Here is a 112,927-nt window from a genome sequence, read left to right on the forward strand (position 1 = left end):
TCCTGGCCTGACAGGCTATCCAGCCTATTCTGAGTTTCACACCGCTCTGGCCGAGACCAAGCCCGATCTGGTGGTCGTGGCGACCTACTCCGACAGCCACGCCGATTTCGCCTGCGCGGCGATGGAGGCCGGGGCGCATGTATTTGTCGAAAAGCCGCTAGCGACCACTGTGGCAGATGCCAAACGAGTCGTCGCGAAAGCCATTGAAACCAAACGCAAACTGGTCATCGGCTACATCCTGCGCCATCACCCTTCATGGATGCGCCTTATTTCCGAGGCGCGCGACCTGGGCGGGCCCTACGTGTTCCGGCTGAATCTCAACCAACAAAGCAGCGGGGCCGAGTGGGAAACACACAAAGCTCTGATGCAGACCACCTCGCCCATCGTCGATTGCGGTGTGCATTATGTCGACGTGATGTGTCAGATCACTGACTCCGACCCCGTGCGAGTCCACGGCATGGGCCTTCGCCTAAGCGATGAGATCGCCGAAGACATGTACAACTACGGCCAGTTTCAGGTGGTCTTCGAGGATGGCTCGGTCGGCTGGTATGAGGCCGGTTGGGGCCCGATGATGTCCGAAACCGCGTTCTTCGTGAAAGACATCGTGTCGCCCAACGGCTCGGTCTCGATCACCGATGGCAACAAGGGCGCATCCGCCGATATCGACGGACACACCAAGGTTGGCGGCCTTCTAGTCCATCGCCCCGACGGCGACCAGGCAATCGACATGCCCGATGAACCCGGCCATCAGGAGCTCTGCAATGCCGAACAAGCCTATATGCTGCGCGCCATCGCCGAGGACATCGACCTGACCCGCCATATGAACGACGCCGTGCAATCGCTGGCCATCTGTCTAGCTGCCGATGAAAGCATCCGCACTGGCCAACCTATTTCGCTGAAAGAGGCACGAAAATGACCGCCCTGACGCTTACAAACGTGAACAAGGCCTTCGGAACAGTCGAAGTCCTTAAGGATATCAACATCGAAGTGGAAGATGGCGAGTTCGTCGTTTTCGTCGGCCCCTCGGGTTGCGGTAAATCCACCCTCTTGCGCGTGATCGCAGGGCTTGAGGATGTGACTTCGGGCGAGGTGCGTATCGGTGGAGAGCTGATGAACCTTACTCCGCCCTCGAAACGCGGCATCGCGATGGTGTTCCAAAGCTATGCACTCTATCCCCACCTGAATGTGCGTAAGAACATGTCGCTGGCACTGAAACAGGAAGGCCAGAGCAAGCAGGTCATTGAGGAACGCGTCGCCAAGGCCAGCAAGATGCTGAACCTTGAGCCCTATATCGACCGTTACCCCTCAGAACTGTCAGGCGGCCAGCGCCAACGAGTCGCCATCGGTCGCGCCATCGTGCGAGAACCCAAACTGTTTCTGTTTGACGAACCCTTATCCAATCTGGACGCCGCCCTGCGTATGAATACGCGACTGGAAATCGCCAATCTGCATCAGCAGCTCGATGCATCGATGATCTACGTCACCCACGACCAGACCGAGGCGATGACGCTCGCTGACAAGATCGTCGTCCTGCGCGACGGGCGCGTTGAACAGGTTGGCAGCCCGATGGAGCTATATAATAACCCCGCCAACCAGTTCGTCGCGGGTTTCCTTGGCGCTCCGTCGATGAATTTCTTCCCCGCCAGCGTGATCGGCGACAGCGCAGACACAACGTTGGGTATCCGCCCAGAGGATCTGTATTTATCCGACGAAGGCCCCCTGACCGCGAACGTGACACATGTTGAGCATCTGGGCGGAGACACAAACGTGATCGCGATGATGCAAGACCACCAGATCACCGCGCGCCTGTTCGGCCAGCATCAGGTCAACGCTGGTGAATCCGTCCATTTCGGCTACGCCCAGGATCGAACCTATCGCTTCAACCAACAGGGCGCCCGTCTCACCTGACAATTTCGGGTAACGATTTCAGGATGTTGGTGCGGTCGAGAAGACACACTGTGTGCAGCAGAGCGTTGCAGGCTGAGGCACGAACAATTTATATTCAACAACTTACCAGAGGCACCGTTGCCAGTCGCCGCATGCTGATGCAGAGAAACGCAAGTCAAATGTGGGGCTAATTGTGGGGCCAAAGGTAAGGAAATGAGTAGAGCAAGAAACAAACTAAGTGCGTCAAAGGTAAAGAACTTTGAAGCTGGAACCCTATACGATGGTGGCGGTCTGCAACTTGAAAAGACATCCCGAAGCTCCGGGAAATGGATCTACCGCTACAGCCGTTTTAGCAAAAGAAGAGATATGGGATTGGGGCCCTATCCCAGCGTTAGTTTGGCTGGTGCCCGCGTGGCGCGTGACCATTGGGAAAGCGTCAAGAACAATGGTTTTGATCCAATTGACGTTAGAGAAGAAGAATTAGCACAAAAGAAAATCGAACAGAGTGCTTTTGATCCGATTTTCGTAGACGCTGTGTCAAACTGCCTCCAACACAATGCGGCCAAATTGAAGAACGGTGGGGTTGCCGGTAGGTGGCGCTCTCCATTGGACACGCATGTAATTCCAAAATTGGGAAAGCGGCGTGTTTCCTCGTTAAACATCCATGACATCATCCAAGTGTTGAAACCAATTTGGAAAAACCACAAACCGACCGCCGACAAAGTAGTTCAAAGAACCAGAATGGTATTGAACTTCTGCTTGGATCAAGGCGCCAAAGTAGACCCTCTCATCGTGAATAAAGCGGTAGGCCGTCTCCCAATTGTCAATCATAAGACTGAAAACATCGAAGCCACAACTTGGCAGGACGTGCCCGCCTTGTACCTCCGTTTGAATAAGCCGACGTCGAGCCATCTTGCCCAGAGGTTATTGATCCTGACTGCACAACGGGCTGACAGTGTTTGTGGAGCAAAGTTTGACGAGATTGAAGGTAACGTTTGGACCGTGCCGGCGGAGCGCATGAAAAATCCGGAGACCCAAGCGCAGGACTTTCGCGTTCCTTTGTCACCTGAGGCGCTGCGTATTGTAGAGGAATGCAAGAAACGACGAAAAAACGGTTTCCTATTTCCAGGGCACCGGAATAAACCGGTTCATGGGAATGCTCTCCTAAAGGCACTTGATGGCCTAGGAGAACCAGGCCGACCTCACGGTTTTCGAAGCAGTTTCAAAGACTGGCAGCGTGAAAATCGTCCGGGGCTTGAAGCGATTTCGGAATCCTGCCTTGCTCACAAAGTTGGAAACAAGACAGAGCGGTCTTACCAGAGATCAGATTTACTAGAGCCTCGGCGAAGACTGACAACCGAATGGTCAAGTTTTGTGATCGGTAGTGCAGGCTGAATCGCCCGTCAATTCCTGATTCAAGATCTGCTAACTGAACACAACGTTATGGGCAATTCGAAAGCGCGGCCAACTCCACACATACGTGGAGGCTAGAGGGCAACGGTCTTTCGAAAACGCCATTGAAATGCTTGTTCAGTTCTTCTGGCAGAGCGGAAATGTGCTGATGGCTGGCTTGTCGAAGTGTAGCTTTCGGCACACGGCCCAACTTTTCCGATTTGTATAGCCGCTTCGATGCAACCGGGCATCGCTATCATTCGCAGCGGACACACAAACTGATGGATTCTGTTCGTAGAATGTTGCTAAGGTGCACACAATCAGAAGTGTGCAAGGTAAATCAGGCAACAATATGTGGAACTGGGATCAAGGGCGGCTCGACTATTTCCAATTCGACAATTTGAAAAAAATTGCCCGTTTTGCACTCAAAAACGATCTGCGGCAAGCCGGGCGTGACACACTTGTACCCGCGACTGGATTACCGTTTCTACCCGAGCATTACCATCCTTGGCGAAATTACAGCCGCGTCTTCCGTCTTTCCATGATTTGTGCTCAGAAAGGATCCGGTTCAGAAGCGACCCCAATTGCAAAACTTCTTGCTTCTGATGGCTCAATCACAACTGATGAGTACTTTCATTTCCTGGCGGAAGCGACAACGGATCCCTCCCCCGCTCTACAGGGGTGGGACAGTACCGCTGCGCTTCGTTATCCTTTGCTATTTTCCTTAAAGTTTTTGCTGGCGCGTTGCGCTTTAGGGTTTGATACAACCGATATCTCTCAGATTGCAGGCTCATACGAAAAGTCTGGCTTTGTTGGAGATGAAGACCAATCTGCATACATCAAATTGGTCAAAGCAGACCACGACATGACTTCCGTTCCTCGCCAAGCAGCCGAGAGTATCCAAGTCATCGCCCAGATATCCTACTTGTCCTTGGATAAGCGCACCATAACGGTATCGTTAAATCCGCAGGATGCGCTCAACATATTTGAACAGCTTTCCTTGATAGGCGGAACCCCATTACCCGACGGCGCCGACGAGGTCTTCAGGCTAACATCTTTGTTCCAATCTGCGATTGATGAGCTGGAACTCAACTACGACTCTACCGTGCTAAGCGATGTCGCAGATGCAGGCTTCACCGACGATATAGAATTCTCCGAAGGTAAAAAGATTCGCAAGACACACCTAGTCATCGAACGAAACGGCAAGCTTCGCAAAGAGTTCTTCAAGGCAAACCCTACAGCTACCTGCGACATGTGTGCACTGAACACAAATCAAGCTTACCCATGGGTTGAAAGAGTGCTTGACATTCATCATTTGTTGCCGCTTTGTTCTGGTGCGAGAACTTCGAAATCCGGAACACTTCTGGATGACCTTGTGGCTCTGTGCCCAACATGCCACAGAGCGGTTCATCGGTTCTATGACGGCTGGCTGAAAGAAGCGGGCAAGAAAGATTTCGCGGATTCAGACGAAGCAAGAATGGTCTATGAAAAGGCCAAATCACTACATGAGGCGGAGAAGTAATGCTCAAAGAAAACCCAGAATTTCTGTCTCAAGAAGCGCTTTATTCAGAACAATCTGCTCTCATGGCATCTTCCCACGAGCGTGAGAATATCGCCGACCTTATGGCTAAGCGTGGTTGGACAATCGACGATCTCGTCTATGAGAAAAGCCGTGCTCTGTCGTGGACTGGTTCCAAACCGCCGAGCTTGAAGTCCTTCAAGAAAATTGGTCGGGGCATCCCCTTAGTTTCGTTCTTCACCGGCTGCGGTGGCATGGATCTTGGATTTGAAGCTGTTGGATTCGACAACCAAGCAGCATTCGAGTTCAACGAAATCTTCTGCAAAACACTCAGAGTGAACCGACCGAAGTGGAACGTCTTTGGCCCCCCCCACTACAACGGAGATGTGTCAAAAACAGCGGAAATCGTCGAACAACTCGCGCCTTTGATCTCGTCACCATTCGAAGGTGTTTTTGTCGGGGGACCACCATGTCAGCCATTCTCGATTGCTGCAAACCAAAGATTCTCTAAGTCTGGTGAAAATTTCAAGCGCGTCGGCTTTGAACATCAGCAAAACGGGAACTTATTGTTTGATTTTGTTGATCTCGTTATTCACTTCAAACCAGCGGCCTTTGTCATTGAAAATGTTCCTGGCCTTCGAGATCTGGATGATGGAAAGCAGTTGGGAGAGGCTATCCGCGCACTTCAGAAGGAAGGTTACAATGTTGAGGAACCCGAGGTGTGGGACGCTGCTGACTATGGAATTCCGCAATACCGCCATCGAATGTTCGTCGTAGGTTCACGAAAGCTTGGACTTTTTGAGATGCCCCAAAAGCGGGAGCATATCGGATGCGGTAGTGTGTTGTCACACCTACCTGCTGAAGGCACAGAAAACCATGAAACCCGGAAGCACTTCGTTGGTTCTGTTGCAAGGTATCGGGTTCTCGACTACGGGAAACGAGACCAATTGGGGCGAGTGGACAGGCTGACCCCTACACGTCCTTCTAAAACTGTAATTGCGGGCGGCACGAACGGGGGCGGTAGATCTCATCTGCATCCTGAAATCCCTCGAACCTTAAGCGTTCGTGAATGCGCTAGATTGCAAACATTCCCAGACAACTACAAGTTTATCGGTCCGACGGCCCGCCAGTTTACCCAGGTCGGGAATGCAGTCCCGCCTGTGCTTGCGGCAACTTTGGCAACTCAAATTGCTAAGGCATTCTTCTGATAATTGCGCGCAGTCTAAAGCCATCTTCACCCCAAAAATGGGCTATTGCTTCGACCTGAAAACAAGAACAGTAGACGGCTAGAAAGCGATGCTAGTATGGAGACATTCTAAATTCTTAGGGCGAGGTTTCCTCAAACATGCTTCGATTTGCCCACCACCGACGATCAAACTTCTAGCCAGCTTCGTCAGCTCGTGATTTATGTTAGGCCGAGGATGGGAAAGTCAGAGCGACGCAACTGCTAGAATCAACCTAGTGATCCTCAGCCTCACAGTGTCTTTACGTAGGATTCCAAACTACGTTTGATCTGGTTTTAGCCAACCTAAAGTCGTTGCACCCTCGACGGAGACAACATGCCTGGCTGCGCTTGAAACCCAAGCTCCTTCGCAATCGAATAGATGGTAGATCGTGAAACCTGCATTTCTCGTGCAATCTGAGAAACAGGCAACATTAGCTCTAGACGTCTGCGAACGTCTTCTCTGTTAACCGACGGCTTTCTTCCTTTGTATTTACCTGCGGCTTTTGCTTTTGCAATGCCTTCCTTTTGACGCTTTCGAATAATCGACCTCTCAAATTCGGCAAACGCGCCCAGCATGTGCAGTTGCAAAGTTGCCGTGGCATCGTCTACGTCTGGATTCCCAGAGAAATTCAATCTTTCGCTGGTAAAGTGAACGCTTGCCCCGGCCTTTCTGATCGCCTGAACAATATCTAAAAGATCAGACATTGACCTAGCTAACCTATCGATTGACCAAACATGGACTTCGTCGCCCACCCACAGGAAATCCAACATCTTGGCTAGTTCGGTACGTTTCGTGGAACTACCCGACTGCTTCTCCTCGAAAACGCGATCACAGTAGCTCAAGTCTTGACGCGCGAGATTTTGTTCGCTCGAACTGACGCGGCGATAGCCGATCTTTCTGCTCATAATAATTCCTTTGTTCATTTTTCATCTAGAACTTAGCTGGAAATTGTTAAATTGGATTGAATGTAACCCTAGCTGGACACTTTGCTCCGTTTTTTTTGATTGCTCGGCCTGTTGCCTAAGGGTCCACTTAACTTTGACAACCAGGACCATCAGCGGTTGCAGTCAGGCCACATACTAGCCGAGGCTGCTCTCAGGTCTGAGACGACAATCGCACCCTTGAAGTAAATCAGCCTAGGTGGAATTTGAGCTACCGTGCGTGCCCATATACTTTTGGCTCTGCGTCGATTTCCCGTTCGCGGCATCTTTGGCGGAAAAAAACATGAAAAGGGCACTTCTTCGCAATCATCGTGGCGAGGTAGTCATACATACAACCCTGATTGAATCTTTGGAAAAGCAATTGAGGCAGGCTTTTTGTTGAGATCAAAGAGGCTACTAAAACTATTTCTTTCCGCTTTGCTTGTGGGCTCCCTTACTCTTACGGCGCTGAACATTTGGCAAATCGTGAATAATCCAGCGTCTACCCTTTTAGTAGAGCGCGGGTTGGATGAGTTGCGATTAAAATACGAAGAAGCGTTGTCCAAAGCGGCTTCACCGGAACTAATCGAGCAAAGGCTAAGCGCCAGATTGAGCGAAACACCAAGAGACTGGATCGCAATTAAAGCTCTGCAAGGAGTGGCAGAAGAAAAAAACATCGAGCTGAAGGAAGCCACAAAAGAGCAAATCCGAGCAGCGGCATCCGAAGACTCTGGGTTTTTCAAGACATCTGGAAAATGCTTGAAATGCGCTTTGGATTCTGCGCAGTGCGAACTGTCCGCGGTTTTGTTTTGCCAAGTGCCCGTGGCTCTCACACCAATCGGGGATGTCAGCGGTATTGTGAAGGGAGGGTACGCCTACTCTAAGGGCCAAGACGTGGATGAGGTCGACGTCATTCTGTCGGTGGTTGGGCTTACAGCGGTCGCAGCCGCTTACCCTTCCGCGGGCACATCGCTTTCAATCAAGGCAGGCGCTGGGATGGCAAAACTTATGAACTCAGTAGGTGCTTTGCCCACAAGTATCAGAAAGCAGTTCGTCCGCTCCTTTGAAGACGGGGTTGAGTGGAGCCAGGTGACAAGTGTCAGAAGCATTGAAGACCTTCGTGCACTGATAAAACCGGCGGTGTTAAATGAAACGGTCGAGATGGTTTCGTATATCGGCAAGATCAGCGGCAGCATGAGCACCGTCGACGCGATTTACGCAGTTAAACGGGTGGATGGAATAGAAGATCTCGTACCAATATCCCGAGCTTCAGAAGCGTTAAAAGGAAAGACGGTTGGCGCACTGGAAGTATTGGGAAAAAACAAGTTCATTCGCTCTACAATGAAATGGTCCGACGAAGCCATATCGGTGATTTTGGGTCTCGTTGGACTTTTGTCGGCCCTTGTTGGCTTGTTCTGGTCGGTACTAACGTCTGCGATGCTGCGTATAGCTCGCAGGACAGCAAGTAAAAGTTGATCGCTGAATCTGACAGGTTTCCACTCTGATTGAACACTACTCAGAAGCAGCTCATTTCATTATTTGGCTTTTGGATTGGGGTGACTTCCCAAGCTAGCTCTGCCATCAGTGCTCTCACCCACTTCGTAAAACACTGAGCACATAAATGTTTATTCCTGCTCCTGACGCATTTGCAGAAATACTGAAGATGGACACCACTAAGTGGTTTTCACCGGGCAAGCGGATTGAAGGGAAAGGGGGTAACGCGGCCGACAAACGGTACATTTCCCGGACCCAGAAAGTTCTCAGGGACAAGTTTCAGGCAGGCCAACTCACAGCGGCTTTGTCAGAGAAGCACATAGGAAAGTTCGTAAAGAGATTTGGCGATAGATCCGCACCATTGGTAGAATTTCGAGATCGCATTAAGTCATCGTCCGATTGGCGGGATATCGCGATCATTTCAGGACAGCTTGCCGCTGGTGAAATCGCGGGAGGACTCCCAAAGACAAGGTCAAATCTCAAGGCGTTGATTGAATTCAGGAAACTGGAATACATCTCTTGGGTTCTGCGAAAAAAGCTCTACTATGACCAAGAAACTAAATGGGATCTGAAAATTGCGGCACCTTCTAGAATACTGAACTCGCGCACATATCAGGCTTTCAGATCTCCTGCTGCCTTTGAAGTATGGAAATCTATCCCGTTTCCTGTACTTCACCCTTGCGAGTTCCTTACGCTTGGCTACGTCCTGCAAAAGGTAACCCAACAAAGGCGAATGCTCAGTGACGTGTCCATTCAGGAAAATCCGTCACAGGTCAAAACCATATTTGTAGAAAACTATCTCCTCAAAAACAGTCAATGGCCTGACAAGTCGACGATGTGGGAAGCCACCCCCATAGATCGAATAAAAACATTTACTGAAAGGAACGGGAGCCCGTTCATTGATACCTTTGTTCAATACATAGAACTGGTCGATCACAGCGAAAACCCAAAGCTCGCTTCAGTTAGCCCCGAGCATAGGAACGCGACCAACAGTTATATTCGATCATGTTTGTTTTTGATTTCAGCCTTCTGCTGCTTTGCAATCAGAATGAGGCAAGATTGGAAATATTGGGAACAGACTGCTCTCACAGCTGGTTTCGAATACGAAGATTTGATCCACGACTTTCAGGATTTTGAAAGAGGGGTGCAACCCAACAGCTGCACCCCTTCCGAAAAAACTCAACTCGTTATGCTGTAATCACGGTTGGATTACTTACTCTTGCCGCCACCTGGGGGGTTGTTTGAACGTCCTCCGCCAGACGGATTTCCGGTGGTCGCCGGCCAGCCACCTGCGTTACCTTGACCTTTTCCTTTTGCCATTTTGCATTCCTTTGTTGTGTTCAATGAAGAGAAGTCTTCCAGCTCCTCTTAAGAACGTTTTAGCTCTGCCGCTGGTTACTAAGCAAAAGGCACGCGGGGACAAAATCGACAGGTCTTGCGTATCTCTGTGCTGACCAAACGCAAGCGACGCGGTTGACGAACCACCGTCAAGGCGGGCGATAGATAGGTGTGCGTTCGCTCCTCAAGAAATTCCAACCTGTCTTTGCTTCGTTTGCAAAAACCCTACCTGAATTTAAAGGCTACGGGATTCCCGAACCTTCCGAGAGTTAAAGACCCCCTCAAGGCCACGGGTAAAGAAGGTGAATTCAGCGATGGGCAGGGGCACCCGCCTAAAACAGGACCGGCGCTTACGAAGCTAAAAGTTTTGCCAGGAAACGATCCACCAAACGACTGCGTACGGCCCGTGCCTGCTGCTCCAATCAGGTGAGACATTGGAGAGGCCCAGATTGCCTCCGGCGGGTCGGCTGGGTTTCTCTTGCCCGATGGGAATATTAATGCACCCAGCATGTTCCCTAAGCTGGAAATCGCTTTCCATGCACCTCGAAGAGCATGATCTCGAAACGAAAGAGGTTTATAATCTGAAGAAATAGCATTGAGCACTTCGCAAGGTAAGCGGCATAGCCCAACTCCTGCTCCGGGCCTGTGCCACCTTTTCCTGACCGATAGACTATTCTATTGTTTGGGGTGACGAGCCTGATCGATGCATGATGCGAAGCATTTCTCAATTGATTGTCTCGCTCCAGGCAGACGTTAGCAAGAGCTGGATTGTCAGCAAACGGGTTAAACCTGCTGGATTTGTCTAGTTCGAGGTATTTTTTCCTGGTCAAAGTTTGAAACTGGTCGAAGGGTCGTCCAGAAGCAACGTTGTTCAAGTATGCCAGAATATCTACAAGAGACGAGAAAGTCTCAAACGCATTGCCGTAAAACATTTTCGTCTTATCAAACTGCGCGGAGGTTACGCCAGCGCCCACATCAATTTCTATACCTTTCTTTACGCGAAAAATCACTTGGGAGAAGTCGTCGTAGGCCAGAAAAAACTCTCGGATTATCGCAAGATACAAATCCACACGGTTGGAGGCCAAATTTTCCTCGTAGTCCTTGAAGAACGCTTCAAACTCGGGTTTTTCGCGATTGTCCTGCACGACATTGAACGCATCACGAAATGGCTCCTCGAATGCTGGTTGGCTAAAAAACAAACAAAAACGCCAAAGCCAGTCCTGAATACTTTTAAGCGGATCGTTCGCATAGAACTCCGCCGACCCCTCTTCGATCTTTCTGTTACTGAGCTTTGCGTGCCCGTTTCGGTGGAGGTTCCAAGCTTTCTTCAGAAGCTTCCACTCCTCGGCGTAGTCATGTGGTCGGTAAGGTCTAGAGTTCTGCCAGTTTTTGGGGAAATCCTTGAAGGATACGAGCGAGTCGTTTTCCTTAGCAACCTTCATCATTTCCTGCATTTGCCAAAGCCTCGGAAAAGACATGTCTTTATGCCTTTCTTCCAAGGGGATTAGAAAATTCGCATCGACATTCACAATCGGCGAGTCTGCATCCTCTTCTGACAGTTCTACATTTTCTATTGGCTCACCAACAAACTGAGGAATCGGGCTTCCTTCAGGTTTGACCACGCGCAATCCAACGGTCAGTTCCTCTGAACACCCGCAACAATGAAAAGTGTGTTTTTGGTGCGTCTCATGGCCGACCCCTATCCGAACGGTGTGGTTTTGGCCGCAAGTAGTGCAACGAAATGATGTACGTACAATCATGTTTAACCCTGCTCGAATTTGTCTGCTTACGTTTCACCTATAGCCTTTGCGCATATCAGGCGACGTTATCCAAGTGAACCGCCGTTTAACGGTAGGGTTGAAACCATCCGCGTCATTCTCGCGATGCGGTACTCTATGAATTTGCGAAGGGCGTGGTACGCTAATCCAAACTCATACTATGCACAATAATCGGTAGGCCCCCTGAACGAGCAGTGTCAAAGCATCAGATGCGACGTCTAGAGAACGATGCATTGCTGCCATGACGTAGCGTTGAGTAGCTAATGTTTCAGAGGCAAGGTCACAAACCTTTGAACCTCCTCAAGAAGCTTCACAACGAAACGAACGCTTACAGCTTTGGACCCGACGGGCTTCTGAACAGCACGAAGAATCTGATCTACACAGTCTTCGGGTAGAGACCGCTTGGTGACTTCTTTTTCAATGAATGTCGCCAATTGGGCTTCACTCGGCGGATCGACATAAATTTTTCGTACACGAGATCGAAGCAAACCAGGTAGAACACTGGCATCATTCGCGGTCATCAACCAGTTGACCCGGCTCATATCAACTCCAATCTGGAAATATGGGCAATGCCAGTTTGAAGATGACACAGGTTCCAGCAAACCAAGCAGAGCAGAATGCATTGACGTACTGTGACCGCTAGTACCGAAAGCGGTCCCGGCTTTATCGATTTCATCGATAACGATAATCGGATTAGCTACTTTTGAGGAAAGCATCGTTTTCAGCGGGCGCCCACATTCAGCACCACCCCAGCCACGACTTAAGCCGGCAACGGCAAAACCCTCCGATCCTGCTCCCCCATCAATATGAACCACCGGCAAAGAAGAGAGTTGCGCAATTCGACGAACGAGATGCGTTTTTCCTAATCCTGCGCCACCAATTAGAAGCGTCGGCCTCAACCTTAAACCTGAACCATGCTCAATGACGTTGTGACGCATGTCCAGCCAGATTTCATTGATAACCTGCTGCATCCAAGGCATCTCGTGATACAGCATTGCCGCGATTTCATCGACTTGATGTTCAGTTGACGGACCACCCACAGCAACGCCGTTCATGACAGGCCGCAACATCTTTCTATCAGCTCGGGAGAGATGCTGACCTTGAGAATACATGCCGCGGGCTTCGATAATCTTCTTTGCACGACGGCGGATCTTGTCAGTGTCTTGCCAAGTCACCCGCTTGGGTTCTTCGGTGTTTACATCTTTGCAGCTTGAGTACCGTAGTTCCTCCAAGTGTTTCCTAAAACGTTTTTCGATATCTTCATCTTCAGTTTCGAACAGCTTTAGATCGGCAAGCAACGGAACAATTCTTGGCATATGAACACCTTCGTGCGAGCGTCGCAGGTGAGGAAATCCAAGGAAGTTTGCTTGGAAACTCAGCGCCTGCATTCAATAGATTTCGACCAGCAAAGCTGCTGGTCATATCAGACGAATGCGGATCCGGTTTCTGTTCATTCGCGTAACATATTGTAAGATCGGTGGAAGTACAATGGACAACCTAATTTTGATTGTCAGCAGTACTTGAGGAAGGCCTGATGGTTTTGCCAGAAATTCTGTTCATGAATCCTGTGATCCAATCGAATGCAAGGGCCACGCTTGCGGGCCAACGCCATCGCATTTTCATAATACCTTTCTTACCAGTTGTTCTTTGGCGAACTACCTTTTGCCTCTTGGATCGATGACTTCTTTCATTGTGTATCGCCCGGATCGTTTTCAGTACGTTTGGCGATACGATTACCGTGTAACTCTGAACTTCAGCATCGCGGAGCAATCGCATTACGTCGTCCGCAATTGGAGCAAGGAATTCTTTAATATCGAACGATCTTCCCGTGTTCGTCTCCCAAGCATGTCGAGCAATCCGATTGACTTCAAACAAACTGCCTTGGACACCCCTACCTAAACTTGGCTCGAAAGTCCGTTCACAGAAATTCTGCACGTAACCAAAGGCGACAATGCGACCACCTGGTGTCGCGACAGGCCGACCGCAACCACAGTAAACATTTTTTGCCTTGCTCCCGGTCTTTGACCTCAACGTGTCCTGTTCCATGCCCTCCTTACGGACCGCCCGTGCAGTTGCTTTTGCTTCGTGGGGTCTAATTTTTTTCACTAGGCAGACAGAAAGACGACCTGTATTTTCGCATTGGAAAAACTTCGTGCGTCGCCCTTGCGCCTTTAGTTCCTGCACTGTCGACTTAAGCAAACCCTCCGTCCTGGTAAGACGTTGGCCTTTGGAGATCGCCAGATATTCTTTGAAGACCTTTTTGTTTCTGGACGAGGCAATCTCAAATGCCGTCGTACTCGGCTTTGTTCCGTATCGAATGGAACGGGCGGCATCCTGATGGGCAATGCGTTTTAGATGAATTCCAGCCTTATTTTGCAGCCGCGGCGTGTTCTCCTTGATGAATGCCAATGCTCTTTGTCGATGGACATCTCCAAGGCCAAACGTCAAGAAAACATGAAAATGCAGGTAGAAGGAATCCGTTTCAGGCTGGAATGGTGCTTCCAGCTGAACATACACAAAGTCGCCCAGGCTAGATTTTTTGAGTACATTTTTGAGTTTGTTCATGCGCCTGAATGCCAGTTCCACACCGGCTTCATAGTCATGAATTAGAATTCTTTTTTCGAGCGCTGGAAAAGTTAGCGCCGCCAACTGAGCCCGACCTTTCACTTTAGTTTCATAGTGGTACTGAATATTGGCCGCCGTTTGAGTTGTATCCACCAAAGCAACGGACGGCAGACGTTTGTCGTGTTTGAATGCAGGGTAACAGATCCCTAGGTATTCACCGTCGGGCAGCCCTAGCAAGAACTGTGCAGCTTTCCTCTTGCCCGGCCTGTACAAATCCTGGCCAACCTCAGCCGCCATTTCGGCAACTACGGAAGACATTTTTCGGTATCTTTCGGAGCCTGAACCGAGACGGAACCCACCCTGGTAAGCGACTTTCTTTCCTACTTGGCGCAACGTTTTTGGCGGGGGCACCTCATGACAATAAAAAAGCGCTGCCTGCCCGCTATCCAGCTTGGGTTCCTGATAATCACGTCTTCGTGGCGCACATCTTCTCTGGTCGCGGGCTTTACCCGCGTTGTTCTTGTTCACAACCTTTGTCCCTCGGTTCAATTGCCAAAGGACAAGTGTTGCTATGAGCTAAATTGAACCTGTGCCTCTGACCGCAATTTCTCGCGAACGGGGCGGTGTCACTCCAACTTCAGGGATGTGGCCACGACCTCTGATCGCCAGAAAGCAAATGGCACAAATTCGGTTTAAAACTTTTAAAAAGACTGAGCGCTTTTAGAATCCCGAAAGGAACTCATGCTGCTTCCGGGTCTCTGATCGGTCGAATTTGAATGGTTGCCAAAAACAAAAAGTTGGGGGCTGTCTGCATTACTCCATACAAAAGAAAACAATTTCCCTGAGTATGTAAGAAATATCCACAAGGATTGTTGGGTCGGCTTAGCCTTCCTTTTTGAACCTACCGGCAGCCTTCTCCGCTTCTAGTCCGATACGCACAAGTTCACGGATTGCCGCCGAACGTCCGTAGATCTCATTTTGATGGGTGTATGTCTTGATGTCCGAGAGTTCCTCATCAGTCATCAGTATTTGCAGTCTTCGCGGGGGGCTTTCACCGAGTTTTTTCATAGGCCAAGAATAATACTATACACATAGTGCGTCAAATGCTTGACACTTCAATTTTCTTATTATACACATTATACACATAATTAGACACCTTTTCCACCTCGGGGAGATTGGATCATGATCCACTTTTTTCAGCATCAGTTCCATCGCGCACATGAGATCTGCGTCGTTTTTCATGTCTGCTATGTTGTGTACGAGTTTGCGCACAAAGCGCACGTGATCTAGCACAAAAATTGTCAGGGAAACCGCCAACTCCTATGCGAACAATACGAAGGGACCTAAAGAAGTTAGGCGGGCTACCCGCTTTTTGGGAGGAAAAAAACGGCTCCACAAACTGCCTACTTATCGGAGCGCTATGTCTCTAGCGAACTGACACTGAACAACTACCGCAAATGAATGGCTCTCAGCGCTGTTTTAATGCGATCATTTAAGTGAATTAACATATTGTTTTAAATATACTATTTGACAATCAGGGGACACCTGGCATCATGTTTTGGCTTTGTCTGGACGAATAGAATTTTCGTGATACTACCGCCTCAAGGTTCGCAACCGACAATGAAGTCCCAAAGCGAACACAAACAATATACCACTGAGGCAGTTCAACATGGCTTATCAAAGCAAATTCGAAGTAGCTCGCGGTGTCGATGAGATCGACATCGCATACATTCGCGAGGCCGCCCAGGCGATGCCTGAATTCGCTCCGCTTTATGTACCGCTGATCGAGGCGCCTAAATGGTTCGGTGTATCGAAAGACACGCTATATAGGGCCAGCAAAAACGGAGACATTAGGATCTACAAAGTAGGTAGCAGATCCGTAGTCAAAGTATCTGAAATCAAGTATTGGATCGAAAGGCCAGAAAACGGGGCTTAACGGATGTGGGGCCAATTGTGGGGCTGAATTCAGGAGCCACACAAAAATATATTTGTTTCTGCCACTTAGGGGTTGAATTTGGTGCGGTCGAGAAGACTCGAACTTCCACGGGTGTTACCCCACAGCGACCTCAACGCTGCGCGTCTACCAATTCCGCCACGACCGCACTGCCAATGACTTGGTAGAGGGGCGTATAGACGCTGAGCCGCGCGATGTGAAGAGGCAAAAACACAGCCGATTGAAATCACGTGCTTTAGCCATATCTAACCGCGATACAATGCAATCTGGAGCAGCCATGCCCTCGCCCGATCCCCGCCCTACAGTGCAGATTGATGTCGTCTCGGATGTGGTCTGTCCGTGGTGTATTGTCGGCTTTCGTCAACTCGATGCCGCGCTGAAGCAAGAGAATGTGCTGGCCCGATTGCGCTGGCATCCGTTCGAACTGAACCCCAGCATGGGCCCCGAGGGGCAGAACCTGCGGGAGCATATTGCCGAGAAATATGGCTCGACGCCCGAACAAAGCCAGCAGGCGCGCGAGCGTTTGACTGCGTTGGGTACTGAACTTGGGTTCACTTTCAATTTCACTGATGACAGCAGAATCGTGAACACCTTTGCCGCGCATCAACTGCTTGACTGGGCGGAAACACAGGGGCGTCAGCATCCGCTGAAACTGACCCTGTTCGAAACCTATTTCACCAAGCAACAGGATGTCTCTGACATCGAAGTGTTGATGGGCGCGGTCGAGACGGCCGGGCTCGACCCGGAGGCGGCGCGAACCGCACTTGAATCAGGTGCGCATGCCCAACCGGTGCGTGAAAAACAACAGTTCTGGACCAGCCAGGGTATCTCGGGCGTGCCTTCGATGGTGTTTGGAGGGAAATATCTGCTGACCGGCGCACAGGGCACGGACACTTATGCGCAGGTCCTGCAACGCTGCCTGGCCGAGGCCGCCTGACCCCTTCCCCCTGCCCCGCAGACGGTCTAAGGAACGAGCATGGAATGGAAGACTACCGACGGGCTGATCGACTACGACGAGGCCACTGCCTTCATGGAGGCGCGCGTTGCCGCGATTGCAGCGGGTGAAGCGGACGAATGCATTTGGCTGTTGGAACACCCTCCGCTTTATACCGCTGGGACTTCTGCCAAGCGAGAAGATCTGACCGATCCGGATCGCTTTCCGGTCTATGAAAGCAAGCGCGGTGGACAGTACACCTATCACGGCCCCGGTCAGCGCGTTGTTTACGTCATGCTTGATGTGGGCAAACGCGGTCATGATGTGCGCCGCTTTGTGCAGCAGCTTGAGGCATGGGTGATTGCGGCTCTGGCCGAGTTCAATGTCACCGGTGAGATCCGCGACGGCCGCGTGGGCGTCTGGGTGCAACGGCAAGACAAGCCGCTGACGATCACCGGCCAGCCAGCCGAGGACAAGATCGCGGCCATCGGCATTCGCCTGCGGAAATGGATCAGCTTTCACGGTATCTCAATCAATGTCGAGCCGAACCTGTCCCATTTCACCGGTATCGTGCCCTGCGGAATTCAGGAACACGGGGTGACTTCACTGGTCGATCTTGGGTTGCCGGTGACCATGGATGACGTCGATGTTGCGCTAAAAAAGACCTTTGATGAGGTCTTCGCCACCGAAGGCGCCTAGTTTATAGGTGATTCCACGTATTCGGACAGATCTGGCCAGAATACGCAAAAGACAATGCTAGTATTTGGGGCACTCTGTTTCGAATATCATTCAGAAAATTCCTTTGAATGGTCTCAATTCGCCTCAAATTCAGGGATTCTTCACATCCTCTCCTTACAAACGCCATCTGACCACATAGTATGTAATGACCGTTCATGAGTGAGTGGTGTGTTAACCGGTGATCTCAGGGCTGCCCTGCGAAATCCGTGAAAGTGTTTGGTTACGAGTCTGCCGTTCCGACCCCATATCGGAACGGCAATTCTCGTTTTAGGCCCCTAAATCTGTTGATGCCCAAATCGGGTTGATCCGACGCAAGCGTGCTCGCTGGCTTCGATTTCAAGCGTAACATGGCCAAGCCCAAACTTGTTCTGCAGAACCTGCTTGACCATCACCCGGATATCCTCGGCACTATCTTGTGCGTCGGGTTTGATGACCAGATGCGCCGACAGCGCGGGCTCACGCTCCTGCATGCTCCACAGATGGACGTGGTGAACTCCTGCCACGCCCGATACGCCTTCAATGGCTGTGGCGACCTCTTCCGGATCCAATTCTGTTGGCGCGCCCAACATCAGAACGCGTATGGTTTCACCGATCTCGGATTTGACGTGCCAAAGGATGTAAAGTGAGATCATGATGGTGACCGCTGGGTCGACCCAAGTCCAGTTGAAGACAATTACAGCGGTACCTGCGACAATCACGGCGACAGACCCCAATGCATCGGCCACATTGTGCAGGAATGCCGCACGAATATTCATGCTGTCCTTGGACATGGAATAGGTCAGCATAGCGGTGACAAGGTCGACGACCAATGCGATCCCAGCGATCCAGACAACGATCCAGCCATTAACCGGCTCGGGCTCGACAAACCGCATTACGCCTTCGTACAGCAGATAGAACGACAGAACGATCAGTGTTGTGTAGTTAACCAGCGCCGCTACAACCTCGGCCCGGCCATACCCGAAACTCATACGCGCGTTTGCGGGTCGACGAGCGATCTTGCGGGCAAAGAATGCGATGACCAGCGCAATCGCATCTGACAGGTTGTGCAAGGCGTCCGCAATCAAGGCAAGCGACCCTGAAATAACCCCGCCCACAATCTGTGCCAGCGTCAAGAACATATTGACCGCGATGGCCCAGGCAACGCGCGCATCTCCGGCCTGCGGATCAACATGCGCGTGGCTGTGCCCTTTGTGGGAATGCTGATGAGCCATTTTAGTGTGTCCTATTTACTGAATCACCATGCTACATAATTCCTCTAGTGACTAGAGGTTCAAGGGGGTGTTTTCGAAAATGAATGCAATCGGGGCTCCCTCATTTCGCACTGGATTCAAAGCACCTACGATCCGGTTCTGGACTTCTACCGCCGTTCGAACCTACTGCGGGTAATCGGCGCCGCTATGACGAAACCGCGCTGCGGCGGTTGCAATGCGTACGCCATGGCCAAGATCTGGCCACCCGCTGGCCCAATTAGAGGCTTTGCTCACACTCGAAAGTGCAAATGGAAAAACTTGAACCGGGCTAATGAAATCGCCGGACAGCAGCCTGATGTTTTACGAGTCCGGATCGCACGCATGAAATGAATGGAACAAGACTGATCCGTATTCCTCAGGTCTGCGACGGGCAGCGATGTTACGCAAGTGTCGTGCTCCATGCTTTTGGTGATCACGACGCCTGCGACAGCTCGCTTCGAAGGTGGATCAGGTCAGTGCCGCGCGGATCTTGTCGGCGTGTTGAGCAATCAGGTCAAAATCGCCCATTTTTCCGGGCGGGCGTATCGAGACGCCCTCGTGGCGCGGCAATACATGCACATGAAGGTGAAATACCTCTTGCCCGCCTGCGGCCTCATTGAATTGCTGAACGGTGACGCCATCAGCGTCAAACGCTTCTTTCACAGCGTGAGCCATCTTCTGTACCGTCGCCATCACCGCTGCCAGTTGCTCGGGCGTTGCATCCAGCATGTTGCGACAGGAGGTTTTGGGGATCACCAACAAGTGCCCGTCCGCCCGGGGCATGATATCCATCAGCGCGACGGTGTCGTCGTCTTCATACACACGGTTTGACGGGATTTCTCCGCGCAGGATCTTGGCAAAGACATTTTCGGGATCATAAGCGGTCATTACAGGCCTCCGGTGTTGGACTTACCCGTTGTTCTGATGCGCCGCTTGATGCGGGTCAAGCGGGTTTCCCCGTCACCACTTGTAATCGCGGACTGAATCCCCAAATCCCTCGCATCCGAGGTCAGATTATCGCGCAGCACAGTCTGCCCGCGACAATTAATCTTGATCCAGATCAAACTCGACCATTGAAGGTCGCCCCTTCGCAATCTAAAACCAGCAGGAATCCCGCGCGTTGGAGAGGTCCGACTGCGCGGTACAGTTGCAACAGGAGGCACCTAATGGCAGACGCAGCCATTCATGGTCACGAGCATGAAGATCAGCGCGGCTTTTTCACCCGCTGGTTCATGTCGACCAACCACAAGGACATCGGGATTCTCTACCTGGTCTTTTCGGCCCTTGCCGGTCTGATCTCGGTTCTGATGACTGTCTATATGCGGCTCGAACTGATGCACCCCGGTGTTCAGTATATGTGCCTCGAAGGTTTCATGGCCGATCCATGTACCCCCAACGGTCACCTCTGGAACGTAATGATCACCTATCACGGTGTTCTGATGATGTTCTTCGTGGTCATCCCTGCCCTGTTCGGCGGTTTTGGCAACTATTTCATGCCGTTGCAGATCGGCGCGCCGGACATGGCGTTCCCGCGGATGAACAACCTGTCCTTCTGGCTGTATGTCGCTGGCACCTCGCTGGGCGTCGCCTCGCTGCTCAGCCCCGGTGGTAATGACCAGCTTGGTTCAGGTGTTGGCTGGGTTCTGTATCCACCGCTGTCGACGACCGAAGGCGGCATGTCCATGGACCTTGCGATCTTCGCCGTGCACGTATCGGGCGCCTCCTCGATCCTCGGCGCGATCAACATGATCACCACCTTCCTGAATATGCGTGCCCCGGGCATGACACTGTTCAAGGTGCCTCTGTTCAGCTGGTCGATCTTCGTCACTTCGTGGCTGATTCTGCTGTCGCTGCCGGTTCTGGCAGGCGCGATCACCATGCTGCTGATGGACCGCAACTTCGGCTTCACCTTCTTTGATCCGGCCGGTGGCGGCGATCCGATCCTGTATCAGCACATCCTTTGGTTCTTTGGCCACCCGGAAGTGTACATTGTGATCCTGCCCGGCTTTGGCATCATCAGCCACGTGATCGCGACCTTCGCGCGCAAACCAATCTTCGGCTACCTGCCGATGGTCTGGGCGATCATCGCGATCGGTGTGCTGGGCTTCGTCGTATGGGCGCACCACATGTACACCGTTGGCATGTCGCTGCGCCAGCAGGCCTACTTCATGCTGGCCACGATGGTCATCGCGGTTCCGACCGGCGTTAAGGTCTTCTCGTGGATCGCGACCATGTGGGGCGGCTCGATCGAGTTCAAAACCCCGATGCTGTTCGCCTTCGGCTTCCTGTTCCTGTTCACCGTTGGTGGTGTGACCGGCGTTGTGCTGTCGCAGGCCGGCGTGGACCGTGCCTATCACGACACCTACTACGTCGTTGCGCACTTCCACTACGTGATGAGCTTGGGTGCCGTCTTTGCGATCTTCGCTGGCGTGTACTTCTACTTCTCGAAGATGACGGGCCGTCAGTATTCCGAGTTCTGGGGCAAGGTTCACTTCTGGCTGTTCTTCATCGGCGCCAACCTGACCTTCTTCCCGCAGCACTTCCTGGGCCGTCAGGGCATGCCACGCCGCTATATCGACTACCCTGAAGCGTTTGCTCAGTGGAACTTCGTTTCGTCGATTGGTGCGTTCATCTCGTTCGCCTCGTTCCTGCTGTTCTTCGGCATCGTGATCTACGCCCTGCTGCGTGGTGCGAAAGAGACACGCCCGAACCCGTGGAACGAATACGCGGATACGTTGGAATGGACCCTGCCCACGCCGCCGCCTGAACACACGTTCGAGCAGCTGCCCAAGCAGGAAGACTGGGACAAGGGCCACGCGCACTAATCCCGCCATCCAAACCAAACTCAGCAAAGCCCCGCCCCGCGCGGGGCTTTGTGTTTTTTATGCCCCCAGTCCGCAACTTGCTGCACCCAACACGTAGACGCACCAAAGATCAGGCCGCTAGTGTTTGCGAAAACAGCATAATCTAAGACGGGTGCGCGCCACATGATTCTCCCATCACGGCATCACACTTCGGCAACTGGTCAAAGGCTCTGCCGGGTTCATTTGCATCGTCATGGCCTGGATACTCCTGCTAAACTAGTAGATGAAGTTACTCCGCTTGAGTTGATCTCGAACTCCAGCCCACCGGTCACGATGCTGGGTTTGGCAGTGGCATTTTTTCTGGGTTTCAAGAACACCTCGGCCTATGGCCGCTGGGTCGAGGCCCGCAAGATCTGGGGGGACATCGTCAACGCCAGCCGCGATTGGGGCAATACGATCAGCAATCTGGTTCAGGCTGACGGCACGCCGCTTGCGCCCGAGATACGGCGTGAATTGCTGGAACGTCATATCGCTTGGCTCAACATGCTGGCATTTCAGCTGCGCCAGCCCGCAACGCATGGACGTGCCCGCCGCCCGTGGATGTTCGGACACAAACCGGTTGTGGACAAAATCGCGCTGCATCAGGAACCCGAATGCTGGCGCGATACCCAACTGGCGGCTGATTTGCCTCTGCTCGAAGGGAAATCCAACCGTGCCGCGTACCTGTTGTTTCTTCAGGGTGAGCGGCTTTCTTCACTGGCGCAATCCGGCAAGATCGACCCCGATTGGCATGTGGCGCTGATGAACCGGCTAGCACGGTTTGCAGACGCGCAAGGCCAAAGCGAACGTATCAAGAATACCCCCTTCCCACGGCAGGTCGCCGAGGTCGGACGCATCTTCAGCTATATTTTTATCTTCATGTTACCGCTGGCGTTGAATGACCAACGCTCGATCACCGCTGGCATGGGCTACTCGGTAACAAAATCCGTTCTGCTTGACTGGGCAGTCTTTGCTCCGATCGGGGCGTTGGGTTGCTGGATTTTCTTCTTGACTGAGCGGGTCAGCGCCTCGATGGAGGACACGTTCGAAGGCGACGTAACCGATGTTCCGATCTCGTCCATCTGCCGCATGATCGAAATCGACCTGCGCCAGATGACATCCTGCGGCACTGTCCCTCAGCCGACAGAACCCATCGATAAAGCGCTACTTTGACCACTTAAATTGGGCAAAGATCGAAAAAACCTCCGTTTTGCGGTATTCTGGTTGGCAAAGCCCCTTTTGACAGGAGCCTTGCTATGCCCGAGATCGACTTTTGGTATTCAATCGGCAGCACTTACAGTTTTCTGACCATCACGCGCCTGGATGGCTGGTGCGAAGAAAACGATGCGACGGTAACCTGGCGCCCCTTCAACGTGCGCACGGTGATGTCGGAACAGCAAAATGTACCCTTCGCGGGCAAACCGGTGAAGTCGGCCTATATGTGGCGCGATATTGAGCGGCGCGCCGCGAAATATCACATCCACGCCAAACTTCCCGCCCCCTATCCAATTTCTGACCTGGCGCTGGCAAATCAGGTGGCTTTGCTGGGCATGCAGGACGGCTGGGGCGCGGGGTTCACGCAAAATCTTTATCGGATCTGGTTCGAGGACGGGATTGAAGCCGGTAGCGAAAGCGCCATTTCCGAAGCCCTGCTTCGGTGCCAACAAGATCCACGCCTGATGCTTGCCCGTGCCCGCAGCCCGGACGCTGTTGCAGCCTTGGAGGATGAGACAAACAAGGCCATCAAACTGGGGGTTTTCGGCGCACCCAGCTTTGTTGTCCGCGACGAAGTGTTCTGGGGCGATGACCGGCTGGACGATGCCCTGTCATGGGTCCGCGTCGGCCACGTTGTCTGACTGATTTTTGCTTCGACATTGCGCCGGTCTGAGCTAGGTTCTCGCCATGCCTTATCAATGGACAGAAAACTCGGACGCTGAACAGGAACTGCGGCTTTGGCCGCACAACTCCTTGCCACCACGTGGTGCAATGACCGTCATCTTGTCGGTGTTTCTGTTCGGACTGATCCCGCTGCTGGCGATGTTGGGTTCGATCGTCCTGTGGGGTCTGCTGCCGTTCCTGCTGCTGACGGTTCTGGGCCTCTGGTTGGCAATCCAGACAAACTATCGCGCGCGCAGCGTGTTCGAGGTTCTGACCTTAGGCCAGACGCAAGCCCACCTTGTGCACCACCACCCAGACAAGGGCGATCAGGAATGGACCTGCAACCGCCATTGGGCCCGTCCCGAAATGCACACCAGCGGTGGTCCGGTACCCCACTACGTAACGCTGATCGGCGATGGGCGCGAAGTTGAGATCGGCGCGTTCCTGTCCGAAGACGAGAGGATCGCGCTGTTTGATGATCTGAGTCAGAAACTGCGCAAATCGACGTGATTAAGCGCCGTTCGAGTTAGCGCAAAGATGATCTTTGACCATCGGTCCTACTTTGCCGAAATCCATCTGACCGGTATAGCGCGACTTCAACTCGCCCATCACCTTGCCCATATCGCGGATTGAGCCCGCCCCAGTAGACGTGATGGCGGTCTGAATGGCCTTGCTAACTTCGTCGTCGTCCAGCTGTTTGGGCAGGAATTCCTCAATCACCTCAACCTCGCGCAGTTCCCGCTCGGCCAAATCAAGGCGTCCACCCTCTTCGTAGGCGCGTGCGCTTTCCTTGCGCTGCTTGGTCATTTTACCCAGAATTTCAAGCACTTCGGCATCGCCGCAGCCTTTGGTCTCTTCATTGTCAGAGGCGCGCGAAGCAATATCACGATCCTTGATCGCCGCATTGATCAGGCGCAGTGTCGAAAGACGCTCGGCGGCTTTGTCTTTCATAGCTTGCTTCAGGGCAGAGTTCACCCGTGATCGCATATCCATATGGTCTGTCCATCCCCATGGCAAAGGAACCCTGACCATATCGAAACAAAAAGGTTGGTACAACAGTGGACATTAATTGTAACTCATTGATTTTTAACAATAGCCCAAAATTTGAACAGACTTGACCCTAGCGTATAACCCACTTAGTTATGCGCCCGTTTACCTTGCAGGAGAGTCGCGCCATGGCCCAGAACGCCCCGTCCAAGCCCACCGCATGTCTGGCGTTGGCCGATGGAACCCTGTTTTACGGTGTGGGCTTCGGCGCAACCGGTCAAACCGAGGCCGAGTTGTGTTTCAACACCGCCATGACGGGCTATCAAGAGATCATGACCGATCCTTCTTATGCGGGTCAGATCGTGACCTTCACTTTCCCGCATATCGGCAATGTCGGAGTGAATCCCGAAGATGACGAAACCGGCGACCCGGTGGCAGCCGGGATGGTCGTTAAATGGGACCCGACCGAGCCGTCGAATTGGCGCGCGACAGAAGAGCTAAAAAGCTGGCTGGCCCGCCGTGGTCGCATCGCAATCGGCGGCGTCGATACCCGCCGCCTGACCCGCGCGATCCGTCAGCAAGGCGCACCGCACGTGGCGCTGGCTCATGATCCCGAGGGAAACTTCGATATCGAAGCCCTGATTGCTGCAGCGCGTAGTTTTGCGGGTCTCGAAGGGATGGATCTGGCCAAAGAAGTCACCTGCGCCCAAAGCTATCGCTGGGATGAGATGCGTTGGGCTTGGCCCGATGGCTACCAGCGTCAGGAAGCTCCGATGCACAAGGTGGTCGCGATCGACTATGGTGCCAAGCGCAACATCTTGCGCTGCCTCGCCTCGGCGGGTTGCGACGTAACCGTATTGCCCGCCACCGCAACGGCTGCGGAGGTGCTGGCACACAAGCCGGACGGAGTGTTCCTGTCAAACGGACCCGGCGATCCGGCGGCTACCGGCGAATATGCTGTTCCGATGATAAAGGAAGTGCTGGATACAACAGATCTGCCCGTCTTTGGCATCTGCCTAGGCCATCAGATGCTGGCACTGGCGCTTGGCGGGCAGACGATCAAGATGAACCACGGCCACCATGGTGCCAATCATCCGGTCAAGGATATGGAAACCGGCAAGGTCGAGATCACCTCGATGAACCACGGCTTCGCCGTGGACGCGGAAACACTGCCCGATGGCGTAGTCGAAACGCATCGCTCTCTGTTTGACGGCTCGAACTGCGGTATCCGCATGACAGGTCGCCCGGTTTATTCGGTGCAGCATCATCCAGAAGCGTCACCCGGCCCGCAGGACAGTTTCTACCTGTTCGAACGCTTTGCCGCGGCGATGGCGGATCAAAAAGCACAAGCTTAAAGGCGAATTCAACAGCGTTAACCGTGTGTTAACCCTGACTAAGCAACCCTGCCGGATGTTACATGCGGCAGGGTTTCGTTATGGTCGAATTGAATCTCCAGCGTCAGCCACTGGCGCAGCCTGTGCCCGGGCCGCATTCGCGCAAACCGCTCGGCACATGTCTCGTCGAACAAGGCATCATCACATCCGACCAGTTGGCGCGCGCCCTGCGGATGCAAGTATTCCAAAACGCGCCATTGGGGGAAATACTGGTCAGTGAAGGATGGGCCGGCCGTGCGCAGGTTCTCTCGGCGCTGTCTGACCAAACCGGCCTTCAGATCGCCGATCTTGCGCAGGTACCACCTGCCGCAGACCTCTGCTTGCTCGAACCGGTCGAGTTTTGGTTGGAGCACAATGTACTGCCCTGGATGCGTGTGGGGCCAATCCTGCTGATCGCTACAGCCAGGCCAGATACATTCGACGCAGTGGCAGACGCATTGAAACGCCACCGTTACACAATCATCCCGGTTCTGGCAGGACCCGAGCAGATCGATGCTGCCATCGCTCGTCAATATGCTCAACCGCTGGCACAAGCTGCAGAAACTCGCGTTGAGGCGCGGCAAAGCTGCAGGAATTGGTCGGCCCAGACGCGCCGAGGGCCGATCATTGGATTTATCCTGTTCGCGGCACTCTGTGTTTGTTTCCCAATAGTTGGCCTCGGCCTTCTTTTGGGCTTTGCACTGCTGACTCTGGGGCTGTTCTTGTCTCTCAGGCTCTCGGGGCTCATTGCTTATCTATGGCGAGAAAAATCTGAGCCAACAACAAAGACCTCTGAGTCACTTCGCCTACCCCGCGTCTCGATCCTTGTGCCGCTATATAAGGAACGCGAGATTGCCGATGACCTGATCGCCCGGCTGCGCCGCCTGACCTATCCCAAAGCGTTGCTGGATGTCATTTTGGTGCTGGAAGAGCGGGATGACGTAACCAATGAGGCGCTCAGGCAAATAGAACTGCCAACCTGGATGCGCGCCATTGTTGTGCCGGATCGGGGTGACCTGACCACCAAGCCCCGTGCGATGAACTATGCGCTGGATTTCTGCCGTGGAGAGATTTTGGGCGTTTGGGATGCCGAAGACGCGCCGCAATCCGATCAGATTGAAACCGTTGTCCGCCATTTCGCGAACGCCCCAAAGGAAGTGGTGTGCCTGCAAGGTATTCTAGACTACTACAATCCGCGCACCAATTGGCGGTCGCGCTGTTTTAGCATCGAATACAGCGGCTGGTTTCGCGTCGTCCTGAAAGGCATCGCGCGAATTGGTCTGGTCGTTCCGCTGGGCGGCACAACCTTCTTTTTTCGCCGCGACAAGCTGGTCGAACTGGGCGGTTGGGATGCCCATAATGTCACCGAAGATGCCGATCTGGGTGTCCGCCTAAGCCGTGCCGGATATCGGACCGAGATCGTCAGCTCCACGACCTATGAAGAGGCGAACTTTCGCGCCTGGCCATGGGTCAAGCAGCGTTCGCGTTGGCTGAAGGGGTTCATGGTCACCTATCTGGTGCATATGCGCGCACCACGCCAATTGCTGCGCGATCTGGGTTTGCTGCGCTTTTTGGGCTTACAGGCCTTTTTTCTGGGAACACTGGGTCAATTCCTTCTGGCCCCGCTTTTGTGGGCGTTCTGGCCCATCTTTTTCGGGCTGCCCCACCTGTATCAACCAATCCTGACACCCGGTTTATTGACTGCCTGCGTGGTTCTGTTTCTCGTCGCCGAAGCCGCCAACCTATTGGTGGGTATCTGCGGTGTCATCGCAGGCAAACGCAGGTTCCTGCTACCCTGGGTGCCGACCATGGTGCTTTATTATCCGCTGGGCGTGTTGGCGGCCTACAAAGGCCTGTGGGAACTGGCGGTCAATCCGTTCTTCTGGGACAAGACCCAGCACGGCCATGCGGTCGAGGAACGTGAGGCCGTTATTTCTCGCGCCGGATCGCATCCTGTTTCAGCCGCGTCATGAAGGCGACCGAAATGTGATCCTGCAACGCCTTGGCCGCCGCGTCCTCGTCTCGCGCCGCAATCGCGTCCACGATGCCTTTGTGCTCGCTCTGCGCAATCTCGCCACGCCCTTCTGCGGCCAGCGATGTGGTCGCCATCAAGGCCATGGTCCGATGCACCAGATCAAGCTGCTGCACCAGATAGCGGTTATGCGAAGCCAGGTGAATCTGTTCGTGAAATCTCCGGTTGGCCCGCGACAGCGCAACAGGATCTCCGATCAACTCATTATCGGCCACCACCATGTCCCGAAGGACCCGAATTTCCTCTTCGGTTGCGTGTTTTGCGGCCAGTCGTGCGGCCAGCCCTTCCAATTCACGCCGGACAACATAAAGCTCGGCCATCTGGTTGTGGTCCAATGAGGCCACGATCAACGACCGCCCGTCCCGTTCCAGCAACGACTGCGTTTCAAGCCGCTGCAGCGCCTCGCGGATCGGAGTACGCGAAACGCCAAACCGCTCGGCCAGTTCGCTTTCCACCAGCCGATCACCAGGCTTGTAGACACCGACGTCTATCGCTTCGAGAATAAGGCTATAGGCGTCCGTATTGGACTGTTTGGATTGGGGCATCGGCTGAATTGTCTCCTCGTTCGGACCTGTCTAGCCGCCACACGCCCCCCCGATCAAGTGCGGCATTGAAAACCGCAGCCCATCGCCCTAAACCCAAACCATGGTCAAACCTGCCTTTTCCCATGTCACCCAATGGGTGTTCGATCTAGACAATACGCTTTACCCGCCGCATATGCGCCTGTTCGATCAGATCGAAGTGCTGATGACGGATTACGTCGTGCAAGCTATCGGCGTCGACCGCCCCGAGGCCGACCGGTTGCGTTCACATTACTGGCGCGAATACGGCACGACACTCGCGGGCCTGATGGCAGAGCACGATCTGGACCCCGATCCCTATCTGCACGCCGTGCATCAGGTGGACATGAGCCATATGGAACCCGATGTTGCGCTGGCGGAACATATCCGCGCTTTGCCCGGGCGACGCATTGTCTATACCAATGGATCTGCACCTTATGCTGAGCGCGTTCTGGCGGCACGCGGTCTGAATGGGCTGTTCGACGCGATCTATGGCGTAGAACACGCAGGCTATCGCCCCAAGCCGCAAAAAGCCGCGTTCGAGGCGATCTTTGCGCAGGATGGAATCGATACAGCAAAAGCCGCCATGTTCGAAGATGATCCACGCAATCTGGCCGCCCCGCACGAGATGGGAATGCGTACCGTGCACGTCGCGCCTGACCCGCACCAGGCTGACCATATTCACCATCACACCGATGATCTGACCGGGTTTCTGGGTCGCCTGCGATAGGCTGTCACACTGCGACGATCTGTTCGTTTCGCAGGTGCAGAATTGACCCCATATGCAGCTCAGCGACGAACAGAATCGGAGACCCCAATGACCGCGCTTGAGATGCCACAGCGCCTGCCTCTTTGGCAGCGCCTTTTGTTTGCAATTCCCGTGTTTGGCTGGATGGCCCGGGACGCGGCCAATGCCGAAGCTGAAGACCTTTATTATACAGCCGCGGCGCTGGTCAGCATGTGGGGCTGTTCCATCCTTCTGTTCGGCCTGCCGGGTCTTTACATTCCCGCCCTGATGCTGGTGCCGACGATGTTCCTTGTCCTGATTTTGATCTCTCGGGGATAAAGCACGAGACAGGATGTCACTTGGCACCCACCGCGCAACAGCACTAGTGTCTGCGGCAACGGAGACATACTCATGACTGACAGCTGTGACATCCTGATTTCCGGCGGCGGAATCGCCGGATTGACCGCCGCCGCCGCCTTTGGCGCTGCCGGGTTCGACGTAGTCTGCGTCGATCCCACCCCTCCGATCACCGAGCGGGACGTGGACGGATCGGATCTGCGTACCACCGCTTTTTTGCAGCCTGCCCACGGTCTGTTGGAACAATGCGGGCTTTGGGCCAAGCTGGATGCCCACGCCGCGCCCCTGCAGATCATGCGCATCGTGGATGCGGGTGGCGATGTGCCCGATCCGCGCGTCGTGCGTGATTTCAACGCCGCCGATATCTCGGACCAGCCATTCGGATGGAACCTGCCCAACTGGCTGCTGCGCCGCGAGATGGTGGCGCGACTGGCCGAACTGCCGAATGTCGATTTTCGCCCCGGCACCGGTACGGTCAGCCTGTTCACCCGCACCAATGAGGCGCGGGTCGGCCTGAGCGACGGCACCCGCATCCGCTGCAAACTGGTAATCGCCGCCGACGGGCGCAGTTCACCAATGCGCGAAGCTGCCGGGATCAATGTTCATACCACGCGCTACGGCCAAAAGGCCCTCGCCTTCGCCGTCACCCATCCCATCCCGCACGAAAATGTCTCGACCGAGATTCACCGCTCGGGCGGGCCGTTCACTTTGGTGCCCCTGCCCGACTGGCAGGGCCAGCCGTCCTCGGCCATTGTCTGGATGGAACGTGGGCCACGTGCCGTTGAACTGCTAAACCTTGAATCCGACGCGTTCGAAGCCGCGATGACCGAACGCTCTTGCGGGCTGTTCGGACCGCTGAAATTGGCCTCACGCCGGACGATCTGGCCGATCATCAGCCAGTCGGCGGAACGGTTGTCGGGCGAACGCATCGCGCTGATGGCCGAGTCCGCGCATGTGGTGCCACCTATTGGTGCGCAGGGGCTGAACATGTCGTTGGGCGATCTGCGCTGCTTGCTGGAATTGACGCGAGCCCGGCCCGAGGGCTTAGGCGATGCGCAGATGTTGGATTCCTATCACAAGGCCCGCCATACCGAGATCGAACTGCGCGTCAAGGGCATCGACCTGCTGAACCGCGCCTCGATGATCGAAGCGCGTCCGCTGCGCGACGCACGAGCGATGGGGCTGAATGCGCTCTATTCCCTACCACCCGTGCGCAAGACGTTAATGCAAATGGGCCTCGGCGTCCGCTGAACCGCAGGGCGGGCTTCTGCCCGCCACGCTATTACAGCACCTGATCCAGAACCCGTTTCAGGCGCGCAATCGTGTCGTCAACATCATACAGCTTGTCCAAGCCAAACAGGCCGAGACGGAAGGTGCTGAACCCTTCGGGTTCGTCACATTGCAGCGGTACGCCGGCTGCGATCTGCATGCCCAGGGCCGCGAACTTCTTGCCGTTCTGCACTTCGGGGTCTGCTGTATAGCTGACCACCACACCCGGCGCGCCGAACCCTTCGGCGGCAACCGACATGACGCCCTTGTCCCTAAGATAGGCCCGGACGCCATCACCCAGCGCCCATTGCGCCGCGCGCAGCTTTTCGAAGCCGTACGCGCGCGTCTCGGCCATTGTGTCGCGGAAGGAAAGCAGAGAATCCGTCGGCATGGTGGCGTGATAGGCATGGCCGCCATTCTCGTAGGCCTGCATGATCTGGCGCCATTTCTTCAAATCTATCGCAAAGCTATCGGATGAGGTTTCTGCCAGCCGCGCCTCGGCGCGTTCGGATAGCATGACAAGACCGGCGCATGGCGTTGCGCTCCACCCCTTCTGCGGAGCCGAGATCAGCACATCCACTCCGGTGGCCTTCATATCGACCCAGGCACAGCCCGAGGCGATGCAGTCCAGCACCATCAACGCCCCTACCTCATGCGCAGCAGCGGCCATCGCTGTCACATAATCATCAGGCAGAATCACTCCGGCCGAGGTCTCAACATGCGGCGCGAAGACAATACCCGGTCGTTTCTCATGGATTGTTGCCACAACTTCATCAATCGGGGCCGGAGCAAAAGGTGACGGGCTGGAATTGCCGGTTTCGCGCGCTTTGAGAACGGTGGTCGACGATGTCAGATCACCTGACTCGATGATCTGACTCCACCGATATGAAAACCACCCATTGCGTACGACAAGCACATCAGCATCCCGCGCAAACTGTCGCGCGACGGCTTCCATCCCATAGGTGCCTCCGCCGGGAATGACCGCAACGCCTTCAGCATTGTAAACTTCACGCAGCATTGCCGAAATATCGCGCATGACTTGCTGAAAACTTGCAGACATATGGTTCAGAGAACGGTCGGTAAAAACCACCGAGAACTCCTCCAGCCCGCCCGGGTCAACAGTATTCAGTAGTGCCGGCATGACGCATCCTTTCTATTGGGTCCTTTTTGTTCTGCCTTGTCTTGCGCGCTCGGTAAAGCGTCAAACGCGGCCTGAAGTTGACCCAAAGTAACCCACAGCCAAAAATTTCATTTTGAGTTTTTACATGCCACAATTAGCAGAAATGACGCCAACCAGAGTCAGGTCCCCTTTACACCCTAGCGTGTTTCTGAACAGATACACACACTTTGAACAAGAACGGATAGTTTTACTCGTGACTGCGCAAAAGCGGATTAGTTTTCAAGTCGTTCGAGACGAGGTAAAGCGGCGGATTGAATCCCGCATATGGCCTCAGGGCTCGCTTTTACCCACCGAAACCCAATTAGCGGAAGAGTTCAATTGTGCCCGCGCCACGGTGAACCGGGCGCTGAGGGAGCTCTCTGAACAGGGCTTTGTCGAGCGCAAGCGCAAAAGCGGAACGCGGGTCAAGAAAGAACCACGCAAACAAGCCAAGCTTGAAATTTCACTTGCGAGACAAGCGGTTGAGAACCAAAACTCAGCCTATCGCTATGCTCTGGTGGAACGGAACGTGGTCTACAGCCCCGGCTGGCTGACCTCGCAACTGAATGTCGAACCGGACGCGCGCGTTCTGCACGTGATCTGCATGCACTATGCAGACAACCGCCCCTTCCAGCTTGAAGAACGCTGGATCAATATCGAAGCCGTGCCCGAGGTCGAGCAAGCCGACCTCAACAAAAGTGGCCCACACGAATGGTTGTTGAATGCTGCCCCGTTCACCGAAGCTGAAATCGCCTTTTGCGCGATCTCGGCGGACAATCGTCTAGCTGATTTCATGGGCACGACCACTGGCACTTCGATGATTCAGCTGGAACGGACCACGTGGAAGGACGGGCAACCGATGACTTTCGCCCGCATGACCCATCATCCGGGGTTCCGCATCCGCACTAAATACTAACCGATCGGCCCGGGCAGGCGTTCTTCGCTCAGCAGTACATTGGCTTCGACCTCTCCGGCCCCTGGTAAGGTCATCACCCTTCGGCGCAGAACCCGTTCGAAATCTGCCAGATCCCGCGCCACGACGCGCAAGCGATAATCATAAAGACCCAGCACATGCTCAACCGTCTGTACCTCGGGAATGGCGCTGACGGCGCGCTCGAAATCTTCAAGGCTGACCTGCCCTTTTCGCGCAAGTTTCACGCCGAGAAAGACGGTCACTCCAAAACCCAGGGCCTCGGCATTCAGACGCAGCCGCCGCCCCTTGATCACGCCTGCTTCTTCCAGTCGACGAATACGCCGCCAGGTCGCAGGCTGCGATAAGCCAAAGCGGCGCCCCAGAGCCCCCGCGCTTTGGGTCGCGTCCTGCACCAGCGCGCGCAGAATTCTGCGGTCGATCTCATCCAGTTCGATCATACCGGCAGCACCTCGTCCCGCTTGACCCGTGCGATATGCATAAGGGCTTCGATATCGGCGATATGCGGTAGGGTCAGAATGCGATCGCGATAGACCTGTTGATAATGCGCCATATCTCGCGCCAACACCGATAGGCGCACATCCACCCGGCCAAGGAAGGTCTGGATCTCGATCACCTCGGCCACGTTCCGCGCCGCCGCCGTGAATTCGTCGAACGCCCGTGCCTGCGTCTTGTCCAGCGTTATTCGCAAAGAGACCTCGACCGCATAGCCCAAGGCGGCCCAGTCGATAACGGCTTCCTGCCCCTCGATCACTCCTGCCGCCTGCATTTTTTCGATCCGGCGCCAGCAGACGCCCGAAGTGATGCGGCATCGCTCAGCCAATTCTGCCGTTGTCAGGCTTGGCTCGGCCTGGAAGTGGCGCAGTATACGTCGATCAACATCATCAAGCATGATTTTTTCACATTTTGTTCAATAGAAGAATTATTCTTCATCTATTTGTCAAATACTCAATCCAAACCCTATCGCCAATAGCAATCACGCAAGATAGAAGCACATCAATCGAAACTGAAAGGACCGGCGAAATGCGCGTCTATTACGATCGCGATTGCGACATCAACCTGATCAAAGACAAAAAAGTGGCGATTCTGGGCTACGGCTCGCAAGGCCACGCCCACGCGCTGAACCTGCGCGACTCGGGCGCCAAGAACCTGGTCATCGCCCTGCGCGAAGGCTCCCCCTCGGCCAAGAAAGCCGAAGCGGAAGGCCTGCAGGTGATGGGCATCGCCGAAGCCGCAGCCTGGTGCGACGTTATTATGTTCACCATGCCTGACGAACTGCAGGCTGAGACGTACAAGAAATACGTGCACGACAACATCAAGCCAGGTGCGGCCATCGCTTTCGCCCACGGCCTGAACGTCCATTTTGGCCTGATCGAGCCGAAAGAAGGCGTTGACGTGATCATGATGGCCCCCAAAGGCCCCGGCCACACCGTGCGCGGCGAATACACCAAAGGCGGCGGCGTTCCTTGCCTCGTCGCGGTCGACAACGACGCGACCGGCAAAGCGCTGGAAATCGGCCTGTCCTACTGCTCGGCCATCGGTGGCGGCCGTTCGGGCATCATCGAAACCAACTTCCGCGAGGAATGCGAAACCGACCTGTTCGGTGAGCAGGCCGTACTGTGCGGCGGTCTGGTTGAACTGATCCGCTGCGGCTTTGAAACGCTGGTTGAGGCCGGCTACGCGCCCGAGATGGCATATTTCGAGTGTCTGCACGAAGTGAAGCTGATCGTCGACCTGATCTATGAAGGTGGCATCGCCAACATGGATTACTCGATCTCGAACACGGCTGAATATGGCCAGTACGTCACCGGCCCGCGTATTTTGAAATACGACGAGACCAAAGCGCGTATGAAAGAGGTTCTGAACGACATCCAGCAGGGTAAATTCGTCCGTGACTTCATGCTGGAGAACGCTGTAGGCCAACCGACCATCAAAGCGTCGCGCCGTGCGAACGATGAGCACATGATCGAGGAAACCGGTGCAAAACTGCGCGCCATGATGCCCTGGATCTCGGCTGGCAAAATGGTCGACAAAGAAAAGAACTAAGTCTGACAATTGTCAGCGAAAGGGCGGCCCTGGTGGCCGCCCTTTTCATTTGGTGACAGCATTTGCGTAGCATTCGCCCAGAACATAATCCCAGCCACTGTCGTAACCGGTGCGTTTGTCCGACGCCTCAGATGTCCAGACTTCCCAGCCCGAATGGGTCAGAGTGACCATGGTCTGCCCGGCTCCGTGGGCTGCGAACCGGACCTCAACCCGCGTGGGGCGGTCGGTGTTGGTGCCGGGGTGCCAACTGAAGGCCAGGCGAGCCCCCTGTTCGAAGATCAACACCTTGCCCCAATCAGCGCGGGTGCCATCGAACATGGTTTCATAAACCGCACCGCCGACATGAGGTTCGATCACAACTGCCAGCGCAGGCTTGCCTTGCGCCGCTGAGACAGCGTGCCCATCCAATGGCCACCATTTGGCAATGCGATTTACAAAAACATCAAAGGCGTGCTCGGGCGCTGCGTTTACAACGATGGTCTTGATGATTGGTTCGATCATGCATCTCGTCCTTCGTTTACCTCGGCGGCGAAACTCTCCAACACGTCCGACCAGTATTGCTCGAGCCAGGCGCGCAGGTCTGCCAGCCCCTCGGGTCGGGCGGCATAGATGCGGCGCGCTCCCTCGGCCCTGCAAACGACAAGTCCAGCATCGGACAAGACCTTTAAATGTTGCGAGACCGCCGGGCGGCTTACGGGCAAATCCGCAGCCAGATCACCAACCGCCCTGGGGCGCTTGGCCACCGCCTCAAATACCTTGCGACGGGTCGAATCCCCTAAAGCCGAAAGCACATCTTTGTAAGCCATAGCTTACGGTAAGTAGTTACTTACCTAATGTCAATATCAGCGCGTGACACCGTCAGATTCGCGGGATAAGTGGATGGAATGGTTCAACAACCGACAAAACAGGATTGGAGCGGTGTTTTCACGCTGGGCCTCATCTGGGGCGGGACGTTCATGGTGGTTGCCATGGCGCTGGAAGGCTATGGACCGGTCACCGTGGCGACGTCGCGCACCACATTGGGTGCCGTTATGCTGCTGGTGCTGATGCGCCTCACCGGACGGCGTATTCCGAGTTTGACACCAGCCCTTTTGAGTTCGATTTTCTTCATCGGCATTCTGTCGACGGCGGTTCCCTTCATGCTGTTAAGCTGGGGGCAACAATTTGTCCCTTCGGCCTTTGCGGGTCTGTCCATGGCGGCGATTCCGCTGATGGTTCTGCCGCTGGCACATTTCTTTTCGGATGAGCCTATGAACCTACGGCGTCTGGTCGGCGTTTGCCTTGGCTTCTCTGGCGCGCTTGTGTTGATCGGGCCCGGTCTGGCGCAATTGGGTCAGGGTACGCAGCCACTGGCGCAAATGGCCTGCGTCACGGCAGCCTTGTGCTACGCCAGTTCGTCGATCCTGACCCGCCGCTGCCCTCCGATTGAACCGATGGCTCTGGCAGCCCTGACGCTGCTGGTTGGCGCAGTACTATTGATACCTATCATGCTGCTAACCGAGGGGCTTCCCTCGTGGCAGGGAACGCGCCCCAGTCTGGCCCTGATCGTTCTGGGCCTTGTCCCCACGGCCTTCGCCACCCTGCTGCGAGTATCCATCACCCGCAGCGCCGGGTCCGTCTTTCTGACGCTGGTGAACTATCAGGTGCCCGTTTGGTCGATGGTGTTCGGGGCCTGGATTCTATCCGAAGCCCTGCCGCTGCGGTTCTATATCGCGCTTGCCATGATCCTAACCGGGCTGGCAATCAGCCAGTGGTTCACTCTGCAGAAAATGCTACTGGGGCGTTAACCTGTCGCCGCCTCAACCTCGGATACGATCCCATCGACCACTTGGGTCAGCAGTGCGGCATCCTCGCATTCCGCCATCACCCGGATCAGAGGTTCCGTGCCCGATTTGCGGATCAGCAAACGCCCCTGCCCATTCAGACGCGCCTCAGCCTCGGAAATCGCGCTTTTGACGCTGGCCGCTTCCAGCGGGGCCTGCCCCGCGCTAAAGCGCACATTCTTCAGCAATTGCGGCACCGTCTCAAACTGGCGCGATAGGTCCGAGGCTTTCTTGCCGGATTGCACCATCTCTGCCAGAAAATGCAGCCCCGCCATCAGACCGTCGCCGGTTGTGGCATAATCGCTCATCACGATGTGACCTGACTGTTCGCCACCAAGATTGAAACCACCCTCGCGCATCCGTTCAACCACATAGCGGTCGCCAACGGCAGTCCTCTCCAGACGCAGCCCCTGCCCGGCCAGGTGCCGCTCCAACCCGAGGTTCGACATCACAGTGGCCACCAAGGCGCCGCCTTTCAGCTGATCCGCGCGGGACCACGCGGTCGCCAACAGAGCCATCAACTGATCCCCATCGGCGACAGCGCCAGTTTCGTCGATCACAACGACGCGGTCGGCATCCCCATCCAGACATATACCTACATCGGCGCCATGTGAAACCACGGTTTCGGCCGCAACACGAGGCTGGGTTGAGCCACATCCGAGGTTGATGTTCTTGCCGTTCGGCGCGATGCCGACCGGGATCACATCTGCTCCCAACTCCCAAAGAACTTCCGGCGCAGTACGGTGCGCGGCACCGTTGGCGCAGTCGATCACGACCTTCAGCCCATCCAAGCGCAGGTTGCGCGGCAGCGATGATTTCACGCGCTCGCCATAACGGAACCGCGCATCGTCGACCCGACGCGCACGACCAATATTCTGCGCCTGTGCGGGGCTTACGCCTTCTTCGATCAGCCGCTCGATCTCAATCTCGGCTTGATCGGACAGCTTGAACCCGTCCGGCCCAAAGAATTTAATTCCATTGTCGATCGCCGGATTGTGACTGGCCGAGATCATCACGCCCAGATCAGCGCGCATCGAGCGCGTCATCAACCCCACCGCAGGCGTCGGCACCGGCCCCAGCAGCAGCACGTTCATACCGGTCGAGGTCAAACCTGCCGTCAACGCATTTTCCAGCATATAGCCCGACAGCCGCGTATCCTTGCCAATAACAACGCGGTGTACGCCCGAGGCATCGCGGCGGAAATACCGCCCCACAGCGGCGCCAATTCGCAAAGCCATTTCCGCCGTCATAGGGTGCGTGTTGGCGGTGCCCCGCACCCCGTCGGTTCCAAACAGCTTGCGCATAAGTCGGTCTCCTGAAAATTCCTTTTGCCCGGATTACCGGACGGCGGCCCATAGACGCAAGGCCTGAGCCGTCTCGGCCACGTCATGTACCCGTACAATCTGCACGCCCTGTGATATTCCCGCCAGAGCAACCGCGATTGACCCCGGCGCGCGGGCATCCTTGCGCGGCTCTTTGCCGATCTGACCAATAAATCCCTTGCGCGAAACGCCCAGAAGGATTGGACAGCCCAGCCCGTGAAACAGGCTGAGATTGCGCAGAAGGGTCAGGTTGTGGTCCAGATTCTTGCCAAACCCGATGCCCGGATCGATGACAATCAGATCGCGGCTGAGCCCCAGTCCTTCAAGATGCGCGATTTGCCCCTCAAGGAAATCGTAAACATCCAGCAGAACATTGTCATAGTGCGGGTCATCCTGCATCGTGGTCGGATCACCCTGCATATGCATCACACAAACCGGAGCCTCAATCTGCGCGCAAAATGGTGCAAGTTTGGGATCGAAGGTAAATCCCGACACATCGTTGATCAGTCCCGCACCCGCCTGGTGCGCTGCCTTGGCAACACCGGCCTTGCGAGTATCGATCGAGATCAACACATCCGTCTCGCCCCGAATTGCCTCAATCAAAGGGCGTGTGCGGGCAATCTCTTCGTCTTCAGGCACAAAATCAGCGCCCGGGCGCGTGGATTCGCCGCCAATGTCCAGAATACTTGCACCATACGCTACCATGCCGGCGGCAGCGGTCCGAGCGGCCTCGACCGAGTTATACAGCCCCCCATCCGAGAAGCTATCCGGCGTAGCATTCAGAATGCCCATGACCTGCGTTCGTGCCATATCAAGCCCGGCAATCGCTGGACGCGTGCAGGTCAGACGATCCAGCTGTTCCTTTGGGATTTCAACGGCATCGACGATCTGGGTGCTTTGCCCGCGCTCAATCCGCTCGGCCTGTGAGAACCACAGCACCTGCCCTGCAAGTGGCATCGCCCCGTCGACGCGCGTGCTCCCATGCTGGACCAATGGGCGGTAATAGACGGTCACAGTTGCGCCTGCTCCACCGGAACTGCGCGCAATGGCGTTTTGGGGGCTTCGGGCAGGTCTCCGCCAATAACCAGCATCTCGCTGGCTTCAAAGGTTGCTGCGAACCAAGCAGCCAGCGCCACCGCGTCAGACGGCGCGGCTGAGGGGCCATCGACCGCATCCAGAACAATTTTGGAGGGTGCCCAAACACAAATCTGGCCGTTTTTCATCGCCCAATCCAACTCGGTCCGCGTTGAAACGACCACGCAACGGTGATCGCGCGCAGCCAGAACCCAGGCGTTCTGTTCAATTGCCAACAGATCTATCCGGCGTTGGGTCATTGCGTGACCCGTCTGCGGCACATCCAGATCAGACGCCCCAACACACAGGATCAGCGGGCGCTGGCGATTCTCAAGTTGGTCGATCCAGCCGGTGAGATTACCTGATGAAATCGCTGCATTCGACAGAAAGACCAACCGTGGATGTGGCCGCTCTTCTTCGGTCACATCATGATGTACCGCATCCTTGCCGCGCACGATCTCGACGCCAAGCGCGCCAGGTCCACGATCCAGTTTTTCAATGCGAACAAAGGCTCTTACAGCCTGAGGCTCAAGCAGAATGCGCTCCGCCACGCGATCTGCCAGTGTCTCGAGCAAATTTAGTCGCTCAGCAGCCAGCTCGAACGCAATCGCTTCGGTTACACGGTCGTAAGACAGAATACGATCCACGTCATCATCGATGGGGTCTGTCAGCGGACGCACCTCGACCACGATGTTAAAGCAGATCCGTTGCGTGGTACCGCGTTCGGCCTGAAACGCACCGATCTCGACCTCAACGATGTGATCGCGCAGCGAAATGCGGTCCAGCGCACCGCGCGCGGCGGTAGCCTCGGACCGTTCGGACGGGTGCGCAAAGGCAAGACGGATTTCAGAGCTCATGCGGCGGACCTTTTCGGGCTCGGTGGACTGATGATCAGCCCACTTTAGGCGTTTCGCGGGCGTATAGCATCGCAGCAAACGCCTTTCCAGCTACGGAATGCGGCGTTACGTGACCCGGAACCAGCTCATCATACCCGATGCCGCATGGCCTAGCATGTGACAATGCAACAGCCAGTTGCCCGGATTGTCAGCTACCAACGCTACCTGCCGCACCTGCCCTCGCTCGACTAGAACAGTGTCGCGCCACGGCCCTAGTGTACCTTCCTGCAGGATAATGCGAAAATGGTGTCCATGCAGATGCATCGCATGTGGAAACGCCGTGTCATTTGCGAATTCAATCCGATGAACTGATCCCAATCGCGCATCCAGAAACGGATCATCTGGCCGCTCTGCATATCCGTTCAAAGCCCAGAATCGTCCAAGCTGAGCCAACTCGCGCCCCGACAGCTCGGAATCGCCCAATTTGGCGCTCTCCAGCCAGCGCATTGCACCCCCCTGCATCGTCATACGATGCAGAGGTGTATTCTGCAGTTCAATTTCGGGCATTCGGTTTGCTGGCAACGGTCTAACTTTTGCATCAGCAATACGCGATGCTACTCCGAACACATCAAATTTGACGAGTCCGTAAGCGCCATCCCGTTCTACACTCACAATACTTGCCGTCTGGCCGGATTCCGCTGAGACATCAACGATCAAGTCAACCCGCTGCGCAGGCGCCAAAGGAAAACTGCTCTCAACTCGCAATGGAACCTCAAGCGGCATACCGTCAAGCGCAACAATCCAGCCAGCAAGCCCGTCGAGCGCTACGTCGAATACCCGGGCATTCGCGGCATTGATCACCCGCAATCGCAATCGTTCAGACGCCTGCACCGGATAAGAAGGGTCAAACTCTCCGTTCACCGTTACAATGTTGCCCAGCCGACCCGCATGGCTCAAATCATGAGCATTGTCGAAATCGCTGGATATCTTTGCGCTCTCGGTGTCAAGGCGCCAATCGTCCAGCATTAAGGTCAGGTCCTGATCAACATCGGGTCCGCTGGCTTCTTCGACGATCAAAGGGCCATAAAGCCCACGCGCGACCTGCTCCATCGATTGGTTGTGCGCATGATACCAATAGGTTCCCGCATCCGGCACCACGAAATCATATTCAAAGTTGGAATCTGGCTGCACAACTTCCTGCGTCAGGCCGGGCACTCCATCCATCGCATTGTCGATCCGGATGCCATGCCAGTGAACGGTCGTTGGTTGCGGCAGCATGTTTACAAGCTTGCGGCGTACCCGAGCCCCCTGCGGAACACGGATTTCCGCGCCCGGAACACCGCCGCCATAACTCCAGACCGGAGTTTCCGGGTATCCCTGGGGCGCGATCTGCTGGAGGGAAGTCTGTGCCACCAGTTCGGTGGCAGATGCCATCGCCACGCGTGGTATCATCGACAAGGCCAGGGTCGATTGCAGAAACTGTCGGCGTGATATGGTCATTGCGAGCCTCCTGGCTCGCAACATAGTTGGTAAAAGGCCTGTTGCCAGCACCCTTCCAGCGCTGGTGCGTCAATCAGTTGCTGGCCGTGCGATAATTGTGCTTGTAGAAGATATGCACGCCAATACGCGCCGTTTCTTTATAGACGCGGGACCAGGACGGGCGCACTGCCTTGGTGTGGTAGTGCGTGGCACCTGCGGTCATCTCTTCAGCTACACCATCGATTGCGGCACGGGCGACTTTCGAAACGCGATCATAAGCGCGTTTTTCGTTGATAATCTCTTTCTGCCCGTCACAGGTGTAGGTGAACTGGCACTGATATTTCTTGCCCGTTCCTTGCTTTATCACACCGCACAGTGAATCCGGAAAGCGACCGCTTTCAACACGGTTCAGGATAACTTCGGCCACAGCAAACTGGCCACGCACGCTTTCACCGCGGGCCTCGAAATACAGCGCTTCGGCAAGACAACGGAAATTTTCATCTCCGGTCGCCTTTGGCTGCTGGTCCAGCCAGGCTTTGGTGTAGGAGATTTCGACTTTTTCCGGCGCCTTACGCGGCTTAAACAGTTTCAGGTAATCGCGGAAGCTTTGTGCTGGCAACTCGTTACGTGTGACCAACTCAACAGATTTTGTATCGCCTTGCCTATCGGCAAAGGACAAACTCGGTAGCAAGGCTGCGGCCCCCACGGCAACAGCCACTATGTAGCGTCTCATCAGATAACCTCGCACAGGCACAAACGCGCCATACCCTCCCCCGGCGGGCGCGACGAGGCTAATACCCCAGACGAAGCGAGACGTCCAGTTCTGAAAAAAATGCAAGAGAAAAACCGCTCACGCCGCCAATTATTATCGACAGCGGAACGTTTCTTACGCCACTATTTCTAGGTAGGAGACAGTTAGTCAACCCCCAAGTTTGGACGAAATCGCCAGTTGAGCGGCAGACAGCCGAGCGACAGGAACCCGGAAAGGGGAACAGGACACATAGTCGAATCCAAGTGACCGGCAGATAGCGATTGATTCGGGGTTACCACCATGTTCGCCACAGACAGAAAGCGTAACGTCTGGTTGGGCTTGGCGCCCGCGCTCGGCCCCCAGCTTCAGCAATTCACCTACCCCATCTGCATCCAGAACGTGAAATGGATCTTCGCCAAACACGCCTTGGCGGACATATGCCGACATGAACCGCCCCGCGTCATCGCGCGACAATCCATAGGTCATCTGGGTCAGGTCGTTTGTTCCAAAGCTTAGGAAAGCGGAATGTGGCGCAATCTCATTCGCGCGCAGACAGGCCCGAGGCGTTTCCACCATCACTCCCAATCGATAGTCGAACTCCTGCCCCTGCTCCGAGGCAACCTCGGCCGCTACAGTATCAATGCGTGTTTTGACCAGTTCAACCTCGCGCTTGGCCGAGACCAGCGGGATCATGACTTCAGGCACGACAGGGGCACCTTCTTTGCTGGCCTCAACCGTCGCCTCGAAGATCGCGCGTGCCTGCATGTCGTAGATTTCCGGCACGGTGACACCCAGACGAACCCCGCGCAATCCCAGCATCGGGTTGTACTCGCTCATCGCCTCGACCCGACGTTCGACATCCGAGATTGGCAAATCCAGCGCCTCAGCCAGCTCGCGCTGACCAGTGCGCGTAGTGGGCAGAAACTCGTGCAAGGGCGGATCGAACAGGCGGATGCAGACCGGCTGCCCCTCCATAATCCGGAACAACTGCACAAAATCCTGCCGTTGCATCGGCAGCAACCGTTCCAGCACAGCGGCACGTCCAGACGGGGTCTGCGCAAAGATCATTTCGCGCATAACGGTCAGGCGGCCAGGATCGAAGAACATGTGTTCCGTTCGGCACAACCCGATCCCTTCTGCTTTGAAGTTTCGCGCAGTTTGCGCGTCAGCGGGTGTATCGGCGTTGGCGCGGATGGCGATGTCCCGCTCGGCATCGGCCCAGCTCATCAGTGTCTGAAAGCAATCATCCAGCGCCGCTTCAAGCATCTCGGGTTGTCCGGCCAGAACCTGACCAGAAGTCCCATCGATGGTCAGAATATCGCCTGTCTTGAACACTCGCCCATCTGGTGCGCTTAGCAGCTTTTTCTTGGTCTGGAATCGCATCTCGGACGCGCCGACGATACACGGCAGACCCAGACCTCGGCCAATCACCGCCGCATGGCTGGTGATCCCGCCCTTTTCGGTCAAAACAGCTACTGCGGCATGCATTCCGCGCACATCTTCGGGCGAGGTTTCACGGCGCACAAGAATACAGGGCTCCCCCCGCGCGGCGCTGGCCTGCGCTTCGGCAGCCGTAAAGACAATTCGACCGGTCGCTGCACCGGGGCTGGCCGCGATGGCTGTGGTCAGCACATCACGCTCGGCCTCAGGATGGACCTGCCGGTGCAGAAGTTCATTCAGCGAATGCGGGTCGATCCGCATCACGGCCTCTTGCGGCGGAATGATCCCGTCTTCGGCCAAGCGCACCGCGATCCGCATCCCGGCCCGCGACCCGCGCGGAACCCGCACGCCGTCCAGAATATGCACCTTGCCGTTCTGCACCACGAATTCGACCTGCATCTCTTCGCGCAGCTTCTCGCGCATTAACGCTGCGTGGGCCTTGAGATCGGCAAAAGCCTCGGGCGCCACATCCTCCAGCGATTGGCCACGCTCGTCCTTTTCCAGATATAACGCAGCGACACCTTCGCCCAGAGCATCGCGCCCCTGGCTTTGGCTCAGATAGCGGCCCGTGATTTGGGGCATACCTGTCGCGGGGTCAATCAGTTGCAACACGCCTGAACCGCATTCCCCCTGTCCGACGCCCGGGATCATCTCTTGAATCACCAGCCCCAAACCGGCATCCGCAGGTGCGCCCTTGGCCTGCCGCAGCAGCCGGGCCGACGTGCCATCCCAGGCACGCGCCATCGAGCGCAGAACACCAATCAGTTGCTCTCCTCGATCTTGCGGAAAGGCCTCGTCGGTTTCATCTTCATACGCCCGCAGGGACAAGCTCAGCCCTTCGCGCCCATCTGCATCGATGGTATCGAATACGTCAGGGTCCAGACGCGCAATATGGAGCGCATAGCTCTGCACAAACCGCAGATATAGCGCCGCCGCCGCATCCGCCCCCATTTCCGCAGACCGATCCAGATATCGGGCATCGTTCATGCCGATATTCAGCACCGCCCCCGGTCCACCCCAGTCAGGATCTTCCGAACTGGGCCGTACACACAGCAATGACTCGGCGTCGAACTGTTCCAGAATGGCTGCGATGTCGGGAATGTCGCCCTTGGCAATTCGCTGCACCGCGTCAAAAGAAAGGGCCACTGTCCGAGGCACCGGCATGTCCAGCCTGACCAGTCGTTGCAGGCACTTCGCCCGGCCGCCATGCGTATTGGCGGCAACGGGCGCTTTTGGAGTGATAAGCGTGGTATGCGGATTATTCTGCACTGCGGCACCTTTTGGTTTCACCGCAGCATAAGCCCCTGCGCCCTTGGCGCAAGGGCGTTATCCCTCGATACGGGTCAGATCAGCAACGCTAGAGCAGACCTTACGGATCTGGCTCAGCAGGTTCAGACGGTTGCGGCGCAGAATGTCATTATCGGTATTGACCTGCACGTCCTCAAAGAACGCATCCACCGGCCCGCGCAGTGCGGCCATTGCCGCCATCGCTGTCGGGAAATCCTCGGCCTTCAGCGCAGGATCGATCTTGGCCTCTGCCGCGTCAAGCGCTGCAAACAGTGCCTTTTCGCTGTCAGTTTCTGCAAACTTCACATCCGCGCCGTAAGAGTATTCGACTCCATCCTTCTCTTCCGCCTGAGACAGGATGTTGTTCGCACGCTTGAACCCCTGCACGAGGTTCTCTCCATCCTCGGTCGCGATCACCGCATTCAGAGCGCGGGCGCGTTTGACCAGCAGGTTGAGGTCGTCATTCCCCTCCATCGCGATACAAGCGTCGATGACATCATGGCGGATGCCCTCGTCTCGGAGGAAGACTTTGAGGCGGTCGTGGAAGAAAGAAAGAAGATCGTCAGACGCGTCAGGAACCTTTTTCTCAAGCTCAAGAAATGCTGCTGCGGCCGATCCTTCAAGCTTTTCTTTGACAGTCTGGAATGAAGCACCAAAGACACCATGTTTTGCGATTTCTTCCAGGAGATCGCGGACATTCGCTTCGGGCAAAGCCTCATTGATAGCGCGTTCTGATCGAACCAGTTGACTATCGAAAAAACGGTCCAACCGAAGACGCAGATCATTATTCACGATTAGTCGAATTACCCCTAACGCCGCACGACGCAAAGCAAACGGATCTTTCGAACCCGTGGGTTTCTCATCGATCGCCCAGAACCCGGTCAGCGTGTCCAGCTTGTCGGCTAGCGCCACTGTCACAGACAACGGTGCGGTCGGAACATCATCCGACGGCCCCAACGGCGAGTAATGTTCCTGCGCAACGGCGGCCACTGCGGCATCCTCGCCTGCCGCTTCGATGTAATACCGCCCCATAAGCCCTTGAAGTTCAGGGAATTCATAGACCATTTCGGAGTTCAGATCAGCCTTGGCCAAACGCGCGGCTTTCTCGGCCTGATCCGCATCCGCCCCGACCACCGGGGCAAGTTCTCGGGCCAGCGCGGCAATGCGGTCGATGCGTTCCGCCTGAGTGCCCAGCTTGTTGTGGAAAGTCACATTCTCCAACGCGCGGGTCCATTGGGCGATGTCCGACTTGGCAACGCGCAGGTCGTTCTCCCAGAAGAATTTCGCATCGGCCAGACGGGCAGACAAAACCTTCTGGTTCCCCGCCAGAATGGTTGCGCCGTTATCGGCGGTCTCGCGATTGGCGACGGTAATGAAGCGCTCGATCCGCCCCGTCTTGGGGTTCTTCACAGAAAAGAACTTCTGATGCTCTTTCATCGAGGTCTGCAGTACCTCGGGCGGCAGCTCAAGAAACTCCTCGTCGATCTGCCCCATCAGCACAACGGGCCATTCAACCAGACCGGCAACCTCGGCCAGCAGCCCCTTGTCGTCGACGACTTCCAGACCTGCGGCGAAGGCCATGTTCTGGGCATCGTTCCAGATATGTTCGGCGCGCTCTTCGGGCGACAGCACCACGAAGGCGCGTTTCAGCTTGGCGGCATAATCCTCGAACGAGGTCACCGTAAACCGGTTCGGGGCCATGAAACGATGGCCCTCAGTCGTATCACCGGACGTAATCCCTTCGATCGCAAGCGGCACGACCTGCGCGCCTGCTTCATCGGTCAGGATGCAAAGGATCGAGTGCAAGGGCCGTACCCACCGCATCGATCCAACCCCCCAGCGCATGGATTTGGGCCAGGGGAAGTTTCGAATGGTAGCTTCTAAGACCTCGGCGATGATTTCAGCTGCTGGACGACCCGCCTTTTCAATGGTGGCGAAATACACTGCGCCTTTGGGCGTGTCGCGCTCTTCCAACTGGTCTCGGGTCAGTCCCGCGCCGCGTAGAAAGCCTTCGATGGCTTTGTCAGGCGCGCCGACCTTTGGGCCTTTGCGTTCTTCGCGGATTGTCGGGCTTTCCGCCAGCAGGCCTTCAACCGCCAGCGTCAGGCGACGCGGCGTCGTCAGTGCAGCGGCAGAGGCATAGGTCAGACCGCCTTCGACCAGACCATCGGTGATCCGCTTTTTCAGGTCTTCACCGGCGCGGGTCTGCATGCGCGCGGGGATTTCCTCGGAAAACAGTTCGATCAGCAGGTCGGGCATTTTCGGTCCTTAGAAATTTACAATCGTCTGGATGACGATGGCATTGGCGATGTCTACAAAGAATGCGGATACAAGGGGCAGTACGATAAAGGCAATAGGTGATGGGCCATACCGCTTGGTTACGGCGGTCATATTTGCGATAGCTGTGGGGGTAGCACCCAGAGCGAACCCCCCGAACCCGGCGGCCAGAACGGCGGCGCGGTAATTCGATCCCATCAACGGAAACAGAACCCAGATCACGAACACCACGGCAAACAGGGTCTGGGCGGTCATGATCACCGCAATCGCAAGGCCCAGTTCGGCGATGGTCCACAGTTGCAGGCTCATCAGCGACATCGCCAGAAATGCACCAAGCGCGAATTCCGAGATCAGCGCCAGCGAGGGTGTGCGTGAGACCGGCTTGGCATTCGGCGCGAACATGGCGCGGAGATTGGCAATCACGATCCCCATGATAAGGCAGGGCACAAACAATGGCAGTTTCAGCCCTGCGGCGCTGATTGCTTCGCTCAGGATCGCGCCTGAAATGATTGCGAGGTTGAGGTACAGCAGCACCCGCATGATTGTCAGATGATCAATCTCGGATTTCTGGTCGACCTCATTGGGCAAACCCACCGTATGCTCTTCCCCGGGTCGTTCGGGGCTGAGCTTGCGCCCCTCGATCAGCAGCCGCGCAATCGGCCCCCCGACCAAAGCCGCCAACACGAGACCCAATGTGGCCACGGCCACCCCCAACTCGGTTGCGCCACTCAAACCGGTGGCGCCCGCAACTTCGGGGGCCCAGGCGATCGCGGTTCCGTGCCCCCCGATCAGCGCAGCAGACCCGAACAGCACCCCGGCTTGCGCCGGATAACCGAACATCGCGGCCCCCGCAGCGCCGATCACGTTTTGCGCAACGATGGTCAGAAGCGTCAAAATCAGAAGCAAAAGCAAAGGCTTGCCGCCCGCAATCAAATCGGACAGACGGGCATTTAGACCAATCCCGGCAAAGAACAGAACCAATAGAAAGTCTCGTGCGGTCAAGCCAAAGGATAGCTCAATGCCGAAACCAAGATACAGCGCCAATACCACGAGCGAGGCCAGAAGGCCCCCGGTTACCGGCTCGGGGATGTTGAAGCTGCGCAATTGTGCGACACGGGCGTTGATCTCTGCCCCGAGCAGATAGACCGCAAAGCCCAGCGTTGCTGTCAGGAACTCCGGTATCTCAACGACCATCCCCATCTGCATCAGCCCTCGGGCCTGGGTGGGCACTCCTCGCCCACAACCGTGCCGTCATAGGCTTTTTCACCGCAATTGTTCAGCGCATGCCAGACGTAGCCTTTGCCATCCTGTGTAATGGTAACGATCCGGTCGACACCATAATGGATGTTCTTGGTGCCCAAGAAAGCCTGTGCTTGACCCGATTTCAATACGTCGGCCAGCGCAACTGCGTCGTAGCAATCAAACCACCCTGGCGCGGTCAATGGCTCGGGGTTCTCGACAGGGATAAAATCCACCATTTGATCCGGCCTCAACTCGGTTTCGAAACAGGCCCGATACCGGATCGGAGAGCTGTCGGCGTCAATGGCTTTAAACCCAGTATAGGCGATGGCTTCGGGCGCTTCCGCCCCTTGTGCCAGCAGGACCACATCCTGGCCCGGGCGCGGTTCTACCTCATAATAGAACCCATAAACCTGCAGGTAATACATGCCAGCACCGGCCAGAACGCCAGAAATCAGAAGGATTAGCGCAACCAATTTTCCAGTCATCGTTTACGCCACCTCTTTCAAGTTCATAGAAAATAAGACAGGTTCCCAAGCAGTACGGTCAGAAACGAGGCTACTCGCATGGAAACCACTCTTGCCGTCGGATTCTTTGGCGCGCTTTTTGCAATCATGAATCCGATTACCAACTTGCCTGTGTTCCTGAGTGTTACGCAAGACCTGCCCGTTTCGGATCAACGCAAAGTGGCTGTGAAGACTGCGCTTTATTGCACGATCCTCGGTGGCGCCTTCGCTGCGATCGGCAGTCAAGCGCTTGGGCTCTTTGGCATCAGCGTCGATGACCTGCGCGTCGCCGGTGGCCTTGTTGTACTGATGATCGGCCTGAACATGCTGAACGGGAACGAGAGCAGCTCGCATCACGGAACCGACGGAGAAAAGAAATCCTATCCCGCGCCCGAGACCGTTGCGTTCTATCCCTTGGCTTTTCCCATTCTGGTCGGCCCCGGAACAATCACAACACTGATCCTTTATGCGCACCACATCAAAACCCCGGTCGAAGCCGTTGTCTATGCAGGTGTATTTCTGTTCGTGGTGGCCTTGCTTTTGATCACGTTCTGGAACGCATCGGCGTTGGCTAAGCGGCTGTCGGACAATGCTCGCGTGATAATGAGCCGCTTCATGGGCATGATCCTTGCGGCTATCGCAATCAGCATGATCGCAGACGGCCTGAAGGCGTTGTTGCCCGGACTGGCCTAGGCGCTGCATCAAGCTTCGAACCCGGCAGCCTCGGTCTGCACGAACGCATCGGCGCATTGCTTGGCCAATGCGCGAACGCGGCCGATATAGGCCTGTCTTTCGGTAACCGAAATCACCCCGCGGGCGTCCAGCAAGTTGAAGATGTGGCTGGCCTTGATGCACTGATCATATGCGGGATGCGCCATGATGATGCGCTTGCCCGTCTTCGGGTCGTCATGTTCCTGCGCCAGAATGGTCGCGCATTCGGTTTCAGCCTCTTCGAAATGACGCAGCAGGACCTCGGTATTGGCAATATCGAAGTTCCAGCGGGCGTATTCCTCTTCGGTCTGCTTGAAGATGTCGCCATAGGTCAGCGGGCTGGGCGACTGAGGATCGTTGAAGGGCATGTCCATCACATGGTCGATGCCCAGCACATACATGGCCAGACGTTCCAAACCATAGGTCAGCTCACCCGAAACCGGCGCACAGTCATGGCCGCCGACCTGTTGGAAATAGGTGAACTGGCTGACTTCCATGCCGTCACACCAGACCTCCCATCCCAGACCCCACGCACCCAGAGTGGGGCTTTCCCAGTCATCCTCGACAAAACGGATGTCGTGCAGGTCCATGTCGATGCCGATGGCCTCGAGGCTGCCCAGATACAGTTCCTGCAAATCAGGCGGACTGGGTTTGATCAGCACCTGGTATTGATAGTAATGCTGCAACCGGTTCGGGTTTTCGCCATAACGTCCGTCTGTCGGGCGACGCGAGGGCTGAACGTAGGCCGCTGACCAAGCCTTGGACCCCAAAGCGCGCAACGTGGTTGCCGGATGGAACGTACCTGCGCCGACCTCCATGTCATAGGGCTGTAGGATCGCACAACCTTTCGACGCCCAATAGGACTGAAGCCTTAGGATAATCTCTTGAAATGAACGTGGTGCGCTATTGGGTTCAGTCATGACAATTCCCTTGGACGCCCAAGCGCCCGGTTCCGGTGGGTTCGGCCCTTCCTATGCAAGGCATCCAAGGGCGTCAACGGGCCAATCGGCCACTCTGTCGCTGAGCGGCCACACACAGAATTCCCCGTATTCCGGGCATGGCAATCGGACCGCGATTCCGCGTAATCTGCGCCAAAGTGAAAACACTGCAGAACACGGGCAGACAATGACACGCGTATTTACGGTTATTACATTCTTTATCCTCTTCGGCCTGCGCGCCGCTTTTGCCCAGCAAGATGCGGGCGTCTTTGTTCAGATCGAGGCGCAGCCGTCGCTGCGCGAGGCGCAGGAACGGGCGCAGGTCTATGCGAACGCGCTGCCCGATGTGAACGGGTTTCGGCTGAATTCTGGCTGGTATGCCATTGTTATCGGGCCCTATTTACGCGACGACGCCGAACAGGTGCTGCGCGTTTACAGGGCCGAGCGTCAGATCCCATCGGACAGTTTCATCGCCTTCTCCAGCGCGCTGGGGCAACAGTTCTGGCCCATCGGTGCCAACATCCTGAACCGCGGCGTCGTCACCGCCCCGATCCAGCCCGAGCCGCAACCAGAGCAGCCCTTGGCCGGTCTTACCCTGCAGGACGCAGATGAAACCCGTTCGCAGGCTCTGCAGGGCGAACGCCTTTTGACCGCGCAAGAGCGCAGAGACCTGCAAACCGCGTTGCAGGCAGCCGGGTTCTACAATTCAACAATTGACGGAGCCTTTGGTCAGGGCACCCGCCGCTCGATGGGCGATTGGCAACGTTCCAACGGGTTCGACGCGACTGGCGTTCTGACCACGCTGCAGCGCAAAACCCTGATGGATGACTACAACGCTCCACTGATCAGCGTCGGGATGGCAAGCTATTCCGACCCGCAAGCCGGGATCGAACTGGACATGCCAATGGACGTTTTGGGCTTTGACCGTTACGAGGCACCCTTTGCCCATTTCAACCCCACTTCTGATCTGGACACCAAGGCGCTGCTGATCTCGCAGGAAGGCTCTGCCGCAACCCTGCGGGCGCTCTATCAAGTGATGCAGTCGCTTGAAATCGTTCCTCTGGACGGTGAGCGCAGCCTGCGTGGCAACAGCTTCACGATTGAAGGGCGCGGAAATGGCATGACCTCGTTCACGCAAGCAGCTCTGAAAGACGGCAAGATCAAAGGTTTCACGCTGGTCTGGCCTGCCGGGGATGAGGCTCGCCGCGCCCGAGTTCTAGCCGCGATGCGCGCAAGCTTTGCCACGACCGATGCCGTACTGGATGCCGGTGCTGGAGCGGATGCTGACCAGCGCATCGATTTGATGTCAGGACTGCAAATCCGCAAACCGCGGCTATCGCGATCGGGCTTCTTCGCCGACGCTGATGGTACGGTTCTGACGGTCACCGAGGCCGCTGAAAGCTGCACCCGCATCACGCTGGACGGTGACCAAGAGGTTCAGCTGGCTTGGCAGGATGCCGACCTTGGTGTCGCTGTGCTGCGTCCTAGCCAGACCCTTGCCCCGATCAGTGTTGCCGAGTTCCGCGCGGGCGTTCCGCGTATTCAGTCTCAGGTCGCTGTTTCGGGCTTTTCCTACGAAGGCGCGTTGGGTGCCCCTACTCTGACCTTTGGCGAAATCGCTGATATCCGCGGCCTGAATGGAGAAGATGGCGTCAAACGCCTTGCACTGTCCGCCCAGCCCGGCGACGCGGGAGGACCTGTTTTTGACGATAGCGGCAGCGTTGTTGGCATGTTGCTACCTGCCCCTTCCGATGGGCGTACCCTGCCCGACTCGGTCAGCCTTGCGGCGAATGTGGCACGTCTGACCGAGGTTCTGACCAAGGCGGGCATCTCAGGTCAGCCCGCGCAAGGCTCAGCCCAGATTTCACCCAACGAACTGAGCCGCAGAGCCAACGGAATGACCGTTCTGGTGCACTGCTGGGACTGAACAATCAGGTTCAGGGAAAAGGCGCTGCACGAAGGTGCACGCCTTTTTTCATAGGTTTACAGGATATCCGGTGTGACCCGTATCAATGTGGGAACCTCGGCCTGAAAGGCGGCGCGCACTGCGGCCTGCATCTCATCCAGCGTCTTCGGTGCAGCTGACAGCGCCCCGAACGCCTCGGCCAGTTTGCAGAAATCCGGGTTTCGCGCGATCACCGCATTAGGCGCGATCTGTCCGCGCACCATGCTCTCTTCAATCTCTTTGAGTTTACCATTGTCCCACAGAATGATGGGTAGCGGCAGGCCGAGTTCAACAGCAACCCCAAGCTCTTGCATTGTGTAGTGAAAACCATAGTCACCCGCGATGACCGCTGTGGGTTTGCCCCGCCGTGCTACTGCACCACCGATCCCGGCTGGCAGGGCGTAACCCAGCGTGCCAAATCCAGTCGGGTGGTGCCAATGATAAGGAAAGCCCATGTCCCAGACTTCTTTCGCGACATACGCGAATTGGGTCATGTCCGAATAAATCATCGTATCCAAGGGCATGGCCGCCCTGAGTGCATCGACCACGGGGACAATGCCCGTGCGCTCGGCATCTACCTCGGCCCGCCAGCGCGCGCGCGCCTTGCGCACCTCGTCCGCAGACCAACCAGCGGCTGGTTTTACCTGATCGGACACTGCCCACAGCGCATGCGCAAAACTCTCACCATCTGCCTGCAGTTTGACAGCCGCACGATGGTGGTCTGACAGCACTTGCGGGTCCAGATCAACACGCACCATAGTTGCGTTGTGGCCCAGATCATGGCGCCACAGATCAACCTCGCCCAGTTCAGCACCGACAACAACGACAAGATCAGCCGAGGCAATTACTTTGGCGCTGCCCGGTCGTGGCAGCATCGATCCGAAATCCAGCGGATAATCGGACCCGGCCAGCCCGCGACCGGCATATGTCGTGAAGCACGCCGCCCCCAACTGGGTCAGGATCTGTCGCCAAAGGTTAGACCGGCACCCGCCGCCTAATATGAACAATGGCCGCTGCGCGATATTCAGCAGCGACAGAACCGGTGCCACATCCGGTGGAACAGTCTGGTTGCGCAAGGCAGGCTGGTTTGGAAAAGGTGCAGGCGCTGCCTCGGCCTCCAATTGCGCGATGGGTACCTGAATGTGTTTCGGTCGCGGGCGCGACAGCTCAAACTCTTCGAAGGCGCGCTCGATCAGACCATAGGCAGCCTTGGCATCGTTCGCCTGACAGGACCAGTCTGTAACTGTCTCGGCCGCAGCGCGTTGATCCTTCATCTGATGCAATTGGCCACGCAGTGCTTGTGTCTCTTCGAGGCAAGAAGACAACACCAGCATCGGCACCGAATCCGAATAAGCCTGCCCCATCGGCGTCATGATGTTGCACAGGCCCGGTCCGGTGATCACATAGGCCACCCCCGGCTTGCCAGACGCGCGGGCATATCCATCCGCCATGAAACCGGCCCCCTGCTCGTGCCGGGCCAGAACATGCGTGATCCCGGCCTCTTCGATACCGCGATACATTTCCTGATTATGCACGCCCGGTATGCCAAAGATCACGTCAACGCCACGATCCTTAAGCATGTGCGAGATCTGCGCCCCAAGGGGTCGTTTCATTAGCCTCTCCAGAATTGAACGGTAAAGATTGCATAGACAGCCAGCAGTTCAAGGCGTCCGACCAGCATCCCAATCGTGAGCAGCCACTTGGCACCGTCATTCAGCCCAGCAAAGTTGCCTGCTGGCCCGATCTGTTCCCCCAGTCCCGGCCCCACATTAGCCAGTGCCGTCGCAGCCCCCGATACCGAGGTGATAAAGTCCAACCCAGTCAGGGCCAGCGCCCACGACAGAACCCCCATCGATAGTGCAAAGAACATGAAAAAACTCATGACCGAGGTCAGCACGTCGCGACTGATCGGTCGTCCATCATAGCGCGGCACGAACACACCATGCGGCGAACGAATTCGGCTGAGCTGGGTTTTAATCGACGCAAACAGCAATTGATAGCGGAACACCTTGATCGAACACGCGGTGGACCCCGCGCAACCGCCAATCAATCCGATCAGGAAGAACAACATGACCGGGAAACTGCCCCAGCCCATATAGTCGACACTCGCGTACCCGGTGCCCGAAATGATCGATGTGATGTTGAACAGCGACTCGCGGAATGCCTGCTCCCAATGGTGCGGAAAGACCGAAGTCAGGAAGATCGACATAATCACAACCAGAACCACGATGGTTGCCAGAAACGCCCGAATCTGGCTGTCTTTCCACAACGAGCTTGTGTGACCATTGGCCAATTGCACATACCGCACAAATGGCAGCGCCGCGAGGATCATGAAGATGGCAGCGGCATATTCCAGAGGTCCCGAAAACCGGGCGAAAGAGCTGTCATAGTTTGAAAACCCGCCCGTAGCGATTGTGGTCATGGCATGCACGACGGCGTCAAAAAAGCTCATGCCGAAACCGGCATAGACCAATGCGCAGACCACCGTCAGAAATACGTAGATCAAGGAAATCTGCCCGGCGATCTCTTGCGCGCGAGGCAGAATTTTCCCCATGGTTTCAAACCCTTCCGAGCGGAAGATCTGCATCCCACCAACGCGCAGCTCGGGTAGGAACACCATCGCCACGACGATGATTCCGATGCCCCCCAACCATTGCAAAACGCCCCGCCAGAGCAACAAGCCCTGTGGCAGTTCGTCTAGCCCCGAGATCACGGTTGAACCTGTGGTGGTCAGCCCCGACATCGCCTCAAAATAGGCATCGACGAAACGCAGTTCAGTTTCGCCGAACAGAAACGGAATTGCGCCAAAAACCGGCAACGCCACCCAGACACCCGAGGTCAGCAAGAATGTCTGACGGATGGTCAGACCTTCGCCCACCCCGTTGGAACAGCTCATCGCAAGAACACTGCCGGTCAGCAGTGTGATGACCGCGCTTTCAAAGAAAACATGCCACTCGCCCCGCCCCTCGATCATGTCGACAAGCATAGGCAGCAGCATGGTCGCCCCTAGAATGGCGACCAGCAGGCCAATCACATATCCGACCGGGCGAAGATCCATCATGACGGGCAGCGTTGGCGCGCCAGCCCGACGGTGTCAAGCAGATGATCCGTGTTAACTGTCGGATTTTATCTCAACGCCCGGCATCGCGGGTGGCTTCGACGGGGCGCGTGCACGACGCGGTGCCGGTTTGGCCTGCTCAGCCGACGCAGCTGCGGGTTTCTTCGTCGCAGGTTTTCCAGCGGCAGGTTTCGGAACCGCTGTGGCCCGAGGCGCAGCTTTTGCCGGAGCGGGCTTGGCTGGGGCGGGCTTAGCTGCCGCAGGTGCCTTGGGCGCCGCTTTTGCAGTGTTTGCTGATGCTTTCGGCGCTGCGGCTGCCGGTTGTGCCTTGGCTTGTGCTGAAGATTTGAACTCCGCAACCGGCTTGGCCGCCGTTGATACGGGCTTGGCCGCTTTCGAGGCGGGTTTTGCAGATATTTTGGCCTTCGCCGGTGCTGCTTTCACAGCCGGTTTGGCTACCGGGGCCGCCTTGGGTGCAGCGGCCGCAACCTTAGGAGCTGCCGTTTTCGGCGCTGGTGCCGCCGCAGGCTTAGCCGCCGCCTTCGGCTTTGGTGCTGCTTTGGGTTTCGGCGCGGCTTTAGGCTTTGCTGCAACCTTGGCTTTTGCAACCGGTCTTGCTGGCTTTCGCGTTGCTGGGGTCGCCGCTTTGCGGGCAACCGGTGCGGGTGCCTCGGCTGTCTTCAATCCGTGCAGAGGTGTCATCGGCAGATCAAACGCCGCGCGGGTCATGATCTGCATGATCTCAATCTGGCTGGCCATTGCGTAACCGGCCATCCGGATGGCCGCTGCCTGAAACTCAAGCGGTTGAGTAATCGGATTCATTGCATGTCTCTCCTGATAAAACCGAGGCAGCGGGTAGATGAGTAAAGGACCCCGCCCGCCCCAATCGTCCGGGCGGATTTGCAGGTTGGCGGTCCAAGGCGTTGCACGTCCCGGTTTCCTTTCGGGCTGCGCGACCCGGTTTTTACGGTTGCGCAGCAGCTGCACTCGGGGACAATCTAGCGCAATTCAGGGTGCAAATGCAGCATTTCATGCTGCATTGCGGCAAAAAAGCGCCCATGCAGGATTTTTGACTGTTTTTCCAGCAGCTTCCGCGGGGTCAATCAGCCCACATGAAACAGCGTCGTGAACAAACGCGGGTCCAGGCTCGCGGATTCGAAGGTTGGACCTTCGGTTAGAATCGAGACCGCATCATGGCTGTGCAGGCTTTCCTGATGGCTGGCGATCACACGGAAATCGCCGACATGATGATCGGCCTGCAGCTCGGCGCAGAACAGACGCGCGGCATCTTCCACGAATATGGGATTGGCCGCGTTCAGTTCGGCAAAGGCCTGTTCATCTTCGCGCTTGACCATCACCTGAGTTTCGGTCGGCACCGCGCGGCGGCACAGCGCGATTAGATCTTCGAACCACAGACAATCGGCGTTGCAATCGATAACCACCGAAATCCGCGCCACCGAGCGCTGGGAATGCGGCGTCGCCAACTGCCCGCGGGTTGCGCGCGCGTGTTCGCTAAGTTCCAATGAACAAGGGCATGTGGACGAATAGACATAGTCCAGATGCATAATCTTCAGACGTTCTCCGCCTTGATCAACCAGTTCCAGCGCGATGTCGTAATATTGGTATCCGGACAAGCCCGAACGCAGGCTCTCAATCCGATCGGGATAGGAAAACCGCATCTGTATGCGCGCATCCAAACTATCCAGATCAGTCAGATAGTCGTTCAGCGCTGCCTCCATCACCTCAAAACTAAAGGTGCGCTCGGCGTGCTTGTAGAAGGACCGCATGATCCGAGACATGTTGATGCCCTTCTTCTCGGCCTCAAGGCTGACAGACCCGGTGACCGAGGTCTCAAGTGTCAGCTCGGCACCGCTTTTGCGATGGAACCGGATCGGCAGACGGAAATTCGAGATGCCGACATGCTGGATCTGCTGCTTCGAACCCCGGATCAGGCTGGACGGACCGTTTTGCAGATCCGGCAATGTGGCCTTGTAGGCTGCATCCGCCTCGAACTCGTGGGGATATTCGCGCGACAGGGCTGGATAGTTTGACGGCAACAGCCCTGGGACAAGCTGCGCAATGGCCGGGTCCAGTTGACTGATCTCGGCCGCCGAGGCTGATTTCGCCCATTCGCGCAGCACCTTGAGCGCTGCTGCGGCCTGATCGTGATCGGGTGTCTCGTTGATGTCGCGCGGATGAATGTTCATTGGCACGGATCCCTTGCTAGGCCGACGGTTATATACCACCGAGGTTTAATTACCAGTCCGGAACGATACGCGCCAAATATCATCCCGGATCGAAATTAGATGGAAAAAACCGTCACTTTTCAACCAAAAGCGCCCGATCAGGCGGATCACACCCGCCTGATCATGGGTCATAGGCGCTGTCCTAGCTCTGCGAGGCGGCCAAAGCGCGTTCGATATCCGCGAGCAGATCATCGGCATCTTCCAGCCCCACCGAAAGGCGGATCAGGCCCGGCGTGATACCCAACTCATCGCGTTGTTCGTCGCTCAGACGCTGGTGCGTTGTGGTGGCCGGGTGGGTTGCGATCGACTTGGCATCGCCTAAATTATTCGAGATCACAGGGATCGTCAGCGCATTCAGGAAAGCAAACGCCGCCGCTTTGCCGCCCTTGATGTCCAGCGATAGAACCGTACCGCCCTTGCCGCCCAGCTGCTCTTGCACCAACGCGTTTTGCGCATGGGTTCTCAGCCCGGGATACAGTGTCCGCTCCAGTGCAGAATGCCCTTCTAAAGCTTCTGCAATCTTCTGCGCGCTGTCGGCTTGGGCGTTTACGCGCAGAGCCATGGTTTCAAGACCTTTGACCATGATCCAAGCGCTGAACGGGCTAAGCGCACCGCCGGTGTGCTTCATGTAAGGCTCGACCGTGCCACGGATAAATTCCTTGGTGCCGATGATCACGCCGCCCAGCGCCCGGCCCTGCCCGTCGATATGCTTGGTCGCCGAATAGACCACCACGTCGGCTCCCTGTTCGATCGCGCGCGAGAACACGGGTGTCGAGAACACGTTGTCCACGATTACAACCGCACCCACCGCATGGGCCAGCCTCGACACGGACGTGATGTCGATCACTTCAAGCGTCGGGTTCGACATGGATTCAAAAAACACTGCCTTGGTGTCAGGCCGGATCGCGGCCTCCCACGCGTCCAGATCGGTGCCGTCTACAAAGGTCACCTCAACGCCATAACGCGTCAGGATGTTTTCGAGGATATACAGACAGGACCCAAAAAGCGCCTTGGCTGAAACCACATGGTCGCCCGCCTGCAGCATCGAAGTCAGCGCACCGTTCACAGCGGCCATACCTGAAGCGGTGGCAAACGCATCCTCGCCGCCTTCCAAAGCTGCGATACGCTGCTCGAACATCGACACGGTGGGGTTGCCGTAGCGGGCATAGATGAACTCATCCGGGCCGCTTTCGATAAACCGGGCCTCGGCCTGCTCGGCGTTATCGTAGACAAACCCCTGCGTCAGAAAGATCGACTCAGAAACCTCATTGTACTGACTGCGACGGATGCCGCCATGGACGGCTTGGGTGCGTTTGTTCCAGCTCTCGCTCATCTCATTCCTTTCAGCCCCGCATTGGAGGCAAACAAAAAACCCCAGACGCGGCCAAGCGAAAGGGGTCTTTCATCCTGACCTTTTAGCGGTGTTGTTTAACGTGGCCCGCAATCCGGTAACAAATCGCCACATGAATGAAGATGCGTTTACGCCCCGCCCCGGAACACGTCAAGCCCGACTGATCACCGGTCACGCTTTCGTAACACAGCCACGCGCGCTCTTGCCGTTTGTGCAGAAAGCTTCATGATCGCCCAAACTCAAGGAGGCCCCATGATTGAACTCTATTTCTGGCCCACGCCCAACGGCTGGAAAGTGTCCATCGCTCTGGAAGAGATGGAGCTGCCCTACAAAACCCACCTGATCAACATCGGCAAGGGCGACCAGTTCGATCCCGAGTTTCTAAAGATCTCGCCTAACAACCGTATGCCCGCCATCGTCGACCCGGACGGCCCTGACGGCGCGCCTGTTTCGGTCTTCGAAAGCGGCGCGATCCTGATGTACCTCGCCCGCAAGACCGGGCGGTTCTACGGCAATACCGAACGTGACAGGATCGCAGTCGAGGAATGGCTGATGTGGCAAATGGGCGGCGTAGGCCCGATGGCCGGCCAAGCGCATCACTTCCTTAAATACGCCCCACATCTGGACCCGCCACAAGACCATCCCTATCCGAAAGACCGCTATCGCAGTGAGGTCGGGCGTCTCTACGGCGTGCTCGACCGCAGGTTGGCCGAAAACGAATACGTCGCGGGCGATTTTTACTCCATTGCCGATATGTCGATCTGGGGCTGGGCGAGCCTGTGGGAAGGCCAACAACAAGTGCTGGAGGATAAACCGCATTTTACCCGCTGGCTGGACATGATGAGCGCTCGTCCTGCGGTAATAGCAGGCCGCGCGTTGCACGCAGACCTGCGCGGAGATCATCGGGACCAGAAATCACAGGGCGTTTTGTTTAAACGGTAAGCAGTGGGTATGTTTGGATCGTAAGTCATGTTTTCTGGATGCTAGAATCAGGAGTGACTTTTGACTGCGATAGTACAATCGGCTTCTAAATCTGTTCCGCCCGAGACACTCGCCGATCTTCTTTGGAGCACAGATCCAAAACTAAACGGCTACATGTTTGGTAAAATGGATGTCTTGCACAAGATCATCGGAACGGAATGGCCTGCGCAACAGGGTTTGTATTCATACAAACATGCCTTTACGGCCATGCAACACGACAAGGTTGCGGGTCTCCTTATTGGGCATACAGACGAAGAGTATTCTGCGAATTTCGATTTTTCCGTGGATAATCAGGCTAATGCTCTTGGCGAAGATGAAGCGCTTCATCTAAAATCTGCCTTGCATTGGATGGATCGGTTGTTTCCTGCCCCGCGTCAAAACTCCTACTACATTCTCGAATTCGCCGTGAGTCCAGATATGCATGGCACTGGTATTGCCGGCCAACTCTTTGAAGTAGCAACAAAACGAGCTTTGGCGGGCGAGTGCAATCAGATATGCCTTGACGTAGCCGCCAACAATGAAGCCGTTAGTTTTTATGAGCATATTGGATTTAACGTCGAAATTGAAACGCGCGTGCCCGTATTGGACAACGAATATGGAATAGGTGTGCACCTGCACATGGTCCACGAGATCGATCAAAGCCTCTGACATCGGCTCAGGCTCAATTACAATATTGTTGATAAGAACATTCATGCGCGACCGTTCAAGTCGCAATTCCCTCTAGAAACACTTAACTCGCTTCACTAAGGAAGAATTCGACAACCGAAAAAGGAAGACGCACGCAATGGCAAAGATCACCTATGTCGAGCATGGCGGTACCGAACATACAGTCGAGGTCGCCAACGGACTGACAGTCATGGAAGGGGCCCGTGACAACAACATTCCCGGCATCGAGGCCGATTGCGGCGGTGCCTGCGCCTGCTCGACCTGCCACGTCTATATTCATCCTGACTGGGTCGAGAGAATCCCCGCCAAGGACGACATGGAAGAAGACATGCTTGACTTCGCCTATGAACCCGACCCGGCCCGCTCGCGCCTGACCTGCCAGATCAAGGTCACCGACGCGCTGGATGGTCTGGTTGTGCAGATGCCCGAAAAGCAGATCTGATGCACTCTGATGCGCCGCGTCAGCCCAACCGCCTTTGGCACCGTCGGGCGCGCGGCGCTGTTCTGATGGTTTGCATTTGGCTAACGGGGAATATGCCCGCAGCCAGCGGCGAAACCAAAGTATCTGCGCGCTTCACGGAACCAACAACACGCTACGCCCATGGGGTGCTTGGCGACGCCATCGAATACGGTGCTTTGGAAATCGGCGTCGGAACAAGTATTTCCTCGGCGGCGCGGCGAAAAGTCGATAGCTCCAAACGCTCGACCGTTACAATACGTCTGCCTGAAGACCGCGTATTCGAAGATCTTGCCCCACGCCTGGCCGATATCGATCAGGACGGGTTGCCCGAAATCATCGTTGTAGAGGCCCAGCAGCATACGGGTGCTCAACTGGCGATCTATGACATAAATGGTCAAAAAATCGCCGCCACCCCCCATATCGGCACGCGCAACCGCTGGCTCGCCCCCATCGGTGCCGCCGATCTGGACGGCGATGGACATGTCGAGATCGCCTATGTCGACCGCCCACACCTTGCGAAAACTCTGCGCATCTGGCGTTACAAAGACGGTGAACTCATTGAAATCGCGACAATCCCTGGCCTTACCAATCACAGGATCGGAGAAGATTTTATTTCAGGCGGTCTGCGCCAATGTGAAACGCGCCCTGAGCTGATCCTCGCCAGCGCCGACTGGTCGCGGATCATAGGCGTCTCGTACAGCAAAGGCTGGCGACAAAAAGACCTCGGACCACTCAACAGTCTCAAAGATCTGACCAATGCACTAAAGTGCTGATCCGATCTTCATCTGGCCATAAATACCTCGGGGAGCGCGAGGGGCTGACCCCTCGCCCCGAAATCATCGAGCCGGGCGCAGCCCGACCGCTAACCTACAGCGCGCGCCAGCCGATGTCGCGACGGAAGAACCCTTCAGGCCAATCAACACCTTCAACCATGTCATACGCCCGGTCGCGTGCGTCTTGCAGCGTTTCCCCACGCGCAGTCACATTCAGAACGCGCCCGCCCGAAGCCTGAACCTTTCCATCAGCCGCCTTTGTCCCCGCGTGGAATACCATGTTGCTACTATCCTCGGCCAGATCGCCCAGGCCGTTGATCACAGTGCCTTTTTCATAAGAACCAGGATACCCCTTTGCCGCCATCACGACCGTGATGGCGTGATCGTCGGCCCAGTTCACCCGCGTCTCAGCCAAGCGACCCTCGGCCGCCGCGTGCATCAGGTCCATGGCCTGAGCGCCAAGGCGCATCATCAGCACCTGACATTCGGGATCTCCGAACCGCACATTGTACTCCACTAATCTGGGCTGACCATCCTTGATCATCAAACCGGCGTAGAGCACACCCTGAAACGGCGTCCCGCGCCGCTTCATTTCGGCCACCGTCGGGCGCACGATCTGATCCATCGCAAGGGCCTCGATCTCGGCGCTCAGCACCGGGGCCGGAGAATAGGCGCCCATCCCCCCTGTGTTCAGCCCGGTATCGCCTTCGCCGACGCGCTTGTGATCCTGCGCTGTGCCGATCGACAGGATATCCTCTCCGTCACAGAGCACGAACAGAGACGCCTCCTCGCCCTCCATGAACTCCTCGATCACCACTTCGGCCCCCGCGCCACCAAAGGCTCCGCCGAACATGTCGTCAATCGCGTCCAGGGCGGTTTGCTCGTCCATCGCAACGATCACGCCCTTCCCGGCAGCCAGCCCATCGGCCTTGACCACGATCGGGGTCCCCTGCGCACGGATGTATTCCTTGGCGGGCTCAGCCTCGGTGAACCGGGCATAAGCCGCCGTCGGCGCGCCGGATGCGTCACAGATTTCCTTGGTGAAACTTTTTGAGGCCTCCAGCCGCGCCGCTTCTGCCGAGGGCCCGAAAACCAGCACACCCGCTTCGCGCAGCCGGTCAGCAACCCCTGCGGCCAAAGGCGCTTCGGGGCCAACGATCACGAAATCAATCGCGTTTTCCTCGGCAAAGTTGACCACAGCACCGCCATCCTCGATATCCAACGCCGCACACTCTGCGATCTGGGCGATCCCTGCATTCCCCGGCGCCACAATCAGGCGATCACATTTGGGGTTTTGCATCACCGCCCAAGCCAGACTGTGCTCGCGTCCACCGCTGCCGAGAATGAGGATATTCATGAAACGCTCCGATCTGCTTGGCCTTGCCTGCGCGGCGTTCTAAGCTGCACAGAGATTTGACACAAGGCGCTGAAATGTCCGACCTGCTAGATGACCCGATTCCGGGTCAGAACACCCCCGAATACACTGTCTCGGACATCTCGGGCGAGGTGAAGCGCACACTCGAGGGCACCTTTGGCCGAATCCGTGTGCGTGGAGAAGTGGGCCGCGTGTTCAAGGCCCGCTCGGGTCATCTGTATTACGACATAAAGGACGACCGGAACGTGCTGGCCTGCACAACTTGGAAAGGGCAGATTTCTGGTCTTTCAGTTGTTCCCGAAGAAGGCCTCGAGGTTGTCGTCACCGGGCGCCTGACAGCTTTTGGAGCCCAGTCGAAATACAACCTGAACGTCGATGAAGTCGCCGTCGCCGGGCAAGGCGCGCTAATGGCATTGCTGGAAAAGCGCAAAAAGCAGCTCGAATCCGAAGGCTTGTTTGCGGCTGAACGCAAGAAACCCCTGCCCTACTTGCCGCAGATCATCGGCGTTGTCACTTCGCCCTCCGGTGCGGTGATCCGAGACATCTTGCATCGGCTGCGCGATCGGTTCCCGCGCAAAGTACTGATCTGGCCCGTCGCGGTTCAGGGGGCAAACTGTGCCCCCGAAGTGACCCGCGCCATCGAAGGCTTCAATCAACTCACACCGGGCGGGGCCCTCCCGCGACCCGACCTGATCATCGTCGCGCGCGGCGGTGGGTCCATAGAAGACCTCTGGGGCTTCAACGAAGAAAGCGTCGCGCGCGCGACTGCAGCCTCAGAAATCCCGCTGATCTCGGCCGTCGGGCACGAAACGGACACCACCCTGGTCGACTATGTCTCGGACCGCCGCGCGCCTACGCCAACCGCCGCTGCCGAACTTGCCGTACCGGTCCGCATGGAGCTGCTGGCTTGGACCAACGAACAAGGGGCCCGCCTGTCGCGCGGCTCCACGGATGCCGTACAACGCCGCAGCCAGCGTCTGCGCGACCTGTCCCGCGCCCTGCCGCGCCCAGACACACTGCTGGAAAGCCCGCGCCAAAGGTTAGACCAGATATCCGAGCGCTTGCCTAACGCGCTAATCCGGGGTGTTCAGAACCGCCGCGTCAAACTGCTGGACAGTGCGGCGCGTCTGCGCCCCTCGACCCTGCGCAGCTTTGTCGAAACCCGCCGCGATCGCTGGCGCAACCTGTCCTCACGCCTGTCACTGCGCCCGATCCAGCGCGAGCTGGAAACACGGCGCGATACCCTCAACCGACTGACCGATCGCCTGAACGCCGCGCAATCCACACGGCTGGACCGCCTCCGCCAGCAGATGGACGCCACCGACCGCCTACGTGAAACGCTGAGCTACAAAGCGACGCTCGGGCGTGGCTACGCCGTCGTGCGCGCCGAAGGTGAAGTCATCACAACTAAATCTCAGGCCTCGGGTCACACTGTGCTTGAGATCGAGTTCGCCGATGGTCGCCTAAAGACCGGAGCATCGGACAAAGCCCCCTCCAAGAAACCCAAACAAGCGCCGCCCGATCAGGGTTCGCTGTTCTGATCGATGCTGACGATCTGGGGCCGTAATACATCCTCGAACGTTCAGGCCCTAATGTGGTGCGTGGGTGAGCTTGGCCTAGAATACCAGCGTCACGATCTTGGCCATCGCTTCGGCGGGCTGGACACTGCAGCGTTTCGGGCACTGAACCCAAACAAAACCATCCCCGTCCTGCAAGATGGCGACAACCCACCGCTTTGGGAAACCGGCGCCATCCTGCGATATCTGGCCACCCAATATGGCGATCAGGCATTCTGGCCTTCAGATCCTACCCGGCGCGCCACGATCGACAAATGGGCCGAATGGGCGAAACTCAACGTGGCGATGGCGTTTACCGTTCCGGTGTTCTGGCAAATTGTGCGAACACCCGTTGAACAGCAGGATCAAACAGCGATCCGTCGGGCTGTCAGCGATTTGGAAATCAAACTGGCAATCGCAGACAAGGAGCTGGACCAAAACACGTTCCTTGCGGGTGAGCATTTTACAATGGCGGATATACAGTTCGGCCACGTTCTTTACCGCTACTACGATATCGACATCGTCCGCGCACCGTTACCGCATTTACGTCGATACTATGAACGGCTAACCGAAAGGCCCGCGTTTCAACATCACGTCATGCTGGACTATGAAGACCTGCGACCATTTCAGACCCCGACATCCGGTCCGTAGCACAACATCTCTTCGCCAATATCCTCGGCCTCGTACAACTCGGTCGCTGTCGGATCGCCCTCGAATTGCGCGATCAATCCGCCCCCGGATTGCCAGAACACCCAGCATTGCGGCGCCAGTTGATCCTCATAGATGAAACAGATCTGATCTTCCTGCTCGTACCAAACTCCGTTCATGCAATTGCCATCCAGAAATGACCAGATGACTCGGCGGTCTGGCAGATACCGTTCGACTCCGTAGGCCTGCCCATCGAACCCGTAATACAAGGTTTTTCCACGCGTATACGCATCAAACTCAGGCCCTGTCAGAGGCGACTGCGCCGCAACGGGCTGTGAGGCAAGGGTCAGTAGAATCAAGCAAGTTCGGATCATGGCCACACTGTGTCAGAAGCTGCCCACAAGTGCCATTCAACCTTTCCACATCGCGACGATCGGCAAGATAACTCCACGTCACGCCTTGATGCACGGCCGAGATCATGGCGATGATTGCCTCAAAAACATCGGGGACGCACCATGACGACACTTCTTTTCTGGATTGCGGCGGCCTGCGCGCTGGCCTACCTGCCACTTACCGCGCGCCCGGCCGGCACCCTGCGTAGCATGCTGAAAACAGCATCGGTCGTGCTGCTGGCAGGCGTCGCCATACTGGCAAGCGCGCCATGGCTCCTGATCCTCGCCCTCACCTTCTGCGCGATAGGTGATGCCCTTCTGTCACGCGAAACCGACAGCACATTCATGGCAGGCATCGGTGCATTTGCTGCGGGGCATTTGGCCTATATCGCCTTGTTTATGACGAGCCCCAGCAGCAGCCCTGAACAGATCTTCGACCACCCCGCGATCTTCTGGTCCCTGATCATCCTGGGCATCGTTATGGCCACGCTGCTCACCCCCAGCGCCGGAGACCTCAAAATCCCCGTCCTCGCCTATATTCCAATCATCCTGGGCATGGGCATCACCGTTCTTGCCCTTCCCGAAACTGGAGCACTACGCTGGGCCCTTCCCGCCGCGATGGCCTTCATCGCCTCGGATCTGGCGCTTGCGACTGAAAAGTTCCTGCTACCTGCCAATCACCCGACCCTGAAGCTTACGCCCTATCTGGTCTGGCCGCTTTACTGGGCTGCCCAAGCCGGGTTTCTGATCGCCTTCACCTGACCCTTTGCAACTGCCTTCAATCCACATTAGGTGAGGGGAACACCTGCGGAGATCAAAAATGGCGTTTTTCTCAAAGCTCAAGGACAAGCTGTTCAAATCCTCATCGCGCCTCGAAGAGGGGCTGGATGCAATTGTCGAGGATGGCGGCGAGGAAACCCCAAATCCTGATCCGGTGATCCCCGAACCTGAGCCCGAACCGCAACCGGTTCCCGAAGTGCCGGAACCCGCGCCCGCGCCCCAACCGGTCGAGCCTCCCGCTCCGATCCCGGCTGATCCCACACCGGCGCCTCCACCCCCAGAGGTTCCGGAATCCAAGGGCTTGATGGGTCGCCTGTTCGGCCGAAATGAATCCAAGACCGTTGTCCGCCGCACGCTGGACGACGACATGCTGGAGCAACTCGAAGAGCTTCTGATCGCCTCGGACATGGGCGTCGACACCGCCCTGCGCGTTACGTCCAACATGGCCGAGGGGCGCTTTGGTCGCAAACTCTCGACCCAGGAAATCAAGCAGCTTCTGGCGCAGGAAGTCGCCCGCGTGATGGAACCCGTGGCCAAACCAATGCCGATCTACCCCAAGCGCCCGCAAGTGGTGCTGGTTGTTGGCGTCAACGGTTCGGGCAAAACTACGACAATCGGTAAGCTAGCCAGCCAGTTCAAAGCCGCCGGCAAGAAAGTCGTCATCGCCGCCGGAGACACATTCCGCGCAGCCGCCGTCGAGCAGCTGCAGGTCTGGGGTGACCGCGCAGGCGTGCCCGTATTGACGGCACCCGAAGGGTCCGACCCTGCCTCGCTCGCCTTCGATGCACTGACCAAGGCCCAGAGCGAAGGTGCTGACCTTCTGATGATCGACACCGCAGGCCGCCTGCAAAACCGCGCCGACCTGATGGAAGAGCTTGCCAAAATCGTCCGCGTCATCCGCAAGGTTGACGACACCGCACCGCACAACACTCTGCTGGTGCTGGACGCCACCACCGGGCAAAACGCCCTCAGTCAGGTCGAAACCTTCCGCAAACTGGCCGATGTCTCGGGCCTCGTGATGACCAAACTGGACGGAACCGCCAAAGGCGGCGTGCTGGTCGCCCTCGCCGACAAGTTCGGCCTTCCGATCCACGCCATTGGTGTCGGTGAGCAAATCGACGACCTCGCCCCGTTTGATCCCGAAGAATTCGCCGCCGCCCTGACGGGCCTACAATCCTGATCCGCCCCTTCATCTGGCCGAAAATACCTTCGGGGGGCGTGGGGGGCAGACAGCCCCCCACTCTCTCCGCCCAAGCGAAAGCCCCGATTTGAGCGACTGGCTGATCTCCCTCGAAGGCACCGAAGCAGGCCACCAACTCGCCCTCGCGCTAGCGCTGATGGCGGCCTTCCTGCATGCGGTTTTCGGTGCACTGCAAAAAGGCCGCCACGACCCGTGGATGTCGCGCGGGGCGATCGATGCCTGCTACTGCCTTATGGCGATGCCATTCGCCTTCTTTATCGTGCCATGGCCCGAACCTTACATGTGGCCGATCTTTGGCGTCGTCTGGCTGATCCATATCGGCTATAAGGTGCTGCAGGCGATGGCCTACACCAAAGGCTCCTATACCGTTGTCTATCCGGTCGTGCGCGGTACTGGCCCGCTCTTCACCGTGATCGGAGCTTATCTTTTGTTCGGTGAAACCTTTTCGGCCATCCAATGGCTAGGAGTAGCGACGCTTCTCGCGGGCATCTTTGGCCTTGCCGCCTATAACCTGCGCTACCTTGAGGCCAATCGTGATACGCTGCAAATCGCGCTGGTGCTGGCGGTCGTCACGGGCCTCTTCGTGGCGCTCTATACGACCTATGATGCCTACGGTATCCGCGCTACGGCCGATCCGTTCACCTTCCTTGCGTGGTTCTTCATGATCGACGGGGCCGCGATGCCGATCTATGCTGCGCTCAGATACCGCGCAATGATCCACCGCCCCGCGCTTGGACCTCTGATGCTTCGCGGGTTCGCGGGCGGCATCATCGCGCCGATGTCCTTCGGTGCCATCATGCTGGCCACGCGACTGGACAAGGTCGGAGAGGCGGCGGTCCTGCGCGAAACCTCCACCGTTTTCGCAGCGCTCATCGGCTGGCTGGTGCTGAAAGAAACTGTCGGCCCCAGACGCATTGCGTTGATGGCATTGATTGCACTCGGCGCAGTAATAGTTGAAATGGGCGGGTAAGCAGCAGGTTGGAATCATGGCAGAGAAAAAAGACATCAACCCATTCCTCAAACAGGTACTGGAACTTGGCCCCCCACTGGCCTTCTTCTTCATCTACCTACGCCTACGTGATGACAATTTCGTGATCGGCGGCACCGAGTATTCTGGGTTCATCGTCGCCACCATCCTGTTCGTGCCGCTGATGCTGGCTGCCATGGGCATCCTCTGGTACCTGACGGGCAAACTCAGCCGTATGCAGATTTTCACCGCATTCATGGTGATTTTCTTCGGCGGCCTCACCGCGTGGTTCAATGACGAGCGGTTTTTCAAGATGAAAACAACACTGGTCTATGGCTTCTTTTCCGCCATCCTCGGGATCGGGCTTTTGCAGGGGAAATCCTACCTGGCATATGTTCTGGACGAGATGCTACCCATGCAGCACGAGGGCTGGATGATCCTCACCCGGCGTCTGTGTGCCTGTTTCGCAGTACTGGCCGCAGCCAATGAATTGGTCTGGCGCACGATGTCAACGGACCTATGGGTCAAGATCGAAACCTTCGGCTTTCCCATTGCCTTGATGGCGTTTCTGATGATGCAGTTTAACCTGCTGCAAAGCTATATGGATGATCCCGACAAGCAATAACTGTTCTTGCCCAAGCGTAACAAGCTAACAAAATTTCTTGGCTTAAGCTTGAAGCTGTGAAAAGTTGGGTCACCACCCGCACCACTCAACCCCGGAGATCAGCGCCCGAATGATGGCATTTCCCAACAGTGGATTCCTGTCCGAAGCCTCTGAAGAGCTGCGCACCATGTTGGCAGCCCAGGCCACCGAAGTCACATTGGATCGGGGCGATGTCCTGTTCGAGCAGGACGATGAAGGCGATGCGCTCTATGCCATTCTTTCCGGTGCGCTCGAAGTGTCATTTCTTGCGTCGAGCGGGCGCAAGCTGTCTCTCAGCATGATGCGCCCAGGTGAGGTGTTCGGGGAAATCGCGTTGTTCGACAGCGGTCCCCGCACCGCAACCGTAACAGCAGCTGAGCCCTCCAAAGTCCTGCGCGTTCGCCAGAAAGACATGATGGCGCAGATCCGGGAACATCCTGACCTTGCGGTGGATCTGATCCGCTTGGCCGGTCTTCGCATGCGTTATATGGGCGCTCAATTGAACGAGCAGGTATTCCTGCCGATGCCGATCCGACTGGCGCGCAAGCTTTTGCACCTGGCAGGACAACAGGACAGCCCAACGGCACGTATCACGCTTTCGCAGAGCGAATTGGCCGAATTTGTCGGTGCGACGCGTGAGGCAGTGTCAAAGACCATTTCGACATGGAAACGCGACAATGTCGTCGAAGCTTCGCGCGGCGGGCTGCAGATCCACGACTTTGACGCGCTGCGGCAACTGGCCGAATCCGATTTAATCTAAATTTTCGGCACAGATGTGATCCGCTTCACATACGCAGCTTTAAGATTGCCCTAAGGTCAATCCCGTTACCGTAGGAGGTCGGTTTTATCATCCCCGATATCTGTCCACCGACCTCTCCCTGTACAGAGCCATATGCCTTCCCCGGCATATGGCTTTTTTCTTAACGAAGTATGAAAAAGGCCGGGAAAATATCCGGACCTTCTAATTTCGGATCTGTTCGCTGAGTTTATTATTCTAGGCTCAGCGCTACGAACCGGGGTTCCCCGCCCCGCCGCACCAGCAGCAACAGAGATTTGCGTCCTGCTTCACGCGCCTCATCCATCCGCGTCTCCAGATCAGTGATCGAAGTCACCTTCTGCTGCCCCGCCTCAGTGATAAGATCACCGGCGCGCAGACCCTTTTCAAAGGCTTCCGAGGATTCATCAACATTGGTCACCAACAATCCTTCGGCATCGGCATCCAGACCCAATTCCTCGCGCTGGCTATCCCCCAGCGGAGCGATGGTCAGGCCAAGAATATCCTTGTCTTCCTCCGTCGGCGTTTCGGCTTCCGGCTCTTCGCCATTCTCGGCACGTTCGGCGTCTTCGCGGCGGCCCAGCGTCACCAGCACGGTCTGGGTGCCTCCATCACGGTGCACGACCACACGCACAGATTTGCCAACGGTGGTCTCTCCCACCTGCCGCACAAGGCCGCGTGTATCCTCGACCTCGACGCCATCAAAGCTGATGATCACGTCTCCGGCCAGCAGGCCCGCTTCTTTTGCCGGGCCGTCCGGTACATCGCTGATCAACGCACCTCCGGGTTTGTCCAGCCCCATCGCCTCGGCCATATCCTCGGTCACGTCCTGAATGCGCACGCCCAGCCAACCGCGGCGGGTCTCCCCGAACTCACGCAGTTGATCAACGACCTTGATCACCACATTCGAAGCCATCGAGAAACCAATCCCGATCGAGCCGCCATTGGGAGACAGGATCGCCGTATTCACACCGATCACCTCGCCATTCATGTTGAACAGCGGCCCACCCGAGTTGCCCCGGTTGATCGCAGCATCGGTCTGGATGTAGTCATCATATGACCCGCTCAGCGCCCGATTCCGGGCCGAGATAATCCCTGCTGACACCGAAAAGCCCTGCCCCAGCGGGTTGCCCATCGCGATCACCCAATCGCCCACGCGGGCAATGTCGCTGTCACCGAACTGCACGTATTTCAGCGGCCCTTCCGCCTCGACTTTCAGCAGCGCGATGTCGGTCTTTTCGTCCCGGCCGATTACCTTGGCAACCAAATCTTTCGCGGGCTGGCCATCACCGGGAAAAAACTCGACCAATATCTCATCGGCTTCGGCAATCACGTGATTGTTGGTGACGATATAGCCGTCTTCCGAGATCACGAAGCCCGAGCCCAGCGCATTGCTGCGACGTGGGCGATTTTCATTGTCCCCGCCATTGCGATCCTGAAACTCTCGGAAAAAGTCTTCGAATGGTGAGCCCTCAGGCACGATCCCTTGCGGGCCAGTCTGGCCTTCGATCAGCGTCGACGTGGTGATATTGACCACCGCAGGGCTAATCTGTTCGGCCAGCGGCGCCAGGCTATCACCCCGCGCCTGCGCGGACACGGATTGAGCCAAAACCAGCAGCACCCCCACTAACGTCAGCCACATCAGCCGCATCTTCATAACAAAATCGTCCCGTCGGACGGACACACTGCGCGCCTTAGCCTGCACTTGGGGTCTCCTTGTTGACTAATTCTCTGTTGGCATCACCCGGATGCCCTTCTTTGCAACCAATGTAGTCAGTTTGTCCCGGCCCGCAACTCGGGATCGCGGGGAAATCACCGGTGCGTGAAACCATCGCATCAAAAACCGACCTGATATGCGCCCCACAGCAGCACCAGCCCACTGACCACACAAAGCAGCCCGACCAGCCGCCGCGCCTGTTCCGGAAACGCGCGCAGCGCCTCAAGCATGCGTTCTATAAGCGAAGGGGCCAGCGCATAGGCCAGCCCCTCGACAATCAGTACCAGCCCGAAGGCCAGAAGGATCATGCCCATCACTCAGCGGCCGCAGCTGCCGGTGCCCGACGCCCGGTCGGAGAAGCAAGGTAGTTGAAGAACTCCGAGTCCGGGCTCAGGATCAACGAGCTGTTGCTGCCTTGCAGGGCATTCTCATAGGCGGTCAGCGAACGGTAGAATTCAAAGAACTCCGGATCGGCACCATAGGCTTCGGCGAAGATCGCGTTGCGTTCGGCATCTGCCTCACCGCGAATGATCTCGGCCTCACGGTTGGCGTCCGATACCAGTTCAACCACGGTCCGATCGGCCTGCGCGCGCACACGCTGCGCGGCTTCGTTACCGCGGGCGCGTTCGTCGGTCGCTTCACGTTCACGTTCCGCCTTCATCCGGTCAAACGTCGCCTCAAGGTTGGCCTGCGGCAGATCGGTCGCCTTCAGACGCACGTCGATTACGTTCACGCCCAGCGCACGTGCCTGTGCAATCGCGCTGTTGCGGATACGCAGCATCAGTGCGGCACGATCCGAGCTGAGGATGTCACGGGACGAAACCGAACCCAGCACTTCGCGGGTTTCGGCGCGCAGAATGCGGTCCAGACGATCCTCGGCAACCGGGATACCTCCGACACCAACGGCCTGACGGAACTGTTCCAGATCAGAAATCCGGTAGCGTGCGAAGGCATCGACCACCAGACGACGATCGTCCAGAGGCGTCACTTCCAGCGGCTGAACGTCAATCGACAGGATACGGTCGTCATACCGCACCACTTCCTGAATCAGCGGGATTTTGAATGCCAGCCCCGGATCTTCCTTAACCGCAACAACGCGACCAAATTGCAGAACCAGAGCGCGTTCACGCTCGTCCACGATGAAGATCGAGGACAGAACACCGACAATCGCAAGAAAGATGATCGGCAGAATAAACGTTGTCTTACGCATCAGTTGCTCTCCCCTGCAGGGTTACGGCGCAACTCGTTGAGCGGCAGATAAGGCACAACGCCCTGCCCCGATCCTGTCGAGTTTTCATCCAGAATGATCTTGTCCACGTCACCCAGCACCTGCTCCATGCGTTCCAGATACAGACGTTTGCGGGTCACATCAGGTGCTTTGGAATACTCCTCCAAAACCGCGCTAAAGCGGCTGGCTTCACCCTGTGCACCGTTGATCTGCTGGGCACGATAAGCTTCAGCCTCTTCCAGTACCTGCGCGGCTTCACCACGCGCCTCAGCGAGAACGCGGTTGGCATAGGCGTCAGCGACGTTCTGCAACCTGTCACGCTCCTGCGCGGCGGCCTGAACGTCGCGGAACGCGGCAATCACGTCCTGCGGTGGATCAGCCTTGTCAAAGTTCACACGAACGATGTTCACACCCGAATCGTAGCTGTCCATTGTCTCTTGGATCAGTTCCTGCAGGCGATCAGCAATGATACCGCGATCCCGGTTCAGGATCGGCGCAAGTTCGCTCTGCGCAATAATCTCACGCATCGCCGATTCAGACACGGCGCGGATCGTCTGGCGCGGATCACGCAGGTTGAACAGGAATTTCGCCGGGTCGTTGATGTTCCAGACAACCTGATAGTCGATATCAACCACATTCTCGTCACCGGTCAGCATCAGACCATCGTCGCTGCCACGGGCACCGCCCATGTCTTCGTTCTGTTCTCGGGTGACCGGAATGACCTCGGCGGTCACAAACGGCCAAGGCGCAAAGTTCAGACCCGGATTTCCGACAGCCGAGAACTCACCCAGAAACAGTTCGACAGATTGTTCTTCGGGTTTGACTGTATAAAAGCTTGCTAGCCCCCACAGACCTGCCGCAACCAACAGACCGATCGCAACGGTCCCTTTGGTAAACGCGGGGCCACCGCCGCCGCCCGAACCATTTGTACCACGGCCACCGCCGCCACGACCGCCCATCAGGACGCGCAGCTGTTCCTGGCCCTTTTTCATCAGCTCATCGATCTCGGGGATCTGCGGGCCGTCACCTTCGGGGGGCTTGCGCCCATCCCCGTTATTACCCCGATTTCCTCCGCCTCCGGATGAGCCTCCGCCCCCCCAGGGGCCGCCGCTGTTGCCCGCCATATGTATCTTTTCCCTTGTGTTGGACCGTGTGATCACGGGATCCCTTGTAACGTGTGTGCGCGCGCTTGCAAATCAAGCCGTGCGCACAGGTTGCCGCATTGTCACCAGTTCTTCGGCCATCACCGGATGAACTGCAACCGTACGGTCGAAATCTTCTTTGGTGGCACCCATCTTTACGGCAATTCCGGCAAGTTGGATCATCTCACCCGCGCCTGGCGCAACGATGTGACAGCCGAGGATTTTCCGCGTCTCTTGCGACACGATCAGCTTCATCAGCACGCGCTGTGTGCCTCCGGCAAACGCCTTCTGCATGGGCTTGAATGAGGTCGCATAAACCTCGATCGGTTCCTGTTCCGCAGCCGCTTCCTCGCTGAGGCCCACAGTACCCATTTCCGGCTGGGTAAAGATCGCGGTCGGGATCAGTTCGTGATCAACGGGCGTTGGATTGCCTTTAAAGACGGTCTCGACAAAGGCCATGCCTTCGCGGATCGCCACAGGGGTCAGGTTCACCCGATCCGTTACATCGCCAATGGCAAAGATCGAGGGCACGCCGGTCTGGCTGTACTCATCCACGATGATCTCACCCTTGCGACCGCGCGCGACGCCCAAAGCCTCAAGCCCCAGATCATCCGCATTCGGCGCGCGACCCGTGGCATACATCACAACGTCGAATAGCTGCTCGGAGCCATTTGTGGCCTTCACCCAGATTTTGTCGCCTTGCTTTTTCATCTCAAGCACGTTGGTACCCAGATGCAGGTCGATCCCGTTCTGGCACATCTCTTCACTGATCAGCCCGCGCGCCTCATCATCAAAGCCCCGCAGAATCTGCGCCCCGCGATAGAACTGAGTCGTTTTGACCCCCATCCCATTCATGATCCCGGCAAATTCACAGGCGATATATCCACCGCCAACGATCAGCATGGATTCGGGCAGTTCCTCCAGGTGGAAAATCTCATTCGAGGTGATCGCAAGATCAGATCCGGGGAACTCGGGTACAACCGGACGACCGCCCGTTGCGACAAGAATATGCTTGGCTGTCTTGCGGGTACCATCAGCCAGTTCCACCGTATGCGGATCAACGACATGGGCGCGCTGGTCGAAACTCTCGACACCATTGTTCTTCAGGATATTGCGGTAGATACCTTCCAACCGATCGAGCTCTGCGTGCAGCTTAACTTTGAAAGTGTTCCAGTTGAACGCACCCGGCTGCATGTCCCAGCCATAAGCCTGCGCGTCCCCGACCGTATCCGCGAACTCGCTAGCGAAAACCATCAGCTTCTTGGGTACACAGCCACGGATCACGCAGGTTCCGCCGTAACGATCCTCTTCCGCCAGAGCCACCTTGGCGCCGTTTTCACCCGCCGCCACCCGTGCCGCGCGAACTCCGCCCGAGCCGCCTCCGATGACGAACAGATCATAGTCAAAGCTCATGTACGAGTTCCTTTTATTCCGCGTGGCCAAAATTCACTGGATATCTGGGCGCAAATCCTGAACTGCCAACCCCTGGCGCGGGAAATAGTGATTTTTCTTCTGCAGTTTATCGCGCTACTTGCCTGATCTTTAGTCCGCCAGATCGGAAAACAGGTTGTCCCCACCGTCACCCAGCATATCGGTCAGGACTGTACCCTCATTGATATCACGCAATTCGACCCGGCCATCGCCATAACCAATGACAACCTTGTCGCAGATATCAATGAACAGCCCATTTTCGACCACACCCGGAATCTGATTCATCACCAGTGCCAGTTGGCGGGCATTGCCGATCCGCTTGAGATGCAGGTCCAGAATGTGATTGCCCTCATCCGTAACCTTGGGTGCCTCACCGTTCATCCGCAGCGTGACCGAAGTGCCCAGCACATCCATCGTGTCCAGCGCTTCTTCAATCAGGGTGCGGGTGGTCTGCCAGCCGAACGGGATCACCTCGACCGGCAAAGGGAATGCGCCCAGCGTCTCAACCTCTTTGCCTGCATCCGCGATCACCACCATCTGATCGCTGGCTGTGGCCACAATCTTTTCCTGCAACAGCGCAGCACCACCGCCCTTGATCAGGTTGAACTCGCCATCAAACTCATCCGCGCCGTCGATTGTCAGGTCCAACCAGCCGGCCTGATCCAGCGAGACGACCTCGATCCCTTCTTCCCGCGCCAATTGCGCCGTCGCGGTCGACGTCGGAACGCCCTTGATTTTCAACCCCTCGTCGCGCACCCGTTCACCCAGGCGGCGCACCAACCATGCGGCGGTCGAGCCTGTCCCCAATCCCACACGCATCCCGTCCTGAACAAGATCGGCGGCGCGACAGGCAGCAACGTATTTCGCTTTGTCGATGGGCGACAAGTCTCTGGTCATGGCAGCTTCCCCCAAGAATACTGCCAGACTTATACGGAATGCCCCGCGCAACTGCGAGAGGCAAAACACTCCGCACCTGTGCTAACATGTCGCTGAAGTACGCGTTTCCGATAGGAAACGTCGCAATCAGCCTCTATTGTGATCGCCAGACCCCCTAGATAGTCGCCATGGAATCGCCATACCGCCTGCACTACGCCCCCGACAACGCCTCGCTGGTGATCCGACTGGCGCTGGAAGAGATGGGCCTACCCTATGAGACCATACTGGTCGATCGCGCCCGCGATGCACAGAATAGTGCGGCGTATCGGGCGTTGAATCCGAACGGGCTGATCCCAGTGCTGGAGACGCCCCAGGGTCCAATCTTCGAGACCGCCGCAATTCTGCTGTGGCTGGCTGATACGCATGGGCAATTGGCCCCGACACAGGTCAGCCCTGATCGGGCGGCATTCCTGAAGTGGCTGTTCTTCGCCTCAAATACCCTGCATGCCGATCTGCGAATCCTGTTCTATGCCGAGAAATACATCGCGGCAGATCAAGCCGATACACTACGCTCCGGCATTCACCCGCGGCTGCGGCAGCACCTGAAACTGCTGGATGCTCAGGCCCAAAAAGCGCCCGACTGGTTCAGTGCTGATCACCCTTCAGTCCTGACGATATATGTCTCCTGCATGATGCGCTGGATGGCGCTTTATCCCGCTAAGGCGGACCGCAGCTGGTATCAACTCGCCGACACGCCTTATCTGCAAAAAATCCTGGTGCAGCTAGAATCAAACCCGTCGACCCGCGCAGCTATTGCCGCCGAGGGGCTGGGGGTCACTCCCTTCACCTCGCCGACCTACGCCAACCCTCCAGAAGGCTCAGCTACCTGATATGTTTCTCTCTGTCTTCGATATGTTCAAAGTGGGCATCGGCCCATCTTCTTCCCACACCATGGGTCCGATGGTGGCCGCCGCACGGTTCCTTGACCTGATGCGCGCCTCGCCGTTCGAGTTTTCGGGCCTGCGCGGCTCGTTGCACGGCTCGCTGGCCTTTACCGGCGTCGGCCACGCCACCGACCGCGCTACCATTCTCGGCCTCGCCGGGTTTGTGCCTGACACCTATGACAACGACAAGGCCGAAGCCACACTGGCAGCTATCGCAGAATCCCATACGGTGACACCCGAAGGCCTGCCGACGCTGAGCTTTGATCCCAAAGCCGATCTGATCTTCGACTACGACAACAATCTGCCCGGTCATGCCAATGGTATGATCCTGATGGCCACTGACGCACAGGGCGATGTCATCCTGCGTCAGGTCTACTACTCCATCGGTGGAGGATTTGTTCTCACGGAAGAGGAATTGGCCGAAGGCAAGGCAACTGACGAAGGTGCGCCTGTGCCCTTCCCGTTCAAATCCGCCGCCGAAATGCTGCAAATGGCCAAAGACAACGGTAAAAGCATCGCTCAGATGAAGCGCGAAAATGAGATCGCGCGCGGTTGCGCGGATAGCTTTGCCAAAGGCACCGCGCGTCTTTGGCAGGTCATGAATGACTGCATCGAGCGTGGGCTAAAAACGGATGGCATCCTGCCCGGTGGTCTCAGCGTGCGCCGCCGCGCCAAAGGCATTCACGATGCCCTTCTGGCAGAACGCGGCATGAACCTGAATGCCCCGCATACGATCAACGACTGGATGAGCGTCTACGCCATGGCCGTGAACGAGGAAAACGCAGCCGGTGGGCAAGTTGTCACCGCCCCCACAAATGGCGCGGCAGGCGTGCTGCCATCAGTTCTGCGCTATTACCTCGATCACGTGCCCGGCGCGTCCGAAAGCCATATCGAGGATTTCCTGCTGACCGCCGCCGCCATCGGTGGTCTGGTCAAATTCAACGCTTCGATCTCGGGCGCTGAAGCGGGCTGTCAGGCCGAGGTTGGCAGCGCGTCAGCCATGGCTGCGGCAGGCATGTGCGCCGTGATGGGCGGTACGCCTGAGCAGGTTGAAAATGCCGCCGAGATCGCGTTGGAACATCACCTTGGCATGACCTGCGATCCAGTCGCGGGCCTTGTGCAGGTGCCGTGTATCGAGCGTAACGGATTGGGCGCGATTAAGGCCGTCTCGGCGGCCTCGCTGGCCCTGCGTGGCGACGGCAAGCACTTTATGCCTTTGGACGCGGCCATTGAAACGATGCGCCAGACCGGCGAGGATATGCACGAGAAATACAAAGAAACATCTTTGGGCGGGTTGGCCGTCAACGTGCCGAACTGCTGATCTGACAGCAAGAACAAGTGGGGTGACATGCGCGGACACTGCCTGTGCGGCAAGATTGGATACGAGGTTGATCCTCCGGTTCTGTCCTGTGTCACCTGCCATTGTGACAGCTGCCGTCGCCAATGCGCCGCTCCGATGACCACCTATTTCGGCGTGCGCGACGGCAATTGGCGCTGGATCGGGGAAGAACCGAAACGCTTCAACTCCTCCCCCGGGGTCGAGCGCAGCTTTTGTCCCCATTGCGGCACACCGATATCCTTCCGGTCGACGGTGATGTCGGATGTGATGCATCTCTACGTCGCGACACTGGAAAATCCCGAAGTACTCAGCCCGACCTTGCATGTCGCGCACGAGGAAAAGCTTAGCTGGCTGCAGCTTGGTGACGGCCTGCCCACCTGCATCGGCCCGGATTACACCAAAGTCCAACCCCTGCCCGACACCTGAGATCAGAGCTTCCCCCTCTGCCGCGAAACCGCTAGCGTCGCGCACATGACACAGGATCGCCCCGTTCTCGGCATCATATTGATGCTCGGTTTTTGCGTACTCGCACCGCTGGGTGACGGGATGGCAAAGCTGTTGGGTGAAACCACAGCTTTGGGACTGCTGGTACTGGTTCGGTTTGCTGTTCAGGCGATGATCCTAATCCCACTGATCGCGATGACCGGCAAGCCATGGAAGATGACGCCGCGCGTTTTGCGCCTGACGATGATCCGCACCCTTCTGCACATCATTGGGATCGCAGCGATGTTCACAGCGCTGCAATATATGCCGCTGGCCGATACCGTGGCCATCGCCTTTGTAATGCCTTTCATCATGCTTCTGTTGGGCAAATACGTTCTGGGCGAACAGGTCGGCCCCCGTCGTTTGATCGCCTGTGTCGTGGGATTCATTGGCACCTTGCTGGTGATCCAGCCTAGCTTTGCTGAGGTCGGCGCGCCCGCCTTGCTGCCCCTGATCGTTGCGGTGGTCTTCGCCCTGTTCATGTTGGTTACGCGGCAGATCGCCAAGGAAACAGACCCGGTTGCGCTGCAGGCTGTATCGGGGGCCATGGCAACCGCCTTTTTGCTGCCGATTGTCCTGCTGGGTTCCCAAATCGGCCTGCCCGCAATGTCCCTGACGATGCCCACGGCCGAGACGCTCTGGCTGCTGCTGGGAATCGGTGTGCTCGGCACCGTGGCGCATCTACTTATGACATGGTCTCTGCGCTATGCGCCGTCTGCGACTCTGGCCCCGATGCAATATCTAGAGATTCCGGTCGCCACCCTGATCGGCTGGCTGATCTTCCACGATCTGCCAAACGGGCTGGCCGCGCTAGGCATCGGCATCACCATCGCCGCCGGGCTCTACGTTATCCTGCACGAGCGGGCCAACGCTCGGTCCGGCCCGACTGAAACGCCTGCATAACCAGATCCAACGCCGCGCGCGGCAGGATCGTCAGCAACCCGGGTCCATCGACCTCAAGCGTTAGCGCGCCTAGCGCTCGGTTTGAGGTCCCGACCTGCCCGTCCGGTTCTAGCACCAGATCATCAATCGGCCATTCCAGCCCCTCGCTGCACCCGGTCACCCGCTGCAGCGGAAACAAAGAGACCGTGTCTCCTGCTGTGATATCCAGACTGATCCGGGGTGGTGCATGAAAGACAATTTCTCGTGCGCCCAACAGGACACAAGGCCGATCCTGCAACCGAACCAGAGTATTGAACGCCACCAACTGATGATCCACCCGCGCGCCCAGAAATCCTGCTGCCAGCACCACAGGCGCATCCATATTGCGCAGCGCCTTGTCAAAATCGGTGCTGTTCTGCTCGGATATCCGGAACAACCGATCCTTGGGAATCCGGGCCCGATATTCTGCCGTAATCGAGTCCAAATCGCCGATCACTGCGTCCGGCATCCGTCCCGAATCAATCAACGCAGCCGCACCGCCATCCGCCGCAACGGCAGAATTGACGCGACTTAGCACCAGATTCACATCCTCTGAACAGATTTCGCCCCCACCAAACAGCCCGATTGGCCCGCCAGAGCGAACAATTGCCCCATTTTCCACAAGATTGACCATATTTTCCAGTTTTGGACATAATGAAACCACAAAATGATAGCTTCATGGCTAGAGTTTCGAGTCGGTTGCCCCTGCTGTGTCTGGTAGTCGACCTGGTAGTTTGTAAAGGACATGCGTCTGATGGTACAGAACAACAAGGTACTCACCGTTTCATACGGCACCTTCTCGTGCACCCTCGAAGGCTTTGACGATTCATTTGAAACAATGAAGGCGATCGCCGAGTATTTCCGGGACCTTGCAGCGGATGACCGATACTTCGGATCGGAACCCCCTCAGCCTGACGCCGAGATGCTGACCCGGATCGCACAGCGGGACGCCGCACAGAAGGTTGAAGCCAGCCAGAACGAGACCGGCCTGTTGCTGCGCGCAACGGAAACCGCCCCGGTTGCAGCACCGACCCCCGCTGCAATTGCGCCAGCCACAACACCTGAACCTGTTCAGCCTGTCGCGGATGTTGTTCCCCCTGCTCCGTCTGCTCCGCAATCCGAAGATGCCCCCGCCGCTGACAGTATCGCAGCCAAGCTGCAGCGAATCCGGGCTGTTGTTTCGCATTCCGATGCTGCCCCTGCCGGATACTCTGAAGACGAAGACGTCAGCTATCTGCAGCCCGTGAAGCCAAAGGTCGATGCAATTTCTGCCGCTTTTGAGTCCGGCGCGCTGAGCCCGACCGATCTGGAAGACACTGCTACGGACGACGCTCCGGCAACGGCCCCGCAGGTCGAAGAGCCTGCCGAACCCGAGCAAATGGCAACGATCGCTGAGCTGCCCGTTCAGGACGAAGAACCACTCGCGCCTGCCGCCATCAAGCAGGACGAAGTCGAAGCAGCCCCGATCATCTCACCGGCGATCACTGCCGAACTTGAAGACGAGGACGAAGCGCCCGAACAGCCGGCAGCCGATGTCACGGACAAGGACGTGTTGTTCTCGGACCTCGACGACGACCCTGAAACTGAAGACGAAGGCCCGTCAAACATTCTGAATGGCCAGGACGACACCGACGAAGACGACACCGACGAAGATGAAACATCACCGGATCTTACCGGCCTCACCCATGGCGTCATCTCGGCCGAGGATGAGGCGCTGCTGCTTGACGAAATGGCGCTGGTAGAAACCGAGCTGGCGGCAAACACGACGGCTGAGCTGCCCGATATGACGGGTCTGGATCAGGACGTCTCGCGCCTGATGGACGAAGCGGGCGCCCATATGGATGATCCTGCCACCAGCGGCCAGCGCGAAACATATTCTCACCTGCGCACTGCCGTTGCTGCAACCGAAGCAGACCGCGAAGATGGCGCAGACAAATCTCAGACCCCCGAGGATGATTATCGCGGTGATCTGGCCTCGGTCGTCAATCCACGCCGACCCGAGATCGAGGTCACCAGTGAACGCCCCACCCCGGATGCTGCCGCACCATTGAAACTGGTGGCTGAACAGCGGGTGGATACCGAAACGGCTGACACCGGCCCGGTGACACCGCGCCGCGTCACCTCGGCGGACGAGGAATCTGCAGATGAAGAAGGTGGTTTTGCCGCCTTTGCGCAAGAACAGGGTGCCCAATCGCTACTCGACCTGCTGGAAGCTGCCGCGGCTTATCTGTCCTTCATCGAAGGTCAGGAGCAGTTCTCACGTCCACAGCTGATGAACAAAGTTCGCTCGCTCAAGCAGGACTCGTTCAACCGCGAAGAAAGCTTGCGCTCATTCGGTCAGTTGCTGCGGGACGGCAAGATCGAAAAGGCCGGAGGTGGCCGTTTCGCCGCCTCAACCCAAATCGGGTTCCGCCCGAACGACGACGAGCGTGCCGCTGGCTGACTCCAAAATCCCCAAATACCCCCTCAAGACAAAATTGGGCCAGAGGAAACTCTGGCCCTTTTTCGTTCCGTGGCTGGCAGCCAAAAAGCCAATCAAGTTCAGAAGTTGAACGCCAGCGCCACGTAAGGGCCGGTCAGGATCAGATCAATCACATCGCGCCCGTCTTCAAACTCAACATCCAGATGGCGATACCCGCCCGCAACGTTGATATTCTCACGCCACTTCCAACTAGCCTGCACCAGCGCCTCCCACTGGAATTCCGAGCCATAACCGAAGCCGCCGATATTGCCCATCGCTGTGAGGCTCCAGCGGTCATTCAGCGCGTAGTTATAGCGTGCGCCGATCAACGGGTCGGTCCAGCTTTGATCTGTGCTGAAGGTGCGATCCAACACGGTGGTCGAAACATCCAGGTCCCAATGGCGCAGCCCGGCCAACGCTTCCAACCGTGACTGATCATCCTGATAGACCGCATAGCTGGCCGCCAGTGAGACCATCGTGCCCTCAAGATCCCAACTGGCTGCATCGTCGAACCGACCGACCGAGACATCGTCACCCAAATTGAGATAATTGAACTCACCACCAATGGTCCAACGCCCATTTCGGGCCTGACCAGCGATCAGGAACGCGCCCTTCAGAATGTCGAAGATCGAGGTATCCCCGTTCACCGGCGGGTTTGGTCCCACGTCCAGTGAGGTCCTGAATTCCGGCCCCCAGAAATAAGGCGCAATGGTATAGCGCCAATCATCGGCCTGAGCGCTGCTCGCGATACATGTTGTGGTAACCGCCGCTAATACCCGGTTTTTCATGCCCTATCTGCCTCTGGTTGCCGCGAAAGAAAGTCGCAAACATCGTGCCACGCAGGAGACACCAAGACAATCGGGCGGCTTAGCTTTGATCTTGATCCGGGTCCTCTTTGCCCACCCCGCGGAAGACAAATTTGAACGGCAACGCCCAGACAATGCCAAGCGCGACATATACCAGAAGTTCCAGCCAGATCGGCGGGCGATCCAGCCAGTTCACGATTGTCACAACCGCAACGATATATACGGGGAGCCCGATCAGCAGCAGCACCAATGACCACCGCCGACGTGCCTTATAGCTGAGGCCGGGTTTGTCGTTGCTGCTCATCAATCTGCAAACGGGTCGGTCACCAGAATGGTGTCCTCCCGCTCCGGGCTGGTGGACAACAGGGCGACCGGACATTCGATCAATTCCTCGACGCGGCGCACGTATTTGATCGCGTTCGCAGGCAAGTCTGCCCAACTGCGCGCGCCTTCGGTGGATTCGCTCCAGCCCGGCATCTCTTCGTAAATCGGCGTGCAACGTGCTTGCTGGTCGGCGGCGGTCGGCAGATAGTCCAGACGATCGCCATCCAGCTCATATCCAACGCAGATTTTCAGCGTCTCGAACCCGTCCAGCACATCCAGCTTGGTCAGGGAGATGCCGTTCACGCCGCTGGTAGCGCAGGTTTGGCGTACCAGACAGGCATCGAACCAACCACAACGGCGTTTGCGCCCCGTCGTGGTGCCGAACTCATGCCCCCGTTCGCCCAGGCGCTGGCCATCTTCGTCGTCTAATTCGGTTGGGAAAGGCCCCTCACCCACGCGGGTCGTGTACGCCTTGACGATGCCCAAAACGAAGTCGATCGAACCCGGCCCAATCCCAACGCCTGTCGAGGCCTGGCCCGCAATCACATTCGACGATGTCACAAACGGATAGGTCCCGAAATCGATATCCAGCAGCGCACCCTGTGCGCCTTCGAACAGGATTCGCTTGCCTGCCTTGCGCTTCTCGTTCAGCACCTTCCACACCGGTGCTGCGAAAGGCAAAATCTGCGGCGCGATCTCTTTCAACTGCGCAATCAACGCGTCACGATCAATAGGTTCCAACCCTAGCCCATTGCGCAGCGCATTGTGATGGACCAGAGCCCGATCGACCCGCAGCGCCAGCGTCGCATCATCAGCCAGATCAGCCACCCGGATTACACGCCGACCAACCTTGTCTTCATAGCATGGACCGATCCCGCGACCGGTCGTGCCGATCTTGGCCACCGAGTTCTGGCTTTCGCGCGCACGATCCAGCTCGCCATGGAACGGTAGGATCAGCGGGGTGTTCTCGGCAATCATCAGCGTCTCGGGCGTGATATCGACACCCTGCGCGCGGATGGTACCGATCTCTTTGATCAGGTGCCAAGGGTCCAGAACGACCCCATTACCGATCACGCTCAGCTTTCCACCGCGTACGACGCCCGAAGGTAGCGCATGCAGTTTGTAAACCTCACCCTCAATGACCAGCGTGTGCCCGGCATTATGTCCACCCTGAAAACGCGCGATCACATCCGCTCGCTCACTGAGCCAGTCGACGATCTTGCCTTTTCCTTCGTCGCCCCACTGGGCGCCGACAACAACCACGTTGGCCATATCCGGTCCTTTTGCGCTGAATATTCAAACCCGGCTCATATAGCCGGGCACAGACGGCAGGGAAACCGATATTTCGCCGCAGATACAAATCGTGCTGCGCGCGATGCCTCCGGCGGAGGTGTTTTTGGCCAGATGAAGAGCGGATCCCCTGCTTCATCTGGCCAAAAGCACCTCGGGGGAGTCGCCCGGACGGGCGGCGGGGGCAGCGCCCCCTCTGCTTTTAGCGCAATTGTACGGGATGACCGTGGGGTGTTGTCAGGTAAGCCTCTTCCCATGCATTGCGAAGATCCTGGACATCATCAGTGGGCGCTTCCCCCTGCTCAGCCAGCAGCGCCTCCAAGGTCTCTAACCAAGCGTGAAAGTAATCGTCCCCACCATCCAGATCTTTTTTGAGGCCGTTCCGTTTCAAAGTATTGGAAAACCGTTCCGCCCAGTCCGGCCAATCAAACCGGCCCGCTTCGTTCAAGGCCACTGTGACCGCAAAAACCTGCGCGTGCCAGGGCTCGGCAAAAACCGGCTCGGGGGCCGAGTGAGTGATACAATCGCTCATGCGGGCTCCAAATAAGACTGCCAGAGGTCCAGCACGACTTCATCCGCCGGATGCTCGGGGTTTGCCCAAAGTTCTGAGGCGGGAAACACGACCGCATATAGCGGCTCGGGGGCTTCACCCAACCCATGGGCGTTGGAATCCGGCAGGACATGAGTGCCATGCAGCCTGAGGATGCGACCCGTTGCACCCGCGGCATAGATCGGCAACCGGGTGTGGCCGCCATCAACCAGTCGATTGGCGCTCTGGCTCAAGGTTCGGACTGCTTGTTCGGCTTGAAACCGAACTTCGACGTTCGACGGGCGATCTGCGGGTCCACCTTTGGCCAAAGCGCCTGCGACGGCGTCAGCCATCAGGGTACGCTCAGTCAGAGGATGAACACCATCCCCGTCAACACCGCGCAAATCATCAAGCGTCAGGACACCCTTTTCGACCAGAAGATCAGCCAGACCAGACATCCATTTCTCATAGTAAGAAAACCGCGCGTAGTCCGTAGGAGACAACCTTTCCCGCGCGTGACGTGAGACATCGATATTCCATTGCCCCAGAAACCCCGCAGCGAGCGTTACCGCCAGCGCCCGACCGTGCCAGTCTTCGGCAAACACCGGCGCGTCTTCGGGTTCCGGGTTCACCGGACCATCACCAAAGCGCCCTCCCATATCATGGACCCGCGTCATGACGACACCTTGGGTAGCCCAGTGCCGATCATGCTGTCGCGGGTGACCAGCGTGGCCAGTTCATCCGCGTCCAACCCTTCTGTGCCCTCTGGGCGCATCGGCAGGACGAGGTAACGAATTTCGGCTGTCGAATCCCAGACGCGGACCGAAGCGCCTTCCGGCAGTGTCACTCCAAATTCGGCAAGAACCTTGCGCGGTTCGCGCACTGCGCGGGCGCGGTAGGCATCGGATTTGTACCAACCTGGCGGGATACCCAGCAGTGGCCACGGGTAACAACTGCACAAGGTGCAGACGACCATATTATGCTGTTCAGGCGTGTTCTCGACGACCACCATATGCTCGCCCTGACGACCGTAATAGCCCAGATCCGCCACGACTGATGTGGCGTCTGCCAGCAGTGAGGCTTTGAAATCGGGATCACTCCAAGCCTTTGCAACAACATGCGCGCCGTTCTGTGGCCCTATCTTGTTCTGATAGGTATCGATGATTTCATCCAGCGCTGCAGGATCAATCAGACCCTTGCGGGTCAGAATCGTCTCAAGCGCTTTGACGCGCAGCGCGGGTTCGGGAGGCAACAGGGCGTGCGGGTGGTCGTGATCATCATGTGGCATGAGGCGCAGCCTGCGCGACAGAACAGCGCTCTGTCCAGTCTCTTTGGTGTGATATGAAACATCACCGCACGTGATGCCAACTCGTGACTTGCCCCCGCTGGCAAACTTGCATAAGTACCACGCGATACACGCCACGCTGTACAGGACCACCATGGAAAACGTCGTTCTCATCATCCACCTTCTTCTGGCCTTGGGCCTGATTGTCGTTGTGCTGATGCAACGTTCCGAAGGCGGCGGCCTTGGTATGGGTGGCGGTGGCGGCGGGGCCATGACGGGCCGTGCGGCAGCGACTGCTTTGGGCAAGCTGACATGGATCCTAGCCGCGTGCTTTATCGTCACCTCGATCACGCTGACGATTCTGGCGGCCCAGAAATCTTCTGGCAGCTCGGTGATTGACCGTTTGGGCGTGCCTGCCCCGGCCCCGGCTGAGGAAAGCGCTCCGGCAGTCCCATCGGCAGATGAATTGTTGCCGCCGGCGCAAGGCGACAATGCTCCGCTGATCCCGCAGGCGGCCGACTAAGCCACAAAACCTAGAAAATCATAAGGGAACTGCAACAGCATCTTGCGGTTCTCTTGCGCTATGTGCGCGAATCCTTTATACGTGAAGTCCCGTGATGCAGCGGTTTTTTCGAACCGCCGGGCAGCTAATAATGACGTCTCACGGGAGCAGCCGAAAAACATGGCGCGTTTTATTTTCATCACTGGTGGTGTGGTTTCGTCCTTGGGCAAAGGACTGGCTTCGGCGGCGTTGGGATCGCTGTTGCAGGCCCGGGGATATTCGGTGCGTCTGCGCAAGCTGGACCCCTATCTAAACGTCGATCCGGGCACCATGTCGCCCTTCGAACATGGCGAAGTATTCGTCACCGATGACGGCGCTGAAACCGATCTGGACCTTGGTCATTACGAACGCTTCACCGGTGTGGCGGCACGCAAGACCGACTCGGTCAGCTCGGGGCGGATTTATTCCAATGTGCTGGAGAAAGAGCGCCGTGGAGATTACCTCGGCAAAACCATTCAGGTGATCCCGCACGTCACCAATGAGATCAAGGATTTCATCGCGATTGGCGAGGATGAAGTTGATTTCATGCTCTGTGAAATCGGCGGCACCGTAGGTGATATTGAGGGCCTGCCCTTCTTTGAAGCGATCCGCCAGTTCAGTCAGGACAAGCCGCGCGGTCAGTGTATCTTCATGCACCTGACGTTGCTGCCCTATATCAAAGCCTCGGGCGAGTTGAAAACCAAGCCGACCCAGCATTCGGTGAAAGAGTTGCGCTCGATCGGTCTAGCCCCCGACATTCTGGTCTGCCGGTCCGAGGGACCGATTCCAACCAAAGAACGCGAAAAGCTGGCCCTTTTCTGCAATGTCCGCCCTGACAGCGTGATTGCCGCACAAGACCTCAGCACCATCTACGACGCCCCGCTGGCCTATCACCGTGAAGGTCTGGATCAGGCGGTTCTGGACGCATTCCAGATCAGCCCGGCCCCCAAGCCCGATCTGGCCAAATGGGAAGACGTCAGCGACCGCATCCACAACGCCGAAGGCGAAGTGAAAGTAGCCATCGTCGGCAAATACACCCAGCTTGAAGATGCCTACAAGTCAATTGCCGAGGCCCTGACCCATGGCGGCATGGCCAACCGCGTCCGCGTCAAGATCGAGTGGGTCGATGCCGAGGTGTTTGACAACGAAGACGCCGCACCTCATCTGGAAGGCTTCCACGCCATCCTGGTCCCCGGCGGCTTTGGCGAGCGTGGGACAGAAGGCAAGATCAAGGCCGCTCAATATGCGCGTGAACACAAAGTGCCCTATCTGGGCATCTGTCTGGGCATGCAGATGGCCGTGATCGAAGCCGCACGCAACGCGGCGGGAATCACCGAAGCCGGGTCCGAGGAATTCGACCACGAGGCTGGCAAAAAGCGTTTTGAACCCGTTGTTTACCACCTGAAAGAATGGGTGCAGGGCAACCACAAGGTCGAACGCAAAGTCGGAGACGACAAGGGCGGCACCATGCGTTTGGGCGCCTATAATGCGGTTCTGGCCGAAGGCTCGAAGGTCGCGGAAGTCTATGGCGGCACCCAGATTGAGGAACGCCACCGTCACCGCTACGAGGTCGACATCAAGTACCGCGACAAACTGGAAAAGGCAGGCCTGAATTTCTCGGGCATGTCCCCGGATGGTCGCCTGCCGGAAATCGTCGAATGGTCGGATCACCCATGGTTTATTGGTGTTCAGTATCACCCGGAACTGAAATCCAAACCCTTCGACCCGCACCCCCTGTTCCGCGAATTCGTGCGCGCCGCGAAAGACACCTCGCGTCTGGTCTGATCACGGGCCGATAACAGATTTGTACCAGTCGGCGCGAAATATCTTTACGCGCCGGCGGTTTGCACGGTTAACTGCCGCCATAGCAGCGACAGGAGACCGGCCATGACCGATCAGATTACCCAAGCAGAAACATTTGCCGCCCTGCACAAGAAGGGTGATCCGGTCATCCTCTATAACATTTGGGACCCCGGCAGCGCCGTCGCTGTACGCGATGCAGGGGCCAAGGCGCTGGCGACTGGCAGTGCTCCGGTCGCGATGGCGCAGGGGTTTTCGGACGGCCAGAACATCCCGTTTGAGTTGGCGTTAGACAACGCTCGCCGCATTGTCGAGGCGGTTGATATACCGGTCACCATGGACCTCGAAGGCGCTTATGCCGAGGATACTTTTGGCATATCGGCCAATGTCAAACGCGCGCTGGAAACCGGTGTAATCGGCTTTAACTTCGAAGATCAGGTCGTTGGAACTAAAAATCTTTATGACATCGAAACACAGGCAGCGCGTGTCGCTGCGATGCGCGAAAGCTGTGACGTGGCCGGTGTTCCCGCCTTCATCAACGCCCGCACTGACATCTTCCTCAAAGCCGCTCCGGACACGCATGATCAAGCGATGCTGGATGACGCCATGGCCCGCGCGGCCGCCTACGCCGATGCCGGAGCCAGCGGGTTCTTCGCGCCGGGCCTGAAAGACGAATCCATGATCGGCCAGCTTTGCGCGGCCACCGACCTGCCGGTCAACATCATCGCCCTGCCCGGCACGCCTGACACGCCGACGCTGGCGAAACTCGGCGTGGCCCGGATCAGCTATGGCCCGGTTCCCTATCGGCAAATGACCGCTTGGTTACAGGATTCAGCACGCGCCGCGCTGCAATCCGGTGGATGATCCACTTTTAGGGGATTGCATTTCAACCTGTTCCTCCGCACCTTGCATCCGATACCAGCGGAGGACACCTTGTGGCCAAAGGATACTGGGTTGCCCATGTCGATGTAGACGACATTGAAACCTACAAATCTTACATTGCTGCCAATGCGGCCCCATTCGCCGATTACGGGGCCAAGTTTCTTGTACGCGGCGGCGAGAGGAGCGAGCCTGAAGGCAAGGCTCGCGCCCGCACAGTTGTCATCGAATTTCCCAGCTATGAACAGGCGCTGGCCTGCTATGAAAGCGATGCCTATCAAGCCGCCAAGGCCTTGCGCGATCCGGTTTCGACCGGCGATCTTGTGATTATTCAGGGCTATGAGGGCTAGCACCGCTTGGCGCGCCTCGAATTACGGAATATCCTGCCGATATGTTGAAAAAATTCTTCCAGGCCTTTCGGCCGCCGCAACATGACAAACTGCCCGATCCTGATGCCGAACTGGCCCTGGGGGCATTGCTGGTACGTGTCGCGCAGGCCGACCGCGACTACAAGCTGGAAGAGATCAGCCTGATCGACCGCATTCTTGCGCGACTTTACCAGCACAATGCGATCGAGGCCGCCAAGGTCCGCGCCACCTGCGAAAAATTGCACGCAGCTGCTCCGGAAACAGATACATTCGGCAAACTGATCCGCGAAACCACCGATCTTCAGGAACGCTTGGCCGCGCTTGACGCCCTGTGGGAGGTCGTGCTGGCCGATGGCAACTCGGACGAGGGCGAGGTCAAGATCGTCGAAGAAGCCCGCATTGCCATGGGCCTCAGCTTCAACGACAGCAAAGCGGCACGCGAGCGGATACAAAGCCGCTTGGAAGCGACCTAGGCTATCTCTATATAAACGCTTATGTTCAGTGATTTCCTGTCCCGGCTCACGCAGCCGCAGCCCGACCCGCTTGTCGAAGATGATGCCCGTCTGGCCCTCACCGCCCTGTTGGTGCGTATCGCTCGGTCCGACAACGACTATGCCGATACCGAAATGGCCCGAATCGACCGCATCTCGGCCGAACGCTACGGCCTGTCGCCATTTGAGGCCGCAGCCCTGCGCGCCCGAGCCGAAGACCTTGAAGCCGAGGCGCCCGACACCGTCCGCTTTACTCGCGCCATCAAAGAGGCGATCGCCTATGACGACCGCCTGGCCGTTGTGCAGGCCATGTGGTCGGTCGCACTGGCGGATGGGCACCGCAGCGGTGAAGAGGATTCTCTGCTACGCCTTGTCGTCAGCCTGCTCGGCGTGAGCGATGTGGATTCGGCGCTTGCAAGACAAAAGGCGGCGAAGGTCTGATCAACCGGCAAGCCTTTGGGCGTTGTCAGCGCTATGAATCGCTGCCTTCAAGCTCATTCAGAAACTTGTAGTCCGTCGGTGGATCGTCACAGATGCCAGGCCCACACTCCAAAAGCGCCGAACCAGCGTTCGCGACGGCCAATGCCAAAATCAGGAAAAACGCTGTTTTGGCCAATGTACTTCCTCCGAAGCGTTCGGTTGCCCGAACGTCCGAGGCAAGATCATACTGCTTCTCGAATACCAGCATGATTGCGGTGCCAAGGATGATCAAACCAAAGGCAACTCCCGCCCAGGTATAGAAGTGTAGGCCCAGAACCGGGGAGCCGTAGTGCCCTGTTCCGGGCACGATATGCAGCAGGATCTGGCGGATCGAAACGCTGATCCCAAATATCGCTGCCACCAGCACGATGCCATAGTTTCTGGCGCGCGTACCCCATAACAGGTTCAGAGCAAGCCCGAACCCAACGGCCACGAATCCCACGCGTTGGAGCAAACATAACGGACAGGGCAGTTCGTAAAGGACAAGCTGAAAGTAGAAGGCAAGCACCAGAACCAGGCAAACCGCCAGTGCACCAATCGCATTCATGTTACGAGCAAATTCAGGTGACATTGGACGACCTCACAGTTGAATCGTTAAGGGGGTCGTGGCGTGAAACTTCAGCCAGTAGGCACTCGCCAAAAGCGTCAGCACGAACAATGCGTATGAAATTCTGACCAGCTTAAAGTATGCCAGCACCATCGTGCCGGCGAACAATGCAAATAATAGCGCGATCACAAGAAGCCCCTTACGTGAATTGAATTCGTATATTTCAATCTTTAACTCAAAACGAATTATTCCCAAATTCAAACAGTTTTGGTGATTGGATCAAGCCAGTTCAATAAATTCGGTTTCGCTTAGGATCACCTCGGTTGATCCGGAATCCTGTGACCTGAATCTCTGGGCCGCAATCAAGAGATTGATCTGGCTGACCTGTCGATAATGGTGCATCGAGTCACAGAATGCGCCCAACAAACTGACAGTTTAGACAGCGCGACCGCCCGATTTGGCAATTTCGCTGCGTGAACTTGTCAATTGCGCATTGCATTAGCCCGATTTTTCAGCCCTATTACCGCACCAACACCAATCATATCTGGACTGCCCGTGACAGACGCCGCTCCCGTCATTGAGATCAAGAACCTGCACAAAAGCTTTGGCCAACTCGAGGTGCTCAAGGGCGTGGACATCACCGCGCATCGCGGCGACGTCGTGTCGCTGATCGGATCATCCGGCTCGGGGAAGTCTACCCTGCTGCGCTGCTGCAATCTGTTGGAAGACAGCCAAGAGGGCGAGATTCTGTTCAAAGGCGAGCCCGTCCGTTGGACTGGCAGCCACAATCATCGCCGTCCCGCCGATCCCAAGCAGGTGTTGCGCATCCGCACAAATCTGTCGATGGTGTTCCAGCAGTTCAATCTGTGGGCCCATATGACCATCCTGCAGAATGTGATGGAGGCTCCGGTCACTGTCATGGGCCGCGACAAGGCCGAGGTCGAAGACAGCGCGCGCAAATATCTGGAAAAGGTCGGCATTGGCGACAAATGCGACGTCTATCCGGCGCAACTATCGGGCGGACAGCAACAACGCGCCGCAATCGCACGTGGGCTGTGCATGGAACCTCAGGCGCTGCTGTTTGACGAACCGACCTCAGCGCTCGATCCCGAACTGGAACAGGAAGTGATCAAAGTGATCAAGGATCTGGCCGCAGAAGGCCGCACCATGATCATCGTGACCCATGACATGAAGATGGCTGCGGATATCTCCAGCCACGTTGTGTTCCTGCATCAGGGCCTGATCGAAGAAGAGGGTTCAGCCGAAGACATTTTCACTGCCCCTGAATCCGAACGGCTTCAGGGCTTTCTCTCCGCCACTCAGGCGGCTTAACCAACGGACAGAACCAATAAAGGGGAGTAACTCATGAAAAACCTGATTCTGACCACCGCAGCGCTGGCGTTGACCGCCGGTATCGCAATGGCCGAAACTGTGCGCATGGGCACCGAAGGCGCCTACCCTCCGTACAACTTCATCAATGATGCTGGTGAGATCGACGGCTTCGAGCGTGAAGTCGGTGACGAGCTGTGCAAGCGCGCTGGCCTGGAATGCGAATGGGTCAAGAACGACTGGGATTCGATCATTCCGAACCTGGTTTCGGGCAACTACGATACCATCATCGCCGGCATGTCGATCACTGACGAACGCGATGAGGTCATCGACTTTACCCAGAACTACTACCCGCCGACCGCCTCAGCTTACGTAGCTGCTTCCGATGGCGCTGACACGAAAGGTGGCATCGTCGCTGCACAGACCGCAACCATTCAGGCCGGTCACGTTGCTGAGTCCGGCGCGACTCTGGTCGAATTCGCAACCCCCGAAGAAACCATCGCCGCGGTGCGCAATGGCGAAGCGGATGCTGTGCTGGCGGACTATGACTTCCTGGTCCCGATTGTTGAGGAATCCAGTGGCGAGCTGGTCTTTGTCGGCGATCTTGTCCCGCTGGGCGGTGGCATCGGCATGGGCCTGCGCGAGAGCGACGCAGAACTACGCGGCAAGTTCGATGACGCGATTTCGTCCATGAAGGCGGACGGCACGCTCAACGAGATGCTGGTCAAATGGTTTGGCGAAGGTATCGCTACATACAACACAGACGGCTCGGTCGTAACCAACTAAGCCCTCCGTCCAATTGTCCGGCGCGTGCGCGCGCCGGACCTGCCGGACCTGAGACCGGCCAGACGTTCGAAAGACGCCTTATGTTCTCCTACTGCGCTGATCCTGACACGCTGGGCACGTTCCGCTGGTTCTCGTGCTATCTGACCAATGGCGTCCACTGGTCGTTCTACTTGTCGTTCTTCAAGGTGCTGGGTCTGCTGGCCGTCACCGCCCCGGTCGCCCTGAGCTTCGGTTTTGCCGGCGCTATGGCAGCGCGATCGCATTTCCCGCCGCTTAGCTGGCTGGGTAAGGCCTATATCGCCATCGTGCGTGGCGTGCCTGATATCGCTTTTTTTCTGTTCTTCGTGATCGCTCTGGATCAGGGCTTTGAATGGCTGCGCCATAAAGTGCTCTGCCCTGACTGGACCGATCCGGTGCGGCAGGGCAACGACTTCATCGTCTGTCAGGCCGCCAAGCTGCCACTGGGCACTGCACCCGAATGGGTGCATGAAACCTACGGCTTCTTCCTTGCCGTCGTCACATTCTCTATCGTGTTCGGCGCGTTTGCCGCCAACGTCTTGTTCGGCGGCATGCGCGCTGTACCACACGCCCAGCTTGAGACGGCCGCAGCCTACGGCATGACACGCCGCCAGACCTTTTGGCGTATCCTGGTGCCGCAAATGTGGGTCTACGCCCTACCTGGCCTTTCGAACCTGTGGATGGTGCTGATCAAGGCCACGCCACTGCTTTTCTTGCTGGGCATCGAAGATATCGTCTATTGGGCGCGCGAGTTGGGCGGCACAAAAACATCCCGCTTTACCGATTACCCTCATGGCGACTGGCGCATGTGGTACTTCCTAGCCCTGCTGATCTTCTACCTCGGCATGACCCGTGTATCGGAAATCGGGCTTGAGAAACTGATGCGCCGCCTGTCCCATGGTCAGGCCACATCGGGCGGAGAGCTTCTGCGCAAGGAGACCACCGCATGAGCTGCATCCAGACCATTCAGGACTACGGCCTCCGTTCGCTGGGCTTCGGGGAACGCCTGCTGCCCAAAACCGATTTCACCCTGTGCGAGCACTTCACGCTGATCGGCTCGGGCATGATCTGGAATATCTATTTCGGGATCATGGCGATGGTCACGGGGTTCTTCCTCGCCACCGCGTTGGCCGTCGGCAAAGCCTCGTCGAATAAATGGCTGCGTAAACCGTCCGAGTGGTTCATCTTTTTGTTCCGCGGCTCGCCGTTGTTCATCCAGTTCTTCTTTGCCTATTTCTTCTTCCTGTCGCTGAAGAAGCCCTATCCGATGTTCGACGCCTTCACCTCGGCCTGGCTGGGGGCGCTGATCGTGCTGTTCCTGAATACTTCCGCCTATTCGGGTGAGATCTTCTATGGCGCCCTGCGTTCGATCCCCAAGGGCGATATCGAAGCCGCTGACGCCTATGGCATGTCCGGCTGGTCCCGCTTCCGACGTATCGTTTGGCCCACAATGCTGCGGCTGGCGTGGCCCGCCTATACGAACGAAGCGATCTTTGTGTTCCAGTCGACAACGCTGGTCTTCTTCTCGGCCTTCCCGGCCTGGCAACAACGGGGCGACGCGCTGTACTACGCCAGCTATTTCGCGGACAAGACGTTTAACCCCTTCATTCCATACCCGATTCTAGCGTTCTATTTCATCCTGCTAACGTTGGTCATCGTTTGGGCTTTCGGAAGGGTTAACAAACGCCTGAACCGCCACCTACCGGCCGAGCGAAAAGCAAAGATGCGGTTCCGTCTGAATCTGGCGCGCTAAGCCCACTCCACCGGGTTCAGCCGGAACAGTTTCGAAAGCTGCTCATAGACCTCGGGCACCTCGTGCTTCAGTGCTTTCGGGCGCTCAAAGAACACTTCGACCGAGACGGCAAAGAACTCTTCATGCCCGGTTGCGCCATAGGGGTCGATAACCGTGTGCCGCCCGCTTTCAACCGCGTGAACATGCGCGTCATAGGCGGTCAGGAATACCTTTTCCCATTCGGCAAAGCTCTGCCCTTCACTCAGGATCGGTACGCCATTTGTACCCCCGGACAGATCATCGATCTGATGCGCAAATTCATGCAGCACTACGTTCTGCCCGTCGCGATCATCCAGAGCGCCCTGCTGGCTGTGTGCCCATGATAAAATGACCGGTCCGCGATCCCAGCTTTCCCCGGTCCGCACGATCTCTTTCTCGGACACGACATAGCCCGAGCGCCGCTGCTGCTTTGACTTGAACGCATTGGGATAGATCAGAATGGTCGTCAGATTGTCATACCAAATGTCGCTATTGATCACGAGCAAACAGGCCTGCGCCGCAATCGACAGCTCCATCTCCTCAGTCACTTCCAACCCGTCGCAGCCGTAGAAGCTCACTTGATCCAGAAACAGGTTCACCTTGCCATCCAAGTGGCTGCGCAGCCCGGCGGGCAGCCGCCGGATGATGGGAACTTGCTGATCAATGATGTCCCGTTGATCCGAGGTCAGACGCGTCGCCAACAGCGCCGCGCGGGCCTGTCTCTTGGACCAGACGTAATAGCCGACCCCGCCTGCGATCAGTAACACTATGGTAAGAAAGATGAACATATATGAGACTATAGGCATCGCTACGCCCGGCACAATCGGGCACCTGAATGTTGTACAACTCGGAAGACAGCGGTCTCGACCACTGTACAAGTCGGTTGATTTTCAACATCGCGCCCCACCGCAAGCGACGCCTATTCGTAATTTGATCAAATTTCGTGACAAGACGCTAATCCTGATTTAAACCTCTCGTGACTAGAACACGGAGCCCCCAATGGACCTGAGCGCCCTGCATACATTCCGCGTCGCCGCCTGTGACCTCAACGGTCAGATGCGTGGCAAACGCGTGCCGCCCTCATACGGTGCCAAGTTGGACAAAGGCGCCGTACGCATGCCGTTCTCTGCGCTCAATGTCGATCTCTGGGGCGCTGATATCGAAGGCAGCCCGCTTGTCTTCGAAAGCGGTGATGCAGATGGTGTGTTGCGCCCCACCGGGCGTGGTCCGGTTCCCATGCCCTGGCTTGATACACCCACCGCGCTGGTGCCCATGTGCCTGTACCACGATGACGGCACGCCTTTTGCGGGCGATCCGAGACACGCGCTTTCTGCGGTTCTAGATCGATTTTCCGAACGGAGCTGGTCGGTCATCGCCGCCACCGAACTCGAGTTCACTCTGCTTGACGCCTCAGGCGACCAACCGCAGCCTCCGATCAACCCGGTCACGCGCCGCAGGCTGCGGGACGAAGCCGTTCTGTCGATGGCCGAAATGGACGCGTTTGATGCGTTCTTCACCGACCTCTATGATGGTTGCGCCGCTATGGGTATTCCTCCTCAGACTGCAATATCTGAAAGCGGGATCGGTCAGTTCGAGATCAATCTGAACCATCAGGACGCCATGCGCTGCGCCGATGATACGTGGCTTTTCAAGACCTTGGCGCGTGGCGTGGCCCGCAAGCATGGCTTCACGGCAACCTTCATGTCCAAGCCCTATGCCGAGGATGCGGGCAACGGAATGCATGTGCATTTCTCAGTCGTCGATGTCGATGGACGCAATGTCTTCGATGACGGAGGGGCCGAGGGAACCGATGAACTGCGCTCGGCGGTTGCTGGATGTCTGACCGCGATGCCCGGCTCTACGCTGATCTTCGCACCGCATGGCAATTCTTACACGCGCCTGGTGCCTGGTGCCCACGCACCCACCGGAGCAAGCTGGGCCTATGAAAACCGCACGGCGGCCCTGCGCATTCCGGGTGGTGCCCCTGCCGCCCGACGGATCGAACATCGCGTTGCTGGCGGTGACATCAACCCCTATCTCATGCTGGCCGCAGTTCTGGGCGCGGCAATGGTTGGGATCGAGGATGGCCTGCGACCGCCCAGCCCGATTTCGGGCAATGCCTATGAGTTGACGGATCTGCCGCAGCTGGCAGCAGACTGGCCGTCGGCCATCTCTGCTTTCGAAACTGACCCGGTAGTTGCGCGCATTTTCCCGGACGATCTGATCCGCAACCTGGTAATGACCAAACGGCAGGAAATTGCGCGATTCGCGTCCCACCCCCCTGACGAGCACTGGCTCAGCTATCTTGAGAGCGTCTGAACCTCTTGCCCAGCTCGCTTCGCTTCGTTAGAATAAATTTGATCAAATTTGGTGAACTATGAAAATCGGCATCCTTGTAACCGGCCACCCACCCGATGAATTGCATGAACAATTCGGGGAATATGATGGCATGTTTCGCGCATTACTGGGTGGGAACGGCTTTGAATTCCAATCATACGCAGTGGTCGATGGTGAGTTTCCGGAAGACGCGCATCAGGCCGACGGGTGGATCATCACCGGATCTCGTCATGGCGCATACGAAGATCACGCTTGGATTCCCCCGCTTGAACAGCTGATCCGGGATATTCAGAAGACAGGGAACCCCTTGATTGGTGTTTGCTTTGGCCATCAGATCATCGCACAAGCGCTTGGTGGAAAAGTGGAAAAGTTTGATGGTGGCTGGGCTGTAGGACGCACGGAATACAGCTTTGGCGATCAGACCGTCACCTTGAATGCTTGGCATCAGGATCAAGTGACCAAACTGCCCGCAGGTGCGGTGGTCACCGGTACGAATGACTTTTGCCAAAACGCCATGGTCACCTATGGCGATACGATCTGGACCGTGCAGGCCCATCCTGAATATGGAAATGACTTCATACAGGGCTTGATGGAGACCCGAGGCAAAGGCGTGGTTCCCGATGCGTTGATGCAGGCGGCAGCGAACCGAAAAGATGCCCCGGATGATAATGCCAAAATCGGACACCACATGGCAGAGTTCCTAAAGAAAGTGAGGGCCTGATGGCCGACTGGACAGATCAGCTGCCTGAGGCGGCGCGCACCTACTTTGAAGGCAAACGGCTGGATGAGGTTGAATGCATCATCTCTGACCTGCCCGGCATCGCCCGCGGCAAGGCGGTCCCGGCGTCAAAGTTTGCCAAGCAATCCTATTTTCACCTACCCGACAGCATTTTCTACCAGACCATCACAGGGGATTGGGGCGAAGCTGCAGGTGAGGACGGTTTCATTGAGCGGGACATGATCCTGAAACCCGATTTCTCAACTGCGTCGGCCGCTCCTTGGACGGGTGACTGGACCTTGCAGGTGATTCACGACGCGTTCGATCGAGATGGAGAGCCGATCCCTTTCAGCCCCCGCAATGTGCTCAAACGCGTTGTGAAGATGTATCACGACAAAGGTTGGAAGCCGGTTGTCGCCCCCGAGATGGAGTTTTTTCTTGTCGCGCCAAATGTAGACCCGGCGCAGGGTATCAAGCCGATGATGGGCCGCTCGGGCCGACCTGCGGCGGCGCGCCAGGCTTACTCGATGACAGCGGTCGATGAATTCGGGCCGGTGATCGACGACATCTACGACTTTGCCGAGTTTCAGGGGTTTGAGATCGACGGGATCACGCAAGAAGGCGGTGCCGGACAACTAGAGATCAACCTGCGCCATGGCGATCCGGTGAAGCTGGCGGACGAAGTATTCTATTTCAAACGCCTGATCCGCGAAGCCGCGCTACGTCACAACTGCTTTGCTACGTTCATGGCAAAACCGATCGAAGATGAGCCGGGCTCGGCCATGCACATCCATCACTCGATCATCGAAAAAGAAACGGGACAGAACATCTTCTCCGGCCCACAAGGTGGCGAGACGGATGCGTTTTATCACTTCATCGCCGGCTTGCAGAACCACCTGCCTGCAGGGCTGGCGGTGATGGCTCCGTATGTGAATTCTTATCGCCGTTACGTCAAAGACCATGCGGCCCCGATTAATCTGGAGTGGGCACGCGACAATCGCACAACTGGCATTCGCGTACCTCTGTCCGGCCCCGAGGCGCGCCGGGTCGAAAACCGCATCGCAGGCATGGACTGCAACCCTTATCTTGGTATCGCATTGTCGTTGGCCTGTGGCTATTTGGGCCTGACTCAGCAAGAACGCCCACGCCGCCAATTCTATGGCGACGCCTATGAAGGCGACGGCGATATCCCTCAGATCATGGGTGAAGCTCTGGATCTGTTTGATGAAGCCACTGCCCTGCACGAAGTTCTGGGTCCCGAGTTCGCCCGTGTCTACGGCATCGTCAAACGTGCTGAATACGAAGAGTTCCTGCAGGTCATTTCCCCGTGGGAACGCGAGCATCTGCTGATGAACGTCTAGGGCAAAGACGCGATGAACCTGCTGTATTCTAATGACCGCAAGGCGGAGTACCCGCCAAGCTGGTATGCCGCGACGGCACACGCCTTTGACCGCCACCCGGCGCTTGAAGGCGACCATACCGCAGACGTCTGCATTGTCGGAGGCGGATACACGGGCCTTTCGGCAGCATTGCACCTGGCTGAGGCTGGGTTCGATGTCGTCCTGCTGGAAGCACATCGCGCGGGCTTTGGGGCTTCGGGTCGCAACGGAGGCCAACTGGGCAGCGCGCAGCGTTTGGATCAAGAGGATCTTGAACGGCTTGTCGGCGATGAAGATGCGTTAAAGCTTTGGGATCTGGCCGAAGAAGCCAAGGATCTGGTCAAATCTCTTATCTCAAAACATCAGATCGATTGCGACCTGAAGCCCGGCATTGCGGTTCTGGGCTTTAACAACTCGGAGCGCGCAGAGCTACATGATCACGCGGCGCATCTGTCGGGCAAATACAAATACGACCAAATCGAAACTTTAGATGCCGATGCCGCGCGCGGGCTTTGCCCTTCACCAGCCTATGCGGGTGGGTATCTGGACAATGGTGCCGCGCACCTACACCCGTTGAACTACGCCCTCGGCCTTGCGCGTGCCGCTGTCAGAGCCGGGTTAAGACTGCATGAAGACACCGAAGTTCTTGGCATCGATCAGGGCGCTCGTGTTACTGTACGCACTGAAAAGGGCACGATCACTGCCGATCACGTTATTCTGGCCTGCAACGGATATCTCGGAGATCTGAACCGGCAAGTTGCATCGCGCGTGATGCCCATCAACAATTTCATCGCGGCAACCGAACCTTTGGGCGCTGAAGTGCAAAAAGTTTTGGCCAAAGATATCGCCGTTGCTGACACCAAGTTCGTGATAAACTATTTCCGGCTAAGCGCCGATGGCAGGCTGCTGTTTGGGGGTGGCGAAAGCTATGGTTATCGTTTCCCCGAGGACATCGCCGCAAAAGTCCGCAAGCCGATGACCGAGATTTTCCCGCATCTGCGTGACGTCAAAATCGACTACGCATGGGGCGGAACGCTGGGCATCACCATGCGGCGCATGCCCTATTTGACCCGGGTTGCGCCAAATATCCTGTCCGCCTCGGGTTATTCTGGCCACGGCGTCGGCACCGCGACCCATGCGGGGCAACTCATGGCGTTGGCGATCCAGGGGCAGGCTGAGGGGTTCGATACCATGGCCCGCGTTCCTGCAGTGCCCTTCCCGGGTGGTCCTGCTTTGCGGACGCCGTTGCTGATACTGGCCATGACTTGGTATGCGCTGCGTGACAGGCTGGGTATCTGAACACATTCTTTACGACGAATTGGTGAAATCTCGCTGACGATGCGAATTGGGACTTGGCTTGCCTGCATATCGAATTTATATTTCCCAAAGATAAAATTCGGGAAATCCAAATATGACGCTTGTACCCAACGTTCATGAAGCCGAACCCATCCCCACAGCCGCCCGAGACGCAATCGACGCCCTGATGAAGTCAGGCGATCTGTTTCGCTATACCGCACCTCAGGATGCGCCCGTTGCTCTCCTGGAGGCAGAGTTTGCCGAACTGCTCGGCACAAAATACGCGCTGGCGGTCTCTTCCTGTTCTGCCGCGCTGTTTTTGTCGCTCAAGGCGCTTGGGCTGCCCCGCGATGCGCGGGTTCTGATCCCCGGATTTACCTTTGCCGCCGTGCCGTCATCGATTGTTCACGCGGATTGCATTCCGGTTCTGTGCGAGGTCGGGGACAATTATCGCGTCGATATGGCCGATTTCACGGCCAAGCTGGACAGCGTGCAGGCAGTGATCATCAGCCATATGCGCGGCCATACCTCGGACATGGACGCGATCATGGAGCTGTGTGAAGCGCGCGATATCCCGGTGATCGAAGACGCCGCCCACTCATTGGGCACAACCTGGCATGGGCGCAATATTGGCACCATCGGTAAGGTCGGCTGCTTCTCGTTCCAGTCCTATAAAATGATCAACGCAGGCGAAGGTGGCATTCTGGTCAGCGACGATGCGGATCTTGTGGCGCGCGCTGTCATCATGTCGGGCGCATACGAGCACAACTGGAAAAAGCACTCTGGCTCACCAGAGCTGGAACAGGCCTTTGCCAAATGGCAGAACCAGTTGCCACTGTATAACCTGCGCATGAGCAACCTCAGCGCTGCAGTCATTCGTCCGCAAATCCCCGAATTGGCACGCCGTGTCCGCGACGGGCTGGCAAACCATGACTATGTGGCTGATCGTCTGAACACATCGCCCTACATCGATGTCCCTGCCCCTCTGACACCCGAGCAGCGCGCACCGGATTCGATCCAATTCAATCTGGTTGACCTCAGCGACGATGAAATCCGCGCCTTTGCCGCCGCAGCCGAGGCACGCGGTGTCAAGGTGCAGGTCTTTGGCCTGAGTCAGGATAACGCTCGTGCCTTCTGGAACTGGCAGTTCCTACCCGAACAGTTCGACCTGCCACAGACCCGTGCGATGCTGATGAAGGCCTGCGATGTACGTCTGCCCGTGCGTTTGACGCGCGATGAACTGGACGTAATCTCGGACATCCTGCTGGCTTCTGTTGGCGAGGTTGTTGGCCCGGTGCCAGTCTACGGGACCTGATCGTCAGTACTATTGCAGATCAAGGTCATGAACTGAAAGTAACAATGCGTCGATCCCGTCAGGGGTTGGCGCGACGCGCGACAAAATCCCGGCAACGGCAAGCCCGGTTTCTGTTTGCATCAGAAACGGCGCACCGGAATCCCCCATCATGACGGGGCAGATCGCGCGCATCAGCCCTTGGCCGGCCTGTGCGGCATTACAGCTATCGGTGCGACTGAGCACGTGGGGCCGCAATCCGGGATAGCCCGCGAACGAGCCCATCTGCGGGACAGTCCGGGAAATACCGAAAAAACCAACCTGCTCTCCAATTGGCTCGGCCAACTCCAACACGGCCCAATCCAGATCGGCGCGATTGTTGAATACACCGTCGCGCCCCTGTTCCGAATCCAGCCGATAGGCCAATACATTGGACACGGCGGCAGCCTCGCCGCGCTGATACCCTGCGGCAAACCGGATACTGGCCGGAGGAATCCAGCGGTTGCGCGCGCTGTTGTACAAGCAATGTGCCGCGGTCAAAACCAGCCGCTCAGACACCAGTACGCCGGTACAATGGGACCGCTGGCTGCGGCTGGCAAAATTGACCCGGCCAATGGCGCGCCAGGGCGGGGTCGTTGCATCCAGAATTTCGCGCGCGCGAATCTCATCGCAGCCCGCAGCCGTATCCCGACCCATTGTGCAGATAGGTTCCCACACGGATGTAAACTGGCCTTGGGCCTGTGCAGTCTGGGCCCAGATCAACGCGCCCAGAACAGACAGCCAGCGCATCGGTCAGGCTAGCTCAGCTTCGATAGTTTTTGCTGCAGCTCGGCAAGTTGCTTTTTGATGTCGTCCAGATCCTCTTTGGGCTCGGGGGAGGCTTCTTGCTCGTCATCCGGCCCTGACCAGTTCCCCGACAGACCACCGGTCATGGCTTTTAGAAACGCCTTTTGCTGCGCCTGCATCGCCTCGAACCCCGGCATCTGGGACATCGGGTTCATAGCGTTCATGTTTTCCATCATCTTGGACTGGCTCTCGCGCAGCATGTCGAATGAGCTTTGCAGGAATTGCGGCATCATGCCCCCACCCGGCACCATGTAGCTGCGCACCAGATCGTTCAGCACATTAATCGGCAGAACATTTTCGCCACGGCTTTCGTGTTCGGCAATGATTTGAAGCAGATACTGACGAGTCAGGTCATCACCGGTTTTCAGGTCAATGATCTGAACCTCGCGCCCGTCGCGGATGAAACCGGCGATATCTTCAAGAGTCACGTAATCGCTGGTCTCGGTGTTATACAGCCGACGGCTGGCATAGCGCTTGATCAGCAGAGGTTTGTCTTGTTCCGACACCCTGTACCCTCCCCAAGGATGATGCGTTGCAGCGCAGGTTATGCGACTGCAGAACAAAAAGAAAGGGCAGGTCAAGCGACCTGCCCGCAGCGATTGCACCATTTGGGAGGAATGGGTGCTAAGTCGCAGTCTTATCTTACTTGGTGGTTGCTGCTTTCTTTGCTGCAGCGGTCACCTCGTTGGTGGCTTTTTTGACGGCTGCGGTTGCATCTTCTGCAGCGTCTTTGCCAGCCGCCATCAGCAGCTCAACTGTTTCGGTCTGAACTTTTTTCGCGATCTCAGCGAAAGCAGCCAGGTTTTCAGCAGCAACTTCAGCCGACGCGCTTGCGAAGTCGGTTGCAGCTTTTGCGTAATCCGCAGGCTCGGTTTTTGCTTTCGACATCTCGGTCAGTTTGGCCAGGGTTTCTTTGGTCCATTTGTTCGAGATTTCAGCCGATTTCTCAGCTGCGTCCAGAGCAACACCCGACAGCTTTTCGTTCAGAGAAGCGGTCGATTTGAATGCGTCTTCCAGAGCGGTTGTGTCAACCGGGAACGCGCCCATCATGTCTTTCAGGGTCGCGGTAAAGTCTTGGGTCTTTGCCATTGTCCTAAATCCTTCTAGCCGTTCCGGGCCCACCCCGGTTCTCATCAGCTTGAAGGCAATATGATTGCTGCATTGCAGCATTGCAAGTTTTTTCTTGCTGCAATGCAGAAAAATTTGAGTTTCAAAATGATATCAGCGGTTTGCCTTGACCAAAACATAGGTACCCGGAGCCGGGCAAAGGCGTGGATGATCCGAATCGCCGGTATCGCGCGCGGGAACCTGCTTGCCTGATCGCTTCTTTAACCACGCTTCCCACATCGGCCACCACGAACCTTCGTGGAAGTCAGCCTCTTTCAGCCATGTATCGGCATCACACTTCAGCTCAGGATTGGTGTAATGGCCATATTTTTTCTTACTGGGCGGATTTACGATGCCCGCGATGTGGCCGGACTCGGACACCACAAAGGTCTTCGACTTCGCGCCCATCTGCTGCACCCCGCGATAGCAATCCTTCCATGCGGCAATATGATCCGTCTCGCAGGTGATCGCCATCAAAGGCACATCGACATCCTTGATATGCAGCTTATGGCCAAGCAATTCGAACCCGTCGTTGACGAAATCGTTGCTCTGACACAAACCGCGCAGATACTGGATCGCCATCCGACCTGGCAGGTTGGCCCCGTCGCCGTTCCAGTACAACAGGTCAAACGCTGGCGGTGTTTCACCCATCATGTAGCTGCGGATCGCCGGCGTATAGATGAGATCTCTGGATCGCAGGAAAGACATCGTTCGCCCGATGATCCATGCCTTTAGAATACCATCCTTCGAGACCTGTTCTTCGATGCCATCCACAAAGTCATTTTGCAGGAACGGCGTGAACTCCCCCTGCTCACCAAAGTCTGTCAGGGTGGTGAAGAAAGTGGCAGATTTGATCGACTTGTCGCCGCGCTGCTTCATCAGCGAAAGCGTCAGGCTAAGCGTCGTACCGGCGATGCAGTAACCCACTGCGTTGACCTGCTTGACCTTGCAGATTTTTTTCGCCTCTTCGATGGCGGTCAGGAACCCTTCCTGAATATAGTCCTCCATCCCAATATCGGCGTGCGAGCTATCGGCATTCACCCAGCTGACCACAAACAGGGTATAGCCCTGCTCGGTCACCCATTTGATCAGGCTGTTCTGAGCCTTCAGGTCCAAGATATAGAACTTGTTGATCCAAGGCGGGAACAGAACGATCGGCGTTTCGTGCACCGTCTCGGTCACCGGTTTATACTGGATCAGTTCCATCATTCGGTTGCGATAGACGACGTCGCCGGGTGTAGTTGCGATATTCCCGCCAATCTCAAAGGCACTTTCGTCAGCAAGTCTGACAACCATTTCGCCGTCATTGGCCTCAAGGTCCGACACGAGGTTCTCCAGCCCCTGTATCAGGGACTGCCCTTCGGTCTCGATCGCCTTTTCCAGCGCATCGGGGTTGGTGGCCAGAAAATTCGTTGGCGCCATCATATCTATGATCTGTTGCGAGAAGTACTGCAGACGCTGCTTATCCTTGGTTTCCAGATCGTCAACCGATGCAACGGCCTGCGCGATCGCTTCGGCATTGGTTTGGTACTGCTGGCGAATGAGGCGAAAGTAGGGGTTGGTTTCCCACATTGGATTGGCAAACCGTTTATCTTTGGTAGCGGCTGGGGGCACATCCCCGTCGCTTTGGGTCATCGCTTTCTGCGCTTCCGCAAAGTTGAGAACCGATTTTCCCCAATACTCAATTTGCTGCTCCAACAGCTTTGTGGGGTTTTGAAACGCTTCAGCCCAATACGCAGTTGCTGCTTTTGCAAAAAGCTCTTGATTCGGGCCATCCAGAGCGGGGGTGTGCGGCGTTTTTCCGGCCATGACCTCGACCAGGCGTTTGGACAGTTCTTCTACTTTGTCCATATTTTCTTTAAGTCGTTCAATATGTTCTTCGGTCAGTTTTGGCGTCTGGTCTTCGGTAGTTGTCATTTTAACAATTCCCCCCTAGTCTCGCTGCTGTGCAGAATAACGTCGTTGGCGTCGGGGGGCAAAGCGGCGAATGGTCCGAATTCTCAGGCTGATACTCAGGAGGCACATTCGATGCGCTACATGATGACCTATGACCTGATGGAAACCATGCGTAACACCAACCAATGGCTTGGTGCAACCGCAAGCGCGATGGCATCCTACCCCCTGTTCTCGATGACACCCAACCCGGCCTTCAACTGGATGGCTGCATGGGGCGAAGTAACCGAGCGCACATTCCAGCGTATGGTCGTCAAGCCTGATTGGGGCATCCGCACCTTTACCTGCGAAGACGGCAAGGACCATCTGGTCGATATCACAACCGTGCTTGAGCGTCCTTTCGGCGACCTGATCCATTTCCGCGTTAATGGACGCAAAGAACAGCCGCGCAAGGTGCTGCTGGTTGCGCCGATGTCGGGGCATTACGCGACCCTGCTCCGCTCGACCGTCAAAAGCCTGCTTGTCAATTGTGAGGTCTACATTACCGATTGGCATAACGCGCGCGACATTCCCGTGTCCGAAGGCAAGTTCGATGTCGAGGATTACACGCTCTACCTTGTCGATTTTATGAAAGAGCTCGGCCCCGATACGCATGTTATTGCGGTTTGTCAGCCCGCACCGCTGACTCTGGCCGCAACCGCCTATCTGGCCGAGGTCGAGCCGAAGGCGCAGCCAAGTACCCTGACGCTGATCGGCGGTCCCGTCGACCCCGACGCAACTCCGACCGAAGTTACGGATTTTGGTCGCCGTGTTACGATGGGTCAGTTGGAAGAAACGATGATCCAGCGGGTTGGCTTTAAATACAAGGGCGTAGGCCGGATGGTGTATCCCGGCTTGCTACAACTGGCTTCGTTCATGTCAATGAATGCCGAACGTCACAGCAAGGCGTTCTCGGATCAGATTCAGCGCGTTATTCGTGACGAGGCATCCGACCACGATGCCCATAACCGGTTCTATGACGAATATCTGGCGGTGATGGACATGACTGCCGAGTTCTATCTTTCGACCGTTGAACGTGTCTTCAAAAACCGTGAGATCGCGCGCAACGAGTTCGTTGTAGCCGGCCACAAGGTAGATATCGGCAAGATCACTGATGTGGCTGTGAAATCGGTCGAAGGCACGAATGACGATATCTCAGCCCCCGGGCAATGCATCGCGGCGTTGGATTTATGCACGGGTCTGCCCGACAGCAAAAAGGCCAGCCATGTTGAACCCGGCGCGGGTCACTATGGCATTTTTGCGGGCCGCAGCTGGCGCGACAACATCCGTCCGCTAGTGATTGATTTCATGAATGAAAACAGCCGAAAACCCCGTCAACGAGCCGCCAATAGCAACAAAGTTGCATGAGCCGCGCAGCGGCAGGAGACCTTCCTTTCCGTTGCAATTGCGGCGCCCTTTCGGGGCGCATTACTGAACACGGCGTCGTATCCGGCACTCATGTCGTATGTTTTTGCCATGACTGCCGCGCGGCTCAGCTGTATTTTGAACAGCCCGACCCTGCGCCCGACCCAGTCGAGGTGTTTCAGATGTCACCGGAAGACATTAAGATCGATGCAGGGGTCGAGCACTTGGCAGCTATGCAACTTAGCCCCAAGGGCATGTTGCGATGGTATGCCAGATGCTGCAACGCGCCGCTGGCCACGACGCCGACAACTCCAAAATTTCCGTTCGCGGGTTTTATCGTCAAACGTATTCCCCACCCCAGCAGTTTGGGTCCCATTACAACGCGTGGATTTGTGCCAAGGGCTGACGGCAAGCAGTCTCATGAGAAAATCCGCTATGCCGCTATGGGTCTGCTTAAACGCGTACTAAAATCGCGTCTGTTCGGGAGCTGGAAGAAAACGCCATTCTTTGACTCTGAAACCGGTCGGCCGGTGGTGCAACCAACTGTTCTGACCAAGAACCAGCGCGCGGTTTTCTACGACTAGGTCAGCCGCAGTGGTTTCCGGAGCCAATCCTGCAGCATCGCAATCACGGATTCGGGTGCTTCCAGTGTCGGATAGTGCCCGGCCTCATCAATCACGCGCAACTCTGCATCCGGAATGAGATCAGCCATGAAGGTATTCTTGCGGACCGGATTCTCCGCATCATGGGCACCGCAAATGATCAGCGTGGGCATCCTGATCCGGCGCAGCGTGCCTTGTTGGTCCGGACGGCGTTGCAGGGTTCTTATCTGACGCACAAACACATCCGAGCCCAATTCCTCGGCCATCTGCAACACTTCGTTCAAAATCGGGATGCGTTGCGGACCGGGAGACAACATGTCCGAGCCGATCAGCTTGCGCATCACTTCGTCCAACCTCCCCGCCTGCGCGCCAACAATCAGGTCTTCGCGACTCGCCGCGATATGAGGTGTGTCGGCCTGCGCATCCGTCGCCAGCAAGGCCAGTCGTGTCACCCTCTCAGGTGCTCGCCGCACGATCTCAAGCGCGACGCCACCACCCAGACCAAACCCGCACAAAGCAAACCGGTGCGGCAGTTGATCCAGCAAGCCCGACGCGATCTCTTCGAACCGTTCACCGCCAGTGATCGGTGCGACCATAACTGCACGTTCACGCGACAGCGCGGTGATCTGCGCCTGAAACAACCGTGCATCGCACATCAATCCGGGTAGCAAAACCAACGGCTCGATCACCTCGGTGCCCTCCGCTCGTTGTTATTGTTTTGTTACAGGATGAGAGGTTTGCCAACAGCGGGCAAGCAAAACTTCACGGATAGCTGATCGCCCGAAACGGTGGGAAATCCGCATAGCGTTCCTGCCTTTGGCCCAGCGGTTCATCTGGCTCCGCCCCGGCCCGCAACAAGCAGCCGCGCGGGGCGATGTAGCTGTCGATCCTCCGTACGGGCGCGGGCCGCCAAACCAGATTGAACGCGCATAATTTGGGAAAGAACCAAATCTCGGAATAATCCAGATGGTCATGCATCCACCACGCCAGATCGCGCCAATCGCGCCCCTGCGCATAGCGGTCTGCAAACCACGGAATTACCACCGACGCCCCTGCTACACGTGCGTCACCTTCGCCCCAATCCCAAATGTGGCACTCCAACGGGTTGTCATTGCGGGCACAGTTCAACCTGTTCTCGTTCCCGAACCGGTTCAGAGATCGCGAGCGATAGCCCGAGCGCACTGCAATACGACCAAAGGTTTCTTCCAGCGGATCCAGCAGGGTCTCGCAAAACGCGCGCCCGGTCTCGATCGCAAGATCAGGGTTGTCGGGAATATTTTGCAATTCGTGAAAGTTCCCGATCTCGGAATATAGAAAATCACGCATGAAAAAATGCCGGGATAGTCGCACGCGACCCAACATCTCAAGGCTCCACATGCTGCCCGGTCTACGCATATTCAGCCCCCGCTTTGCTTCGGAATCCCCTGCTCCAACAGCCATTCCAATATGCCCGCGACCGCCGCGTCGGTCTGACCCGGTGACATCAGACGCCCCGCGACCACGTGTGAGGTCGGATCATCCCCGGGCCCCATTGTCACCAATGAAACCATCGCCTGACCACCCCAGGTCTTGGCCGCCTCATGCATTTTATCCGGACGCACCACCTGATCATCATCAGAAAACCAGAACAGCGCCGGGACCCGCGCGCCCGAGAAGTCAAGCGCATTGACCGCATCCACAAGGGCAAACATCGGCACGACCGCCTCCCATGGATAAACGGTTGTCCAAAAGATGTTCTTCTCGGGATCAGTGCTTGAGACATCCCGGTCCTGTCCCATCAAAGGCGGCAGCCAATGCCGGGCCCACGGCAAAGATGGCACCCAGGAACCAGCCGAGTTTACGCCAAAGTTCGGCGACACCAAAACCAATGCAGCCACATCAGTGCTCAGTTCCGTATCCATCGCAGCCGCGGCGGCCAATGTCGCCCCCGTCGAGGTTGCGATCACAATTACTTGCTCACCAACAGCCCTGGCGGCAGCCAACGCCTCTGCTGTATCCTGCATCCAGCCCGACGCCGTACCTTCGGCCATTGCGTCCCCATCGCGGCCATGCCCTTGAAGCCTTGTGTAGACAAGGTTGGCACCCAACGCGTCCGCAACGCGATCAGGTACTGGCCTGATCTCCTCGGACGTGGCGGAAAACCCATGAATGTAGAGCACTGCATAAGCTGTCCGCTGTTCGACAAAACCATCTTGCCAGACCACGCGCTTTTCAACACCTGGCACGATGTCATCATAGGCGGATTCGATGCTTTCAAAGTAAACCTGAACGCCCTCGCCAAATTTGCGCGGATCGAAACGCGGATGCAGGTCCACTGGCTCGCGCGGGCCAAAGGCGTAGATCAACACACCAACCAGCGTCAAACCCACCAGCACCCGCCCCAAAACCCAGCCCAGGCGACGCATCAGGTGCCTTCCAGGACTTCTCGCAGAGCCTGCTCAATCAACCCGAGGCATCGCTCATCCGAGAACCTGTGATCCGCATCTTTGACCAGCAGCAGTTGCATGTCCGGACCAGTGGCATGATCCAGCAGGCGCACTGCCGTATCGGTCGAGACGGCCGTATCTGCTGTCCCCTGCAGGAGACGCACAGGGAAAGGCAGATCAAGCGAAGCGCGCAAAACCAACCGCTGCCGCCCATCCTCAATCATCCGCTTGGTGATGACGTAGGGCTCCATGTAGTCCGATGGCAGTTCTACATGTCCAACCGTCTCTAGTTCAGATTTTTGCTGGTCCGAAAACGACGCCCAATACCCGTCCTCGGTAAAATCTGGGGCCGCCGCAATTGTCACCATACCTGCGATCCGTTCGGGCATGACACGCGCCAGCAACAGCGCTTGCCACCCGCCCATCGACGATCCCACAACAACCAGCGGACCATCAGTTAACCGAGAAACTGCGGCCAGCGTATCCTCGTGCCAGTCCCCGATACACCCGTCAGTAAAGGCGCCCGAGCTTTCACCGTGCCCCGAATAGTCAAACCGAAGGAACCCCTGCCCGCGCGCGCGAGCCCACGCTTCCAGGTGCAGCGCCTTGGTGCCCTCCATATCTGATTTCAAGCCACCTAGAAAAACGATGGTCGGCCCGCGCCCATCACTCTTGTGATACGCCAGACGTCGTCCCTGCGCGGTTTCCAGAAATTCTGCCTCTGCCATGCTACCCTCATTGCTTGTCAGCCCATCATGCATGTCACGCACCTCTCTGCAATTGCCCGATCCTTCTTCATCTGGCTAAAAATACCTCGGGGAGTGCGAGGGGCTGGCCCCTCGCTCCTGCCCTTGACACCTGTGTCCCCACCTGCCACATGAGCCGAGCATACATAACCCGCAACCGGGCGTTCAGTGGGCGCCAAACCGACGAGGAGAGCCGATATGGCCCTGGACTCACAGTCAGTCTCCCTTACCTTTCCCGATGGCAATTCCCGATCCTATGAAGCAGGCGTTACGCCCGCACAGGTCGCCGCCGACATCTCGACCTCGCTGGCGAAAAAAGCCATTTCTGCCACGGTGAATGGACAGCATTGGGACCTGCAATGGCCAATCGAAGCCGACGCGCAAATCGCTATTCACACCATGAAGGACGAGGCGCAAGCCAATGAGCTGATCCGACACGATCTGGCGCATGTCATGGCCC

The 112,927-nt window shown here is 56.9% G+C and carries 112 protein-coding genes, 1 tRNA gene and 1 riboswitch (2 of these 114 cut by a window edge); of the genes, 59 read left to right on the plus strand and 54 right to left on the minus strand.

The genetic code is table 11. The features are described from left to right. The 5 genes from ACR0DE_RS13140 to ACR0DE_RS13160 all read left to right on the plus strand — a co-directional run. Nucleotides 1-916, plus strand: the 3' portion of a protein-coding gene (locus ACR0DE_RS13140) for a Gfo/Idh/MocA family protein (protein ID WP_480753617.1). Its footprint begins 119 nt before the window's first position; only the last 916 of its 1,035 coding nucleotides appear in the window; its start codon lies beyond the left edge, outside the window; its stop codon occupies nt 914-916. Next, nucleotides 913-1,908 carry an ABC transporter ATP-binding protein gene (locus ACR0DE_RS13145; RefSeq protein WP_170465481.1) on the plus strand — a complete coding sequence of 332 codons (996 nt, stop codon included), beginning with the start codon at nt 913-915 and terminating at the stop codon, nt 1,906-1,908. The genes ACR0DE_RS13140 and ACR0DE_RS13145 overlap by 4 nt, the downstream gene beginning before the upstream one ends. Before the next feature lie 192 nt (nt 1,909-2,100). Then, complete coding sequence (locus tag ACR0DE_RS13150) at nt 2,101-3,282, plus strand: tyrosine-type recombinase/integrase (RefSeq protein ID WP_480753619.1); 1,182 nt, start codon at nt 2,101-2,103, stop codon at nt 3,280-3,282. 349 nt (nt 3,283-3,631) lie between these two features. Then, the gene (locus tag ACR0DE_RS13155; RefSeq protein ID WP_480753622.1) at nt 3,632-4,801 is read left to right on the plus strand and encodes an HNH endonuclease; all 1,170 of its coding nucleotides are present in this window, start codon (nt 3,632-3,634) and stop codon (nt 4,799-4,801) included. Beyond that, complete coding sequence (locus ACR0DE_RS13160; RefSeq protein WP_480753626.1) at nt 4,801-6,006, plus strand: DNA cytosine methyltransferase; 1,206 nt, start codon at nt 4,801-4,803, stop codon at nt 6,004-6,006. The genes ACR0DE_RS13155 and ACR0DE_RS13160 overlap by 1 nt, the downstream gene beginning before the upstream one ends. A 320-nt stretch (nt 6,007-6,326) precedes the next feature. On the opposite strand, the gene ACR0DE_RS13165 is transcribed toward ACR0DE_RS13160, so the two are convergent. After that, nucleotides 6,327-6,929, minus strand: coding sequence for a recombinase family protein (locus ACR0DE_RS13165; protein ID WP_480753628.1), 603 nt, complete (start codon nt 6,927-6,929; stop codon nt 6,327-6,329). Nucleotides 6,930-7,469: 540 nt separating this feature from the next. Between ACR0DE_RS13165 and ACR0DE_RS13170 the strand changes: the two genes are divergently transcribed. Together ACR0DE_RS13170 and ACR0DE_RS13175 are read left to right on the plus strand one after the other, a co-directional pair. Then, nucleotides 7,470-8,420 carry a hypothetical protein gene (locus tag ACR0DE_RS13170; RefSeq protein ID WP_480753632.1) on the plus strand — a complete coding sequence of 317 codons (951 nt, stop codon included), beginning with the start codon at nt 7,470-7,472 and terminating at the stop codon, nt 8,418-8,420. A 145-nt stretch (nt 8,421-8,565) separates the two neighbouring features. Beyond that, the gene (locus tag ACR0DE_RS13175) at nt 8,566-9,636 is read left to right on the plus strand and encodes a hypothetical protein (protein ID WP_480753635.1); all 1,071 of its coding nucleotides are present in this window, start codon (nt 8,566-8,568) and stop codon (nt 9,634-9,636) included. 655 nt (nt 9,637-10,291) lie between these two features. Here ACR0DE_RS13175 and ACR0DE_RS13180 read toward each other — a convergent pair. The 3 genes from ACR0DE_RS13180 to ACR0DE_RS13190 all read right to left on the minus strand — a co-directional run bounded on the left by ACR0DE_RS13180 (nt 10,292) and on the right by ACR0DE_RS13190 (nt 14,647). Beyond that, nucleotides 10,292-11,398 carry a hypothetical protein gene (locus ACR0DE_RS13180; RefSeq protein WP_480753638.1) on the minus strand — a complete coding sequence of 369 codons (1,107 nt, stop codon included), beginning with the start codon at nt 11,396-11,398 and terminating at the stop codon, nt 10,292-10,294. Nucleotides 11,399-11,814: 416 nt separating this feature from the next. Further along, on the minus strand, nt 11,815-12,942 hold the full coding sequence (locus ACR0DE_RS13185) for an AAA family ATPase (RefSeq protein WP_480753640.1): 1,128 nt from the start codon (nt 12,940-12,942) through the stop codon (nt 11,815-11,817). A 109-nt stretch (nt 12,943-13,051) separates the two neighbouring features. Next, complete coding sequence (locus ACR0DE_RS13190) at nt 13,052-14,647, minus strand: hypothetical protein (RefSeq protein ID WP_480753644.1); 1,596 nt, start codon at nt 14,645-14,647, stop codon at nt 13,052-13,054. 1,141 nt (nt 14,648-15,788) lie between these two features. Here ACR0DE_RS13190 and ACR0DE_RS13195 point away from each other — a divergent pair. Then, nucleotides 15,789-16,055, plus strand: a complete 267-nt coding sequence (locus ACR0DE_RS13195; protein ID WP_480753647.1) for a helix-turn-helix transcriptional regulator — start codon at nt 15,789-15,791, stop codon at nt 16,053-16,055. Nucleotides 16,056-16,134: 79 nt separating this feature from the next. Here ACR0DE_RS13195 and ACR0DE_RS13200 read toward each other — a convergent pair. Next, nucleotides 16,135-16,221: transfer RNA gene (locus ACR0DE_RS13200), tRNA-Leu, on the minus strand. Nucleotides 16,222-16,350: 129 nt separating this feature from the next. On the opposite strand from ACR0DE_RS13200, the gene ACR0DE_RS13205 reads away from it, so the two are divergent. Both ACR0DE_RS13205 and lipB read left to right on the plus strand, forming a co-directional pair. Next, nucleotides 16,351-17,010, plus strand: a complete 660-nt coding sequence (locus tag ACR0DE_RS13205; protein WP_480753649.1) for a DsbA family oxidoreductase — start codon at nt 16,351-16,353, stop codon at nt 17,008-17,010. A gap of 39 nt (nt 17,011-17,049) precedes the next feature. Beyond that, complete coding sequence (gene lipB, locus ACR0DE_RS13210) at nt 17,050-17,706, plus strand: lipoyl(octanoyl) transferase LipB (protein WP_170595979.1); 657 nt, start codon at nt 17,050-17,052, stop codon at nt 17,704-17,706. Nucleotides 17,707-18,020: 314 nt separating this feature from the next. Here lipB and ACR0DE_RS13215 read toward each other — a convergent pair whose 3' ends face one another. Both ACR0DE_RS13215 and ACR0DE_RS13220 read right to left on the minus strand, forming a co-directional pair. Next, a complete protein-coding gene (locus ACR0DE_RS13215; RefSeq protein ID WP_480753651.1) occupies nt 18,021-18,956 on the minus strand; it encodes a cation diffusion facilitator family transporter in 936 nt (311 codons plus the stop codon). 486 nt (nt 18,957-19,442) lie between these two features. Then, nucleotides 19,443-19,862: an HIT family protein gene (locus ACR0DE_RS13220; protein ID WP_170610159.1), complete on the minus strand. Its 420-nt coding sequence runs from the start codon at nt 19,860-19,862 to the stop codon at nt 19,443-19,445. A 278-nt stretch (nt 19,863-20,140) separates the two neighbouring features. On the opposite strand from ACR0DE_RS13220, the gene ctaD reads away from it, so the two are divergent. From ctaD to ACR0DE_RS13240, 4 genes are all read left to right on the plus strand, one after another. Further along, nucleotides 20,141-21,799: a cytochrome c oxidase subunit I gene (ctaD, locus tag ACR0DE_RS13225; protein ID WP_170393460.1), complete on the plus strand. Its 1,659-nt coding sequence runs from the start codon at nt 20,141-20,143 to the stop codon at nt 21,797-21,799. Nucleotides 21,800-21,961: 162 nt separating this feature from the next. Beyond that, nucleotides 21,962-22,990, plus strand: a complete 1,029-nt coding sequence (locus tag ACR0DE_RS13230) for a bestrophin family protein (protein WP_480753653.1) — start codon at nt 21,962-21,964, stop codon at nt 22,988-22,990. 83 nt (nt 22,991-23,073) lie between these two features. Then, on the plus strand, nt 23,074-23,673 hold the full coding sequence (locus ACR0DE_RS13235) for a DsbA family protein (RefSeq protein WP_480753655.1): 600 nt from the start codon (nt 23,074-23,076) through the stop codon (nt 23,671-23,673). Nucleotides 23,674-23,719: 46 nt separating this feature from the next. Continuing rightward, nucleotides 23,720-24,205: a DUF2244 domain-containing protein gene (locus ACR0DE_RS13240; protein WP_170393467.1), complete on the plus strand. Its 486-nt coding sequence runs from the start codon at nt 23,720-23,722 to the stop codon at nt 24,203-24,205. On the opposite strand, the gene ACR0DE_RS13245 is transcribed toward ACR0DE_RS13240, so the two are convergent. Then, on the minus strand, nt 24,206-24,688 hold the full coding sequence (locus ACR0DE_RS13245) for a GatB/YqeY domain-containing protein (RefSeq protein WP_170393469.1): 483 nt from the start codon (nt 24,686-24,688) through the stop codon (nt 24,206-24,208). It lies immediately after the preceding gene. A gap of 182 nt (nt 24,689-24,870) precedes the next feature. Here ACR0DE_RS13245 and carA point away from each other — a divergent pair, with 182 nt between their 5' ends. Together carA and ACR0DE_RS13255 are read left to right on the plus strand one after the other, a co-directional pair. Then, entirely contained in the window at nt 24,871-26,037 is a 1,167-nt protein-coding gene (gene carA, locus ACR0DE_RS13250; RefSeq protein ID WP_170393471.1) for a glutamine-hydrolyzing carbamoyl-phosphate synthase small subunit, read from the plus strand. Nucleotides 26,038-26,117: 80 nt separating this feature from the next. Further along, the gene (locus tag ACR0DE_RS13255) at nt 26,118-28,028 is read left to right on the plus strand and encodes a glycosyltransferase family 2 protein (protein WP_480753658.1); all 1,911 of its coding nucleotides are present in this window, start codon (nt 26,118-26,120) and stop codon (nt 28,026-28,028) included. Here the strand turns inward: ACR0DE_RS13255 and ACR0DE_RS13260 are convergent. Continuing rightward, nucleotides 27,985-28,632 (minus strand): GntR family transcriptional regulator, encoded by a 648-nt coding sequence (locus ACR0DE_RS13260; protein ID WP_170393473.1) that lies wholly within the window; start codon nt 28,630-28,632, stop codon nt 27,985-27,987. The genes ACR0DE_RS13255 and ACR0DE_RS13260 overlap by 44 nt on opposite strands. Before the next feature lie 100 nt (nt 28,633-28,732). Between ACR0DE_RS13260 and ACR0DE_RS13265 the strand changes: the two genes are divergently transcribed. The 3 genes from ACR0DE_RS13265 (at nt 28,733) to ACR0DE_RS13275 (ending at nt 30,982) form a co-directional block, all read left to right on the plus strand. After that, entirely contained in the window at nt 28,733-29,377 is a 645-nt protein-coding gene (locus tag ACR0DE_RS13265; protein ID WP_480613805.1) for a pyrimidine 5'-nucleotidase, read from the plus strand. Nucleotides 29,378-29,464: 87 nt separating this feature from the next. Beyond that, a complete protein-coding gene (locus ACR0DE_RS13270; protein WP_170405023.1) occupies nt 29,465-29,713 on the plus strand; it encodes a hypothetical protein in 249 nt (82 codons plus the stop codon). A gap of 72 nt (nt 29,714-29,785) precedes the next feature. After that, nucleotides 29,786-30,982 (plus strand): UbiH/UbiF family hydroxylase, encoded by a 1,197-nt coding sequence (locus ACR0DE_RS13275; protein WP_480753661.1) that lies wholly within the window; start codon nt 29,786-29,788, stop codon nt 30,980-30,982. Nucleotides 30,983-31,013: 31 nt separating this feature from the next. On the opposite strand, the gene ACR0DE_RS13280 is transcribed toward ACR0DE_RS13275, so the two are convergent. Further along, nucleotides 31,014-32,141 (minus strand): aminotransferase class V-fold PLP-dependent enzyme, encoded by a 1,128-nt coding sequence (locus ACR0DE_RS13280; RefSeq protein WP_170393481.1) that lies wholly within the window; start codon nt 32,139-32,141, stop codon nt 31,014-31,016. Nucleotides 32,142-32,373: 232 nt separating this feature from the next. Between ACR0DE_RS13280 and ACR0DE_RS13285 the strand changes: the two genes are divergently transcribed. Next, the gene (locus tag ACR0DE_RS13285; protein ID WP_480753663.1) at nt 32,374-33,075 is read left to right on the plus strand and encodes a GntR family transcriptional regulator; all 702 of its coding nucleotides are present in this window, start codon (nt 32,374-32,376) and stop codon (nt 33,073-33,075) included. Here the strand turns inward: ACR0DE_RS13285 and ACR0DE_RS13290 are convergent. Beyond that, entirely contained in the window at nt 33,072-33,530 is a 459-nt protein-coding gene (locus ACR0DE_RS13290; protein ID WP_170393485.1) for an Lrp/AsnC family transcriptional regulator, read from the minus strand. The two genes, ACR0DE_RS13285 and ACR0DE_RS13290, sit on opposite strands and share 4 nt — an antisense overlap. Further along, nucleotides 33,527-33,982, minus strand: a complete 456-nt coding sequence (locus tag ACR0DE_RS13295; protein ID WP_170393487.1) for an Lrp/AsnC family transcriptional regulator — start codon at nt 33,980-33,982, stop codon at nt 33,527-33,529. Before ACR0DE_RS13295 ends, ACR0DE_RS13290 begins: the two co-directional genes overlap by 4 nt. Nucleotides 33,983-34,113: 131 nt before the next feature. Here ACR0DE_RS13295 and ilvC point away from each other — a divergent pair, with 131 nt between their 5' ends. Continuing rightward, nucleotides 34,114-35,136, plus strand: coding sequence for a ketol-acid reductoisomerase (ilvC, locus tag ACR0DE_RS13300; RefSeq protein WP_170393489.1), 1,023 nt, complete (start codon nt 34,114-34,116; stop codon nt 35,134-35,136). A 45-nt stretch (nt 35,137-35,181) separates the two neighbouring features. Here ilvC and ACR0DE_RS13305 read toward each other — a convergent pair whose 3' ends face one another. Further along, a complete protein-coding gene (locus ACR0DE_RS13305) occupies nt 35,182-35,637 on the minus strand; it encodes an SRPBCC family protein (RefSeq protein ID WP_170610148.1) in 456 nt (151 codons plus the stop codon). After that, nucleotides 35,634-35,942, minus strand: coding sequence for an ArsR/SmtB family transcription factor (locus ACR0DE_RS13310; RefSeq protein WP_480753665.1), 309 nt, complete (start codon nt 35,940-35,942; stop codon nt 35,634-35,636). Before ACR0DE_RS13310 ends, ACR0DE_RS13305 begins: the two co-directional genes overlap by 4 nt. 78 nt (nt 35,943-36,020) lie before the next feature. Here ACR0DE_RS13310 and ACR0DE_RS13315 point away from each other — a divergent pair, with 78 nt between their 5' ends. Next, nucleotides 36,021-36,923 (plus strand): DMT family transporter, encoded by a 903-nt coding sequence (locus ACR0DE_RS13315; protein WP_170405007.1) that lies wholly within the window; start codon nt 36,021-36,023, stop codon nt 36,921-36,923. Here ACR0DE_RS13315 and glmM read toward each other — a convergent pair. The 9 genes from glmM to ACR0DE_RS13360 form a co-directional block, all read right to left on the minus strand. After that, nucleotides 36,920-38,263, minus strand: coding sequence for a phosphoglucosamine mutase (glmM, locus tag ACR0DE_RS13320; protein WP_170393497.1), 1,344 nt, complete (start codon nt 38,261-38,263; stop codon nt 36,920-36,922). The two genes, ACR0DE_RS13315 and glmM, sit on opposite strands and share 4 nt — an antisense overlap. Before the next feature lie 33 nt (nt 38,264-38,296). Continuing rightward, nucleotides 38,297-39,295 carry a dihydropteroate synthase gene (gene folP, locus ACR0DE_RS13325; RefSeq protein ID WP_480753668.1) on the minus strand — a complete coding sequence of 333 codons (999 nt, stop codon included), beginning with the start codon at nt 39,293-39,295 and terminating at the stop codon, nt 38,297-38,299. Next, complete coding sequence (locus tag ACR0DE_RS13330; protein WP_170393501.1) at nt 39,292-40,212, minus strand: dihydroneopterin aldolase; 921 nt, start codon at nt 40,210-40,212, stop codon at nt 39,292-39,294. The genes folP and ACR0DE_RS13330 overlap by 4 nt, the downstream gene beginning before the upstream one ends. Before the next feature lie 105 nt (nt 40,213-40,317). Continuing rightward, nucleotides 40,318-41,691 (minus strand): multicopper oxidase family protein, encoded by a 1,374-nt coding sequence (locus tag ACR0DE_RS13335; RefSeq protein WP_480704498.1) that lies wholly within the window; start codon nt 41,689-41,691, stop codon nt 40,318-40,320. A gap of 73 nt (nt 41,692-41,764) precedes the next feature. Further along, on the minus strand, nt 41,765-42,403 hold the full coding sequence (locus ACR0DE_RS13340) for a cell wall hydrolase (protein ID WP_170393504.1): 639 nt from the start codon (nt 42,401-42,403) through the stop codon (nt 41,765-41,767). 186 nt (nt 42,404-42,589) lie between these two features. Then, the gene (locus ACR0DE_RS13345) at nt 42,590-45,151 is read right to left on the minus strand and encodes a pyruvate, phosphate dikinase (RefSeq protein WP_170563328.1); all 2,562 of its coding nucleotides are present in this window, start codon (nt 45,149-45,151) and stop codon (nt 42,590-42,592) included. A 36-nt stretch (nt 45,152-45,187) separates the two neighbouring features. Further along, complete coding sequence (gene glyS / locus ACR0DE_RS13350; protein WP_480753671.1) at nt 45,188-47,407, minus strand: glycine--tRNA ligase subunit beta; 2,220 nt, start codon at nt 47,405-47,407, stop codon at nt 45,188-45,190. A 9-nt stretch (nt 47,408-47,416) separates the two neighbouring features. Continuing rightward, nucleotides 47,417-48,625 (minus strand): sodium/glutamate symporter, encoded by a 1,209-nt coding sequence (gene gltS / locus ACR0DE_RS13355; protein WP_170511209.1) that lies wholly within the window; start codon nt 48,623-48,625, stop codon nt 47,417-47,419. A 5-nt stretch (nt 48,626-48,630) separates the two neighbouring features. Beyond that, on the minus strand, nt 48,631-49,152 hold the full coding sequence (locus ACR0DE_RS13360; RefSeq protein WP_170563334.1) for a DUF6446 family protein: 522 nt from the start codon (nt 49,150-49,152) through the stop codon (nt 48,631-48,633). Nucleotides 49,153-49,230: 78 nt separating this feature from the next. On the opposite strand from ACR0DE_RS13360, the gene ACR0DE_RS13365 reads away from it, so the two are divergent. After that, nucleotides 49,231-49,863, plus strand: coding sequence for a MarC family protein (locus ACR0DE_RS13365; RefSeq protein ID WP_170393508.1), 633 nt, complete (start codon nt 49,231-49,233; stop codon nt 49,861-49,863). An 8-nt stretch (nt 49,864-49,871) separates the two neighbouring features. Here ACR0DE_RS13365 and ACR0DE_RS13370 read toward each other — a convergent pair whose 3' ends face one another. Beyond that, nucleotides 49,872-50,801: a glycine--tRNA ligase subunit alpha gene (locus ACR0DE_RS13370; RefSeq protein ID WP_170511026.1), complete on the minus strand. Its 930-nt coding sequence runs from the start codon at nt 50,799-50,801 to the stop codon at nt 49,872-49,874. A gap of 205 nt (nt 50,802-51,006) precedes the next feature. Between ACR0DE_RS13370 and ACR0DE_RS13375 the strand changes: the two genes are divergently transcribed. After that, nucleotides 51,007-52,746 carry a serine protease gene (locus ACR0DE_RS13375; RefSeq protein WP_480753802.1) on the plus strand — a complete coding sequence of 580 codons (1,740 nt, stop codon included), beginning with the start codon at nt 51,007-51,009 and terminating at the stop codon, nt 52,744-52,746. Between the two features lie 56 nt (nt 52,747-52,802). Here ACR0DE_RS13375 and ACR0DE_RS13380 read toward each other — a convergent pair whose 3' ends face one another. Continuing rightward, nucleotides 52,803-54,377, minus strand: a complete 1,575-nt coding sequence (locus tag ACR0DE_RS13380) for a thiamine pyrophosphate-binding protein (RefSeq protein ID WP_480753674.1) — start codon at nt 54,375-54,377, stop codon at nt 52,803-52,805. Beyond that, nucleotides 54,377-55,825 (minus strand): TrkH family potassium uptake protein, encoded by a 1,449-nt coding sequence (locus tag ACR0DE_RS13385; protein WP_170393516.1) that lies wholly within the window; start codon nt 55,823-55,825, stop codon nt 54,377-54,379. The genes ACR0DE_RS13380 and ACR0DE_RS13385 overlap by 1 nt, the downstream gene beginning before the upstream one ends. A gap of 127 nt (nt 55,826-55,952) precedes the next feature. On the opposite strand from ACR0DE_RS13385, the gene ACR0DE_RS13390 reads away from it, so the two are divergent. Further along, nucleotides 55,953-56,588, plus strand: coding sequence for a hypothetical protein (locus ACR0DE_RS13390; protein WP_170563340.1), 636 nt, complete (start codon nt 55,953-55,955; stop codon nt 56,586-56,588). A 337-nt stretch (nt 56,589-56,925) separates the two neighbouring features. Here the strand turns inward: ACR0DE_RS13390 and folE2 are convergent, their stop codons facing one another. Both folE2 and metZ read right to left on the minus strand, forming a co-directional pair. Further along, nucleotides 56,926-58,029, minus strand: coding sequence for a GTP cyclohydrolase FolE2 (gene folE2 / locus ACR0DE_RS13395; protein WP_170563343.1), 1,104 nt, complete (start codon nt 58,027-58,029; stop codon nt 56,926-56,928). A 181-nt stretch (nt 58,030-58,210) separates the two neighbouring features. Further along, nucleotides 58,211-59,401 carry an O-succinylhomoserine sulfhydrylase gene (gene metZ / locus ACR0DE_RS13400; RefSeq protein ID WP_480753678.1) on the minus strand — a complete coding sequence of 397 codons (1,191 nt, stop codon included), beginning with the start codon at nt 59,399-59,401 and terminating at the stop codon, nt 58,211-58,213. Nucleotides 59,402-59,463: 62 nt separating this feature from the next. Beyond that, nucleotides 59,464-59,541: riboswitch (SAM riboswitch) on the minus strand. 130 nt (nt 59,542-59,671) lie between these two features. On the opposite strand from metZ, the gene ACR0DE_RS13405 reads away from it, so the two are divergent. From ACR0DE_RS13405 to ACR0DE_RS13420, 4 genes are all read left to right on the plus strand, one after another. After that, nucleotides 59,672-60,361 carry a glutathione S-transferase N-terminal domain-containing protein gene (locus ACR0DE_RS13405; protein WP_223118225.1) on the plus strand — a complete coding sequence of 230 codons (690 nt, stop codon included), beginning with the start codon at nt 59,672-59,674 and terminating at the stop codon, nt 60,359-60,361. A 60-nt stretch (nt 60,362-60,421) separates the two neighbouring features. Further along, the gene (locus ACR0DE_RS13410; protein WP_480736547.1) at nt 60,422-61,048 is read left to right on the plus strand and encodes a GNAT family N-acetyltransferase; all 627 of its coding nucleotides are present in this window, start codon (nt 60,422-60,424) and stop codon (nt 61,046-61,048) included. Between the two features lie 136 nt (nt 61,049-61,184). Beyond that, entirely contained in the window at nt 61,185-61,508 is a 324-nt protein-coding gene (locus ACR0DE_RS13415; protein WP_170393530.1) for a 2Fe-2S iron-sulfur cluster-binding protein, read from the plus strand. Continuing rightward, on the plus strand, nt 61,508-62,299 hold the full coding sequence (locus ACR0DE_RS13420) for an FG-GAP repeat domain-containing protein (protein WP_480753681.1): 792 nt from the start codon (nt 61,508-61,510) through the stop codon (nt 62,297-62,299). The genes ACR0DE_RS13415 and ACR0DE_RS13420 overlap by 1 nt, the downstream gene beginning before the upstream one ends. Before the next feature lie 94 nt (nt 62,300-62,393). On the opposite strand, the gene purD is transcribed toward ACR0DE_RS13420, so the two are convergent. Next, nucleotides 62,394-63,656 (minus strand): phosphoribosylamine--glycine ligase, encoded by a 1,263-nt coding sequence (gene purD, locus ACR0DE_RS13425; RefSeq protein ID WP_480753685.1) that lies wholly within the window; start codon nt 63,654-63,656, stop codon nt 62,394-62,396. Between the two features lie 74 nt (nt 63,657-63,730). Here purD and xseA point away from each other — a divergent pair, with 74 nt between their 5' ends. Together xseA and ACR0DE_RS13435 are read left to right on the plus strand one after the other, a co-directional pair. Next, complete coding sequence (gene xseA / locus ACR0DE_RS13430) at nt 63,731-65,215, plus strand: exodeoxyribonuclease VII large subunit (protein ID WP_480753689.1); 1,485 nt, start codon at nt 63,731-63,733, stop codon at nt 65,213-65,215. A 3-nt stretch (nt 65,216-65,218) separates the two neighbouring features. Beyond that, nucleotides 65,219-65,881 (plus strand): glutathione S-transferase family protein, encoded by a 663-nt coding sequence (locus tag ACR0DE_RS13435; RefSeq protein WP_480753694.1) that lies wholly within the window; start codon nt 65,219-65,221, stop codon nt 65,879-65,881. Here the strand turns inward: ACR0DE_RS13435 and ACR0DE_RS13440 are convergent. Continuing rightward, nucleotides 65,857-66,252, minus strand: coding sequence for a hypothetical protein (locus tag ACR0DE_RS13440; RefSeq protein ID WP_480753698.1), 396 nt, complete (start codon nt 66,250-66,252; stop codon nt 65,857-65,859). The genes ACR0DE_RS13435 and ACR0DE_RS13440 overlap by 25 nt on opposite strands. 141 nt (nt 66,253-66,393) lie before the next feature. Between ACR0DE_RS13440 and ACR0DE_RS13445 the strand changes: the two genes are divergently transcribed. The 5 genes from ACR0DE_RS13445 (at nt 66,394) to ACR0DE_RS13465 (ending at nt 70,621) form a co-directional block, all read left to right on the plus strand. Further along, nucleotides 66,394-67,032, plus strand: coding sequence for a lysoplasmalogenase family protein (locus ACR0DE_RS13445; protein ID WP_480753701.1), 639 nt, complete (start codon nt 66,394-66,396; stop codon nt 67,030-67,032). A gap of 58 nt (nt 67,033-67,090) precedes the next feature. Then, a complete protein-coding gene (ftsY, locus tag ACR0DE_RS13450; protein WP_170626072.1) occupies nt 67,091-68,230 on the plus strand; it encodes a signal recognition particle-docking protein FtsY in 1,140 nt (379 codons plus the stop codon). 88 nt (nt 68,231-68,318) lie between these two features. Then, complete coding sequence (locus tag ACR0DE_RS13455) at nt 68,319-69,221, plus strand: DMT family transporter (protein ID WP_170404938.1); 903 nt, start codon at nt 68,319-68,321, stop codon at nt 69,219-69,221. 16 nt (nt 69,222-69,237) lie between these two features. Then, nucleotides 69,238-69,843 (plus strand): inner membrane-spanning protein YciB, encoded by a 606-nt coding sequence (locus tag ACR0DE_RS13460; protein ID WP_170393548.1) that lies wholly within the window; start codon nt 69,238-69,240, stop codon nt 69,841-69,843. Nucleotides 69,844-69,952: 109 nt separating this feature from the next. Then, nucleotides 69,953-70,621: a Crp/Fnr family transcriptional regulator gene (locus ACR0DE_RS13465; protein ID WP_170393550.1), complete on the plus strand. Its 669-nt coding sequence runs from the start codon at nt 69,953-69,955 to the stop codon at nt 70,619-70,621. A 229-nt stretch (nt 70,622-70,850) separates the two neighbouring features. On the opposite strand, the gene ACR0DE_RS13470 is transcribed toward ACR0DE_RS13465, so the two are convergent. The 6 genes from ACR0DE_RS13470 to rpiA all read right to left on the minus strand — a co-directional run bounded on the left by ACR0DE_RS13470 (nt 70,851) and on the right by rpiA (nt 77,051). Then, a complete protein-coding gene (locus tag ACR0DE_RS13470; protein ID WP_480503421.1) occupies nt 70,851-72,293 on the minus strand; it encodes a Do family serine endopeptidase in 1,443 nt (480 codons plus the stop codon). A gap of 179 nt (nt 72,294-72,472) precedes the next feature. Beyond that, entirely contained in the window at nt 72,473-72,667 is a 195-nt protein-coding gene (locus ACR0DE_RS13475; protein ID WP_480753707.1) for a DUF2065 domain-containing protein, read from the minus strand. Continuing rightward, the gene (gene hflC, locus ACR0DE_RS13480; RefSeq protein ID WP_170393556.1) at nt 72,667-73,563 is read right to left on the minus strand and encodes a protease modulator HflC; all 897 of its coding nucleotides are present in this window, start codon (nt 73,561-73,563) and stop codon (nt 72,667-72,669) included. Before hflC ends, ACR0DE_RS13475 begins: the two co-directional genes overlap by 1 nt. Then, complete coding sequence (gene hflK / locus ACR0DE_RS13485) at nt 73,563-74,705, minus strand: FtsH protease activity modulator HflK (RefSeq protein ID WP_170393723.1); 1,143 nt, start codon at nt 74,703-74,705, stop codon at nt 73,563-73,565. The genes hflC and hflK overlap by 1 nt, the downstream gene beginning before the upstream one ends. Before the next feature lie 72 nt (nt 74,706-74,777). Then, nucleotides 74,778-76,136 (minus strand): glutathione-disulfide reductase, encoded by a 1,359-nt coding sequence (gor, locus tag ACR0DE_RS13490; protein ID WP_170393558.1) that lies wholly within the window; start codon nt 76,134-76,136, stop codon nt 74,778-74,780. Nucleotides 76,137-76,265: 129 nt separating this feature from the next. Then, complete coding sequence (rpiA, locus tag ACR0DE_RS13495) at nt 76,266-77,051, minus strand: ribose-5-phosphate isomerase RpiA (RefSeq protein WP_170645840.1); 786 nt, start codon at nt 77,049-77,051, stop codon at nt 76,266-76,268. Between the two features lie 167 nt (nt 77,052-77,218). On the opposite strand from rpiA, the gene ACR0DE_RS13500 reads away from it, so the two are divergent. Genes ACR0DE_RS13500 through ACR0DE_RS13515 form a run of 4 tightly spaced genes read left to right on the plus strand, consistent with a single transcriptional unit; the run spans nt 77,219 to nt 80,699 of the window. Continuing rightward, the gene (locus ACR0DE_RS13500; protein ID WP_480753709.1) at nt 77,219-77,920 is read left to right on the plus strand and encodes a glutathione S-transferase family protein; all 702 of its coding nucleotides are present in this window, start codon (nt 77,219-77,221) and stop codon (nt 77,918-77,920) included. A 1-nt stretch (nt 77,921) separates the two neighbouring features. Further along, nucleotides 77,922-79,295 (plus strand): L-serine ammonia-lyase, encoded by a 1,374-nt coding sequence (locus ACR0DE_RS13505; RefSeq protein WP_170393564.1) that lies wholly within the window; start codon nt 77,922-77,924, stop codon nt 79,293-79,295. 27 nt (nt 79,296-79,322) lie between these two features. Next, complete coding sequence (locus ACR0DE_RS13510; protein ID WP_170510657.1) at nt 79,323-79,739, plus strand: GFA family protein; 417 nt, start codon at nt 79,323-79,325, stop codon at nt 79,737-79,739. 45 nt (nt 79,740-79,784) lie between these two features. Next, a complete protein-coding gene (locus tag ACR0DE_RS13515) occupies nt 79,785-80,699 on the plus strand; it encodes a DMT family transporter (protein ID WP_480590781.1) in 915 nt (304 codons plus the stop codon). Here ACR0DE_RS13515 and ACR0DE_RS13520 read toward each other — a convergent pair. Beyond that, on the minus strand, nt 80,644-81,351 hold the full coding sequence (locus ACR0DE_RS13520; protein WP_480753712.1) for a thiamine diphosphokinase: 708 nt from the start codon (nt 81,349-81,351) through the stop codon (nt 80,644-80,646). The two genes, ACR0DE_RS13515 and ACR0DE_RS13520, sit on opposite strands and share 56 nt — an antisense overlap. A gap of 120 nt (nt 81,352-81,471) precedes the next feature. Here ACR0DE_RS13520 and ACR0DE_RS13525 point away from each other — a divergent pair, with 120 nt between their 5' ends. Next, the gene (locus ACR0DE_RS13525) at nt 81,472-83,160 is read left to right on the plus strand and encodes a hypothetical protein (RefSeq protein WP_480753715.1); all 1,689 of its coding nucleotides are present in this window, start codon (nt 81,472-81,474) and stop codon (nt 83,158-83,160) included. Nucleotides 83,161-83,258: 98 nt separating this feature from the next. On the opposite strand, the gene ACR0DE_RS13530 is transcribed toward ACR0DE_RS13525, so the two are convergent. The 6 genes from ACR0DE_RS13530 to nthA all read right to left on the minus strand — a co-directional run bounded on the left by ACR0DE_RS13530 (nt 83,259) and on the right by nthA (nt 87,415). After that, nucleotides 83,259-83,966 carry a YfaZ family protein gene (locus tag ACR0DE_RS13530; protein ID WP_170626079.1) on the minus strand — a complete coding sequence of 236 codons (708 nt, stop codon included), beginning with the start codon at nt 83,964-83,966 and terminating at the stop codon, nt 83,259-83,261. Nucleotides 83,967-84,045: 79 nt separating this feature from the next. Further along, on the minus strand, nt 84,046-84,288 hold the full coding sequence (locus tag ACR0DE_RS13535) for a DUF2842 domain-containing protein (protein WP_170510671.1): 243 nt from the start codon (nt 84,286-84,288) through the stop codon (nt 84,046-84,048). Continuing rightward, the gene (locus tag ACR0DE_RS13540) at nt 84,288-85,580 is read right to left on the minus strand and encodes an adenylosuccinate synthase (protein ID WP_170393577.1); all 1,293 of its coding nucleotides are present in this window, start codon (nt 85,578-85,580) and stop codon (nt 84,288-84,290) included. The genes ACR0DE_RS13535 and ACR0DE_RS13540 overlap by 1 nt, the downstream gene beginning before the upstream one ends. A 220-nt stretch (nt 85,581-85,800) precedes the next feature. Continuing rightward, complete coding sequence (locus tag ACR0DE_RS13545; RefSeq protein WP_170404914.1) at nt 85,801-86,130, minus strand: nitrile hydratase accessory protein; 330 nt, start codon at nt 86,128-86,130, stop codon at nt 85,801-85,803. After that, nucleotides 86,127-86,804: a nitrile hydratase subunit beta gene (nthB, locus tag ACR0DE_RS13550; RefSeq protein WP_480561789.1), complete on the minus strand. Its 678-nt coding sequence runs from the start codon at nt 86,802-86,804 to the stop codon at nt 86,127-86,129. The genes ACR0DE_RS13545 and nthB overlap by 4 nt, the downstream gene beginning before the upstream one ends. Next, nucleotides 86,801-87,415: a nitrile hydratase subunit alpha gene (gene nthA, locus ACR0DE_RS13555; RefSeq protein WP_480753717.1), complete on the minus strand. Its 615-nt coding sequence runs from the start codon at nt 87,413-87,415 to the stop codon at nt 86,801-86,803. The genes nthB and nthA overlap by 4 nt, the downstream gene beginning before the upstream one ends. Nucleotides 87,416-87,566: 151 nt before the next feature. Here nthA and secG point away from each other — a divergent pair, with 151 nt between their 5' ends. From secG to ACR0DE_RS13585, 6 genes are all read left to right on the plus strand, one after another. Then, complete coding sequence (secG, locus tag ACR0DE_RS13560) at nt 87,567-87,935, plus strand: preprotein translocase subunit SecG (RefSeq protein WP_010439184.1); 369 nt, start codon at nt 87,567-87,569, stop codon at nt 87,933-87,935. A gap of 159 nt (nt 87,936-88,094) precedes the next feature. Continuing rightward, complete coding sequence (locus ACR0DE_RS13565; RefSeq protein WP_170421030.1) at nt 88,095-89,738, plus strand: CTP synthase; 1,644 nt, start codon at nt 88,095-88,097, stop codon at nt 89,736-89,738. A gap of 102 nt (nt 89,739-89,840) precedes the next feature. Then, nucleotides 89,841-90,617 (plus strand): isocitrate lyase/PEP mutase family protein, encoded by a 777-nt coding sequence (locus tag ACR0DE_RS13570; RefSeq protein WP_480753719.1) that lies wholly within the window; start codon nt 89,841-89,843, stop codon nt 90,615-90,617. 71 nt (nt 90,618-90,688) lie between these two features. After that, nucleotides 90,689-90,982, plus strand: a complete 294-nt coding sequence (locus tag ACR0DE_RS13575; protein WP_170393588.1) for a DUF1330 domain-containing protein — start codon at nt 90,689-90,691, stop codon at nt 90,980-90,982. Between the two features lie 41 nt (nt 90,983-91,023). Next, nucleotides 91,024-91,473, plus strand: coding sequence for a tellurite resistance TerB family protein (locus ACR0DE_RS13580; protein ID WP_170393590.1), 450 nt, complete (start codon nt 91,024-91,026; stop codon nt 91,471-91,473). A 21-nt stretch (nt 91,474-91,494) separates the two neighbouring features. Continuing rightward, nucleotides 91,495-91,932, plus strand: a complete 438-nt coding sequence (locus ACR0DE_RS13585) for a tellurite resistance TerB family protein (RefSeq protein WP_170393592.1) — start codon at nt 91,495-91,497, stop codon at nt 91,930-91,932. Nucleotides 91,933-91,963: 31 nt separating this feature from the next. Here ACR0DE_RS13585 and ACR0DE_RS13590 read toward each other — a convergent pair whose 3' ends face one another. Both ACR0DE_RS13590 and ACR0DE_RS13595 read right to left on the minus strand, forming a co-directional pair. Further along, the gene (locus tag ACR0DE_RS13590; RefSeq protein WP_170393594.1) at nt 91,964-92,542 is read right to left on the minus strand and encodes a disulfide bond formation protein B; all 579 of its coding nucleotides are present in this window, start codon (nt 92,540-92,542) and stop codon (nt 91,964-91,966) included. A 9-nt stretch (nt 92,543-92,551) separates the two neighbouring features. Beyond that, complete coding sequence (locus ACR0DE_RS13595) at nt 92,552-92,707, minus strand: DUF5993 family protein (RefSeq protein WP_223118239.1); 156 nt, start codon at nt 92,705-92,707, stop codon at nt 92,552-92,554. Nucleotides 92,708-93,073: 366 nt separating this feature from the next. Between ACR0DE_RS13595 and ACR0DE_RS13600 the strand changes: the two genes are divergently transcribed. The 4 genes from ACR0DE_RS13600 to ACR0DE_RS13615 all read left to right on the plus strand — a co-directional run bounded on the left by ACR0DE_RS13600 (nt 93,074) and on the right by ACR0DE_RS13615 (nt 96,404). After that, nucleotides 93,074-93,850 (plus strand): ABC transporter ATP-binding protein, encoded by a 777-nt coding sequence (locus ACR0DE_RS13600; protein WP_170393596.1) that lies wholly within the window; start codon nt 93,074-93,076, stop codon nt 93,848-93,850. Between the two features lie 33 nt (nt 93,851-93,883). After that, nucleotides 93,884-94,633: a transporter substrate-binding domain-containing protein gene (locus ACR0DE_RS13605; protein WP_480753720.1), complete on the plus strand. Its 750-nt coding sequence runs from the start codon at nt 93,884-93,886 to the stop codon at nt 94,631-94,633. 80 nt (nt 94,634-94,713) lie between these two features. Continuing rightward, nucleotides 94,714-95,601, plus strand: coding sequence for an ABC transporter permease subunit (locus tag ACR0DE_RS13610; protein WP_170511102.1), 888 nt, complete (start codon nt 94,714-94,716; stop codon nt 95,599-95,601). After that, the gene (locus tag ACR0DE_RS13615) at nt 95,598-96,404 is read left to right on the plus strand and encodes an ABC transporter permease subunit (RefSeq protein WP_170465505.1); all 807 of its coding nucleotides are present in this window, start codon (nt 95,598-95,600) and stop codon (nt 96,402-96,404) included. Before ACR0DE_RS13610 ends, ACR0DE_RS13615 begins: the two co-directional genes overlap by 4 nt. Here the strand turns inward: ACR0DE_RS13615 and ACR0DE_RS13620 are convergent. Then, nucleotides 96,401-97,228, minus strand: coding sequence for a M90 family metallopeptidase (locus ACR0DE_RS13620; RefSeq protein WP_480437024.1), 828 nt, complete (start codon nt 97,226-97,228; stop codon nt 96,401-96,403). The genes ACR0DE_RS13615 and ACR0DE_RS13620 overlap by 4 nt on opposite strands. A 193-nt stretch (nt 97,229-97,421) precedes the next feature. On the opposite strand from ACR0DE_RS13620, the gene ACR0DE_RS13625 reads away from it, so the two are divergent. From ACR0DE_RS13625 to ACR0DE_RS13645, 5 genes are all read left to right on the plus strand, one after another. Continuing rightward, a complete protein-coding gene (locus tag ACR0DE_RS13625; protein WP_480753723.1) occupies nt 97,422-98,741 on the plus strand; it encodes a glutamine synthetase family protein in 1,320 nt (439 codons plus the stop codon). A 58-nt stretch (nt 98,742-98,799) separates the two neighbouring features. After that, nucleotides 98,800-99,480, plus strand: coding sequence for a type 1 glutamine amidotransferase (locus tag ACR0DE_RS13630; protein ID WP_170817601.1), 681 nt, complete (start codon nt 98,800-98,802; stop codon nt 99,478-99,480). Next, entirely contained in the window at nt 99,480-100,838 is a 1,359-nt protein-coding gene (locus tag ACR0DE_RS13635) for a glutamine synthetase family protein (RefSeq protein ID WP_170393610.1), read from the plus strand. The genes ACR0DE_RS13630 and ACR0DE_RS13635 overlap by 1 nt, the downstream gene beginning before the upstream one ends. A gap of 12 nt (nt 100,839-100,850) precedes the next feature. Beyond that, complete coding sequence (locus ACR0DE_RS13640) at nt 100,851-102,155, plus strand: NAD(P)/FAD-dependent oxidoreductase (RefSeq protein ID WP_170510700.1); 1,305 nt, start codon at nt 100,851-100,853, stop codon at nt 102,153-102,155. Between the two features lie 112 nt (nt 102,156-102,267). Continuing rightward, entirely contained in the window at nt 102,268-103,467 is a 1,200-nt protein-coding gene (locus tag ACR0DE_RS13645) for a DegT/DnrJ/EryC1/StrS family aminotransferase (RefSeq protein ID WP_480753727.1), read from the plus strand. Between the two features lie 9 nt (nt 103,468-103,476). Here the strand turns inward: ACR0DE_RS13645 and ACR0DE_RS13650 are convergent, their stop codons facing one another. The 4 genes from ACR0DE_RS13650 to ACR0DE_RS13665 all read right to left on the minus strand — a co-directional run bounded on the left by ACR0DE_RS13650 (nt 103,477) and on the right by ACR0DE_RS13665 (nt 107,313). Next, a complete protein-coding gene (locus ACR0DE_RS13650) occupies nt 103,477-104,232 on the minus strand; it encodes a trypsin-like serine peptidase (RefSeq protein ID WP_480753729.1) in 756 nt (251 codons plus the stop codon). Between the two features lie 8 nt (nt 104,233-104,240). Further along, nucleotides 104,241-104,795 carry a polyhydroxyalkanoate synthesis repressor PhaR gene (phaR, locus tag ACR0DE_RS13655; protein ID WP_170583624.1) on the minus strand — a complete coding sequence of 185 codons (555 nt, stop codon included), beginning with the start codon at nt 104,793-104,795 and terminating at the stop codon, nt 104,241-104,243. Between the two features lie 136 nt (nt 104,796-104,931). Then, a complete protein-coding gene (locus ACR0DE_RS13660; RefSeq protein ID WP_170393620.1) occupies nt 104,932-105,378 on the minus strand; it encodes a phasin family protein in 447 nt (148 codons plus the stop codon). A gap of 132 nt (nt 105,379-105,510) precedes the next feature. Beyond that, nucleotides 105,511-107,313, minus strand: a complete 1,803-nt coding sequence (locus ACR0DE_RS13665) for a PHA/PHB synthase family protein (protein WP_480704447.1) — start codon at nt 107,311-107,313, stop codon at nt 105,511-105,513. 111 nt (nt 107,314-107,424) lie between these two features. Here ACR0DE_RS13665 and phaZ point away from each other — a divergent pair, with 111 nt between their 5' ends. Together phaZ and ACR0DE_RS13675 are read left to right on the plus strand one after the other, a co-directional pair. Continuing rightward, nucleotides 107,425-108,696: a polyhydroxyalkanoate depolymerase gene (gene phaZ, locus ACR0DE_RS13670; RefSeq protein WP_170404873.1), complete on the plus strand. Its 1,272-nt coding sequence runs from the start codon at nt 107,425-107,427 to the stop codon at nt 108,694-108,696. Continuing rightward, on the plus strand, nt 108,693-109,277 hold the full coding sequence (locus ACR0DE_RS13675; protein ID WP_170404869.1) for a DUF6151 family protein: 585 nt from the start codon (nt 108,693-108,695) through the stop codon (nt 109,275-109,277). The genes phaZ and ACR0DE_RS13675 overlap by 4 nt, the downstream gene beginning before the upstream one ends. Here ACR0DE_RS13675 and ACR0DE_RS13680 read toward each other — a convergent pair. From ACR0DE_RS13680 to ACR0DE_RS13695, 4 genes are all read right to left on the minus strand, one after another. Then, a complete protein-coding gene (locus tag ACR0DE_RS13680) occupies nt 109,274-109,984 on the minus strand; it encodes an alpha/beta fold hydrolase (RefSeq protein ID WP_170421006.1) in 711 nt (236 codons plus the stop codon). The two genes, ACR0DE_RS13675 and ACR0DE_RS13680, sit on opposite strands and share 4 nt — an antisense overlap. Before the next feature lie 73 nt (nt 109,985-110,057). Beyond that, nucleotides 110,058-110,672: a hypothetical protein gene (locus ACR0DE_RS13685; protein ID WP_480753804.1), complete on the minus strand. Its 615-nt coding sequence runs from the start codon at nt 110,670-110,672 to the stop codon at nt 110,058-110,060. A 20-nt stretch (nt 110,673-110,692) separates the two neighbouring features. Next, nucleotides 110,693-111,700: an alpha/beta hydrolase gene (locus ACR0DE_RS13690; RefSeq protein ID WP_480753734.1), complete on the minus strand. Its 1,008-nt coding sequence runs from the start codon at nt 111,698-111,700 to the stop codon at nt 110,693-110,695. After that, a complete protein-coding gene (locus ACR0DE_RS13695) occupies nt 111,700-112,449 on the minus strand; it encodes an alpha/beta fold hydrolase (RefSeq protein WP_170817594.1) in 750 nt (249 codons plus the stop codon). The genes ACR0DE_RS13690 and ACR0DE_RS13695 overlap by 1 nt, the downstream gene beginning before the upstream one ends. A 216-nt stretch (nt 112,450-112,665) precedes the next feature. Here ACR0DE_RS13695 and thrS point away from each other — a divergent pair, with 216 nt between their 5' ends. Then, on the plus strand, nt 112,666-112,927 hold the 5' end (the start) of the coding sequence (gene thrS, locus ACR0DE_RS13700; RefSeq protein WP_170421002.1) for a threonine--tRNA ligase. The gene runs 1,697 nt beyond the window's last position; only the first 262 of its 1,959 coding nucleotides appear in the window; it begins with the start codon at nt 112,666-112,668; the stop codon falls past the right edge of the window.

The organism is Ruegeria sp. C10 (genome assembly GCF_056537805.1).

Excerpts from the sequence above, each read along its gene's own strand:
- ACR0DE_RS13145 (WP_170465481.1), top strand. The coding sequence starts at position 913 with ATGACCGCCCTGACGCTTACAAACGTGAACAAGGCCTTCGGAACAGTC.
- ACR0DE_RS13150 (WP_480753619.1), top strand. The coding sequence starts at position 2,101 with ATGAGTAGAGCAAGAAACAAACTAAGTGCGTCAAAGGTAAAGAACTTT.
- ACR0DE_RS13155 (WP_480753622.1), top strand. The coding sequence starts at position 3,632 with ATGTGGAACTGGGATCAAGGGCGGCTCGACTATTTCCAATTCGACAAT.
- ACR0DE_RS13160 (WP_480753626.1), top strand. The coding sequence starts at position 4,801 with ATGCTCAAAGAAAACCCAGAATTTCTGTCTCAAGAAGCGCTTTATTCA.
- ACR0DE_RS13165 (WP_480753628.1), bottom strand. The coding sequence starts at position 6,929 with ATGAGCAGAAAGATCGGCTATCGCCGCGTCAGTTCGAGCGAACAAAAT.
- ACR0DE_RS13175 (WP_480753635.1), top strand. The coding sequence starts at position 8,566 with ATGTTTATTCCTGCTCCTGACGCATTTGCAGAAATACTGAAGATGGAC.
- ACR0DE_RS13185 (WP_480753640.1), bottom strand. The coding sequence starts at position 12,942 with ATGCAGGCGCTGAGTTTCCAAGCAAACTTCCTTGGATTTCCTCACCTG.
- ACR0DE_RS13195 (WP_480753647.1), top strand. The coding sequence starts at position 15,789 with ATGGCTTATCAAAGCAAATTCGAAGTAGCTCGCGGTGTCGATGAGATC.
- ACR0DE_RS13205 (WP_480753649.1), top strand. The coding sequence starts at position 16,351 with ATGCCCTCGCCCGATCCCCGCCCTACAGTGCAGATTGATGTCGTCTCG.
- lipB (WP_170595979.1), top strand. The coding sequence starts at position 17,050 with ATGGAATGGAAGACTACCGACGGGCTGATCGACTACGACGAGGCCACT.
- ACR0DE_RS13215 (WP_480753651.1), bottom strand. The coding sequence starts at position 18,956 with ATGGCTCATCAGCATTCCCACAAAGGGCACAGCCACGCGCATGTTGAT.
- ACR0DE_RS13220 (WP_170610159.1), bottom strand. The coding sequence starts at position 19,862 with ATGACCGCTTATGATCCCGAAAATGTCTTTGCCAAGATCCTGCGCGGA.
- ctaD (WP_170393460.1), top strand. The coding sequence starts at position 20,141 with ATGGCAGACGCAGCCATTCATGGTCACGAGCATGAAGATCAGCGCGGC.
- ACR0DE_RS13230 (WP_480753653.1), top strand. The coding sequence starts at position 21,962 with ATGATTCTCCCATCACGGCATCACACTTCGGCAACTGGTCAAAGGCTC.
- ACR0DE_RS13235 (WP_480753655.1), top strand. The coding sequence starts at position 23,074 with ATGCCCGAGATCGACTTTTGGTATTCAATCGGCAGCACTTACAGTTTT.
- ACR0DE_RS13240 (WP_170393467.1), top strand. The coding sequence starts at position 23,720 with ATGCCTTATCAATGGACAGAAAACTCGGACGCTGAACAGGAACTGCGG.
- ACR0DE_RS13245 (WP_170393469.1), bottom strand. The coding sequence starts at position 24,688 with ATGGATATGCGATCACGGGTGAACTCTGCCCTGAAGCAAGCTATGAAA.
- carA (WP_170393471.1), top strand. The coding sequence starts at position 24,871 with ATGGCCCAGAACGCCCCGTCCAAGCCCACCGCATGTCTGGCGTTGGCC.
- ACR0DE_RS13255 (WP_480753658.1), top strand. The coding sequence starts at position 26,118 with ATGGTCGAATTGAATCTCCAGCGTCAGCCACTGGCGCAGCCTGTGCCC.
- ACR0DE_RS13260 (WP_170393473.1), bottom strand. The coding sequence starts at position 28,632 with ATGCCCCAATCCAAACAGTCCAATACGGACGCCTATAGCCTTATTCTC.
- ACR0DE_RS13265 (WP_480613805.1), top strand. The coding sequence starts at position 28,733 with ATGGTCAAACCTGCCTTTTCCCATGTCACCCAATGGGTGTTCGATCTA.
- ACR0DE_RS13270 (WP_170405023.1), top strand. The coding sequence starts at position 29,465 with ATGACCGCGCTTGAGATGCCACAGCGCCTGCCTCTTTGGCAGCGCCTT.
- ACR0DE_RS13275 (WP_480753661.1), top strand. The coding sequence starts at position 29,786 with ATGACTGACAGCTGTGACATCCTGATTTCCGGCGGCGGAATCGCCGGA.
- ACR0DE_RS13280 (WP_170393481.1), bottom strand. The coding sequence starts at position 32,141 with ATGCCGGCACTACTGAATACTGTTGACCCGGGCGGGCTGGAGGAGTTC.
- ACR0DE_RS13290 (WP_170393485.1), bottom strand. The coding sequence starts at position 33,530 with ATGATCGAACTGGATGAGATCGACCGCAGAATTCTGCGCGCGCTGGTG.
- ACR0DE_RS13295 (WP_170393487.1), bottom strand. The coding sequence starts at position 33,982 with ATGCTTGATGATGTTGATCGACGTATACTGCGCCACTTCCAGGCCGAG.
- ilvC (WP_170393489.1), top strand. The coding sequence starts at position 34,114 with ATGCGCGTCTATTACGATCGCGATTGCGACATCAACCTGATCAAAGAC.
- ACR0DE_RS13305 (WP_170610148.1), bottom strand. The coding sequence starts at position 35,637 with ATGATCGAACCAATCATCAAGACCATCGTTGTAAACGCAGCGCCCGAG.
- ACR0DE_RS13310 (WP_480753665.1), bottom strand. The coding sequence starts at position 35,942 with ATGGCTTACAAAGATGTGCTTTCGGCTTTAGGGGATTCGACCCGTCGC.
- ACR0DE_RS13315 (WP_170405007.1), top strand. The coding sequence starts at position 36,021 with ATGGTTCAACAACCGACAAAACAGGATTGGAGCGGTGTTTTCACGCTG.
- glmM (WP_170393497.1), bottom strand. The coding sequence starts at position 38,263 with ATGCGCAAGCTGTTTGGAACCGACGGGGTGCGGGGCACCGCCAACACG.
- ACR0DE_RS13330 (WP_170393501.1), bottom strand. The coding sequence starts at position 40,212 with ATGAGCTCTGAAATCCGTCTTGCCTTTGCGCACCCGTCCGAACGGTCC.
- ACR0DE_RS13335 (WP_480704498.1), bottom strand. The coding sequence starts at position 41,691 with ATGACCATATCACGCCGACAGTTTCTGCAATCGACCCTGGCCTTGTCG.
- ACR0DE_RS13340 (WP_170393504.1), bottom strand. The coding sequence starts at position 42,403 with ATGAGACGCTACATAGTGGCTGTTGCCGTGGGGGCCGCAGCCTTGCTA.
- glyS (WP_480753671.1), bottom strand. The coding sequence starts at position 47,407 with ATGCCCGACCTGCTGATCGAACTGTTTTCCGAGGAAATCCCCGCGCGC.
- gltS (WP_170511209.1), bottom strand. The coding sequence starts at position 48,625 with ATGGGGATGGTCGTTGAGATACCGGAGTTCCTGACAGCAACGCTGGGC.
- ACR0DE_RS13360 (WP_170563334.1), bottom strand. The coding sequence starts at position 49,152 with ATGACTGGAAAATTGGTTGCGCTAATCCTTCTGATTTCTGGCGTTCTG.
- ACR0DE_RS13365 (WP_170393508.1), top strand. The coding sequence starts at position 49,231 with ATGGAAACCACTCTTGCCGTCGGATTCTTTGGCGCGCTTTTTGCAATC.
- ACR0DE_RS13370 (WP_170511026.1), bottom strand. The coding sequence starts at position 50,801 with ATGACTGAACCCAATAGCGCACCACGTTCATTTCAAGAGATTATCCTA.
- ACR0DE_RS13375 (WP_480753802.1), top strand. The coding sequence starts at position 51,007 with ATGACACGCGTATTTACGGTTATTACATTCTTTATCCTCTTCGGCCTG.
- ACR0DE_RS13380 (WP_480753674.1), bottom strand. The coding sequence starts at position 54,377 with ATGAAACGACCCCTTGGGGCGCAGATCTCGCACATGCTTAAGGATCGT.
- ACR0DE_RS13385 (WP_170393516.1), bottom strand. The coding sequence starts at position 55,825 with ATGATGGATCTTCGCCCGGTCGGATATGTGATTGGCCTGCTGGTCGCC.
- folE2 (WP_170563343.1), bottom strand. The coding sequence starts at position 58,029 with ATGAACATTCATCCGCGCGACATCAACGAGACACCCGATCACGATCAG.
- metZ (WP_480753678.1), bottom strand. The coding sequence starts at position 59,401 with ATGAGCGAGAGCTGGAACAAACGCACCCAAGCCGTCCATGGCGGCATC.
- ACR0DE_RS13405 (WP_223118225.1), top strand. The coding sequence starts at position 59,672 with ATGATTGAACTCTATTTCTGGCCCACGCCCAACGGCTGGAAAGTGTCC.
- ACR0DE_RS13415 (WP_170393530.1), top strand. The coding sequence starts at position 61,185 with ATGGCAAAGATCACCTATGTCGAGCATGGCGGTACCGAACATACAGTC.
- ACR0DE_RS13420 (WP_480753681.1), top strand. The coding sequence starts at position 61,508 with ATGCACTCTGATGCGCCGCGTCAGCCCAACCGCCTTTGGCACCGTCGG.
- purD (WP_480753685.1), bottom strand. The coding sequence starts at position 63,656 with ATGAATATCCTCATTCTCGGCAGCGGTGGACGCGAGCACAGTCTGGCT.
- xseA (WP_480753689.1), top strand. The coding sequence starts at position 63,731 with ATGTCCGACCTGCTAGATGACCCGATTCCGGGTCAGAACACCCCCGAA.
- ACR0DE_RS13435 (WP_480753694.1), top strand. The coding sequence starts at position 65,219 with ATGCTGACGATCTGGGGCCGTAATACATCCTCGAACGTTCAGGCCCTA.
- ACR0DE_RS13440 (WP_480753698.1), bottom strand. The coding sequence starts at position 66,252 with ATGATCCGAACTTGCTTGATTCTACTGACCCTTGCCTCACAGCCCGTT.
- ACR0DE_RS13445 (WP_480753701.1), top strand. The coding sequence starts at position 66,394 with ATGACGACACTTCTTTTCTGGATTGCGGCGGCCTGCGCGCTGGCCTAC.
- ftsY (WP_170626072.1), top strand. The coding sequence starts at position 67,091 with ATGGCGTTTTTCTCAAAGCTCAAGGACAAGCTGTTCAAATCCTCATCG.
- ACR0DE_RS13460 (WP_170393548.1), top strand. The coding sequence starts at position 69,238 with ATGGCAGAGAAAAAAGACATCAACCCATTCCTCAAACAGGTACTGGAA.
- ACR0DE_RS13465 (WP_170393550.1), top strand. The coding sequence starts at position 69,953 with ATGATGGCATTTCCCAACAGTGGATTCCTGTCCGAAGCCTCTGAAGAG.
- ACR0DE_RS13470 (WP_480503421.1), bottom strand. The coding sequence starts at position 72,293 with ATGAAGATGCGGCTGATGTGGCTGACGTTAGTGGGGGTGCTGCTGGTT.
- ACR0DE_RS13475 (WP_480753707.1), bottom strand. The coding sequence starts at position 72,667 with ATGGGCATGATCCTTCTGGCCTTCGGGCTGGTACTGATTGTCGAGGGG.
- hflC (WP_170393556.1), bottom strand. The coding sequence starts at position 73,563 with ATGCGTAAGACAACGTTTATTCTGCCGATCATCTTTCTTGCGATTGTC.
- hflK (WP_170393723.1), bottom strand. The coding sequence starts at position 74,705 with ATGGCGGGCAACAGCGGCGGCCCCTGGGGGGGCGGAGGCTCATCCGGA.
- gor (WP_170393558.1), bottom strand. The coding sequence starts at position 76,136 with ATGAGCTTTGACTATGATCTGTTCGTCATCGGAGGCGGCTCGGGCGGA.
- rpiA (WP_170645840.1), bottom strand. The coding sequence starts at position 77,051 with ATGACCAGAGACTTGTCGCCCATCGACAAAGCGAAATACGTTGCTGCC.
- ACR0DE_RS13500 (WP_480753709.1), top strand. The coding sequence starts at position 77,219 with ATGGAATCGCCATACCGCCTGCACTACGCCCCCGACAACGCCTCGCTG.
- ACR0DE_RS13505 (WP_170393564.1), top strand. The coding sequence starts at position 77,922 with ATGTTTCTCTCTGTCTTCGATATGTTCAAAGTGGGCATCGGCCCATCT.
- ACR0DE_RS13510 (WP_170510657.1), top strand. The coding sequence starts at position 79,323 with ATGCGCGGACACTGCCTGTGCGGCAAGATTGGATACGAGGTTGATCCT.
- ACR0DE_RS13515 (WP_480590781.1), top strand. The coding sequence starts at position 79,785 with ATGACACAGGATCGCCCCGTTCTCGGCATCATATTGATGCTCGGTTTT.
- ACR0DE_RS13520 (WP_480753712.1), bottom strand. The coding sequence starts at position 81,351 with ATGGTCAATCTTGTGGAAAATGGGGCAATTGTTCGCTCTGGCGGGCCA.
- ACR0DE_RS13525 (WP_480753715.1), top strand. The coding sequence starts at position 81,472 with ATGGTACAGAACAACAAGGTACTCACCGTTTCATACGGCACCTTCTCG.
- ACR0DE_RS13530 (WP_170626079.1), bottom strand. The coding sequence starts at position 83,966 with ATGAAAAACCGGGTATTAGCGGCGGTTACCACAACATGTATCGCGAGC.
- ACR0DE_RS13535 (WP_170510671.1), bottom strand. The coding sequence starts at position 84,288 with ATGAGCAGCAACGACAAACCCGGCCTCAGCTATAAGGCACGTCGGCGG.
- ACR0DE_RS13540 (WP_170393577.1), bottom strand. The coding sequence starts at position 85,580 with ATGGCCAACGTGGTTGTTGTCGGCGCCCAGTGGGGCGACGAAGGAAAA.
- ACR0DE_RS13545 (WP_170404914.1), bottom strand. The coding sequence starts at position 86,130 with ATGAGCGATTGTATCACTCACTCGGCCCCCGAGCCGGTTTTTGCCGAG.
- nthB (WP_480561789.1), bottom strand. The coding sequence starts at position 86,804 with ATGACGCGGGTCCATGATATGGGAGGGCGCTTTGGTGATGGTCCGGTG.
- nthA (WP_480753717.1), bottom strand. The coding sequence starts at position 87,415 with ATGCCACATGATGATCACGACCACCCGCACGCCCTGTTGCCTCCCGAA.
- secG (WP_010439184.1), top strand. The coding sequence starts at position 87,567 with ATGGAAAACGTCGTTCTCATCATCCACCTTCTTCTGGCCTTGGGCCTG.
- ACR0DE_RS13565 (WP_170421030.1), top strand. The coding sequence starts at position 88,095 with ATGGCGCGTTTTATTTTCATCACTGGTGGTGTGGTTTCGTCCTTGGGC.
- ACR0DE_RS13570 (WP_480753719.1), top strand. The coding sequence starts at position 89,841 with ATGACCGATCAGATTACCCAAGCAGAAACATTTGCCGCCCTGCACAAG.
- ACR0DE_RS13580 (WP_170393590.1), top strand. The coding sequence starts at position 91,024 with ATGTTGAAAAAATTCTTCCAGGCCTTTCGGCCGCCGCAACATGACAAA.
- ACR0DE_RS13585 (WP_170393592.1), top strand. The coding sequence starts at position 91,495 with ATGTTCAGTGATTTCCTGTCCCGGCTCACGCAGCCGCAGCCCGACCCG.
- ACR0DE_RS13590 (WP_170393594.1), bottom strand. The coding sequence starts at position 92,542 with ATGTCACCTGAATTTGCTCGTAACATGAATGCGATTGGTGCACTGGCG.
- ACR0DE_RS13605 (WP_480753720.1), top strand. The coding sequence starts at position 93,884 with ATGAAAAACCTGATTCTGACCACCGCAGCGCTGGCGTTGACCGCCGGT.
- ACR0DE_RS13610 (WP_170511102.1), top strand. The coding sequence starts at position 94,714 with ATGTTCTCCTACTGCGCTGATCCTGACACGCTGGGCACGTTCCGCTGG.
- ACR0DE_RS13615 (WP_170465505.1), top strand. The coding sequence starts at position 95,598 with ATGAGCTGCATCCAGACCATTCAGGACTACGGCCTCCGTTCGCTGGGC.
- ACR0DE_RS13620 (WP_480437024.1), bottom strand. The coding sequence starts at position 97,228 with ATGCCTATAGTCTCATATATGTTCATCTTTCTTACCATAGTGTTACTG.
- ACR0DE_RS13625 (WP_480753723.1), top strand. The coding sequence starts at position 97,422 with ATGGACCTGAGCGCCCTGCATACATTCCGCGTCGCCGCCTGTGACCTC.
- ACR0DE_RS13630 (WP_170817601.1), top strand. The coding sequence starts at position 98,800 with ATGAAAATCGGCATCCTTGTAACCGGCCACCCACCCGATGAATTGCAT.
- ACR0DE_RS13635 (WP_170393610.1), top strand. The coding sequence starts at position 99,480 with ATGGCCGACTGGACAGATCAGCTGCCTGAGGCGGCGCGCACCTACTTT.
- ACR0DE_RS13640 (WP_170510700.1), top strand. The coding sequence starts at position 100,851 with ATGAACCTGCTGTATTCTAATGACCGCAAGGCGGAGTACCCGCCAAGC.
- ACR0DE_RS13645 (WP_480753727.1), top strand. The coding sequence starts at position 102,268 with ATGACGCTTGTACCCAACGTTCATGAAGCCGAACCCATCCCCACAGCC.
- ACR0DE_RS13650 (WP_480753729.1), bottom strand. The coding sequence starts at position 104,232 with ATGCGCTGGCTGTCTGTTCTGGGCGCGTTGATCTGGGCCCAGACTGCA.
- ACR0DE_RS13660 (WP_170393620.1), bottom strand. The coding sequence starts at position 105,378 with ATGGCAAAGACCCAAGACTTTACCGCGACCCTGAAAGACATGATGGGC.
- ACR0DE_RS13665 (WP_480704447.1), bottom strand. The coding sequence starts at position 107,313 with ATGACAACTACCGAAGACCAGACGCCAAAACTGACCGAAGAACATATT.
- phaZ (WP_170404873.1), top strand. The coding sequence starts at position 107,425 with ATGCGCTACATGATGACCTATGACCTGATGGAAACCATGCGTAACACC.
- ACR0DE_RS13675 (WP_170404869.1), top strand. The coding sequence starts at position 108,693 with ATGAGCCGCGCAGCGGCAGGAGACCTTCCTTTCCGTTGCAATTGCGGC.
- ACR0DE_RS13685 (WP_480753804.1), bottom strand. The coding sequence starts at position 110,672 with ATGTGGAGCCTTGAGATGTTGGGTCGCGTGCGACTATCCCGGCATTTT.
- ACR0DE_RS13690 (WP_480753734.1), bottom strand. The coding sequence starts at position 111,700 with ATGCGTCGCCTGGGCTGGGTTTTGGGGCGGGTGCTGGTGGGTTTGACG.
- ACR0DE_RS13695 (WP_170817594.1), bottom strand. The coding sequence starts at position 112,449 with ATGGCAGAGGCAGAATTTCTGGAAACCGCGCAGGGACGACGTCTGGCG.